This is a genomic window from Parvularcula marina, assembly GCF_003399445.1.
Lineage (GTDB): Bacteria > Pseudomonadota > Alphaproteobacteria > Caulobacterales > Parvularculaceae > Parvularcula > Parvularcula marina.
The window spans coordinates 1,372,479-1,481,110 of the sequence record NZ_QUQO01000001.1; the positions used below are offsets into that span (position 1 = coordinate 1,372,479).

Here is a 108,632-nt window from a genome sequence, read left to right on the forward strand (position 1 = left end):
GTGTGGTCGCCGCGGCTCAATCAGGCGGGCAATTCGCTGGCCGGGACGCAGGCCCTGCAATGGTTTTCTGAGCGCAGTCAGGTGACGCTTTTCTGAGACGGATGCGGGACGCGAAGCCTGCTATAGGGGCGCCATGAGCTTTGATAGTGATGTCCTGATCGTCGGCGCCGGAGCCGTAGGCCTTGCTTGCGGCTATGCGCTGGCTCGCGCGGGCCGCGAAGTGCTGGTCATCGAGAAAGGCCCGCTGATCGGCGAAGGGATCAGCTCGCGTAATTCCGAAGTCATTCATGGCGGGCTTTATTATCCCACCGGCTCGCTGAAGGCGCGGCTGTGTGTGGAAGGCCGCCGGATGCTCTATGATTTCCTCCGTACCCATCATGTACCATTCGACAAATGCGGCAAGCTGGTCGTGGCGACCGAGGCGGATGAAGAGGAGCGGCTGGCCGGTATCATGGCGCAGGCCGAAGCGAATGGCGTTGAGGGCATGGTTGCCCTTGGCGGGCGGCAGGCACGGAGCCTTGAGCCGCAATTGCGGGCAAGCGCCGCACTCCTCTCCCCTGAAAGCGGGGTGATGGACAGCCACACCTACATGCAGGCGCTGGAGGGGCGGATAGCCGATACCGGCGGGCAGGTCGTTCTGAACACAGAATTCCTTGGCGCAAGCCCCCTGCCCCATGGCGGGTTAGAGGTGCGGACCGGCCCCGACGAGATGACCCTGACCGCCCGTGCGCTGGTGATCGCCGCAGGGCTTGGCGCGCAAAAAGCGGCAGCAGGGATAGAGGACTATCCGCAGGCGGATATCCCAAAGCTGCATTATGGCAAGGGCATCTACTTTGCCCTCTCCGGCAAGGCGCCGTTCCGGCATCTCGTCTATCCCCTGCCGATCCAGGGCGCGCTGGGCACGCATTACCGACGTGATCTTGGCGGGGTCGCGCGCTTCGGCCCGGACCTCCGCTTTGTCGAAGCGCCGGAATATGCCGTGGAAAAGACCCGCGTCGGGAGTTTCTATGAGACGATCCGCCGGTTCTGGCCGGACATTCCCGATGGCGCACTGATGCCCGATTATGCGGGGGTCCGCCCCAAGCTGCATGGCCCCGGCGAGAACCAGCCCGACTTCCGCATTGACGGACCGGACGCCCACGGGATCGAGGGCCTCGTCACCCTCTTCGGGATTGAAAGCCCCGGCCTGACCTCGTCGCTGGCGATTGGGGAAGAAGTGGCGTGCATCATCGCCGAATCCGCCTGACATCGTGCGAATAACGTATTCATGCTAGGCTCTCTCGATGAAAGGTCGCCTCATATATGTTGAGCTGAAATCGGGCTATGCCGGGAACGGTCCGGCATGGATCGATATTGCTGGCGCGTCGAAGAGTGGCAACACCGTTTACTCCAACGGAAAAGCATTCCGTAGCCTGAAAGGCTCTGGCGTAAACGGGAACTACTATGACATCGATACGCTTGAAGAGTACTGGATATCAGGCATCAAGAAGAACAATCAGGACCGCCACTGGACAGGTGGCGGAAAAATCCTAATCAGCCATGATGCGATCGATGCCTATCTCGCCGAAACAGGCGCTCGCCAGTTGCCGCAGAATATCTTTCCAACGACGCTAGCACCTGCTGAGCAATCAGCCCGGCATCAGGAAATCGAACACGTGAAACTATATGAGGATGCAGAGACCGGCGAGCTACCTCGGTCTCGAGCAGAGATGATAAAGGCGAAGACCCGGCCTGATGGCTAGCCTTCCTTCAGCACCCGGACTTCACGCTGCGGGAACGGGATCTCGATATTGTGCTGTTTCAGCGCCATCCAGATCATCAAATTGAGGTCCGCCGCCACCCGATTCTCCCCATCATCGACACCGTCCATCCAGAATTCGACGAGAATATCGATCCCCGAATCCCCGAAGCCCTCAATCTCCGCATCGGGCTGTTCGGCCTTGGTCGCCGCCTCTCCTGAGAGCACCTGCGGATGGCTTTTGACCACCTCGCGAACGATATCGAGCATGGCCGGAATGTCCGTCGAATAAGCAACCTGAAAGCGGATGTCATAACGCTGCTGTGGATTGTTATGCGTCCAGTTGACGAAGCTGGAGGTGATGAAGGTCTCGTTCGGGACCATGATGTCCTTGCCATCAAAGGTCTCAAGCGTAGCCGAGCGCATCGTCATTTCGCGTAAGATGCCGCCGCGGCCATCCTCCAGCTCAATGTAATCGCCAATGGTGATCGACTTATCGAGAAGAATAATGATGCCGGAGATAAAGTTCGAGGCGATCTGCTGGAGCCCGAAGCCAAGCCCCACACCAACCGCGCCGCCAAAGACGGCCAGCGTCGTCAGGTTGATGCCCATGACCTGCAGGAGCAGTAGGAAGATGATGATGAAGAGCGCAATCTCGAAGAGCTTGGTGACGATCTCTCGCGTGCGGACATCCAGATCGGGACGTCCCCGGATGACCCGTTTGCCGGTCGAGTTCGACACACGCCCCAGCCAGAACAGGATCGAGCCGAAAATGAGCGTACGGACGAGTGTATAGGCGCTGATCTCGATATTGCCCATGTCGAGGGACACAGCCTCAAGCCGGGCGATGACATCATCAAGGAAGCCAAAGACGTAGAGCAGCGCAATCGGCAGGCCGACCCATTTGACGAAATTGCGAACGGCCCGGGACGAGATGTACCGCGAGACGATACCGTAGATAAGGATGATGACGAAGAGGCCGAGCGCAATCTGGACGACCGCGACTTGTCCGGTCACTTCGCGGCTGACCTCAACCCCGACTGCAAGGAGCAGCACGGCAACAAGAGGAAATAGCAGTTTGCGGAGCTTTGCGACCTGTTCATCCAGATCGCCAACGAAGTCGGGCGCTTTGAATTTCGGGAGCGACGTCAATTGTGTGCCGATCAGCCCAGCCGCGAGATAGGCGAGGATGACGCTGACAGCGATGATGCCGAGCTGGCCGTAAAAGGCGGCACTCGTGAGCCAGCCAACAGCGGCATCCGTCAGTTCCTTGATCCGCTCCTGAACGTTTTCCATCTGGGCAAGTCTCCGAAAGCCGCGATACGCAAGATGATCTTCCGGCGCTTGGTCGGTCAGATCAAGCATGGGCGATCCTGTGCCCCCTGCTTCACGGGCGAGGTGAGGACCGCTAGGCAAGAGGGATGAAACGTCTCCTGCTGGTCCTGACCGCCGCCATCGCCCTTGTCGCCCTGACCCTGACGGGTTGTTCGGGGCCAAGGCTGCTCAACAGTGTTACCCTGAACCCCGACCGCGCAACCAGCATCACACGCAACCTTGCCTATGGTGAATTAGAGCGCCAGCGGCTCGATCTCTACCGGCCGGATAGCGCTGGGCCCCACCCCGTGCTGGTCTATTTTCACGGCGGCGGCTGGGAATGGGGCAGCAAGGAGGAATATGCCTTCGTCGGCAAGCGCTTCGCGGCAGAGGGCTACCTTGTCGCCATGGTCAATTACCGGCTGACCCCGGAAGGCGCGTGGCCGGTCTTCATGGAAGATGTCGCCGCTTCTATTGCATGGGTCCATGACCATGCCGCCGACTATGGCGGGGATCCGGACCGTCTTTACACGGCCGGTCATTCGGCCGGCGGCTACAATGCCGTGATGGTCGCAGTCGCGCCGGAATTCCTTGGCGCTTACGGCAAGAGCACTGACATCATTCGTGGGGTCGCCGGGATCTCCGGGCCATACGACTTCCTGCCGCTCGATGTCGCCTCTTCAAAGGCCACCTTCGGCAAGGCCTCGGACCTTGAGGCAACTCAGCCGGTCAACCGGGTGACAGCAGACGCGCCGCCCATGATCCTGCTCTACGGGCAGAAAGACGATGTCGTGCTGCAACGGAATATCGACTCAATGGAACGGGCGCTGAACGACGCAGGCGTCCGCGTTGAGCGGGTGATTTATCCGGAGGCCGATCATGCCGACACGGTGATCGCCATTGCGTGGCCCCGCCGCCTGCCGGTGGTGGAAGACATCACGCGCTTCTTTGAGAGCCTCGACTAGCGCGACAAAAGCCAGCGTCCCTTGAGGCGGGAGCCGCCCTGACGCTTTGCCATCATAAGTGTGACCACGACCGAGAGGCCAATGGTCGTGAAGCGGAAGATATTCCCGACCCCACCACCGAGCGCCGTCTCACTGATCTCAAAGAGCTGCCACCACTCATTCATCAGCACATGGAAGGTGATCGGCACGAAGAGATTATTACCCCATTCGATATAGAGCCAGGAGAACCAGACCGCGCCCACCGCCGTGATGGCAACTATGCCTGCGGTCTCAGCGGGGCTCGACCCCTGCCACATATGGGCGACCCCAAAGGAGATAGCGCAAAGCAGGCTGGCCGGTATGAAGCCCCATCCCGCAAAGCGGAACAGCAAGCCAAAAAGGAAGCCGCGATAGATGATCTCCTCCCCCACGCCTGGGAACAGGGCATATTTCAGGAAGAGGTCGACCGGCGCTTCGCCTGGGCTAAACGTGCCGAAAAGCGCATATCCGAGCAGCATAGGCAGGGTGCAGACAAATCCGACCGCAAGCCAGTCAGGATATTCGCCTGAAGCCCAAGGGCGCGAAACGCACCGCTGCCGAAGAAAATCAGCGCGACGATCAGTGGCGGAATCATCTGCCAGCTATGAACGAGAAAGAGGCGATCCTTGATCGTCGTCCAGTCGACCTCGATCCCGAGCGCCTGATAAAGCCCGAAGGCCCGCTCATCCGCCACCACAAAGACGACAATGATCGTCAGGGTCAGGATGAGGTGGCGCGTCAGACCTTCGTTCGGTTCCGCAAGGCGATACGTCATGCCGCTACCTCGTGTTCACGCCGGAACTTCTGGAGCTTGCCATAGACAAGGCTGCGCCAGACCCATTCGAGTGGACCGAAGCGGAAATAATGAAGCCACAGCGGCGACCAGATCAGCATGGCGACATAGGTCGCGCCCACCACATAGACGAGCTGCGTCAGGGTGACCGCGCCAAAGAGCCCAAGGCCATGACCGCCCGCCATGGTCGTTCCGATCAGCGTGCAGGTGATGTAATTGGTGAAGGCCATGCGCCCGACCGCCGCAACACGTGTGAATTTGAGCCCCATACTGATCAGAAGAGAGATAAGCGCGGCATACCCAAAAGCCCCGAGCCAGCCATCAACGATTGAAAATGGCGTCATGCGGACATTGGCCTCGAACGCGTATCCAGAATTGGCAATCACCTGCACCTGATAGGCATCAAGCGCCCAGGCGAGCCCAAGCCCCACGGCAGCGAGCCACAAGGTACGGCTGGCCGGCCATGCGCCCTGATAAAAGCCGACGCGATAGAGCCCCATTCCCATGACCATCAGGCCAAGTGTCATCGGCAACAGGCCGAAGAAGAGAAGGCCCATTATGCCGACCATCGCCGCCTCCGGCACTCGGGCCGTCAACTGATCGATGATGCTGCCCGAATACGCGGCGATCGCCTCGGCATTTGCCTCAGCTGTCGGATCCCACATCATGGCCGACATCTCGGCGGCGGCATCGGCATCTAGAGAAGAAAGCGCCATGATCCCGGACATCCAGACGGCGCCGAGCAGGAGGAGCCCCGCCCCCCAGATGAAGAGCTTTTTCGGCGCCATCTTCACGAATAAGACCGCGAGCAGGCCCGTCACACCATAGGTGAAGAGGATGTCGCCGATCCACATCAGGAAGAGATGGATTGCGCCAAACAGGATCAGCCACAGATTCCGCTTCCATAAGACAACGCGGCTTTCGATGCCGCGGGCGCGCATCCGCTCCCAGATCATCACCAGCCCAGCGCCGTAAAGCGCCGAGAAATTGGTCCGCCATTTGTCATCGACAATGAATTTCTGGATCGTAGCGATCGTCTGATCGAGCTCCGAACCCCAGGCGGTGGGGTTCATATACCACGGGAAAGGCATCAGCATCGCTTTGATATTCACGGCAAAAATCGCCATGACCGCAAAGCCGCGCAGGATGTCGAGATAGGCGATGCGCTCCGCCCCCGTAACCGGGCCAGCGGCCGGCATATCTAGCGTTGAGGCCTCTTGCGTCGATGACATGGGTCTTCCCTCTCCCCGGCCCTGTTGGCCTCGAATTCCTTTAATCTGCCCCAGCCCAGCCGCCAAGCAGGTGTGGCGGCACGGCAACGCGAGCGTGTTTGCCGGTTGACCTCTCCCGTGTTAACTTTTCCACGTTGGAGAGGGAGACCGCCATGCTGGTGGAACTAGTCAGTGCCTATGCGCTTGTGATGAGCAATGCGCCGACCAATGGCCAGCTGTTGCGAGAGCTGCGGACCAGTCAGGACGCCTTTGACATGGCGGACCTGAATATGGACGGGCAGATCAGCGATCTCGAATTCGACGCCTATAAAAGAGCCCGCCGCGGAGGCGCCACACCATCTGGCAGCACGGAGCTGGTCGCCACGGTCGACTATAACCGCGATGGCGCGCTGGTCCCTTGCGAGATGTATGCAGAAGCCAAATGCCTTGATGGCTATCGGCGCCCGGCAACAAGCGCAACGCAGCGCGACTGCCGGCGGCAGGACGGCTATTACAAGGTCGATGACCGCAATGGCGCGGTCTACTGCCCCGAATACTGACCCCCTGATCTGAGATACAGATAAGCCGCCGCGGCGATTGCCCGCGCGGCCCCGCTTTGATTCCACAGGCTTATTCCGCGCCTGGTCCCGCAAAGGGACAGATTCGGGGCCTTGGGGCTGCATTTTTTTCGCCGAAACTGCCTTTTTGAGGCCCTGAAAGAGGCGTCTCGTCCCTCTGAAACCCCGATGCTTGTTGGATTCTAGCGCCTTAGCACCCCTTTGGCGCACTATATGCGCTTTTCTTCTTGCGCACGGCGTGCGCAATGTATATACATTGCGTTACTTCGAAGCCGGCGGCGGCTCCGCCCCTTCCAACAGGGCGCGCCGGTGGCACGATTTCAAAGAAAGGAAAAAACAATGCGTAATTATGTTATGACACGGACAAATTTTGTCATCATCGCCCTTATCGCCGCTTTCACCATTTGCCTCGCCCTGATGGCGAGCCAGGCACAAGCGCAGGAGAGCGACGAAGTTGAGTATGAATTCTCTTTTGCTCTGGCAGAAGATGAATCGAGCACGGAACGGCAGGATCGGCTGGCAGATGAAGTCGGCGATTACTGTGAGAACCTGACCTCCAGCACGAGCGGCCTTTACGCCAGCGAATGCGAGGAAGAAATCACGACCGCTGTGAACGATCAAATCGAAGAGTCTGCAGAAGCCCGTTTCGCTTCGCGTTAAGGCACTGCTCTCTTCGGCAAGGCAGGCCGCACCCATTTCCCGCCCTAACGGGAACGGGTTGCGGCCGCCGCCCCGATATATTTTGACCGCTTTTTATAACTCTAGGCCCGCCTCCCCCGGCGGGCCTTATTTTTTTTGGGCGCAAGCAAATGCGGGCGATCAGCCCTCCGGCCAGAGGACTTCCGGGTTTTTCATCGTCTTGATCTCAAGCACATTATTGTTCGGATCACTGATGAAAAAGGTTTCCTGCTCATATTTATCGCCTTTGAAGCGGCGATAGGGCTCATCGATATAGTCAAGGCCCGCAGCAGCGATGCGGTCTTTCAAAGCATCGAAATCATCCTGCTCCAGATGAATGCCGAAATGCGGCACCAGCACCGCGCCCATATCGACATCGTGCCGGACGGAAGGCAGCGCCTCTTCTGATTGATGCAAGGTGAGCTCATTGCCCCAGAAATTGATGTCCTGCCAGCGTCCTTCCTCGCCATTGCCGATCTTGCAGCCGAGCACGTCGGTGTAGAAGACCATGGTCTTTTTCAGATCCCCGGCGGGAATAGCGAGGTGAAGAATGTTGGACATGAAGCGGCCTCCCTGTTTGTTTGTCATCTGAGCTAGGGCATGCTCAGGACACCAACAAGACAAGGGAAGAAGACGGGCTGCGCAAAGCCGATCCGTCCAAAACTGGCCGCTTGAAGAGGATTTTCTCCAGCCCATATCGGAGAAAATGGCAGGACAGAATAGAGGGGAAAGCACATGCCAACACGTCTCGACCGAGGGCTCTTTCTCGCAGGGCTCGCGATCTACGCCGCGGGCCAATTGGTCATCACCCTCCTCGGCTGGGAGATGCAGAACCAGCGGCCCGTTGACTATGCGCATTGGCTCCTGATCATCGGCGTCGCGCTCCTCATCCCCTATGCCGCGCGGCTGCCACGGCGCGGCATTGAGCTGGTCGCATGCCCGGTGCTTATTGCCGGGATCATCGCCGTCATCGGCATGTGCATGATCGATTTTGTGTTCTGGGCGCTGCCGTCCGGCGAGGTCGAAAACGAAGTGGCGGGCATCCTGATGGCCGAACCCTCACTCTGGGCCGTGTTCATGAAAATCGGCCCGAATGAGGTTTTCATGACCGGCCTGCTGCTACCCGCCCTCGCCTTTATGAAGACGGCGCGCATCGGGACGGCCCTCGTCGTGGTGAGCGCCCTCGGCATTCTCTTCACGCCGCAGATGTTCAATGCCGGGCTCTACAGTGTCCTGACGATCGGATATTGGCTGTGCTTTGAAAGGTTGCGCGCCGCGTAGGGCCGTACGCGATGCGATCCGCTATGCGGTGTGCGCGCTTAAAGCAGCCACGGACCGCAGATGCGGTCCGTGCACGTCGATGTCAGTCATGCACGCGCAGGTCGAAAGTGCCGTCCGTAACGGTCACAGGGTCTTTTGTGGCGCCCGAGCTATCCGTATAGGTCAGCGTACCGGAGAATGTGCCCTTGAGGTGCAGCCATTCGCCGTCGACAGACATCTCTTCAAGCGCAACCGTGACATCGCTGCCTTCCCCCTCATAGCGACGGAGCAGTGAATCGGTCAGTAACGAAACACTTGGCATACTGACCGTCTGATTGTCACCGCTGACTGTGAAGCCGACCAGCATCGCATTTTTGGAACTCATCGTCGTTTTCGGCGTCGTGTGCCCGAAAAGACTGACCGATGTATATGTAGTGGAGCCGGACCAGTCGCTCTGGCTGTTGAATTCGCCGCCGAGTTCGCCGGAGGTGACATACCAGGTCCGCGCCTCGCCATCGAGGGTGGCCGTGATCGTGCCGTCCGCGGCCTCCGCATCGGCCTTGCTGACCTCGACCGGCGCAGAGGAGGCGGTGGGAGGCGTGCCACCAGCCGTCGTTGTGGATGCGCCCTCGTCTCCCCCGCCACAGGCGGTCAGAACAAATAGGGCCGGCGCGGCAGCTGCGAGTAATCTGGCTGAAAACATGATCTTTCTCTCTCCCGAAACAAGGTTTCCGCCTTACCGGCATCACCCGAGGAGGGAAAGGGTCACCACCATCGCCCGCGGAAAGTGTGAGGATGTGTGCAAGCCAGTACACGATCGCACCGCCATCCGGTGGGCGTCATCAAAGCGGCGGCGGATCGCTTCGCGTTCCGCTCAACACGCTCTCCTACCGTTCCACCTTCCGGTACTTCACGCGCTTCGGAATGTCCGCATCCGGACCGAGGCGGCGTTTTTTGTCTTCGAGATAGTCCTCGAAGTTCCCCTCGAACCATTCGACATGGCTGTCGCCCTCGAAGGCGAGAATGTGCGTTGCGATACGGTCAAGGAACCAGCGATCGTGGCTGATGACCACGGCGCAGCCGGGGAAATTGTCGATCGCGGCTTCAAGCTCCCGCAACGTATCGACATCAAGGTCGTTGGTCGGTTCGTCGAGGAGGAGCATGTTCGCCCCCTCTTTGAGCATCTTGGCGAGCTGCACACGGTTTCGTTCGCCCCCGGAGAGATCGCCGACTTTCTTTTGCTGGTCACCGCCCTTGAAGTTGAACCAGGTGCAATAGGCGCGCGAGTTCACCTCGCGCTTCTCCCCCAGCTTGATGATGTCAAGGCCGCCCGAAATCTCCTCCCACACCGTATTTGAATCGGTGAGGTTTTCGCGCGTCTGGTCGATATAGCCCATCTTGACCGTCTCACCGATCTTGATGGTGCCCTCATCGGGCTGGTCCTGCCCCGTGATCATGCGGAAGAGTGTGGTCTTACCGGCGCCGTTCGGCCCGATAATGCCGACAATGCCGCCGGGGGGCAGTTTGAAGGAAACGTCTTCATACAGAAGTTTGTCGCCAAAGGCTTTCTTCAGGCCCTCCGCCTCAATCGCGATGCCGCCAAGGCGCGGGCCCGGCGGGATCTGGATCTGAGCGGTCGAGACCTGTTCTGCTGCGGCCTTGTTCGCCAGCTCCTCATAGGACTGGATCCGCGCCTTTGATTTGGCCTGCCGGGCCTTTTGCCCCTGATTGATCCATTTAAGCTCGCGGTCGAGCGTCTTCTGGCGCTTGTCGTCCTCGCGCTGTTCCTGCTCCAGCCGTTTGGCTTTTTGTTCGAGCCAGGAGGAATAATTCCCCTCATAGGGAATGCCCTTGGCGCGATCGAGTTCGAGGATCCAGCCGGTCACATTATCGAGGAAATAACGGTCGTGGGTGATGAGCACCACGGCGCCCGGGAAATTGACGAGATAATTCTCCAGCCAGTGCACACTTTCCGCATCCAGATGGTTGGTCGGCTCGTCGAGCAGCAGAAGGTCAGGCTTCGCCAGCAACAGCCGCGCGAGTGCGACGCGGCGCTTCTCCCCGCCCGAAAGCTTGTCGACCGCCCAGTCACCCGGCGGGCAGCGCAGGGCCTCCATCGCCATTTCGACTTTCGAGTCGATGTCCCACGCATCAAGCGCGTCGATCTCTTCCTGCAGCGCCGACATCTTCTCCATCAGCTCGTCGGTGTAATCCTCCGCAAGCTGCATGGAGACGTCGTTGAATTCCTGCACCTTCGCCTTGATCTCGGCGACGCCTTCGGCGGCGTTATCAAAGACGGTTTTGGTCTCATCGAGGGCCGGCTCCTGCGGCAGGTAGCCAACCTTGGCACCATCCGCGACATAGGCCTCGCCCGTGAATTCAGTATCGACCCCTGCCATGATCCTCAGCAGTGTCGACTTACCCGCGCCGTTCACGCCGACGACGCCGATTTTGGCATCGGGGTAGAATTGCAGGTGGACATTATCGAGGATCTTCTTGGCCCCATAGGATTTGGTGAGACCGTGCATATGGTAGATAAACTGGCGTGCCATTCAGCGCTCCGGACAGGCATAGTGGAAAGACTGCGGCGATAGATCACTCGCCCCGAAAGCTCAATCAAAAGACGCATGGCGCCCGAAAGGATGACGATGACCGATCTCGATTTCACCTGCCGGTGCGGCGAGGTGCGCGGCGTTCTGGCGGGCGTAAGCCCCGACGAGGGCAATCACGTCAAATGCTATTGCCGGGACTGCCAGGCGTTCATGTATTTTTGCGGGCATGAGGCGGACGGACTCGATCCCGCCGGGGGCTCCGAGATCTATCAGGTGAAAGCAACTTCCGTCCGCTTCACCCAAGGCGCGGACAGGCTGGCTGCCGTGCGCCTGACCGGCGGGCCGCTGGTGCGGTGGTACACGACCTGCTGCAAGACGCCGGTGGCCAATACACCGATGCCGGGCTGGCTCGATTTTGCGGGGTTTCAGGTGATGGGGCTGGGCCCGGAGGCGCAGCTTAATGAGGCGATGGGCCCCCTGCTCGGGCAGGCTTTCACCAAATCCGCGCGCGGCGGGCCAAAGACGGTCGGTGGGGACAAAGGGCTGGGCGCGTTCTTTCTTCGAATTCTCGGCATGACGCTGAAGACCGCCTTCACCCGGCCAGCAAAACGCTCTGGCTTTCGTGATCCTGAAACCGGCAAATTCATCGCCAAACCCGAAATATTGGGCCCGCGAGAGCGCGTGGCGCTCTATGCGAAAGTCGATGCCGCACGTATGGCGGGAATTAGCGCAAAGCAACTCGCGCATGGCAAATAAGCGACACCGGCAGGCATTAAAAGCTCCCGTCCCTTCCGCCGCGCCATTCGGGTGATATATTAACGGGAGACAAGGAAAGACCGCCTGATGAGCTATGTCCGCGAAACACTCGCCCCGGGCGAGGACATCGTAAAGGTGGCCCATTTCAACTGGACCTATTGGGCCCCGACCTGGATCTGGCTGTTCGTGTCGATCCTGCCGCTCTGCTATGCCGCCTTCCTGTCGATCGAGGACCGGCTGCCCGGAGATCCTGTCTGGGTTTATGGCATCAGTGCCATCCCCGCCGCCCTCGGCCTTCTGGGGCTCATGAGCCACTGGATTTATATCATCACGACCGAGATTGCCGTGACGTCGAGCCGGTTCATCTTCAAAAAAGGGCTGGTCTCGCGGCATTCAAATGAGGTGAGCCTCAACAAGATCGAGGAAATCAGCCTTGACCAGACCGTCATGGGACGGATTTTCGGCTATGGCCGGTTGATCCTGCGCGGCACCGGGGTCGGGGTCATCAAACTGCCCGACATCGACAATCCAATCGAGTTCCGCCGCGCCATCGAAGGCGCCAAGTCCCGCCTGCGCGAGGCGCCGGACGACCGTGAATACCCCGCCTCCCCCAGCAAACCGGAAACGCCCTTTGATCCGTCCCCGAACGGCATGTCACCGACAGCCATCAAGGCAACTGTTGGCAGCGAGAAGAAAAAGAAGAAAACAAAACTGGCCAAGCGCAAGGGTCAGAAGACTTTCAAGGCACCCGTTCTGCCGCAGAAATTGCGTTAGGCTTGAGAGCTTACGGGGGGAATAAATGAGCTGCATCGTCACCTATAGCGACGGGACAACTGCGTCCGTTGATCCAAGCGAGCTGCGGCGTCTGATGGATGCGGGCATTGTCTCGCCGACAGATCAGGTGACCCTGCCCGACACCGGCCGTGCAATCCCCGCTCAAGAGACCGCGGCGAAACCCAAGGATGAGGCGCGCCCTGATCTAAGGACCCTCTCTGCCCGTCGAGTACGATTTAAATATGCCGCTATCGCCTTCATTGCCGCCAATCTTTTCATGGCATTTTCGAATTTGCATGGTGCGCAGGTCATCGACAAGCTGGTCGATGGGGATGAGGATTATTATCGCTACCCGGAAGAAGTCGCAAATTTCGTCGACCTGCACCAATCGACAGCGGGTATTGTCTATCTGATCACCCTGACCTTATGCGCGGTCTTTTATTCCATGTTCTTCTTCAGGGCGATGCGAAACATGCGTCAGTTGAAAGCGCAAGAAGCAGAGATGCATCCCGGTTGGGTCATCGGCTGGAACTTCATTCCGATCGCCTTTCTCTTTAAGCCATTTTCCGGTGTCCGGCAGATCTGGCAGGCTTCGCAAAGGCTGAGCGGCCATCCGCATAAAGAGCTCTCTCTATTGCGTTGGTGGTGGGCCGGCTGGATCATCGTCATCATTGTTGGCCGGATTACATCACGCATCGGGGTGTCAGGTGTTTTCGGCGAAGTCACCAATTACGAGCTTTATACTCTAGGCTTGAAGATCGATGCAGCCATGTCCATCCTTCTCGTCGCAACGACCATAATGCTGATGAAGATCATCAAGCGCGTGAATACGGCGCAGAGCCAGCTTTTTGCTCTATCCGGAAAGGACAGCTAACCACCGCGTTAGCCGCCGAAGACTGCAGCGACGAGGACTTCGAGGGCGACTTTGTCGGTTTCATCGAATGTGCCCGCATGCGGACTATCGATGTCGAGAACGGCGTAAAGCTCGCCATGCGCATTGCGCAAGGGCACGACGATCTCGCTGACCGAACGGCTGTCGCAAGCAATGTGGCCGGGGAAGTCGTGGACGTCAGCAACGACTTGCGTCTCACCCGTTCGGGCGGCGGCGCCGCAAACACCCTTGTCGAACGGGATGCGCAGGCAACCTAGCGTTCCCTGATAAGGACCGACCACGAGCTCGCGCGGATTTTCCGTATCCACCATATAAAAACCGGTCCAGATATTCTCCGGAAAGGCGTGCGCAAGCAGGCAGGCAATCGTCGACATGCGCGCGATCTGGTTCTTCTCTCCCTCAAGAACTGAGAGGATTTCTTTCTGAACCTGCTCATAAAGAGCGGATTTGCTGCTCATGCCTTCGTCTCATTTTCGGCGGCGCTGCCCTTCGTCATGACGAACCGCAAGGGCGGAAGCGCGCCAGCTGTGATTTCCACTTCATCGCCGATGGCGAGTGGGCCGACACCTTCCGGTGTCCCCGTAAATATAAGATCGCCAGGCTGTAATTGCACAAATTTCGACAGCTCGGAGATGATTTCTGCTGGCGACCAGATCATGTTTTCTAACGCGGAGCGCTGGCAGATCTCGCCATTGCGAGTGAGCGTCAGCTCGGTTGCCGGATCAAGAACCGCGCCTTCAACCAGCGGCGCGAGCACGGCTGAATGATCAAACCCCTTTGCCATGTCCCACGGTGTGCCCGCCGCCTTGGCCGCATGTTGCAGGTCGCGGCGGGTGAGATCACAGCCTAGCCCCATCCCCCAAATCAGCGCATCGGCTCCTTCGACCGGCAGGTCCGTACCGCCCTCTTTGAGCGCGAGCACAAGCTCTGCTTCGAAATGCAGATCCTCCGTCATCGGCGCAAATGGCACGCCGGGCGATGTCTCATCAGGCACGATCGCCGCATCAGCGGGTTTTGTGAAAAAGACCGGCGGGTCCGCCTTCGGATCGCCGCCCAACTCGCGCACATGCTCGGCATAATTGCGACCGATCAGGAAAATACGCCGTATGGGGAAGACCCGGCCATTAGAAGTTGGCACGGTCACAGGGGGCTGGGGCTCAAGGACAAAGAAAGAGCTGTTCATCCTTCTCCCCTCGCAGCAATTCGCACAAAGAAAAAGGGGTCCTCAGCATGAGAACCCCTCAAATTTTATCCGATGTGGCAGGCGCCTTAGAAAGTCGCAAAATCCGCCAGCAGGCGGGTTGCCCGGCGGTCGCCATTCTCACGCGCGCGCAGGAGCCAGTAACGGGCCATCAGGCTGTCATCCTCGACGCCTTCGCCTTCAAGATACATGACGCCGGTCTGGTAGGCCGCTTGCGTATGGCCGCCCTTGGCTGCGACTTCGAACCAGTGCGCCGCTTTCGCGGTGTCACGGGTCGTGCCGACACCGTTGAGATATTGCAGCCCGAGGCTGGTCTGGGCGACCGGCATCCCGGCTTCTGCAGCTGCAGAGTTATAGGCAAAGGCCGCGATCGGGTCATAGGCCTCACCCGTCGAGGTCAGGTGGAAGAGACCCAGCGCCGCTTCGGCGTCCGGATTGCCATATGAGGCCTCCCGGCGCAGCTCGCGCAGATTGACAAAGCCCTCATTGCCGACAATCGCATTGACCGTCTGAGCCGAGAACTCCCCCAGCGCGCCAGATGTCGTATGCCACGACGCCGCATAGCTGGCGGCATCTCGCGCCACCGCTTCGGCCGCAAAATGTTGTTGATTTACAGGGGGTTGAGCTGCCGCAACACCCATCAGCGCCACGAGCGCGATCCCCATCGAAAGACCGGTTTTCCGCATGGGATACCTCCCCCAGAACAAGCCGCCCGGAACGCCGGGCAAATCCTCAAGAAGAAGTTAACCCGTCGCGAGACTTCCGGCAAGCGGCGCCTTGGCCACAGGTCGGATTCATGCGCCCAGCCGGTCCCAGCCCTTGGCACGGACCTCTGGCCGAAAACGGCGGCTGACAGGCGCTTTTCGCCCCTCACCAAGGTCAAGCTCCCATTTGCCCCCCTTGCGGCTGAGCGTCAGGGGCGCGTCTTCTGCCACCCACCAGCTGCGGTGAACCTGCGTCCCCGGCTGTTGGCCGACAGCTTTCAGGGCCTCTGAAAACGTCCCCGCGATCAGCGCTTCGCCCGCATCGGTGTGAAGCCGGATATAATGATCTTCTGCGGATAGGGCCTGTAGCTGCGCCCCGCGCAGCTCCGGCGGCCATTGCGAGCGGAAACCGCGGAAAGCCTCGTCCTCCACCTCTTCGCGGCTCTCGGACGAAAATCCGTGCGTGCCGATCATGACGATGCCCCAGAGGACGGTCGTCACCACCAGCACATAGCCGCCCAGATAGGTGACATAGCGCAGCGGCACCGGCTCACGCAGCACCGCCTCAATGACGAAAATCCCGACCATCGCCCCGGCGGCGATGCAGGGGATATGGATCAGCGGGCGCCAGTTCTTCAGCCCCCTGCGAAGAAGGGTCGGATAGATCCAGCGCTCGAAGAAGAAACTGCCGGCATAGCCCGCCGGGATGCAGACGCCCCAATAGATGACCTTCTCCCAGAATGACCAGAGATCGGTGTTGAAGGGCTCAAGGATCACCATGAAGGCGACCGCCCCGACCATGGTGACGAGCTGCACCCGCAGGTCGTGATCGAGCGCGCTTTCCCAGAGCGATTTGAGCCGTTGCATGAGCTGCATCGCGAAATGACACCCCTTTTTCGCGGATCGACCACCCGGCTTCGCGGATGACAGGCCGCCTCTCTGTCGTGATTTTCCTCGCTTTCTTAGCCTCTGTGAGACGCGGAGACGACCATCCGCTGCCTTCAAAGGAGACATAAATGAGAAGAATTTTCCCCCTGCCTATCCTCGCCCTGATGCTCGGCGCCTGCGCCTCGTCCGGCGCAGCCGAGACCCTCACAATGGATGAAGGCCGCGATGACGGCCTTGCTGACCTGACCATCGAGATGAGTGTCGAAATCCTCGAAGGCGATGTCCGGGTCATCCTCTTCAAGGGGGCGGACGCCTATAATGGCGGTAAGCCGCTGGCCCAGGGGGTCAAGCCCGCCGCCGCCATGCTGACCTTCAGCGTCGAGGGGATCGAGCCCGGCGAATACGGCATCAAGGCGTTCCACGATGTGAACGGCAATGGCGAGCTCGACACCAATGTCCTTGGCATTCCGAATGAGCCTTTCGCCTTCTCGAATAATGCGCCGGCCAATTTCGGCCCGGCCAAATGGGAGGACGCCGCTTTCACCGTCTCCGCCCCCGCCACCCTGCACAAGATGGAGATCAAGTGATGAACCGCCGCTTCTTCATCAAATCCGCCATGGCCGGGGTCGTTGCCGCCTCCCCGCTGATGCAGTTCGCCAAAGCCGCGCCGGGCAAAATCATGAAGGGCTATCAGAGCGCGCCCGATGCGGGCTTTGCCCGCAAAACCATGCGGCTGGTCGCGGGCGATGTGCCCAAGGGCTTCCGGGGCACCTATTTCCTCAATGGCCCCGCCAAGCATGATCGCGGGGGTGAGCGCTATGAGCACTGGTTCGACGGCGACGGCATGGTCCACGCCTTCCGCTTCGGCGATGAGGGCGCAACCCATGAAGGGCGTTTCGTTGAAACCCCGAAATTCATCGAGGAGCGCGAGGCGGGCCGTTTCATCTATCCGACCTTCGGCACGATCCCGGAGAATCCGGGGCCTATCACCGGGCCGGATGACATCAATGCGGCGAATATCTCCGTCCTGTCGGTCGGGGACCAGATCTGGGCCCTGTGGGAAGGCGGCAGCCCGACCGCCCTGCGGCCAGATGATCTCTCTACGGAAGGGTTCGTCACGCTGGGCGAAGGTCTTAAAGGCGTGCCGGTCTCGGCCCATCCGCGCGTCGATACGGACGGGGTGATCTGGAGCTTCGGCAATGCCGCGATGAGCGGCCAGCTCCTTCTTTACAAGATCATGCCCGATGGCAGTCTTGCGAAATTCAAGGTGCTGAACGATCTGCCCCATTCCATGGTGCATGATTTCACCATGTCGGAACGCTATCTGATTGTCGGCTTTGCGCCCTTCCTCGCGGAGAACAATGACGGCGCCTATCTCGACCGCTTCAACTGGCATGGCGATCAGGCCCGGCAATATGTGGTGATAGACAAGGAAAGCTTTGAGATCGTCCGGCGCTATGAGCTGCCCGCCGGGTTCGTCTTCCACCACTCGCCCGCCTGGGAAGAGAAGGACGGCACGATCCGGTTTGGGGCGTGTACCTATAAAAATGCGGACATCATGCTGGTCGACACGCGGGCCATCATGAAGGGAGATGTCTATGCGGGGAACAATCATGCCGTCTTTGAGGCGGTCACGCTCTATCCAGATGGCCGGGCCGTTGCGACCACCGATGGCGGGGCGGCGGAATTCCCCGTCGCCGATCCACGGCTCGCCGGCAAAGCCTCAACGACATTCCATATCGGGCGGCAGAAAGCTGAGAACTATCTCAGCAATACGCTCTTTGCCCGGAATGAAGCGGGTGACGTGACGGGAAGCTGGGCCGCCAGTGCCGACACCGAAATGGGCGAGCATGTCGCAGTCCCCAAGGCAGGCGGCGGTGTCTGGCTCATCGGTACGGAATTCGATGCCGCCCGCGGGCGGACGCTGGTCTCGCTCTTTGACGGCGATGCTTTGAGCGCTGGCCCGCGCGCGGTCTGGGAAGCCCCGCAGACCCTGCCCGTCCCGCTGCATGGGACATGGGTCGGGGCGTAGGCTTCCCCTTCCGCCTTTTCGAGGGGCGCTCGTCCGCACATTTGCAGCCGAGCGCTCCTTTTGCCGCCCAAGGACAATTGAAGCCCGGCCGCGCAACCCTTAAGCGTTTGGCATCAACGGTCTGGAGCCTTCATGGAAAGCGGTATTCTTTTTATCAGCAGTCTCGTCCTCGCCGGATTTCTGCTGATACCGCTTTCCCGACGGCTTGGCGCCCCCATCCTCCTCCTGGTGTTGATCGGCGGGATGCTGGTGGGAGAGGATGGCCCCGGCGGCGTCCATTTCGATGATTTCGAAGCCGCCTATTCGCTGGGCAGTCTGGCCCTTGCGATTATCCTGTTCTCAGGCGGGCTGAGCACGCCATCGGCCTCGCTTCGCGGCGCGCTTGGGCCGTCCGTGCTGCTCGCGACGGCAGGGGTCGTTATCACCGCCCTGCTGGTCGGGCTGGCCGCCAGCATGATCATCGGCATCCCGTTCGAGCTTGCCCTGTTGCTGGGGGCGGTCGTTGCCTCGACAGATGCAGCGGCGACGTTCCTCCTCATTCAGCAAAACAGGATCGAGCTTCCCGAAAGGCTGAGAAATACGCTGGTCCTCGAATCCGGGATCAACGATCCGATGGCGATCTTCCTGACCATCGCCATGACCGCCGTCGTCAATCAGGGAGAGACCCTGAGCGCCGCGACGCTTGCCGAGTTCGCGCCCATGTTCCTGCTGCAAATCGGATTCGGCCTGCTGGCCGGCCTGAGCGCCGGGCGCGTGCTCGCATGGATCCTCGACCGCATCCATCTTCCCGAAGGGCTTTATGCGCCGATGGCACTGGCCGGGGCGATGGTAGTTTATTCCGCAACCGCATCACTGGGCGGCAGCGGTTTTCTCGCCATCTATCTTTGCGGTCTTGTCGTATCGGGCAGTCTGAAGCGCTCGCCCGACCGCATCATCCATTTCAGCGAAGGGCTTCAATGGCTCAGCCAGATAGCCCTGTTCATGATGCTGGGCATACTGGTCACACCAACCAGGCTGATCGAAGTGTTCATCCCCGCCCTGCTGATCGCCCTTGCCCTGATGTTCATTGCCCGGCCTGCCGCCGTTATCATCTGCACACTACCATTCAGGCTGAAGCTGAACGAGACGGTCTATCTGAGCTGGGTGGGGCTGCGCGGTGCCGTCCCGATCTATCTTGCCATCCTGCCTGTGATCACGCCGGGACCGGTCGACACGATCTTCTTCAACACCGTTTTCGTGATCGTCGTCGCATCGCTGCTGATGCAGGGATGGAGCGTGACCCTTTCCGCGCGCCTGCTTGGCCTCGATAAAGCCCAAAAGGCCTGACAGGGTCGGGGCGTAAATCACTCGGCGGGCAAATCACTTACCCGCCATTTTTTTACGACCTGTGACAGAAAGAAAAAGAGACGGCCATCAGAGTCTGTTCTTGCGAAATAGACATTGGGATAACCCGTTGTAGGCTGACCATTTTCATCTAATGTCTCATCAACCCAAATGAAAACCTTATTGAATGACCAAAAATATGATGGGTTCCAGTCCGCCATGAACTCTTCACTTTGGTCTTTTGGGCCAAAGAATCGTAAAGCTTCATCGAACTCCTCCACCGAAACAGGCGTCCCAAACTCCTTTGTCAGTTCAGAGACAACACGATCATAAACTTGAGCGGAGGATTCTTCGAAGTCAGAGTCTGATGGAAAAAAAGTGACCGAAATTATTTTGTCACCCTCGAAGGTGACCATTGTCGGGACATTCTCACCAAAGAACGGTGTATCTCCTCCGACAATGAGGATATCCTCATTATAATGAAGAACCTCATTCCCACGAATTACCTCCTGCTCATTGAGGAGCGCCTCGCGCGTCAAATCCCAGTCGATATTATAGGGGTTAGGTGAGGGATCTCCGTAGCCGCACCCCGCAAGGCATGCGCACAAGATTACCAGGCCCCTCACCACAGCCTTCATTATCGCCGCCTACCCCTTCAGCACTTCCTCGGTCGCCTTGACGAAGAGGCCAAGGCCTTCCTCGACGATGGCATCGGAAGCCGTCAGCGGCACATGGGTGCGGATGACATGGGCTTTCTTGCCGGCGGTGAGGAAGATGAGGCCGTGCTCACGCGCACGCGCCTGAATGGCCGCTGCGACCTGCCCATCGGGCACATCGCCATGGGTCACGCATTCGACCGCCGCCATGGCGCCGACCCGGCGGACATGACCGAAGACGCCCTTGGCGACGCCTTCCTGAAGTTCTTTCCAGCAGGCTTCGACTTTCGCGCCGATATGCTCAGCGCGTTCGATCAGGCCTTCTTCCTCGATGACATCAAGGACGGCGAGGGCTGCTGCGCAGGAGACCGGGTTGCCGCCATAGGTCGAGCCCATGCCGCCCGGGCCGATCTTGTCAAAGAGGTCCGCCTTGCCGATCACCGCCGAGAGCGGCAGGCCGCCCGCAATACTCTTTGCACAGACGAGGAAGTCGGGCTCAACGCCTGATTTCTCGATTGCAAACATCTTGCCCGTCCTAGCAAAACCGGTCTGGACCTCATCGGCGATCAGCATGATGCCGTGCTCGGTACAGAACTCACGAAGCCCGCGGAGATATTCGTCCGGTGCCGGAATGAAGCCACCCTCGCCCTGCACCGGCTCAATGATGATACCGGCCACGTCTTCGGCGCGGATCGAAGTCGTGCACAGCTCCTTCAGTCGGGCCAGCGCTTCATCAGAAGAAAGCCCGCGATATTCATTCGGATACGGCGCATGATAGATGCCCGGCGGGAACGGCCCGAAGCCGATCTTGTAGGGGTCGGACTTGCCCGTCAGCGCGGTCGCCAGGAGCGAGCGGCCATGAAAGGCCCCTTCAAAGGCGATAAGGCCCGGACGGCCGGTAATGCGGCGGGCGAATTTGCAGACCTGCTCGGTCGCTTCCGAGCCGGTATTCATGAACATCGTCTTCCATTGCGACGATTTCGGCATCAGGCCGTTCAGCCGCTCAGCCAGCGCGATATAGCTTTCATATTGCGCGACGCCGAAGGCCGTGTGGACGACCTTTTCGAGCTGGACCTTGATCGCTTCCTGCACTTTGGGGTGGCGATGGCCGACATTGAGGACGCCGATCCCGGCGATGAAGTCGATATAACGCTTGCCATCGACATCCCAGAGCTCCGCGCCTTCCGCGCGTTCAGCGTAAATTCCCGATTTTGAGGGCAGACCGGCGGGGCAGGCGTCATTGCGGCGCGCCACCAGCAGCTCATTGCTCAAAAACTCATTCTTCCCGTCAGGTGCAGACATCTTGGCCTCCATCCAGTGTTTTCCTGTTGATCCTGCTCTGCCCAAGGCCGGAGCGGAACGCAATGGCCCGCTGCGCTGCACACAAGAAAACCCGTGCCTGCCCTTGGAGTGACCCTCGGGGCGGGGTAAGCGGCAATGGGGAGATCGTTTCTTAGATCTGATGTGAATCCATGCGCTTTCGATTATCTGGCCTGGCTGTCCTCGTCCTGTTCATTGCCGTCATTATCGGCCGTACACTGTCTTATGGCCCGTCTGGTGAGAGCGCTCCCAGGCTTGAGGCGCCTGATGCGCCTGCCATGTCCGGTGAGGAGATCGGCCGGCATTTGGGCGAGGCGATCCGGTTTCAGACCGTCACCAGCAAGGCGGGCGCCCCGGAAGCTGGCGAAGAGCAGCCCTGGCTTGATTTTCATGACTGGCTGGCTGCGACCTACCCCGCCGCGCATGAGGCAATGACGCTGGAGAAAGTCGCGGGACTTACCCTTCTTTACCAGTGGGAGGGGAGCGATCCCTCGCTCAATCCCATCATCCTGATGGCGCATCAGGACGTTGTGCCTGTCAATCCGGGAACAGAAGGCGATTGGGACGCGCCGCCCTTTGCCGGGGAGATCATTGACGGCATTCTCGTCGGGCGCGGCGCGCTTGATGACAAGGCGAGCCTCATCACCCTGATGGAAGCTGCCGAAGGGCTCACGCAATCAGGCTTTGCGCCGAAACGCACGGTCTATTTCCTTTTCGGCCATGACGAAGAAGTCGCAGGGATTGGCGCGAAATCGGCTTTCGCATTGCTCGAAGAGCGCGGCGTGACGGCCGACATGGTGCTCGACGAGGGCATGGTGACGGTCGCCAATGCGCCGCTGACCGGCGGGCCGTTGACGATCATCGGGGTGGCAGAGAAAGGCTATCTCACCGTCGAGCTGAGAGTCTCCGGTGAGGGCGGGCATTCCTCGACCCCGCCGCGCGACAATGCCGTGGTGCGCCTTTCTCGCGCGCTTGTCGCGCTCGAGGAAAATCAGTTCCCGTCGCATCTCAATGAGCAGCCGCTGAAGGACTTCTTCCGCGGCATGGCGCCCGACATGTCCTTCGTCATCCGTATGGCGCTGGCCAATCGCTGGCTGCTCGGCAGTCAGGTCGAGAAGGAGCTCGCTAAACTGCCGACCGCCGATGCGCTGGTGCGCACGACCATCGCACCGACCATGCTGGAGGGGTCGACCAAGGAGAATGTCCTGCCGCAGCGCGCCTCCGCGACAGTGAATTTCCGCATCCACCCATCGGATTCCGTCGAGAAAGTCCTCGATCACATCCGCAAGGTCACACGCGACATTGACGGCGTCGAGATCATCGCGCTTGACGGTTTTGCCTCCGAGCCTTCCCCGGTCTCGAGCGCAAAGACGCAAGCTTTCGCGGCGCTGAGTGCTGCTGCCAGCAGCAGCATCTCCCCCGACGCGCCGATCGTGCCCGGCCTTGTCCTCGGGGCGACCGATGCGCGTTTTTCTTATGGTGTCAGCGAGAACGTCTATCGCTATATGCCCGCGCTCCTTCATACCGATGAGATCGGCGGCATTCACGGAACCAATGAGAAAGTGTCGCTCGAAAACCTTGCGCGCATGGCGCGCGCCTATACTCAGATCATACTCCTGATGGATGAGGCCCAATGACATCACCGGTCGCCGAACTGAAACTTTCAGATTACCTTCTTGGCACAGAAGAAAAGCGCAAAGCCTTCGCCGATGATCTTTACACGAGCCTGCGCGAGACCGGCTTTGTCGTCCTGACCGATCACGGCATCAACCTCTCGCGCCTGCATGAGGCCTATGACATCATCGCCGACTTCTTCGCCCTGCCTGAGGAAGAAAAGCGCGACTATATGATTGGCATGGACGGCCAGCGCGGCTTTACGCCTTTTGGCCGTGAACATGCCAAGGGCGTTGAGGCGGCGGATCTCAAGGAATTCTGGCATGTCGGCCGGGATGAGATCAAACCTAATGTCTGGCCGGAACGCCCGGCGGCCTTCCGGGCTGAGGTGGGCTGGCTTTATGATGCGCTTGATGAGACGGGGCTCCTCCTTCTTCAGGCGCTGACGGGTCCGCTTGATCTGCCTGAAGAGTATTTTGATGAGATGGCCGGCGGCGGCAATTCGATCCTCCGGCTCCTGCATTACCCTGCAATTCCGGAGGATGCAGATCCCGCTTCAATCCGTGCGGCGGCGCATGAGGATATCAACCTCATTACCCTCCTCGTCTCGGCGAGCGCTTCGGGCCTCGAACTCCTAGGCCGCGACGGTGAGTGGAGGGCGATCGAAGCGCCAGCGGATGCGATTATCGCCGATGCGGGCGACATGCTGGCGCGGATCACCAACAACCATATTCCAGCCACGACTCATCGCGTGGTGAACCCGGATAATAGCCGTGATGTGCGCTATTCCATGCCGTTCTTCCTGCACCCGCGTCCTGATGCGATGCTCTCCTGCCTGCCGCAATTCCGCGACGGCTCAGAAGATCCCGACATCACGGGCCAAGGGTTTCTTGAACAGCGCCTGAGAGAGATCGGGCTGAGCTAACGCGTCTTCCTCCCCCGTGGGGGAGGTGTCGGCGAAGCCGGCGGAGGGGGCACACCGCCCCAAAATGATCAGGGGATGAGTTGCCCCCATCCCCACGCGTTGCACGGGACTTCCCCCATAAGGGGGAAGAAAAGCGCGCTACTCCCCAGTGCCCGGCAGGGAATATTCCACCGTGATGCCGCCGCCGAGCGGCCAGTCCATCTGCACCCAGAAGATCGTCATGGCGAGCCCCGAGATCAAAAGGAAGATGGAGTAAGGCAGCATCATTGCCGTCAATGACCCGAGCCCGAAACTGCGGTCCCATCTCTTCGCGAAAGTCAGGATCAGCGGAAAATAGACCATCAGCGGCGTGATGATGTTGGTCGCGCCATCCCCCACCCGATAGGCGGCAGTCGCCATTTCAGGGGAGACACCGAGAATCATCAGCATCGGGACCACGACGGGGGCAAGGAACGCCCATTTGGCGCTGGCCGAGCCGACAAAGAGGTTCAGCACCGCCGCAAAGAGGATCACGACAACGAGAATGCCCCAGATCGGCAATGCCGATTCCTGAATGGCATTGGCGCCCTTCACCGCGAAGATCAGCCCCAGATTGGACCAGTTGAACATGGCGACAAAATGCGCGGCCATGAAGGCGAGGACGAGATAGTAGCCCATATCCTTCATCGCGCCGGTCATCATATCGACGATGTCGCGATGATCCTTCACCGTCCCTGCCGCCGCGCCATAAAGCCAGGCGGTCACAAAGAAGAGGACGAAGAACCCGGCGACGAGGGAGGTATAGAACGGCGTTAATCGCGCCTGGAAGGAGCAGTCTCCGGCGGCGAGTGCTTCATCCGGACACGCCGCTTCATTCATCAGCGGGGTCCCCGGCCCAAGCGTCATGAATGCCCAGAAGATCAGAACGGCGAGCAAGCCGAGCCCTGCGCGGCCAAGTCCTTTTTTTTCTCCCGGTGTAAGCTCGCGTTTGACGTCATCCATCGGAACATCTTCACCCGCCATCGAGGCTTTCCATTTGCCCAATCGGGGCTCGATGATCACGTCGGTGACGAACCAGATGACCGGCAGGAAGATAAAGGTCATCCCGGCAATGAAATACCAGTTGCCGGCAATATTTGTCGGGAAGTCCTCGACCAGAATACCCGCCGCCTCTGACGTGATGCCGAGGAGGAGCGCATCGAGCTGACCCATGACGAGGTTCGCGGAAAACCCGCCCGAAACCCCGGCAAAGGCCGCTGCGATCCCTGCGACGGGGTGTCGTCCTGCGGCGGCAAAGACGATGCCCGCCAGTGGGATGAGAACAACATAGGCCGCGTCCGCCGCAAGGTTCCCGAGCATCGCGATCAGCGCAATCATCGGGGTCAGGAGAAATTTCGGTGCATCTCCGACAGCGGCCCGCATGGCCGTGCCGAAGAGCCCTGCCCGCTCGGCCACCCCGGCGCCCAGCATCACGGTGAGGACGAGCCCCAGCGGATGGAAATGCGCGAAGGTCTCCGGCATCTGCACAAAGAGCTTTTGCAAGTTCTCCGGCGAGATCAGCATCTTGGCCGAAATCACTCCATCCTCACCAATACCGAAACGTGCCTTCTGGCTGTCGGGCATGCCGGAGAGAATCTGTGTTGAGAGCGTCTCGGACAGATTGAACAGCCCGGAAATGATCGAAACGACGACCAGAAATCCAATCAGATAGAGAAAAAGAAAGGCCGGATCAGGTAGTGCATTCCCGGTCTTTTCAACCCAGCCTAGAAAACCGCGCTGTGATCGTTCCTGTGGATGCGGATCAGGTTCAGTCACGGACATGGGCGGTCTCCTTCTGTTGGGGGCCTGATCACCAGGTTCATGACCGATCATGCCAATGAAATAGGCATTTCTGCAACCGCGAACGCCATTGATAAGCAAGAAAATGCGTCTTCCTTAACCTGACAGACACCTTGATTTTGTTTGTATAGCGCTGGGCCAGCCCGTTGGGCGACGTAGAGAGACCAGAATATGCTGTCAGTTTTAAGCTGTGTGATCACCGAGCACGATTTACGTCTCGTGGTCGTCGCAGCCTTTGTCTGTGTCGTCACCTGCGCACTCGCCGCGGTTTGTGCCTCTCGCGCCAGTTTTTCTCGAAAACAATCTCGCCGATTGATAGCTGCCGGACTTGGAGCTTTCACCAGCGGCGCCGGGATCTGGGCGACCCATTTCATTGCCATGCTGGCCTATGAGACACCGCAATTTGCTGGCCTCAGCACATTGTTGACCGTCGCCTCCTTTGTCGCGGGCATGATCGGATTTGGGTTCTCGTTCCTTGCGCTCATTTTCCTGCCCCCGCGCCTCAAATTGATCACAGGCGGACTGCTCTATGGGGCAAGCATCTGTACACTGCATTATCTTGGCATGGCAGCCTATGGCGCTTCAGCTCTGATTGTCTGGAACACACCCTACATTGTCATGTCTGTCGTGACGGGACTCGTTTTTTCAACGCTGGCCTTTTCAATGCTCCAGCGCCCGATGCCAGCCATGCGTCAGGTTTTTGTCAGCCTTTTCCTGATCCTGTCCGTTTGCGGCCTGCACTTCACGGGCATGACCGGATTTTCGATTATCCCCACCGAAGCGCAATCGGGGGTACACATCATTCAACATGAAGGCCTGGTGACGATTGTCGTCAGTGTCGCGATCATGCTGGCCCTCTCGGGCATCGGCATTCTTGGTTACGGCAACCACGTCACGCGGCAAAAGGCTATCGAAGCCGATCACCTTCGCAATCTGACGGTCGAGCTCGAACAGGCGCTGAAAGCCGCCGAAGCCTCAAACCGCGCTAAGTCGGATTTCCTTGCCAATATGAGCCATGAAATTCGCACCCCCATGAACGGTATTATCGGCATGACCGATATTCTTCTGGGGACGGATCTTGACGAACGTCAACGCGGCTTTGCGCAGGTAATCCTGTCTTCAGGCAATGGCCTTTTGTCGGTCCTCAACGACATTCTCGACTTCTCCAAGCTTGAATCTGGCAAGATGCGGCTCTCTGATGCGCGGTTTAACCTGCGCTCTCTGGTTAGTGACGTTGCCTCCCTGATGCAGGCGCAGGCACTGGCCAAGGATATAGAGGTCATCTTCCGCTATCAGCCGGACCTGCCGGCGCTTGTTCATGGCGATGAGTCCCGCATGCGGCAGGTCCTGAACAATATTGTCGGTAATGCCCTCAAATTCACTGAGAAGGGGCATGTCTACATCAATATCAGTGGCGAAGAGGCCGGCGAGAATACCCGCTTCACCATCTCCATCGAAGACACGGGCATAGGCATCGCTGAAGAGCACCTGAAAGCGATCTTTGAAAAATTTGAACAGGCCGATACATCCCGCGCCCGCAAATTTGAGGGGACGGGACTGGGCCTCGCCATCTCTCGCGAGATCGTTCACCTGATGGGGGGCGACATCGAAGTGAAGAGCGCCCCGAATGAAGGCTCCACTTTTATCATCACGCTTGAGATGCAGGCAGAACACGCGGCATCGGTACAGGAAATCGCAGCAAATCTTGAGACCCTTCGGGTACTGATCGTCGATGACAATGAAGTGAACCGGCAGATCCTGGCCGAACATATGAATGCCTGGGGTATCGAAGCGGTCTTGACCAATTCGGCGCCTGAAGCGCGTGAGATGATTGCTTCCATGTCACGGGCCGGCAAGCCGCCAACGGTCCTGATTACGGATTATCATATGCCCGGAGAATGCGGCGATGAACTCGTTGCGGGACTGCAGGGGCACGCTGAATGGGCCACCCTTCCCGTCATCCTGCTCTCTTCCGTCGATGTGCTGAACGGTCAGCATATGGGCCTTCAGGGCGAATATGACGCAAAGCTGATGAAGCCCGTCCGGCCTTCTCAATTGATGGATGCTCTTGCGGAAGTCTCACTGGGATCTGCAAACCGGAAGTCCATGCAGATACCCGTCACCCCTTCCGTCGATAGCGCACAAACAATTCTATCTATTCCGCCTACGAAGAGACTGCTTTTGGCTGAAGACAATGTCGTCAACCGGATGGTGACGACCGCTATGCTGGGAACAGATGAATACAGCATCGTCACGGCAGAGAACGGCGAAGTCGCTGTCGAACTCTATAAACAAGGCAAATTTGACGTTGTCCTGATGGATGTTTCGATGCCGGTGATGGATGGCCATGAGGCCACACGCCGTATCCGGTCCTATGAGAAGCAATCGGGACGAACCCCGACCCCTATCATCGGGGTGACGGCCCATGTGCTGGATGGTGATAAAAAGGCGTGCTTCCAAGCCGGCATGGACGGGTTTGTGCCCAAACCTTTGCGTCAGCCGGAACTGAAAGCCGCCCTCGCCAAATTTGCATCGATCTCTGCAGAAGATCTCCCGTCAACCAAGGCGATTCAGGGCTGACGACTCAGAAGTCAGCCCCCTCCCTGCCACTTCCATAACTGGCACAGCGATTGCTTACCCGGATATTAATCCCGGTAAGGAGCTGTTAACCATGTATGGAAAATCGCGGCTGCAATCTTCGCAACTGATGGCCCGTGCGCGCCAGGTCGGCGAAACCAAGGATGAGGCAAACTCTGCCGACCCGATCAAGCGGGCCCGCGCCGCCATGCGCACGAGCCTCTTTGCAAAGAATACCAAGAAACGCTGAGGCTCATTGGCCTTCAAAGGACGGCTCTTCGAACCCGGTCTCTGCGGTGACCGGCCAGTCAAAGGCCTCTTCCGCCGATTTGCGGATCTCCCGCCATGCCGCTCGGCCATTGGTGCTGTTGGTCAGGATGATGATGCCGTCCCCGCTGGCAAGGTGCCCTTCCATATGCGCGCGATAGCTGGTGTTCGCACCGCCATGGTGGAAGACGCGCGTCTCCCCTTCTCCATTAAGACGCGGCCCCAGCCCGTGCCAGCTCATCGGCACACGGGTCATCATGTCCTGCGCGAGGTCGGTTGAGAGAAAATCACCCTCTCCATTGGTGCTTTCCTCAAGCGCGATGACGAAGCGAGCCATATCCTCCGCACTCGTCCAGAGGCCGGAAGCCGCCAGCTCCGGCATCGCCTCCCAGCCACGCGGCAAAGCGGCGGGGACGCCATAGCGATCATGCGCCCGCGCGATATTGCCGTGGGTGGCAGGCAGAGGATTGACGAATGTGCTGCGCGTCATGCCAAGGGGATCGAGCACATATTTACGCGCCGCCTCGGGATAGGAGAGCCCCGTCACATCCTCTATCAGGACCTGACTGACCGTGATTCCGCCTCCGGAATATTGCATGCGCTCCCCCGGCGTGAAGATGAGCCTTACCGGCCCCTGCTTTGCAGGCGGTTCGCCATTGAGGGTCTGAAGCGCGGAAGGCAGTTCTTCACCCGGCTCAAAATCCGGGAAGCCATGAATGCTGAACCCCGCCGTATGCGACAGGATCATCCGCAAGGTGACTTTCTTCTCCGCCGTGAACGCGCTGTCCTCGACCTTCCATGAGGTGAGGTAGTCATTCACGTCCCGGTCAAGATCGAGGAGCCCCTCATCGACCATCCGCAGGATGATCCCAGCATTGATCATTTTTGAAATGGACCCCGCGGAGAAGACCGTCTCGCCGTCGATCGGCATGTCCTCCCCCGCCAGCCTGGTGCCGTAGCCTTTGGCCCAGACGATCTTGCCATCCTCGATGATAGCAACCGCCGCGCCGGGCACATGGTGGATCGCCAGTGCCTCCTCAATCGTGCGCCGCGCTGCGTCGGGATTGCCGCGCGCCTCCCGATCCATAAGGCGGGTCTCAAAAGCGATGATGCGCGGATCATCACCGCTGAGCGGTTCGGCCGAGGTCACCGCCAGAAAGAGCGGCGCACACACGCAGGCGGTCAGGCCAGTCCTCGCAAATCTTCTCATCACTTCCTCCCGGCCAGCAGCCCGCTTCTCTACTAATATATTAGTAGCACATACCTGTACTAATTCATTAGTTCAAGGGGGCGATAGGTTTGGAAGATTTGTCCGGCCGCTCTTCACAAGCGATCTGGACAGCGGCAAGACTGTCCCCATGAGCACACAGAAATTCACCGGTACCGAGAATTACGTCGCCACCGACGACCTTAAAATGGCGGTCAATGCCGCCGTCACGCTGGAGCGACCGCTCCTGATCAAGGGCGAGCCCGGCACCGGCAAGACAGTGCTAGCAAAGGAAGTCGCCACCGCGCTCGGGATGCCGCTGCTGGAATGGCATGTGAAATCGACGACAAAGGCGCAGCAGGGCTTATATGAATATGACGCCGTCGCGCGGCTGCGGGATTCACAGCTCGGCGAGGAGCGCGCGCGGGATGTCGCCAACTACATCAAGCGCGGCAAACTGTGGGAGGCGTTCACTGCCAATCAGCGCCCGGTGCTTCTTCTTGATGAGATCGACAAGGCCGACATCGAATTCCCCAACGATCTGTTGCAGGAACTCGATCGCATGGAGTTCTATGTCTACGAGACCGGCGAGACGATCACAGCCAAACAGCGCCCCGTCGTCATCATCACCTCGAACAATGAGAAGGAACTGCCCGACGCCTTCCTGCGGCGGTGCTTCTTCCATTACATCAAATTCCCTGATCCCGAGACGATGTCCGAGATCGTCGAGGTGCATTACCCCGGCCTGAAACAGCAGCTCGTCACCGATGCCTTGCGCACTTTCTACCAGCTGCGCGATGTGCCGGGACTGAAGAAAAAGCCGTCTACGTCGGAACTGCTCGACTGGCTGAAGCTGCTGATGGTCGAGGATATCGATCTCTCGACCATCCGTGAGAAAGATGTGCGCAAGGCGATCCCGCCGCTGCATGGCGCCCTCCTCAAAAATGAGCAGGACGTCCATCTGTTCGAAAAGCTCGCCTTCATGGCGCGCCGCGAGAGCTAAAGTGCCCCCCTTACTGGCGTGTATAGACGTCTCCGTCATAATTGAAGGAGGTCGGGACACCGTCTGCGCCCATCACAAACTGGATGACATCCCCGGAGAAGGGAACCATCTCGACACGGATGGAATCCTCCCGCGTGAAGGGCTCAGCAACTGAACTCAGATTGCCGATGGTGACGCGGAGGTCATCGCCTTCAATCGTGATATCCGCCGTGCCGTAATCCTCGTTCGAATAGCTCCCTGTGTAGGCACTACGCGGCTGGGTGAGCTGCCATTCCCGCGTTGAGCGGCGCTCACGGTCTGCCGTTACCGATGCGATGATCCGGTCCCGCCGCTCAATCGCCGCCGCAATCGCGGCCTTGCCGTCCGTGTCAGCCGTTTCAGGATCGAGCATCAGGTCATAGACATGATTGGCCACTGCCTCGGGAAAGCCTGCCGCTACCGGGATTTCGTTCATCAGAACGGCGACGCCGATCTTCTCTTCGGGGATATAGGAGATATGGGCGCGGAACCCGGCATAGCCGCCAAAATGGTGGACAAGGTTCTGGCCCTTATAAGTGCTGTTATACCAGCCTAACCCATAGGATTCACGGGTATACGCATCAAATTCAGAATTGGCTTCAGCCAGCGGCACGCGGGTTGAGACGACGACCGCTTCGGGGGCGATCCGCTCACCATCTACGACCCCGCCCTCGACCATGAATTCAAGCCAGCGCAGCGCATCGCTGGCGCTCAGGACCATGCCGCCTGCCGACTGCATGGTGGCGTCAATCTTCTCAAGCGGCGTGATGACCGGACCGCCTTCCATGCCGCCGAAATGAGGTTCCGCCAGCGAGCGGCCCGGCGCCTTAGCCACCGACATATAGGCGGTCGTTTCCTCCATCCCAGTGGGCTCGAACAGCTCTTCTGCCAGAAGATCCTGCCAGTTCACTCCCAGCTTCCTGTCCGTCAGTATGGTGAGGATATTATAGCCGACATTGGTGTACTGGAATGTACCCAGCGGCGCGTTTTCATTCGCCTGTGAGCGGCCGAGCAGCTCCCAAGTCTTCTCGGGCGTATGCTGGCCAGTGAAGGCAACCCGGTAGACGATCGGATTATTCCTAATTCCGGACGTATGCGTCAGAAGCGAGCGCAGGGTCACCTCATCGGGGCGCACTTCCGCCGGAAAAGGCGCATCCGGCGCAAATTCAGTAAGCGTCTGGTCAAGATCGATCTCGCCGCGATCATCCAGGATCGCCATGGCCATAGCGGTGAAAGATTTTGTCGAGGAAGCGATGTAGAATGCCGTGTCCGTCGTGACCGGCTCGCCCGTCTCGATATTCGTCACGCCGAAGCTGCGCAGATAGACACCGTCCGGCGTGTAGATCGCAACCGCCAATCCGGGCACGATGCCGACGGCGTCCATCCCCTCTTCGATATAGGTGTCCATTTCTCCTGCGATGGCGAGCGGCGGCTGGGGTGCGGGCGCGGCACTCGTTGCGCAGGCTGAAACGGACATGACGAGACCGAGCCCGGCAAGGGCACTCAATCGGGCGGACATATAACTCTCCTGATAATTCCGGGGACGGCTTATCGTGGCAGCGGCATCCCCGTATTGGACGATCTTAACTGGCGACGGCTTCGCCGAGCGCCTGCACGCGTCCTGGGGCAAGCCCCAACTGTTGGCGGAACACCCGGCACATATGGCTCTGATCATAAAAACCGGCCACTTGGGCGATCCGTCCCAGCCCGCGCCGTTTCTTACCGAATTGCGCCATGGCACGGCGGATCGACTGGTTCTGGGCATAGGCGGTGATCGATTCGCCGAAATGCCGCCGGAAGAGCCGCGAGGCATGGACGGGATGTACCCCCGCCGCCTCCGCCCGGCTCGCGACATCGACTTCCGCCAGCCCACTCTCGGTCAACTCGTCCTTCAGCCGTGAGAGCCAGCGCGGCGCTGACCGCTTTGCCCCTTGGGCCGCCCCCATCCCTTCAGCCAAAAGGCAAGCCTGCCCTTGCGCGATGCGCGCCTCATCCTCGTGCCGAATCGCCTCCGTCAGCTCGAGCGCCAGCCGCATCGACGACGCCGTCCGCAGGCACGCCCATTGCGGCGTCTCTCCCTTCTCGGACGGGATCTGCGGGAATGTCAGGCATAAGAGCGCTGCGCCTTCATGCGAGAAATGGTTGGAATGGGCGGTGTCCCGCGGCTTGATCAGCACATCCCCGACCCGCACCAGACAGGAGCCATTTGAGCTCTCTTCAAGGAAACCGCCCGCCATCACGAGGGTGACATGCGAGAGATCATCCCGATGCGACGCCATCTGCGTCAGCGGCGCATACTGCCTGTGATACCGCATTATCCCTCGTTCCTGCGTGCTATTCTCAGGAGATTGCCACGCCTACATTTGTAGTCAAGATCGCCACAAAGCTTAACCAGCCGTTAATTTACGGTGGACGATTGGCGCCCCATCGGCCATGCTGACCCCTAGATCGCACACCTATATGGGGACGAATAAGGGTATGCTGGGCAAAATTCTTGCGTTTGTGCTGGGGGTCGCCGGCCTGATTGCCGGTTCACAAGCACCGAACTTCACGACACATTTCATGCAAAATCTCGAAGGCCGCGTCGATGAGCGCCGCCTCGATGCAGAACGGATCACAGAGCGCTGGGAGTATTACGGCGTTGATCGCGACCAGGTGGCCGCCGATTGCCGGGCCAGGTCAGAAGAAAACAGTAATCCGCAGGCAAGCTGCCTTGAGGATGAAATGATCGTCCGCCGGTTCGAAAAACTGCTCGCATTGCAGGAAGAGCTGCAGGCCGCCAGCAAATGGGAACGCCCCATCCTGCTCGGCCGCGCACTGCTCGATGGCTCATGCAGCTCGGATGTGCCGGACGCGCTCAAAGAGAAAACCGAGAACCGTCTCGACACGCTCTGCACCCGCTATCTCGCTATGAATTCGCTCAAGGAATTCGAGCTGGCCGTGCCGGTCACCATGGATGGCCTTGCCTATGGCGCGGGCGGCGGTGTCGGGTTCTGGGCGATCTTCCGCCTGCTCTTCGGCCTGATCGGTATGCCCTTCCGCAGCCGCTACGCCTACTGAGCAAAGGCTACACCTGAATTGAAAAAGGGCGCCCGGTGAGGCGCCCTTTTTGTTGGCTTGTACTTTTCTCCCTCGCCGAGCGGGGGAATAGGTATCTTTACTCCGCCGCCATGCTCGGTGCGTCTTCGGTCCATTTGAGGACAGGATTACGCGCGGCCTGCGTCTCATCAAGGCGGCGCATCGGCGAGTAGATCGGCGCGGCCTTGAATTTCTCAAGCTGGTCTCCTGATTTTGCGTCACGGGCGAGCCCGAGCAGCGCATCACAGAACTGGTCGAGCCCCTGCTTGGATTCCGATTCAGTCGGCTCGATCAGCATGGCGCCCGAGACGACGAGCGGGAAATACATCGTCATCGGATGGAAGCCCTCATCGATCATGGCTTTGGCAAAATCGAGCGTGCCGACACCGGTATCTTTCAGGAACTCATCCGAGAACAGCGCCTCATGCATACAGGTGCCATCAAAGGCCGGGGTCATCTCAGCAGACAGACGCTTGAGCACGTAATTGGCGTTGAGGACCGCGTCCTCTGCTGCCTGCTTCAGCCCGTCCTTGCCGTGGCTGAGCATATAGGTCAGCGCCCGGACATACATGCCCATCTGGCCATGGAAGGCCACGAGCCGCCCGAAGGCGTCTTTCGCTTCGCCTTCGATATCCTCAACGAGGCGGAAGCCGTCCTCATCCTGAATGATGAAGGGCACCGGCGCGTAAGGCGCAAGGCTGTCCGCGAGCACGGTCGGACCGGAACCCGGACCGCCGCCGCCATGCGGTGTCGAAAAGGTCTTGTGCAGATTGATATGCATGGCATCGACGCCAAGATCGCCGGGGCGGGCCTTACCCATGATGGCGTTGAAATTCGCACCATCACAATAAAAATAGCCGCCCGCCTCATGCACGGCATCGGCAATCTCACGGATGTCACGCTCGAACAGACCGCAAGTGTTGGGGTTCGTCACCATGATCCCGGCAACATCGGGGCCCAGCTTTTCTTTAAAAGCCGCAAGATCAACGCGGCCCGTTTCATCCGCAGGGATATCATCAACAGTAAAGCCGCACTGCGCAGCCGTTGCGGGGTTCGTGCCGTGCGCGGATTCAGGGGCGAGGACACGGGTGCGGGTCTCGCCCTCCCCGCGCGCGATGAGTGCCGCCTTGATCGCCATCATCCCGCAGAGCTCACCATGCGCGCCCGCCTTGGGGCTCATCGCAACGGCGGGCATGCCGGTCAGCTCTTTCAGCCAGCCGGCGAGGATGTCGATCATCTCCAATGCGCCCTGCACGGTCGATTGCGGCTGGAGCGGATGGATATCGGCAAAGCCCTTGAGACGCGCGACTTTCTCATTGAGACGCGGATTGTGCTTCATCGTGCAGGAGCCAAGCGGGAAGAGCCCCATATCGATGGCGTAGTTCTTCTGGGAGAGACGCACATAATGGCGCATCGCCTCCGGCTCAGCGAGACCCGGCAGATGAGGGGCGTGCTGACGGTCAAAACCGGCGATGCGCGGCTTGATGCCTTCGGCTTTCGGCAGGTCAACGCCTGTGCCCTCGAAGTCGCCAACCTCGAAGATCAGCGGCTCGGCAATCTCCAGCGCCCGGTTGCCCGTATGCGTCGGGAACGGCGTGTAGCTGGCGGTGTCTTCGGGGCGGGTGGGACGGCCCTGATTGTTCATGGTCATGATCTGGTCCTTACCCTTTGATTGCCTGTTCGAGGCCCGAAGCGAGCCGGTCGATATCGTCCGAGGTCGTCCGTTCTGTCGCCGCGACGATCAGGATATTCTCCAGATCCTCATTGCCCGGCCAGAGGCGACCGCCGGGCACACCGGCCAGGATCTTCTGGCGTGCCAGTTCTTCGACCACTGCTTCTGCATTCTTCGGCAGACGGATCGTAAACTCATTGAAGAAACTGTCATTGAGAAGCTCGACGCCGGAGATGGCGCTGAGTGCATCAGCGGTCTTGCAGGCGTTCTCGTGATTGAGGATCGCGAGCTGACGCAGGCCCGTGCCGCCGAGCAGCGACATATGAACCGTGAAGGCAAGCGCACAAAGCCCCGAATTGGTGCAGATATTCGACGTCGCCTTTTCGCGTCGGATATGCTGCTCCCGCGTCGAAAGGGTCAGCACATAGCCGCGCTTTCCGTCCGCATCCACGGTTTCCCCGGCAAGGCGGCCCGGCATGTGGCGCCTGTGTTTATCGCGCGCCGCAAAGAGACCGACATAGGGACCGCCGAAATTGATGGCGTTGCCGATCGACTGGCCTTCGCCAACGACGATATCCGCGCCTTGCTCACCCGGTGATTTGAGGAGGCCAAAAGAAACGGCTTCGGTCACGACCGCCACCAGCAGCGCACCTTTTTCATGGGCGGCATCGGCGAGCGCCGAGAGGTCACGAAGATGGCCGAAGACATCCGGGGACTGAACGATGATGCAGGAAGTTTCCTCATCGATCATGTCGGTGAGGCCGCCCTGCCCCTCCGGGTTTGACGGCGCAAAGACCACCTCATCGCCGATGAGTTCGAGATTGGTGCGGATCACCGCCTCGTAATGCGGATGAAGCCCGCCCGAGCAGATCACCTTGCGCCGCTTGGTGATGCGTTTCGCCATCAGCGCGGCTTCAGCAGCCGCCGTCGAACCGTCATACATGGAGGCGTTGGCGATCTCCATGCCGGTGAGTTCGGCAACCTGCGTCTGGAACTCAAAGAGATATTGCAGCGTGCCTTGCGCGATTTCCGGCTGATAGGGCGTATAGGCGGTCAGGAATTCCGACCGCTGAATGATGTGATCAACCGTCGCCGGGACGTGGTGGCGGTAAGCGCCGCAGCCGACGAAAAAGGCCGTGTCGCCCGCCGCATTATTCTTGCGCGCCAGTGCCATCATCTCGCGTTCGACTTCGAGCTCGCTTTTGTGATCGGGCAGATCGAGCGCGGGGTTCAGCGCATCAGCGGGCACATCGCGGAAGAGGTCATCAATGGCCCCGACCCCGATGACGCCGCGCATTTCGGCGCGCTCTTTATCATTAAGCGGAAGATATCTCATATTACCTTACTCCGTCGCGAAGACCTGTGCGTCGTCGCGGAATGCCTTGAATTCTAGTGCGTTCCCAGAAGGATCGCGGAAAAACATGGTGGCCTGCTCGCCCGGCAGGCCTTCGAAACGCGTATAGGGCTCGATCACGAATTCCGTGCCCGCCGCTTTCAGCCGGTCAGCGAGTTTCCAGAAATCATCGAGTTCGAGAATGACCCCGAAATGCGGGACCGGCACGCCGTGTCCGTCCACGTCATTCTTGACGCGGTCCCCTGCCTCACTGCCGAGATGGGTGACGACCTGATGACCGAACATGTTGAAGTCGACCCATTTCTCATCCGAACGGCCTTCTTCGCACCCCAGAAGCTCGCCGTAGAACGCACGTGCCGCCGGAATATCCGCCACCGGAATAGCCAAGTGAAAACGGGGCCGCGTCACTCCGAACCTCCCTCAATTGATAGAGAACTGACCGCGTCATTGGCATCCTTCAGATCACCGGAAATGCCGCAGAGTTCTTTTGCTCGCGCCACCGTCATCGGCTGCATCGTGATGGCGAATGTCAGCGCGCCCATACCCGAGGTCGGATCACCAAGACCCGATTTCCTCATGAATGTATCCGCCGCGAGCAGCGTCTCGTCATCGGGACGTTCAATCAGCTGCGAGTATTGCGACCGAACGCAATTGCATTCCGATGCGGAAAACGACTCGCAGCTGAGCTCTGACCGGACTGATAACGGCGCCTGATTGTATGTTTCACGCAGCCTGTCGATACGGCTGGTTGTCGATGCGCATGCGCCCAGCAAGATCAGGCCCACCATCCAACTTGTCTTCTTTATCCTGAGCATTGTCATCTTCATTCCCCAAAATCGGTGGACGGGACCGGCCTCACTCGCCGCCTCCGTCACCGCCGCCATCCGAGCCTGAATCAATGCCGCCATCACCGCCACTGCCCTTGCCGGACTTGGTCGCGGCCAAAGCCGCGCCAATCGAAAGGCCCATGCCGATCCCGATGGCAAGGCCGATGCTCATATCATCCATGGCGACGCCGAGGGCCGTCCCCACGCCGACACCGATCGCGATGCCGGCACCGAGATATGCGCTTCTCGCATCAGCCATTGGCGCAGAAATCCTTATACGCCGCTTCATCCATCAGGGCGTCGATCTCGGCCATGTCGGACGGCTTGATCTTGACGAACCAGGCCGCGCCGCCGGCATCCTCATTCACTTTCTCCGGCGCATCGACGATATCGCCATTAGTCTCGGCAATTTCGCCGGAGATCGGCGCGTAGACGTCAGAGGCCGCCTTCACACTTTCAACAACCGCCATGTCGTCATGGGCGGAGAAGCTCTTGCCGACATCAGGCAGTTCGACAAACACGACATCGCCAAGCTGTTCGGCCGCGTGCGGCGTAATCCCGACCACGGCAACGTCGCCTTCCATACGGACCCATTCGTGATCCTTTGTATATTTCGTCGTCATGCGGACTTCTCCTCAGGCTTTCTTGGGGGCGCGGTAATAGCGCTGTTCGACAAAGGGCAGGGTCACGATTTCGGCCTCCATGGCCTTACCGCGAATGATGAGGTTCACTTTGGTGCCCGGCATGGCGTGATCGGGCGTGACATACCCCATCGCGATGGGGCCGTCATAGGTCGGCCCGAAGCCGCCGGAGGTCACAGTGCCGATGACGTCGCCATTTTCTGACTGGATCTCAACACCTTCGCGGGCAGGCGCCCGGCCAAGCGGTTTGATCCCGACCCGGACTTTCGTGGGGCCGTCCTCAAGTTCTTTGAGCACCCGGTGGGCACCGGCAAAATCGCCCTCCTCGCGGCGGCGCTTGCCGATGGCAAATTCGAGCGAAGCCTCAACCGGGCTTTCCGCCGGGGTCATGTCATGGCCATATAGGCAAAGCCCAGCCTCAAGCCGAAGAGAGTCGCGCGCGCCGAGCCCGATGGGCTCGACCACGGGACGCTCGACCAGACGGCGGGCCACAAATTCAGCTTCTTCCGCCGGGACTGACAGCTCATAGCCGTCCTCTCCCGTATAGCCGCAACGCGACAGCATGATCGGCAGGCCCTCAAACTCAGCATCCATCATCGACATGAAGGGCATATCGTCCGCCTCAGGAATAAAGGCGGTCATGACGGCGCGGGCCATCGGCCCCTGGATCGCGATCAGTGCGCGGTCATGAAGGACGCGCAGCTTGGCATCGACGCCCAGATGCTCGCGCAGATAGGCAAAATCCTGCTCCTTCACCGCCGCGTTGACGACGACGAAAAGCCGGCCCGCATCCTCATCGGACGGCAGCCGCGTGATCATCAGATCATCGAGAATGCCGCCACCTTCATTCAGAAGAACGGTGTAGCGGATGCGGCCCTTGCCCAGCTTTCTGATCTCGCCGGGGACGACCCGTTCGATGGCCGCCGCGACCCGCTCATGAGCATCCGCCGTACCGACGCCATCCACCTCGATATAGGCCTGGCCCATGTGGCTGACATCAAAGAGCCCCGCGCTGTCGCGCGTGTGCAGGTGCTCGCCCTTTACGCCGAGCGCGTACTGGACGGGCATTTCATACCCGGCAAACGGCACCATCTTGGCACCAAGTTCACGATGGAAATCCCCTAAGGGAAGCTGTTTCAGTTCGGCCATACCCACCTTGCAATCTTGCCGCGCCCTGATTGGCGCGTCCCCCGGCTGTCGTGGGACCTGAGAGATTGACGCGATTCCCGTCATCCGGGATCCCAGCGCTTGCTCCGTCGGTAGGGCATTACGCCCTTTTCCAGCCTTTAACTCCCATCCGCGGTCCTTTTGCCTGAGCGTTTCCGAGGGGGTTGCGCCTTCGGCCCTGACCGGGATGGCCCGATCAGCGTCTCCCGCGGAGGAGACACCTGCCGCAGCTGCAGCAGAGAGCGGCACATTAGAGCGCAACGCTTGCCAGTCAATCGGCGATGGGCCTAATGCCCTTCCAATGACTGACAATTATGAAGACCTTCTCGCGGTGGTTCTGGGCCGCGCCCGTGAGGCCGGTGCAGATGCCGCCGATGCCCTCGTTTATCGCAGCGCCAGCCAGTCGGTTTCCGTCCGGCTGGGCGAGGTCGAGGATATCGACCGCGCCGAATCGCGGGATCTGGGACTTCGTGTCCTGATCGGAAAGCGGCAGGCCTGCGTCTCGACCAATGATTTTGCGTCCTCTGCCCTGACCGACCTTGCCGAACGGGCGGTCGCCATGGCGAAGGAAGCCCCCGAAGACCCCTATTGCGGCCTTGCTGACGCAAGCGATCTCGCAAGCGGTCCCTATCCCGAGCTTGAGCTTTATGACGGCATCGAGCCGAGCGCCGAGGATCTCAAAGCCCGCGCGCTGGCCTGCGAAGATGCCGCGCGCGCCATTGAGGGCGTCACGAACTCCTCTGGCGCAGGGGCGAGCTTCGGGCATGGCCAGACCTGGTTTGCGACGTCGACCGGTTTTGCAGGCACGACCGCAGGCGGGCGGCACTCCACTTCCGTCTCTGTCCTTGCCGGGACCGGCACAGGCATGGAGCGCGATTACGACTATCATGGCGCAACGCATCTCAGTGATCTGCGCTCGCCAGAGGATATCGGCCGCACAGCCGGGCAGCGCGCAGTGCAGCGCCTGAACCCTGAGAAACTCTCAAGCCAAAAGGCCCCGGTCATTTTCGACCGCCGCCTTGCCTCAAGCCTGCTTGGTCCCCTGTCCGGCGCGATCAATGGCGCCGCGATTGCGCGCGGCACTTCGTTCCTCAAAACCAAAATGGGCGAGCAGCTTTTCCCTGCCGATGTCACGATCACGGATGATCCTTATATTCCGCGCGGCTTTGGCTCGCGGCTGTTTGATGGTGAGGGGCTGAAGCCGCATGCCATCAATGTGATTGAGGATGGGGTTCTGACGACCTGGATCCTCAACCTTGCCCAAGCTCGCCAGCTCGGCCTTCAGTCGAATGCCCGCGCGCGGCGCGGCACCGGGGGCCCTCCCGGCTCCGGCACGACCAATTTCGATCTTGGCCCGGGCGAGATGAGCCCCGAAGAGCTTTACCGCGATACCGGCAAGGGCCTCCTCGTCACCGACATGTTCGGTCCCCAGATCAATTCGAATACCGGCGATTACTCGGTCGGCTGTTCGGGCTTCTGGATCGAGAATGGCGCGGTCGGCAAGCCGGTCTCGGAGATCACTATTGCCGGGAACCTGCTCGACATGTGGGGCAATCTCACCCGCGCCAATGATTTCGAGCGCCGCGGCAGTTCCAACGCCCCCTCCTTGCGGGTCGGGGAGATGACGATTGCCGGCAACTGATGCGCCTCAGGCGCCATCCCTCAGTGATGACCATCAGCTGCTTTGCGATGCCGTGCGTGAGGCCGGCGCCCGTGTGCTCTCCCGCTATCGCGGACGGCCGGTCCGTCGTTGGACCAAGAATGACAAATCACCCGTTACCGAGGCCGATCTTGAATCTAATGCTATCCTCAAGGACCGCCTCTTAAGCGCGCGACCCGGCTATGGCTGGCTGTCTGAGGAATGCGTCGATGATGCCCGGCGGCTTCATGCCGAGCGGGTCTTCATCATCGATCCGATTGACGGCACCCGCGCCTTTATCGAGGCGAGCCCCGAATTCACTGTCTGCGCCGCGCTGGTCGAGAATGGCGTTGCCATCTCCAGCGCGATTTTCAATCCGGTGACGGAGGAGTTCTTCGAGGCAACACTCGGCGGCGGCGCGCGGTGCAGCGGCAAGCCCCTTCGGGTCAGCCCGGCAGCGGATCTCGATGGCGCCAAAATGCTGGGGCCCGGCCATATGTTCGAGCACCCAAGCTGGCCGATCCCGTGGCCGAAAATGCGGCTCGGCTATCGCTGCTCCACGCAGTACCGTTTCGCGCTGGTGGCTAAAGGACAGTATGACGGCGCCATCGCGCTGGTGAGAAAATCTGACTGGGATGTCGCCGCCGGGACGCTGATCGCGACCGAGGCCGGCGCCCATGTTTCCGACCATCTTGGCAGCGGCTATATCTTCAATCAGCCCGATCCCTGCCAGCGAGCCCTTGTCTGTACCGCGCCGGGCCTTTATCCGGCAGTGCTTGAACGACTATCCCATCTGCCGGCCGACCTGCGGGGCGTCAAAGGCGGCAGGCGCTGAGCCTTGAAAGCGAGATCATGACTGAACAGAAAAAGCAGCTTTTGCACCTTGTCTTCGGCGGCGAGCTGACCGACCCGGCAGCCGCAACCTTCCGTGACCTGAGCAAAATCGATATTGTCGGCATCTTCCCCGACTATAAAAGCGCGGAACTGGCCTGGCGCTCAAAAGCGCAACAAACCGTCGACAGTGCCCATACGCGCTATTTCATCGTGCATCTTCACAAGATGCTCGATCCGGATGGCGACGGAATTCTTGGCTAAGGAATAAACTTAGGCGGTAACGGCTTGCCAGCCGCGGCGGGTTTTCGGCGCGGCATCACCGGCAAAAAACTGCATCATGAGCCCAAGCGGCACCGCCACAGAGGCGACGATCAGCGCCACTCCAGCTAGAGCGACCCCCAGCATCAAGGCCGTCAGCGCAAGCAAAGCCTGCACACTGGCCCAGGCGGTTACGGGCGTTTTCCGGGTCACAGCCCGGGGCGAAGCAGATGTCATCGCGTTCATGAGGCGATGACATCACATTCGCCGCCTCATGAACACCCATAATTTTGGCAAAGTTGACGCCGGGTAAGTAAGCTTAAGCAGCGCTTAAAGCTTGCTGAGGACATATTCGGCGCTTGAGACCTCAAAAGCGCCCGGTTCCTCGACAAACAGGTCGGTGACCTTGTTGTCTTCAACGATCATCGCATAGCGCTGGGACCGCGTGCCCATGCCAAAGCCGCTGGCATCCATGGAGAGATCAACGGCTTGTGCGAAGGTCGCATTGCCGTCCGCCAGCATGTCGACTTCATCACCGGCCCCGGCGCTTTCGCCCCAGGCGCCCATGACAAATGCGTCATTGACCGAGATGCAGGCGATCTGATCGATGCCTTTGGCTTTCAGCTCGCCTGCTTTTTCCACAAAGCCCGGCAGGTGCCGCGCCGAACAGGTCGGTGTGAAAGCCCCCGGCACGGCGAAAAGGACAGTCTTTTTCCCTGCGAAATAATCGGCGGATTTGATCGTCTGGGGACCGTCAGCAGTGGCTTTTGTGAGGTCGGTTTCGGGGAGCTGATCGCCTGTCGTTACCATGGGAAGTCCTTCTCTCGTGCGTGTTTCCTTGTCGCCTGCCGCCTAGCGCATTTTTCAGCTTCCGCGAGCCCCTTAGGCGCAGTTCTCCCTCCTTTGTGACCACTCTGCGCTTGCGCCAGATCAGGGAGGGATTAACTTTGAAATCATGGACAGCGTTGATGACCACTATTCGAGCAAGGGCCCCGGTCTGTCGGGCCGCCTGCTCATTTCCGTGCCTAGCCTTGATGACGGGCCATTTGAGAAATCCGTCGTCCTGATCGCCCGTCACGATACGGAACATGCCTTTGGCGTGATCATCAACAAACCGATTGCCGGCCTGATGGCCGCCGATGCGGTGAAGGAAGTACGGCTGAGCCCGTCGCTTACCGCAGAGTCGGCACCGGTCTTTTTCGGCGGTCCCTGCGATCCGCAAAAGGGCATCGTTCTGCACAGTACGGAATATCAGAGCGAAGAGACGATCCCGGCCGGGAACGGCATGGCGCTGACCGCGACGCGCGATGCGCTGGAGCGGCTTTATGGTGACCAGCTTCGCCCCCAGACCTCGCGCCTGATTGCGGGGCATTCGGGATGGTCGGCTGGCCAGCTTGATGAAGAGCTGCGCCGCAATCTGTGGCTCGACATGGAAGCCACGGCGGAGTTCGTCTTCCGCACTGAGCCCTCCCTGATGTGGGAAGCAGCCTTCAAATCACTGGGGGTCGAGCCCGTCAGCCTGTCCGCTCTCAATACGAGCGATCCTTCACAGCTCAGCCCGCTGAATTAGGCAAAGCCTCTCTCGCAGAGTGCGTTTAGCGAAGGTCGTCCGGGCGGCTGCGCGGAGACAGATTACGCTCCGTATCCGCCCTTCCCCCGCCTGAGGCCGCATCCGCCGGTTCGCCGCCAATCCGCTGGGCCGCGCCGAAAAGGAAGCCCTGACCGAAATCGCAGCCGAGCTCGATCAGCATTTCGGCGGTTTCCTCATCCTCGATCCCTTCGGCCACGACCGGCGCCTTGCTCTTCTCCGCCGCATTCAGCATGGCGCGGACGACAGAGCGCTGTTTCTTCCGTGTCGTGAGGTCTTCGAGCAGGCTCTTGTCGAGCTTGACGATATCGAAGTGGAATTTGGACAGGCGGCTGAGGGTCGAATAGCCAACCCCGAAATCATCGACCGCGAGACTGGCGCCGGCATTGCGGATCGCCTTGGCGGCGGCAAGCGCCTTGTTATGGCTTGCCTGGATCTTGCCTTCGGTGAGCTCGACGACGAGCGCGCCGGGCGGCAGGTCAAAGCGCAGGACAGCAGCCTTGACGATCTCGGCCACGTCTTCTTTCGGCAGGTCGGTCGCTGAGATATTCACCGACACGAATTGCCCGAGGCCGGGTTCGGCCTTGACCCAGTTGGCAAGTTCCTCCGCCGCCTGATTGATCACGATCCGGGCAAGGTCGGGGCCGCGCCCATCGCGGATCAGGTCATCGACAAAGTCCTGTGCATCGCGGACCTCACCCCCGGGCAACTCCCAGCGGGCGAGTGCTTCGAAGCCGACGACCTTGCGGTCTTTCAGCCGGACAATGGGCTGGAACCAGGGGCCGATCTGCCCGGCATCAAGCGCGGCGCTGGCTCCTGCGACAGGTTTAGCGGTCAGCGGGCTGTCATCTTTGGCAAGCGCTGCCGGCGCGGCAACGGCGGCAAGCCCGGTCGGGCGCTGCGGCGTGGGCTCAGGCTCTGCCCGTTGCGGAGCGGCAGCAGCGAGCGCTTCGGCCTGCATTTCCAGACGTGCAAGGAGCCCGTCCTGATCGACCTGCCGGCGGCCTTCGAGGCGAATCGTGGCGCCGTCAATCGTCTGTACCCGGATATCGAAACGACCGGTCTGCGGCTCATACCCACCAAGGATCGCATCATCGAAATCAGGCAGCGAGCGTTCATCGATGAGGTCACGGATGACATCGGGGGTCGCCAACTGGCCTCCGCGGATGCGGAGCATCTCCCCAAAGCCGCGCCCCATACGCACCTCGCGCTGGGCCATCATGTCCCAGACATATTCGTCATCGCCGATCGGGATCTCGCGCACAGCATAGCCCGGCTGCACATCATGCCCCCATTGGGCGGAGTAGGGCTCGGAACGCTCACCGAAGCGGTCACGCGGCGTGGCTTGATGGTCCTGCTGGTCGCGGGCGACCGGCGCGGGAACGGGCGCGGCCATATGGCGAGGCGCCTGCTCGGGTTCCGCATCGATTTCTGGCTCTGGCGGCCGGACGCGGCGGATCGGGGCCTGCTGCTCGCGCTGGGGCTCGGGTTCGGCGTCAAATGTCGGGGAGACGCGGCGTACCGGGCGCTCCATATCGTCGGGCTCGTCCTCAAGCTCACGTAAGAGCGGGCCATCATGTGCAGCAGCGGCAGAGGCCGAGGCGACCGTCACGGCAGGAGCGAGCGGCGCAGCGCGCTTGGGCGCCTTCTCCCGCGTCTTGCGGGGCACTGGCGCCATGATTGTGTGCGCGGTCAGCTGGGCAGCCAATGCGGCAAGCAAGACCCCGCCGGTCAAAAGGAAGATCGGCGTCGAGGCGACAAGCCAGCCCGCGCCCGTCACCCGCTCTGCCGCGAAAGACATGGCAGGCAAGGACGCCACCGTCAGCAGGAGACCCGGCGCCACGGCAATGGCGCCCTTATCCCCGCGCAGAAATTCGAAAAACAGAAACAGGATCGTCAGCGCCGCTGTGCCGCCAATGGCGATCCGCGCGACCGGCCATCCATCAATGAATTGCAGCATGCTGGCCCCGCCCGCCAGCAGCATGGCGAAAATTGCCAACAGCATGACAAGCCCGATCAGCGTGTTCTCTCGCGCCAGACGCACTGTCGCGGTGTGAAATAGCAGGACCGAGCAGGCGAACAGGCAGACGATCAGCACCTGCGTGCCGCTGGAGATAAAATCGAACCGGCCAAAGAGCAGCGCGACCAGAAGGGCGGCCAACGCGACAAAGCTGAAACTGACGGCGGCAACGGCCGAACGGCGGAAAAGTGCAAGAATTAGAAGGAGAAACGCGGCTAGCCCCAGCCCGCCAATCGCGGCGGCTTCGACGAGGGCGACTTCCCGGGGCATGGCCCCGACGGCCCATCTGAGGCGTTCGCTGTATCCGTCGATACCGAATGCCGGAACGAGATCGTTCATCTAGACTGTAACCCCACCAGATACTGCCGCCCGGACTTGATTGTGGCCGACTGAGCGCGTGAGCACAAGGCGCCTTCAGGGGCTGATTGGCTATTCTGCAGTGCCAAATCCCGTGCTGATCCGCTTCTCGAGGCTTTCAAGATCCGCGCCGATGACCTCAAACCGCTCCTCGCGGCTGTAAAGGTCGCGGCAGCCCGGCGGCAGAGACGGCTCCCGGCCCGTCGCCGTCTTGACCGCATCGGGGAATTTCGCGGGATGCGCCGTTGAGAGCGTGACTAGCGGCCCCTTGAGTCCCTCCACCCTTGCCTGCGCCGCAGCCTCAAGCCCGACCGCCGTATGCGGATCAACCAGCATGGCGGTCTCTGAGAAGGTCTTGGACATCCGGGCGCTGACCGCCTCTTCGCTGACTCGGAAGGAGAGGAAATCCTCTGCCATGCGGGCACGCACCGCATCGGGCAGGGTGAAACTGCCACTCTGCTTGAGCGCCCCCATGAGGCTCGTCACAAGCTCTGCATCGCCGCCGCTGGCCGCGTGGATCAGGCGCTCGAAATTACTGGAGACCTGAATATCCATTGAGGGCGACTGGGTTTTGACAACGCCTGTCACTTCATAGCGGCCCGTCCTCAGCGTGCGGTCGAGAATGTCGTTCTCATTCGTCGCAATGATGAGCTGACCGATTGGCGCACCGAGCTGTTTGGCAACAAAGCCTGCAAAGATATCGCCGAAATTCCCAGTCGGCACACAATAGGAGACGAGCCGCCCCTCCCCGCCAAGCGTCAGCGACGAGGTCACGTAATAGACCGTCTGAGCGACGATCCGCGCCCAGTTGATTGAATTAACCGCGCCCAGCGAGACCGCCTGCCGGAATGCATCGTGGGCGAACATTTCCTTCACCAGCCGCTGGCAGTCATCGAAACTGCCCTCAACGGCGAGATTGAGGACGTTTTCCGACTCCACCGTCGTCATGAAACGGCGCTGGACATTCGAGATCGCTTCATTCGGGTGAAGGACGCAGATCGAGATATTCTCACGCCCCGCCATGGCCTCGATCGCCGCCCCGCCCGTATCACCGGAGGTCGCGCAGACAATCGTCATGCGGCGGCCGGCAGCGGCGAGCCGGGATGAGAACATCGGCCCCAGCCACTGCATCGCGACATCCTTGAAGGCGAGCGTCGGGCCGTGGAACAGCTCCAGGAGGAAATCCTCCGCCCCCGTCTGAACAAGCGGCGTGACTGCCGGATGGGCAAAGGAGCGATAGGCATCCTCAAGGTGGAAATCGCCTTCGGGCGAGAAGGGCCGGATCACGACCTCGGCCACCTCGATATAGGGGCGCCCGCGCAGGCCCTCGATCACGGATGGATCGAGCGTCGGGTAGACCTCTGGCACATAAAGGCCGCCATCAGGGGCAAGCCCGGTCAGCAGGACATCATCAAAAGAAAGCTGAGGCGCAGCCCCGCGGGTCGAGAGATAGGTCATAACCCCTCACCCCTAGCCGGTGTTAGCCGGCTTTGCACATCAGAAAACGGTCAGCGGAACGTGAGCCGATCAGGAGCTTGTTGCGTAGGGTCACCGCCGTCGTCGAGGCGGACAGCCGGTCACCCGGCCCCTGGAAGATCGTCTCTACCTCACCATCCTCATGTACACGGAGGATCTGGGAGGCGGTCGTCTCCTGTAGCCCTTCGGTATAGGCGCTGAGGCTAAGCGGCTGGGGCACGGCGCCGACAAGTACATTGCCGCGCGCGTCAATCGAGACATTGTCGGGGAACGTCCCCAGACGCACCGCATCGGACAGACGGAGCTGGTCCGTATCCGGGTTGCGGTCATAGGACAGCAAACGACGTCCCCGCATCTCTGCGAGATAGAGCTTCTCTCCGTCATCACTGAGAGTGATGCCGTTCGGGAAGGCAAGGCCGGAAGCCACGTCTGACCAGGAATTGCCGTCATAATGCAGGATTTGACCGACCTTCAGCCCGAGGAGAAAGTCGACCTTCCCGCGAATAGAGCGGCGCCCGGACGGTGTGTCATTGGTGACGTAAAAGCTGCGCGGACCGGTCGCAACGATGTCATTGGGCGAGATCAGCCGAGGATCAGTGAAGACCTCACGCAGGACGAGGTCGCCTTGCGCATCAATGTCATAAAGCAGGATCTCCGGCCCGATGAAATTGACGACGAAAAGACGGCGTAGGGTGCGGCCATCCGGCAGGGACGAGGTGAAAAGATCGATCCCCATCGGCTGGAAGACGAGCGGCTGGCCGCCCGTCCGGTCACGCCATGACGAAGAATCAAGCGGATTGTCGGTGTCAAAGCGGAGGATCGCGCCGCGTTCTGCGTCACGGCGGCGGTCAAGGGAGGAGATATAGACGGACGAAGTATCCGGGATCGGCTCAATATCGGCTGCGCCATAAACGCCGACCACGCTTTCACAGGCGAGCTCTCCCATCGGTTCGATGGTCTCGAACTGGCGGAAACTAAATCCCACCCATGCCACAGTGAACGCCACCAGAATCGCCGTGAAAGCGATCAGGACAACAATCGGAAACAGAAATCGCATCGTCTGCCCAGGTCGATTACGAGTTGGGAGACAACCCTATCCCAGTCTTGAGGACAAGTCCCTAGGAAATATATTGGCTCTCGGCACTTTCACGTCTTGCCCTTGGGAAGACTTTTGTGTATCCGCCGCCGCTCCTGAATTTTTGCCAGAACCTGGGCGACCGCCATGAAAAAAGACATTCATCCCGATTACCACTTCATCACCGTGACGATGACCGACGGCAGCACGTTCCAGACGCGCTCGACCTATGGTGAAGCTGGCGCGAACATCAACCTCGACATCGACCCGACCAGCCACCCGGCATGGACCGGCGGCCCGGCACGCATCACCGAAAAAGGCCGCGTGTCGAAGTTCAAATCGAAATTCGGCAATTTCGGTCTTTAACCGAGCGTGTCGGGGTCAAACCCCCGCAAGAATGCCAATTGCATCTGAAAAGCAGCCGCTTCGGGATTCTCGGGCGGCTTTTTTTGTCCGCTGATGAGCAGGCTCGCATAGCCATGCACAATCGACCAGACCATGTCCCGGAACTGGCGGGCATGGGGATGATCGCCGATATAGCGGTAGGTTTCTTCAAGCAGGATCTCACCTGCGCGGCCTGATGCGGCGACAAAGGCCGGATCATCGGTCCGCAGCCGGTCGCGGCGGAACATCAGCGAGAAATGCGCTGGGTGCGTGACGGCAAAGCCGACATAGGCCCCGCCAATCGCTGCGAGGCGCTCGACCGGATCGGTCCGCCCTGCAAGTGCCGCTTCCTGATGAGCGACCTGCCCCTCAAAGCCGAGGGCGGCAATTGCCGTCAGAACGCCCTTCAGATCGCCGAAATGGTGACCCGGCGCGCCATGGCTGACCCCCGCCCTTGCTGCACACTGGCGCAAAGTGACGCCTTCGACACCGCGCTCCTTGAGGAGCGACAACGCCGCCTCAATAACGGCATTGCGAAGATCCCCATGATGGTAGGGGCGGCTGGAGGTTGTTCTTGGCTGGTCGACTGATTCCATGAGACGATTGTGGCCGGTAAAGTAGACTGCGTCTAGATCATGGGTACCGGGAGGCCATTCCTATGACACCTGATCTCTTGTTCTCAATAGGTAATATGGGAGTCCTTGCAGGATGGTTGCCACTTGCGTTCCTGCCCTTCTGGCGTGGGACGCAAATCATAGCTGCCGTCCTGATCCCGCTCCTGCTTGCCGTTGCCTATGTCACCCTGCTTTTCGTGCCACTGGGCGAGCCGTCAACCGCGCCGCTCGATTTCACCTCGCTTGCGGGCGTGAAAGCGATGTTCGCCAATGATCAGGTCATGCTTGTCGGCTGGTTTCACTATCTCGCCTTCGATTTGTTCGTCGGGGCGTGGGAAGTGCGCGATTCGCGGACGCACGGCATTCCGCACCTGCTCGTTGTCCCCTGCCTAATCCTGACCTTCATGTTCGGCCCGGCTGGCTTTCTTCTCTACATGATCATCCGCACCATCAGGCTAAGATCGGTCGCACTAGGCAATTAAGACTGGCAGACGGGGAAGCTCACTCATGAAACGGCTCGGATCGGCACTCCTGCTCCTCCTTCTCGCGGCATGCGCAAGCCTCCCTTCGTCCTCACCGGCCCGGATCGAAATATTCGAGCTGACCGATACGACCTTTGAGCGGACACGAAATATCCGCGTCTGGCTGCCCGAAGGTTATGACGAAGCCGAAGGCCCCTTTCCTGTCTTCTACATGTTCGACGGCCAGAACCTCTTTGATGCGACGCTGTCGGAATACTCCAGCGCCGAATGGGAAGCGGATGAGACGGCTGCCCGCCTGATCGGTGAAGGGAAGATCGCGCCCATCATCATTGTCGGCATTGATAATGCTGGCATCCACCGTTCCGCAGAATATCTCCCCTTTGGCGAGCCCATGGTAGGGCTTGCAGATGATGAGGCGATGGGAACGGCGCTCGACCAGTTCTTCCGCCAAAATATCTTCCCACTGATCGAGGGGAAATATAAAGCGTCTACGGAGGACCGTGCACTGGGCGGCTCTTCTTTTGGCGGGATTGCGACCCTGACGGTGGCGATGGATGACCCGTCGCTTTTCTCCCGGCTGCTGGTAGAAAGCCCGTCGCTCTGGATTTCTGAGTTCCGGGTCATGGAGAAGATCAAAGAGAGCAGTCCGGAGATCTGGCCCGCGCGGATTTACACCGCGATGGGCACCCGCGAGATCACCGGCACCTGCCCCGCCGCACCACAAGAACGCGACGACCAGCTTGTCACCCTGCATCTGCAGATGACGGACTATCTGCGCGGCAAGGGACTTGGTGAGGACCGGCTACTCGCCGTCATTGACGAATGCGCCATTCATTCTGAGGTCGCCTGGGCGAAGCGTTTCCCGCAGGCGTTCGAATTCCTCTACGCAGAATAAGGCCACGGCCTCTATATCATTCCGGTTCCGGCCAGCCCCCGACCTCTTCCATGGCTTCATCCATCAGGCCGATAAGATGATCGATCGTCTTCTGGGGCAGGTCCTGTTCTTTTAGCCCGGCGATATATTCGTCTCTTGTCTGAATTTTTGGGTTCGCTGCTGCTCGCTGGGTCTCGTCATCGCCGTATTTGCCGACATTCATACCGTAGCTCATCAGAATTCGGCGCTTGTCCTCTGCGGCTTCCTGTTCGTCAAATAGCTGCAGATAAGCCTCTTCCTGATCCATCTTATTCTGCTCACGAACAAATCGCTTCAGATCTTCCCTCATCATATCGACATCAGCCTCAAGCGCGTCTCGTTCTTTTTTCCTGATGTCATAGTCCATAGAGGCAGCGGCCTGCCAATGGCACTGCATGTATTTGACCTTGCAGACAGACTGGCAGACGGCGGAATAGGTCTCGAGCGGCTCGCAGCCGCATTCGCAGCTTGGAAAGGCGCCCAGCGTTCCGCCGGAACCCGCCGGCGTTTTTTGCGTCTTCAGATCGGACACATCGCCATTTCCCACGCCCGGAAACGCCTGCGCGAGATCCTGCATCCCGGAATCCACAGATGTCGGCGCATAATCAGCAAACTGAGGGTCACCCTCCCATGGCGCCGCGATGACGAACCGGCCACTGATCGTCCGATGGATCGGCAAGGTTGGATCAACATCTTCCTCTGTAAATTCAACACGGCTCAAATCCGTTAGGTTTGCGGAGAATGACCCGTGCATGACGTAAGGGGTGAATTCGTCAATCGTCACCTTGCCAGATTGTCGGAAGGCCCGGCCCCGGCCGATTTGGGAATCCTGTGGACCTAGGGCCTGATAATTCCCGCTCCCCTTGCCGCCATTGACAACAATTGCCGCATTATCGAACGAGCCGGTGAAGCCGTATTCGATCAGCGGCATGGTGATGCCCACGGACGAACCTTCAGAATCCTTGTCTTCTTGCATGGCGGCTTTCCAGTCGCGATCCGTTCGGAAGGCGCCATTATCCGCAATCGCCGTAAACTGGCTCATCACCTGACCGAGCCCGCCGCCTGTTCCCGACGTCTGGGTCAGATCACCAATGGCACCCGGCGTCAGCTCAAGCTGGATGGAGGTCAAAGGACCGCAACCTGTCAGGGCAAAGTCTTTCTGGCAGGGCGCCCGTCTCCGCTCGAAACTCGCATGGCTCCCCAGCGCCGTCTGGTTACTGAGGGATTTGAGCCCAGCGGCGAGTTCAGCCTGCGCGGCCTCACGTGAAGGATCGCGGAAGCCTGGATTGCTGCTGCTCGGTGCTGCCGCGGCTGGGCCGGCCTTCTGCTGCGAGCTGTTGCTGGCACTTTTCTGCGGCCGGGGGCTCGTCATTGAGCTTTCCCAGCGGCTGGTCGTCACATTGACGCTGACAGGGAAATTCTTCGTAAGCGCAGGATTATCCGCCATGTTGCTGATGATGAAGACCTGCGGCGCGCCGCCCGCAATGCGGAAACGCCAATGCCCCAGAAAGCCGCCCCCGGCAGGGGATGGGACGACCTGCACACCGCCCACCCGGTCACCGCCGGCCGTGCCGACATAAAGCGCCTTGAGCGCGGCAATCGTCTCTCCCCTTACATGGATCGAGATATCCGCATTGCCCTCCCCCGCAACTTCAGCCTTGAAGCATCTTGAGGCATTCTTGCGCAGGTCGAGCCGCGCCTCACCCGAAGGTTTGCCGGGCGAGAGAGAAATCGTCGGACAGGTTCCGAAGATAAAATTCAGCCAGTTATCTTCTGCCTGCTGAGCAGATGTCGTCGGCTCAGCTGTCAGGCGTGCAGGCACGTAAGCCGCGAAGGTCGAGGTAAAGGACGCATAGTGACGGGCAAGACCAATTCCTGTTGCCTTGCGCAAGCCTTCATCGAGCCACATCATGTCGCCATTGGCCGACACTGGGCCGCCGAAGGGATTGTCGAAGACCTCCACCAGATAGCTGTAATCCGGCAACAGCACAGCGACGCCGGGCCGGGCATTATGCTTCGACGCCGCATGCTGCTCGCCCAGATACCGCCAGAAGGAGGCGGTCCGGTAGCTCTTCTGCGTGTCCGTTGCTGGTAGAGGCTCAAAATAGCGACGCCCGCCAAGCCGGTAGCCATCCTGCTTGCCCTTGTAGACATCGATCTTCCGTAGACGCCACGCCGCATCCATGCCCAATGCCTGCGCCTGCCCTTCCATGATCCAGTTGCCATGATCGAGTTCATAAGAAAGCTGGTAGCCGCGCTGGATGTTGTGAAAAAGCTCATGCGCAAGGTCTTCATACGTCCTGTCGACGGGCTTTCCCTTGACGATTGCGCGTGAGTAATCGACCTGAAGCGTGATCCGTCCGTTCTCCGAATACGACGCACGCGCAATCGGATCGTCATCATCATAGTCGAAGAAATAGACGCGATAGGCCTGGCCGCCTTTTCTTCCCTTGGTTCGCTCGAGGGGCGGCGCCTTGAAGCCCAGCTTTTCATAATAGACGGCAACTTCGGAGAGATAGGCCTCGTAATCAGCGATGACCTTTTTCTCCGCGCCGCTGAAACCGCTGAACGGGTTCAGAAAACTCGGTATCGAGGAATAGGGATCGGTCTTCTCAAAGACAAATTCGGTGGTCGGCCATTTCTCCGCATAGGCGGGCTGGATAAGGGCGAATACCCCAAGGCATCCGAGCAAAAACCGGGCAATCATCATCTATCCCCTCGCAACTGATCAGCATACCAATAAAATGGCGCTGATGTTGTCTCCCGCCCCCTATCTAGCACGATTGTGCGACGTGTCACTTTCCGCCCGCTGTTGCGGGCCGCTGGGTCGCCAAAAGCGGCGCGGAGAGCCGGGTTCAGCAGGCTCAAGACCACTGGCCAAGGCCCGCGCCGGGCGCTAGCGCGCTTGGGATGAAGTCTGCCTCCCTTAACAGCGCCTTCCGGCTTGCCTGGCCGGCCAGCCTTGCCGCGATGATCACGCCGCTGCTCGGGGTCGTTGATTCGGCCGTGCTGGCACGTGCCGGCAGCCCGGCTGATATTGCAGGGGTGGCGCTCGCCAGCGCCGTTGTCTCTCTTCTTTACTGGCCGCTTGCCTTCATCCGCATGAGCACTGCCGGGCAGGTCGCCCGCGCTCATGGCGAGGAGGATGAGGCGGGGCTTCGCGCATATCTTGTTCAGGGGCTGGTGCTCGGTGCGGTGCTGGGACTGATCGTCCTCGTCCTTCGCGCGCCCATCACACAGCTTGCCGCTGTGACCATGGCCGATGATGCGGTCAGCGCCGACGCGCTCGGCGCGATGGGTACTTTCCTTGAGATCCGCTTTCTGGCCGCGCCTTTCGCGATTGCCTCTACAGCGGCGGCGGGCTGGCTCTCCGGGCAGGGACGAACGGGCCTGATGGGCGCCGCGATTATCGGCACGGTAATCCTCAACGGGGTGCTCGATATCTGGTTCGTCATGGGTCTTGAGATGGGCGTTGCGGGAATCGCGCTCGGCACAGTGCTCGCGGAGGTCTTCAGCCTCTTCGCGATGGGGCTTGCGATCCTTTTCGTCCTTCACCAGCGCGGCGGGATCGGCCGGGACTGGCAGCGTAGCCGCCTCACCCATGACCTTGAGGGGTTCTTCTCGCTCAACGCCAATATCTTCATCCGTACCCTGTTATTGTCTCTCACCTTCGCGTGGTTCATGCGGGCCGGGTCACGGTTCGGTGACCTTACCCTCGCCGCCAATCAGATCCTGATGCAGATCGTCCTTGTCACAGGTCTCGCCCTCGATGGCCCCGCCATTGCCGCTGAATCGCTGGTCGGCACGGCGCTGGGCCGAAAGGAGCATCGCGCGGAGCGCTTTGCCGCCGCCGTCCGCGCCACCGCGATACTGACCACGATCTTTGCCGGGCTCTTATTCCTTGCCCTTCTCATTGGCCGCGCCCCTGCCCTTGCTATGGTGATCCCGCAGGATGCCGCGCCCAGCCTGCGCCAGGAGGTCGAGCTATATTACATCTGGGCCGCCCTCTCGCCGCTGATCCTTGCCCTCCCCTTTTATCTCGACGGCGTCTTTATCGGCGCCACGCGGGGACAAGAGCTGAGGAACTCCATGGCCCTCTCGCTCCTCCTTTTTGCGGTCTGTGCCTATGGGCTCCAGCCGCTCTTCGGCAATCATGGCCTGTGGCTCGCCTTCGGGATCTTCATGCTCGCCCGCGCCGGCACGCTGTGGCTCTGGTGGGGCAAGGTGACAGCCCTGACAGGACGGAACGAAACCGCCGCCTGAGCGCTATTTCCCTGAGACATTTCAAGGAGGTGCCCCATGTCGCAAGATCAGGACCCGCAACGCGAAGACGAGCTTTCCCGCCAGCGCGGCTATGGCGAGCGCCCCGACCAGAAATTTAAGCCCTATGCCGCCAGGCAGCGCGAACCCGGCTTTCGCAAGACCGAAGCCGAGGGCAAACCGGCGCCCGACAGCGGCGCATTCCGCGATGATGGCGATCTGCCGCCGAAGAAAACGGTTGAAGACACGCTAGACAGAGACCGCGGCCTTGTCACCGATCCTGAAGATGAGCGGACGGCCAACAAGCCCGACACCTTCGAGGCCGACAAGGGCGAGATGACGACAGAACGGTCGGGCGATGATCCCGACCCCAAAGGCGCCAATGAAGGCCATAAACGGCTTGAGGACGCCTATTCGGCGACCGACCCTGGCGTGACACCCAAGGACTAGGCGAGCCCGATCCTCGCCTGGTGGCCATGTCCCTGCTATCACATCTGCCGAACAGATGGGGAGATAGAGGGCATGGCCAGTTTTTCAGGACACGGATATATGGCGGCGCTGGCCGCAAGCCTTCTTGCGCTGGCAGGCTGCAGCGGCCCGGCGGAGGAGGTGAGCACTCCGGCGAATGACCCGCCAGCCGCCGAACAGGCTGAACCGGATGTCGGCCGGATGGCCGCGGACGAGCTGATCTCCCGGCAGGAGTTTGCCCGCTATGATGTCGATGAGGTCCACGCGCTTCATTATGCCGAAGCCGCCGCCGCGCTCGGCGCCTTGCGCTATGCCGAAGCGACCGGCGATGACGCCCTCAAAGCCGCACTGGCCGACAGATGGCAGCGCATTCTCGATGAGGACATTCCGAATACGGCCAATCATGTCGATGCCAACCTGATCGGTCTCTACCCGCTGGCGCTCGACCGGATGGGCGTCGGCAAACCCGAATGGAGCAAATGGGGCCTGGCCCTTGCCGATGGTCAATGGGAAGAGGTCACCGAAGACGGGATGACCGCGCAGGCTCGCTACTGGATCGACGATGTCTGGATGATCGGCGCCTTACAGGCTGAAGCCTATCGTCTGACCGGCGAGCCTCGATTCGCCGACCGCGCAGGGCGAATGGCCGCTGCCTATGTCGCCGCCCTGCAGGAGCCGAACGGGCTCTTCCATCATGGGCCGGACGCCCCTTTCTTCTGGGGGCGTGGAAATGGCTGGGTCGCCGCAGGCCTTGCGGAAGTCCTGACCGTCCTGCCGCACGACCATCCCGACTACGCGGAGGTCATGGCGGGCTATCAAAAGATGATGGCCGCCCTCCTTCAATATCAGGCCGAAGACGGCATGTGGCGCCAGCTCATCGATGTCGAGGAGGCGTGGAAGGAGACCTCCGGCACGGCAATGTTTGCCTATGCGATGACGGTCGGCGCGAAGGAAGGCTGGCTCGATGACCCCGCCTACGAAGCCGCATCGAACAAAGCATGGGAGGCGCTCCAGACATATCTCACCCCCGAGGGGCGGCTAGAGAATGTCTGTGTCGGCACCGGACAGTCGAAAGACATTGCCTATTATCTTGAGCGCCCGACCGTCATCGGCGACCTGCACGGGCAGGCGCCACTCCTTTGGCTCGCCGCCGCGCGGCTGGGGGCGCGGTAATTTGACAAGCCTCAACCCTTTAGGGTGACGGGCCAGCCGCCCGGCGCTAGAAGACCCGATATGGTCGGCAAAACCCTTTCCAAACTCGCCAACCCCGCTTTGTTCATGCGGGTGTCAGGCCCCATCGTGCCGATTGCCGGGCTGCTCGCCCTCCTCCTAATCGGCGCGGGCACTGTCATAGCGTTCTTCTTCTCGCCGCCCGATGCGCGGCAGGGGGAAGCGGTCCGCATCATGTATGTGCATGTCCCCGCCGCGTGGCTCGCGCTCCAGACCTATGCTGTGATCGCGGTTGCCAGCCTTGTCGGCTTTGTCTGGCGGCACCGCCTGGCCGATGTCATCGCGAAAGTCTCAGCCCCTTTCGGGCTCGCCTTTACCGTGCTGGCGCTGATGACCGGCATGCTGTGGGGCAAGGTCACTTGGGGCGTTTACTGGGACTGGGATCCGCGTCTCACCTCCATGCTGGTCCTCCTTTTTCTGTATGCGGGATATATCGCCCTCTGGGCCGCCATCGAGAATGAAGCGACCGCCGCGCGGATCTGCGCGCTGCTCGCCATGCTGGGGGCGGTAAACCTGCCGATCATCAAATTCTCCGTCGATTGGTGGGACAGCCTGCACCAGAAGGCGACCGTCATCCGCGCGGACGGCCCAGCCATGCCGGCCTCCATGCTCTGGCCGCTGTTCCTGATGGCGTTTGGCTATATGGCGCTGAGCGTCTTTTACACGCTGATCCGGACAAGGAGCGATCTGCGCGCCCGCAAGGCCAAACCGGGCGAGAGCAAAGCCCCCTCCGCCGCCGTGATGGAGCCTGCCGAATGAATGATGTCCCCGGCGTTGCCGTTGCCGATCCGACCCTGTTCATCGCCATCTGCTGGATTGCCTCCGCGCTGGTGCTTGGCGGGCTGACGGTCCATGCGCTGATCGAAGCGAGGAAAGCGAAATGAGCGACGCGCCGAAGAAAAAGATGTCGCCCTTTCGCCGCCGCCAAAGGCGCCTGTTGCTGCTCGGCATCGTCCTGCCCGCCTTTGTCGGCGCAACTGCGCTGGCCCTGACGGCGATTTCGCGCACCCAAGTCTATTTCTATGGCCCCTCTGCCCTGCCCTCTCCGATGGAATTGCAGGGCCGTGAGATCCGCGTCGGCGGGCTGATCGAGGATGGCTCCTTGATCGCCAAAGAAGGCGTCGGCTGGACCTTCACCGTGTCGGATGGCGCAAGCTCCGTTCCCGTCATTTTCGATGACGAACTTCCCGCCCTGATCCAGAAGACCGGCGAAGTCGTTGCCCAAGGCACGCTGCGCGAGGACGGCGTTTTCATCGCCAATACGGTGCTCGCCAAGCATGACGAGAACTATATGGCGCCGGAAGTCGCCGATGCCCTCAAAGAAAGCGGCGAGTACGAACGGTATATGAATGACCGGGGACAATAAGGGCGAAGACGCGCCCCTCACCTATGAAGCAACGCTAGAGCTTGGCCGGGCGGAGGCCGAAGCGCGCCTTGCCGCCGCTGGCCCTCAGGACCTGCCGCTCCTACTCGTCAGCCTGCCGGATATGGACGAGGCGGACTGGGTTGAGGCGACCTGTCATGCCTATCTTGGCCATGATGATCCGTGGGTTGCGAATGCTGCCGCCACAGCACTGGGGCACCTCGCCCGCATTCACGGCCGTCTTGACACGGAGAAAGCTGCCGCCGCTATCGAGGCTGCCAAAACCCGCCACCCCGAGATGGCAGGCCGGATGGATGATGCGCTGGGCGATATAGCGTTTTTCATGAAGACGTGAGGAGCAGGCGCTTCTTCTTTTCCCTCCGCTCATCCCCGCCTGCGCGGGGATCCGCCTCAGAGACACCGCTCTCTCATTTTCAGAGAGTGCCGGGATAAATCCAGACATCCCACGAAAGACCAGATCCCCGCCTACGCGGGGATGAGCGGATTGAGGTATCGTGTAAACTGGCGACAATTAACGTCACCTCTCCCTTAGCCAAGGGAGAGGTGGGACACGCTCTTGTCGTGCCGCCACCTGACCAGCTCAATCCAGATCGAACCGGTCCGCATTCATGACCTTGGTCCAAGCCGCAACAAAGTCGTGCACGAACTTCTCGTGATTGTCGTCCTGGGCATAAACCTCCGCATAAGCGCGCAGGATCGAGTTTGACCCGAAGACAAGATCGACCCGGCTCGCCGTCCATTTCACCTTGCCGGTTTTGCGGTCGCGGATCTCATAAAGGCCATTCTTCACCGGCTTCCAGACATTCCCCATATCGGTGAGGTTGACGAAGAAGTCCGTGGTCAACGCACCGGCACGGTCCGTGAACACACCATGCCGATTGCCGCCATGGTTCGTGCCGAGAACTCGCATTCCCCCGACAAGCACAGTCATTTCCGGTGCGGTGAGGCCCATCAGCTGGGTCCGGTCGAGGAGCAACTCCTCGGCGCTGACGCTATAATCCGCCTTCAGCCAGTTGCGGTAGCCGTCATGGATCGGCTCCAGCGGTTCAAATGAGTCCGTATCCGTCATCTCATCGGTGGCATCGCCCCGGCCCGGCGCGAAGGGTACCTTGACGGGCACACCCGCATCCCTTGCCGCCTGTTCGACCCCGACATTCCCGGCAAGCACGATCGTGTCGGCGATACTGGCCCCCGCCTCGGCCGCGAGCGGCTCTAGCACTTTGAGCACTTTCCGCAGACGCGCAGGCTCATTTCCGACCCAGTCTTTCTGCGGGGCCAGCCGAATGCGCGCACCATTGGCACCGCCGCGCATGTCAGAGCCGCGATATGTCCGTGCACTGTCCCAGGCGGTCGCCACCACCTCATCAACCGACAGGCCGCTGGCAGCGATCTTCGATTTGAGGGCTTCGACGTCATATCCTGTCGGACCGGCCGGCACCGGATCCTGCCAGATCAGCTCCTCGCCCGGCACATCCGGCCCGACATAGCGCGCCTTGGGCCCCATATCGCGGTGGGTCAGCTTGAACCATGCCCGCGCGAAGGTTTCGGAGAAATAGGCCGGATCCTTATAGAATTTCTCCGATATCTGACGATAGATCGGGTCCATCTTCATCGCCATGTCGGCATCGGTCATGATCGGGTTGTGGCGGACGGATGGATCCTCGGCATCGACCGGGCGGTCCTCCTCCCGGATGCTCACCGGCTCCCATTGCCACGCCCCGGCGGGGCTCTTTTTCAGCTCCCATTCGTGATTGAGGAGCAGCTCGAAATAGCCATTGTCCCACTGGGTCGGATGGGTCGTCCACGCGCCTTCAATGCCGCTGGTCACAGCGTTGTTGCCGATGCCGCGGCGTGTCGTGTTCATCCAGCCGAGCCCCTGTTCCTCGACTCCCGCCGCTTCGGGCGCCTCGCCAAGCAGGGCCGCATCGCCATTGCCATGGCATTTGCCTACCGTGTGCCCGCCGGCAGTCAGCGCCACGGTTTCTTCGTCATTCATCGCCATGCGGGCAAAAGTCTCGCGCACCTGCAGGGCAGTTTTCAAGGGATCGGGCTGGCCGTTCACACCCTCAGGATTCACATAGATGAGGCCCATCTGCACCGCGGCCAGCGGGTTTTCCATCGTGGACGGATCATCAAGACTGCCATAACGACTGTCGCTGGGGGCCAGCCATTCCTTTTCCGCGCCCCAATAGACATCCATTTCCGGGTGCCAGATATCCGCCCGCCCGAAGGCAAAACCAAAGGTCTTCAGGCCCATCGACTCATAGGCGATGGTCCCCGCAAGGATGATCAGATCCGCCCAGCTGACCTTGTTGCCGTATTTCTTCTTGATCGGCCAAAGAAGGCGCCGCGCCTTATCGAGGTTGGCATTGTCCGGCCACGAATTGAGCGGTGCGAAACGCTGATTGCCCGTGCCGCCGCCGCCGCGCCCATCGGCAAGGCGGTAGGACCCCGCCGCGTGCCACGCCATACGGATCATCAGGCCGCCATAATGTCCCCAATCAGCCGGCCACCAGTCCTGGCTGTCCGTCATCAGGGCGTGCACATCCTTTTTCAGCCCGGCAATGTCGAGTTTTTTCAGCTCACGGCGATAGTCAAAGCCCGCTCCCATCGGATTGGTCTTTGCGTCATGCTGGTGAAGAATGTCGAGATTAAGAGCTTTCGGCCACCAGGCCATGACTGATGTTTCCGTCGATGTCATGCCGCCATGCATGACCGGGCATTTGCCAGTGCTGCTCATCGGGGCGTCCTTTCCGCTGCAAGTGTTCCTCTGGACCCGGATAGTGACACCTTATTGGTGTTCTGTATAATCGATATTCTCAGTTAGTTGCATCGATCTAACCGATATTAAGGTGAGCGGCAGAGCGGAGCCGTTCAGCAGGGTGGATTGCCAAAGGACATCCGCCCTAAACATAAATGAGCGCTGTAGATCATTTATCGCAGCAGAATAGCTGACATGGCGCGAATGGCAGCCCTGTATCGGCGTACCTCCGTGCAGGATGAACGAAAATAGCGAGAGTTAAATCCTGCATTCACCCGTTCGAAACGCAAGACAGCAAGCCAAGTCCCCATAATTCAGCCGCTCGACTCTTCTGAGGGGCTGAAATGTTCAGCTCAGAATTTCACTATTCGTAAAACTGGCCAGCATTTCCCGAGCGATCGATGGCGAAATTGATGGCATCTATATTCGCATCGTAGACCCACATGTTCGCCGCCGGAATAGGCGTTGCGGCAAGCGCAGCAGCGACAAATCCGCCAGAAAGCACCGTTGGCTGACTGTTGGCAAGAATCCCGAAATAATCACCACCAGCGGCCATACCCGCCATCATCGCCGCCCAGCCAACTGCGCCTGGATCAGGCCCGCCATTCATATGGATCATGGAGCCCACCGTAAAATTGGCGTGCCTCGCAGGGCGCCACAACATACAGAAGGCGGAGCAATTCGTCAGATAGAGTGTATCGAACCCCTGAGCCGCTCCTGCGCCTGCCCCCATGGCTGAGTTGGCTTGCGCGCCCATAGCGACTGTGATCGAATTTGGTGCTGGATTGAGAACAGCCTTCGGCCTTGCACCCGGCGCGCCGGGCGGGCCAACCACGACGTTCCAGCCATCCTCCGCAGCAGGATTATCAACATTATAAATTGGCATGAATCACCACCCCAGCGTTTGCATTTCATTGGCCACCCTGACCTGATCGGGATCGGGGGTCTGGCTACCGTCCCGAAGGCCGAAACTGCGGAAACCGTTGGCCACAATCCCGGGGCTCATCATGTGATGATAATCAGGGCGCGGTTCTACCCAGGCATTCATCCCCGAAAATGGCTGCGCGCGCCTGACCTGTTCCACAGCAAAGCGATTGGAAATGGCGGAATGCACAGGGGACAGTTGCGCCTGGGGCAACCGGGCGATCTTGAGCGGCGTCGGCTCGATTTGCGGCTTTTGCGTCACAAAAGCTTCCGTCAGATTGGCGGCATATTTGCCCAGATCACTAATGAATTTTGTATCCGCCTTGCCGCCTGAAATATCCATGATATCCGAAAGCCCAGGAATGCTCAGGACGTCATTTGACGTAATCTGAACTTCCAGTGATGAGCTGGCACTCTTGACCTCAACAGAGGCGGCAATCGCTGTGAGATTGAGGCTGGCACTCGCATCCAGCCCCCATGCCGCCAGCGCAATCCTGAAGCCGACGCCCATCTTTTTCAGATAGAGCCCATCCTTATCGACATCCGTCACCATTGACTGGTTCGTGAACGCCATAACATCGATGGTTAGAAAGACGGCGTCCGCATGCACCTTGAATTTAGCGAATGTGGAGAAGCCGATCTCAACCAGCGCATCGACGGACATGGAGTAGGCGCTCACACGTGTATTGGCGAAATCGGCAGCGCCGCCTTCGCTTGAAATATCCGTACCTGCATTATAGGCACTTATCGGCGCGGACGGATTCAGCTCAACAAGTTGCCATTTCATATCGAATTCCTTCCTTGTTGTGCTCAGGTGCCAGCATCAAAAATAAGCTTGAGATTTTCCATCACTTCCGGCCGCGTATTCGGCACCTCGTCCGGCCCGAGCCCCAGCGTTCTGGTATAAAAATCCATGACAACCTCTGGCTTGACGGCACTCCAGGCGGGCCTCGTCGTTATATCTGCGACGGCCTGATTAGCGGTCCGGTTGCTCCCTTTTGCTCTGTTTACGGCATAAACCTGCCCTTCAAGCAACTCCCGATAGTCAGACGTCGTATTTCCAGACTGCAGCCTCGCCATGGCTTTCGAACGTAACCCGACACTCATCAGCTGGGGTGTGAGCTGGCTTCCCTGGTCCGTAAACAATCGCATGAGTTCCGATCGCACCACGGCAAGTGTCGCCATCGAGGTGACATCGAAGGGCCCACCCATACTGGCCACGAGCGGCTGAGCCGCCTTGAGCGCCTCAAGCCCGCCCCCGATGGTCAGGACTTCATAATTCGCATACCCCATTTTGAGTGTGGACGCAGCCGCGACAGCCCCGATATTCGCGGTGAAGCTTGCATCCATCTTGAAGGTGGTAATGGCAATTCGAAACCCGATGCCGAAACGCGCACTCGCGATGACGTTGTCCTCTGACTCCGGGTACGTAATATCCGTCGAGAGGGCGAGGTCGCTCAGGAAGTATTTGTAATCCACCGACGCCTTCGCCGATGCCATATCCCCGAATCCCAGACTCGCCACCATGGAGAAGTCCGTATTGATGAGCTTGAAATCTAGCAGGCTGTATTTGGTATCCTTCCCCGGTTGCGACGGCAATGTGATGTTCGCCGCGGGCGCCGTGCCCGCAAGGGACAGCACAACATTTTCAACATCATCAAATTTTCCGATGTCGGATGTGACCGGAATCTGAAGTATCTCGACGTCGTCTCCCACTTTTCTTCCCCCATATCTCGATTAGGGCGCAAAGTCGCACTCACAACCTATCAGTGCAAATGGATTTGGCAGCCGCACCAAACAAACCCACAAGTTATTGTTCTAATTTGTCTTTCTCGCGGCGGAATCTGTTTTGCTGCTTGTACCGTCTATTACTTCCCGTGCCCCTCCCCCGCGGCCCCGATCCTGCAAAGCCTGCCCTGGCCTGTGATGCCCGTCACCATTTTTGAACGTTGTTCATTGACATATGAACAGTGTTCAATTATCTCATGGGACGGGAAGAGAGGATGTGCAGCGTGACAAGAGTTTCGAAGACACAAGGTTTGACATCACAGGGCTCAAGCGAGCCAAATCAACGCCGCAAGGAGGCACGGTCCATGACCGCCACATTGAGATCCATCGCATTCAGGGCAAGCTACTGGCTGGCCTCCGCGTTTTTCGCGATCACGGCGCTGCCGCTCTTGCTGATCCCGCATCGCGGGCCGCTGATGGCGTGGATTCAGGCCTATACGAAGGTCATGGTGTGGAGCATGCGCCATATTGGCGGGATCCGGGTCCATGTCGCGGGCCGCGAAAACCTGCCCGATGGCCCCTGCATCATCGCCGCCAAACACCAGAGCTGGGGCGACGGCTTTGTCATGTTCGCCCATGTGCCGGATCTGGCCTTTGTCACGGGCGATCATCTGATGCGCTATCCCCTGCTCGGCCCGATCCTCAAGAAAATGGGCGCCATCGTTGTCGATAATTGCGGCGGCGCGGCCGCCCGCGGCCGGCTGGTCGCCAGCGAGCTGGAGAAGGCAAAATCGGCCGGCCGTTCGATCCTGATCTACCCTGAAGGACATCTTTCGCCTGTCGGCACCCAGCACCGCTACCGGAAGGGTGTCTTCCATCTTTACGAAAAATATGGTGTGCCCGTTGTGCCGGTGGCGACCGATCTGGGGCTGCGCTGGCCGCAGCAGGAGAAAAAGCTCCATCCCGGGCCATGCTCGGTCGAGTTCCTGCCGGCCATTGCTCCGGGTCTGGAGAAGGGGGAATTCATGGAGATGCTCGAGGGCAAGATTGAATCGCGCAGCCGTGCGCTGCTGCATGAGCAAGCCTTTAACGGCACCTGGCCGCATGCAAGGTCGGCTTCACTCGGTGGGGTCAATTGAGCAGTCTTTTCCTTGAGCGCCGCTTCTGGGCCCTGTGCGGGGCCCAGAATCTTGGCGCCTTTGCGGATAATGCGCTGAGACAGGCGACCATTCTCGCCATTTTCGGGGCCGCCGCTGCCGGCTACGGCACGGCGGATTTCTCGATGCCATGGGGCTGGGGCAATTATGCCGGCAGCATCGTCTCCATGGGCTTTACGATTTCTATACTGATCTTTTCTCCTCTGTCCGGACAGATCGCCGATCTGGTCGATAGAGACATCCTTGTCCGTAAACTGAAATTCATCGAACTGGCGTTGATGTCCTATGCGGCTCTTTGCTTTGCCATCGGCAATGGACCGCAACTTCTGTTCGCGCTTTTCCTGATGGGGACGCAGTCCGCCTTTTTTAGTCCCGTGCGGACCTCCCTGATGCCGCAATATTACCGCAAGGAAGAGCTGACGCTGGCGAACGGCGTATTCAATGCCGTCCTGTTTGTGGCCATCGTCTCTGGCCTTGGCATTGGCGGCGCGCTGATCCAGCTTGAAGGCGGCCGCATCATGATTTCCGGTCTGCTGGTCGTTGTTGCCGCATTAGGTGCCCTGTTTGCGACCCAATGCCCACCGGCCAAGGTTGATGGCAAGGAACGGCTTGACCTGAACCTGCCTGTCGTTGGTGTACGGCTTTTTGACCTTGCCCGCCTGCAGAGCGGCGTTCTTTATCCGATGCTCGGCATCGGTTGGTTCTGGATGATGAATGCGGCCAGCCTCGCCATCCTGCCCAACGTTGTCCGTGACAATCTGGAGGCGGGACTTGGCACGATCAATCTGTGCCTTGCCATTTCCGCGCTTGGCGCCGGGCTCGGCTCACTCGTTGCAGGGATCATTTTCGGACGCTTTCGAGACAGCCTGAATTTCGCAGGATGGGCAGCTGGAGCGAATGCCATAGCGTGGCTCATCGCTTGGGCAGTCCTCGGCGATTACCGCATCCCGGAGAGCGGGTTTGCGAGCTTTGCGAACGCGCCGCTAATCCTCATTCTGCTTGCCGCAGCCATGACCAACGGGATGTTCGTCGTCCCCCTGATGGCAGCCCTGCAATCACGTGCCCCCAATGATGTCCGTGCCAAGATCATGGGGGCGTCGAACATGACCAATGGCGGCCTTGCCACGCTGGCGGCCCTCGCGATTATCCCCTTCCTCGGGACGGGACTTTCACCTCATCATGTTTTCCTGATCTTCGCCGTCATGCAGGCCGGGCTTCTGTTCTTCATGTGGAAGCGAAAGGCCGCCATTCGAGAAGCCGCGAGGGGAGAGGACGAAGGCCTTCCCAACCCGCTGACCGAAGACATCATCACCCCGGCATTTTCGGAAAGCTCAAAGTAATTGTCCCAATCCGGGACAGGGACGGACATTACAGGGCTGTATAGTGTTGAAATTAACCTTTCATTTACATCCTATGCGGGAAACTTTTCACCCAAACACGGGTGCAACTGCGAATAACGACTCTGTTTCGAGAAATTCTATGCTAAAAGTTTAGATGCGTGTGGATATCTTCTTCTCCACATGACATCAGATGACATGGGCAGTGTCGGGTAGTTATTAACGTGACGGGTTTTCTCATCGCGAGTTTCGCAACAGCCGTCGCCGCATTGGCGGTGTTGGGCTATATGATGGTTCGCGCGCGCCGCGGGATCTGGTCGGTGACCTGTGACCTGCGCCGCTGCCTCGTCATCATCGGCCCTGAGCAGAATGACGAGACCTGCATCGCCCAGCGCCGGGCGCTTAAACCTCTTCTCATGCGCGTTCGCCATATCGGGATGAATGTGATCGAGCTTTATGGCTCGATGACGCCGCGCCGGAATGGCCGCCCGCTCGAATGGCTCGACAATGGCGCGCTGCGCCGCGCGCTCAAAGTCGGCAACGGCTTCTCTCTCATCTGCCTCGATGATGAATCCGAGATAATCCTGCGCAGCCAGAAACCGGTATCGGAAAACGCACTCTCCGAATTCATCGCCATGGAAGAGCCCATCGCCCTTCCCGCGCCTGACCCTGCGCCGGTCGTCACGATCGACGAAGACGACCATGACGAGGAAGCGCCTGCTGCCGCCTATCATTACCAGCGCAGTGTCAGCCTAGAGCCGGAAACCAGCTGGGGCCGCGTCGGCGTCCTCCGCTAAGTCGCGGAGGCAATTGGGCTTCCCCAATCGCGCGCATTGCGCCAGACCAGACTTTCAGGAAATTTCAGGAACGAACGGGCCCTCATGAAGCTTGACGACCTCGTGACCATCGCGCTTGCCGCCGGCAATGACATCATGGCGATCTACGACACCGATTTCGAAGCCGGTGAGAAGGATGACGGCTCGGCGATCACCGCCGCCGATGACGCCGCCGAGCGCACCATCCTGTCGCGTCTTGCCGAACTTTACCCGGACATCCCGGTTCTCGCCGAAGAATGCGCAAGCCGCGGGGAGATCCCCGAGCTTGGCGCACAGTTCTTCCTTGTCGATCCGCTCGACGGCACGCGCGAATTCGTGAACCGCACGGGCGAGTTCACCGTCAATATCGCGCTGATCGAGGATGGCGCGCCAGTCGCGGGCGTCGTCTTTGCCCCGGCCATGGGTCGCATCTGGGCAGGTAAAAAGGGCGTTGGCGCTTTTGTTCAGTCGGTCTCATCTGCCCCCTTCAGCCTTGAGGGCGCCCGCAGCCCGATTGAGGCGCGTCCCGTGCCCAAGCGCGGGCTGACGGCGGTCGCCAGCCGCAGCCACCGGTCAGCGGAAACAGAGACGCTCCTTAAAAATCTTGGGGCGGAGGATTTCAAGCCGGCGGGCTCGTCCCTTAAATTCTGCCTCGTTGCCGAGGGCGAAGCGGATGTCTATCCGCGCCTTGGCCGGACGATGGAATGGGACACCGGCGCAGGCCAGGCTGTGCTGGAAGCCGCTGGCGGCAGCGTGCATGAAATGGACGGCATGGATGAAGGCGCGCCTTTGCGCTATTCAAAGGCGACGCGCGGCTATGACAATCCGCATTTCATCGCCTGGGGCTGCAGAAGCGGAGACTGAGCATGATGCGGCTGCCGCAGATCCTCGTCATCGGCGCACAGAAATCCGGCACGACCTGGATGGCCCGCTATTTCGACCAGCACCCGGATGTGTTCATTCCGCCGGGGGAAGTCGATTATTTCTGCGACCCTGAAAAAGCCGCCCAGCCGATTGAGTGGTATGCGTCCCAATTCGACGGCGCAAGCGAGGGCCAGATCCTCGCGGACAAATCGCCAGGCTATCTTTATACGAACTCGCCCAAAGACTTCACTGGCGACATCCCGGCCAAGATGCATGCCCTCTTGCCAGAGGCCAAATTGCTGATCGCCTTGCGCGAGCCCGTCTCGCGGCTGATCTCCGCGCTCAATCACCATATTGAGCGGTTGCGGATTTCTCCCGATGAGGATTTCGATGCCATCCTGCTCGGCGCCCGAAAGGATGAAGGCACGCCCTATGGCTTTCTCGAGCGCGGACTTTATGCGCGCCAGATCGAATCCTTCCTTGAATTTTATCCGCGTGAGCAGATGCGGATTTTTCTTTATGAGGATGATATCGCCGCAAGGCCCGAAGAGACGATCCGGGATCTGACCGACTTTGTCGGCATCGCGCCGCAGATTGACAGCTCCGTCAACAGCCGCGCTAACCGGCGGATGAACACGAAATTTGCTCAGCGTCTGAATCACAAGCTGCCAGCACTGCGTCCGCTGATCGCTGCTGTCGACCGGATGATGCCGCGCGCCGCGCCCTTCCGTCCGTCAGAAGCCTGCATGAAAGAGCTTTATGCCTATTACGCGCCCGAGATCGACCGGCTCGAAGAGCTGATCGGGCGGGATCTTTCAACCTGGCGCAAAAAGGCGGCCCATGGATAAACCGCAGACGGACATAAGGGAGAAGATCAGGGCCGAAGCCCTCGCCCTTGGGTTCGATGTCTGCCGGTTTACTCCCGCCCATCTGCCCGAGCGGATCGGACAGCATCTTCAGACCGCGATTGCTGATGGCCATCACGGCACGATGGATTGGCTCGCGACCCGGACCGATGAACGCAGCCAGCCGCAGACCCTGTGGGAAGGCGCAAAAACCGTCATCATGCTGGGGGTGAATTACGGCCCGGAAGACGATCCGCTGGCACGCCTTGAATGGCGCGACCGGGGTAATATCTCCGTCTACGCCCAGAATGAAGATTATCACGACATCATCAAGAAGCGCCTGAAACAATTGGGGCGTTGGCTGGGTCATGAATTTGAGACGGAGCTGAAAGTCTTTGTCGACACCGCGCCCGTTGCGGAAAAACCGCTGGCCGCGCAGGCAGGGCTCGGCTGGCAGGGCAAGCACACTAACCTTGTCAGCCGGGAATTTGGGTCCTGGCTGTTTCTTGGCGCGATCTATACGGCGCTTGAGTTGCCCGGCGATGAACCGGAGACGGATCATTGCGGCTCCTGCCGGGCCTGTCTTGATATCTGCCCGACGGATGCTTTCCCTGCGCCCTATCGCCTCGATGCACGTGCCTGCATTAGCTATCTGACGATTGAGCATAAAGAACCGATCCCGGAACAATACCGCGCAAAGATGGGCAACCGGATCTATGGCTGTGATGACTGTCTTACGGTCTGTCCGTGGAACAAATTCGCCGCCGAGGCACGCGAAGCAAAGCTGATCGCGCGGGAGGAATTGCGCGCGCCGACGTTGGCGGAATTATCGACCCTTGATGATGAGGTCTTCCGCGCCCTCTTCCGCAAATCTCCCATCAAGCGCATCGGCCGCGACCGGTTCATCCGTAACGTGATGATTGCGATGGGGAATTCTGGCGACACTTCCCTCCTCTCCGCCATCGAAGCGCGGCTTTCCGATCCCTCTCCGCTGGTGCGCGGCATGGCGGTCTGGGCATGGGCGCAGCTTGGCGGCGCGGCGGAACGGCTGCATAAGCTCCGCGAGAATGAAGAAGAGCCGCATGTGCGCGCCGAACTGGAAACGGCCCTCAAATGACCTTGCTTGAACTGGCCGACGCGATTGGCGTTTTTGTCTTTGCCCTGTCGGGCGGGCTTGCCGCCTCGCGCCAGAAGATGGATCTGTTCGGGATCGGCGTTGTCTCGCTCCTGCCTGCCATCGGTGGCGGCACGCTTCGCGACCTCCTCCTCAACCGCGAAGTCTTCTGGCTGAATGAGCCGGAGACGATCCTGATTGCGCTTGCCGCCGCTGTGCCCGCTTTCCTGCTCGGGCAGCGGATCGCGCGGTTCAAAACGCTGCTGTGGTTTGATGCGGCGGGCATGGCGCTCTTCGCAGTGACCGGCGCGGCGGTCGCGATGGATGCAGGTTATGGCCCGCTGATTATCATAATGATGGGGACAATGACGGCGAGCTTCGGCGGCCTCCTCCGCGATATCGTCTGTAACGAGATTCCGCTGATCCTGCGCGAGGATATCTATGCCACTGCCGCGCTGATTGGGGCGGCAGCCTTCTGGGGCCTGACCGAGCTCGGCCTGCCCGCGCCTATCCCATTCTTTGCCGGTGCCGCTGTCGCATTCGGCATTCGCGCCTTTGTGCTGATCATGCGGGATATCCGCCCGCGCTTTTCCCGTGCAGAACTGCCCGGCCATCGTGAGGATTAGTCAGCAGACGGCCATTCCTCCCGTGCGCCGATGACATAGCGAGGCCCCGTGCCGCGCCGCCCGGCCCTGTCTTGCGGATTGTAGATCGCGCATTTCTTGAGCGAGAGGCAGCCGCAGCCGATACAGCCATCAAGATTATCCCGCAGGCGGCCAAGCACCGTGATCCGCCGGTCAAGATCGGCGCGGAAGGCGCGGCTCATCTTAGACCAGTCCTCTTTGGTCGGATTGCGCCCTTCCGGCAGGGCATCAAGCTTTTCCTTTATCTCCTCGATCGTCAGGCCGATCTGCTGGGCGATCAGCACAAAGGAGAGCCGCCTGATATCGGATCGCCGGAACCGTCTTTGCCCGCCCGAATTGCGCAAGGGAAAGAGCAGCCCCTTCGCCTCATAAAACCTGATCGCTGAGACGCTGACCCCGACCCGTTCGGCGAGCTGCCCGATCGTCAGATCATCCATGCTTTAGCTCCTCAAAAAAATCTCTTGACCTCAACTTAAGTTGAGGTCGTAGGCCGAAAGAATTGCAGGATCAACTTTGCCCCGGCGGGGCGACGCAGAAGGAGTAAGACACATGAAAATCGGCATGCTGGAGCACATCAATCTGACGGTCAGTGACCCCGACCGGACCGCGCGGCGGCTCTGCGCCCTCTTTGGGTGGCGCGTCAGGTGGCAGGGCCCATCCATCAGCAAGGGCTATACGGTGCATGTCGGCGCCGGGAACCAGTATATTGCTCTTTACACACATGAAGGAACCGGCGCACCGCGTCAGACCAGCTATGACACCAAAGGCGGGCTCAACCATATTGGCATCGTGGTCGATGACCTTGATGCGACCGAGGAGCATGTCCTTGCGACAGGTTATGAAACCTATTCGCATGGGGATTATGAACCCGGACGGCGGTTCTATTATCGCGACGAGGACGGCATCGAAATCGAAGTCGTCTCCTATGCGAGGGTTCCGGCATGAAGCTGAACCAGGTGACCGTCACGGTCGATAACATGGATGCGGCCATTGCGTTCTATGAACGGCTCGGCATGACCCTGATCGTTCATACCCATGAGCGCTATGCCCGGTTCGAGCTGCCCGGCGGGGAGACATTTTCCTTACATCTCGGAGACCGTCCGGGGACAGACGGCCCTGCACTCTATTTCGAGGTCGAGAATGTCGACACCGAATATGACCGCCTGCGCCGAGCGGGGATTGAGTTTGACACTGAACCCGTCACCCAAAGCTGGTTATGGCGGGAGGCATGGTTTTCCGACCCCGCAGGCAACCGGCTTTGTCTTTATCGCGCAGGTGAGAACCGGCGCTTTCCTCCCTGGCGAAAGAAAGGCTAGGACAAGCGCCATCCGGCAGCCAGATGAGGCAGGTACATGAATTCAGGTCTCGATGCAGCCTTTAACGAGGCGACACAATGGCGAGAAGAAGCGCTTCTCCTGCGCAAGATCCTCCTTGAAGGAGATGTCCGTGAGGAGAAGAAATGGGGCAAGCCCTGCTACACCCATGACGGCCGGAACATTGTCATCATCCAGCGTTTCAAGGATTTCCTTGCGCTGCTCTTCTTCAAGGGCGCGCTCCTGAAAGATCCTGACGGACTGCTTGAGCCCCAAGGGCCGAACTCGCGAGAGGGATACAGGATGTGTTTCCGGTGCGTCGATGAGGTCACGGCCGCAAAAGACAGTATCAGGAGCTATCTGAAAGAGGCGATCAAGATCGCCGATGCCGGGCTGAAGGTTGAGGAGCCTGGTGCGCCTGACCTGCCATCAGAACTCATCGATGCATTTGATGACGATCCAGACCTGCGGGCGGCGTTCGAGGCCCTGACGCCGGGACGGCAACGCGGCTACTGCCTTTATTTCTCCGATGCCAAACAATCCTCGACCCGCGCCTCAAGGATCGAGAAATCAAGAGACAAAATCTTCGCCGGCAAGGGCATTCACGACAGGTAGGCGGGAGCCCCGTCAGTGCCGACCGCGGCGCAGGCGTTCGGTGAAATCGATGATGACGGCGCCCGAGAGCCCGAGCAGTAACAGTCCGTTGGCAGAAGCCGCGCCCGTCAGGAGGCGCCAATCGACCGGCGCGAGAATGTCACCGAAGCCCAGCGTCGTATAGGTGACCATCGAGAAATAGAGCGCTTCTTCGAGCGTCTGGCTGATGCCTGTCTCGAGATAGAGTGCGGCCCACATCCACATTGAGCCGATATGCGCGGCAAACAGCCAGAGCGAGATCAGCACCAGACGGAACGTATCGGACGCAATCCCGCGCAGGCCCTCATGATTGGTCACCGGCCGGAGTATTTTCCGGCCAAAGACGATCATCACCGCATGAAGGAAGGTCGTCGCACCGATCAGTGCGAAGGCAAGACCGAACTGGATCCATATCTGGTGGGTCATGCCTCCCCCTCACCCGCTAAACACACTGCGCGCGTGCCGATGTGGTAGATAAACAAGCCCAATGCCCCCGGCCCGAGCAACATCAGTAACTGCGCACGCAGACCGTCGAATAATGGCGAGTACGGAAAGATCAGATAGAGGGCAATCACGCAGACATAGAGGCCTAGTGAAAGGCCCAGTGCCACATCCCACGTCGAACTCGAAAGGCGGAGAGCAATGCCACAATGCCGACACTGAAACTGTGTCCCCGGCATCATCAACCCGCTATTGCGGGATGACAGCCGGGAATATTCGATTGCGGTCTGTTCGCAGTCAGGACACTGATGCCGTGATGCGCCGGAGAGTGTCGAAGAATTGCTGATCTTCTGCTCAAAATCTGACATCCGGTGAGACCTGCTCTTCCGGATGCGTGAAGCTTCTTCCTTGAAGAAGTCCTCGACGGATGGTTCGTCCTTGTCTGACATCCCCACCCCCCAAGTGTCGGATTACCGCGGTGCGAGCACCATCATCATCTGGCGGCCTTCGAGTTTCGGCAAAGCCTCGACCTTGGTGGTCGCCTCGAAATCTTCCTGCACGCGTTTGAGAAGTTCCATGCCACGTTCCTGGTGCGCCATCTCGCGGCCCCGGAAGCGAAGCGTGACCTTCACTTTGTCGCCATCTTCGAAGAAACGACGCATGGCCTTGGTTTTCACCTCATAGTCATGCTGGTCGATATTCGGGCGCATCTTGATCTCTTTGATCTCGACGACCTTCTGCTTCTTCTTGGCTTCAGCTTTTTTCTTCTGCTGCTGATATTTGAATTTGCCGTAGTCCATCACCTTGCAGACAGGGACATCGCCGGGAGCAACTTCGACGAGGTCAAGTTTCGCTTCAGCAGCGAGATCGAGAGCTTCCTCGACCGGCATCGGGCCCCGTTTTTCGCCATCGTCTGCGATGACAAGCACCTGAGCGGCCCGGATATTCTCATTCATACGTGGCCCCGTCTGTTTCGGCGGGGTCATGCTCATAGGTCTGCGCGCGATGATGTTCTCCTTTCAAATCGGCGAAGTAGGCGCCTGCCAGACCGGAGCGTCAGCAACGGATCACGACTCGGCGCCTTCGTTAAATATAGCCGAGGCGTCGTTACAGTTCAATTGACTGGAGTCGTGCAAATGTCCGGGCGATTAGGCGTGCACGCGTTGGGCGCTGCTGGGCCGGGCCTCGGAGACAAGCCGCATATTGGCCAGCATGGAGATGACCATGTCCGGACCAAGGCTCGCCACATCTTGAGACGTCAGCTTGATGACGTCGCGACCGAACAGGGCATCCGATTCCGCTGACTCGCTCGAATGCAGCAGCACAACGCCCGGGCAGCCCAGCGACAGGCAGAGATGCAGCGTGTCGGACGAACCGGCGACGAAGAACTGGCTTTCCTTTGCCAGCATGGCGAGCTGGGCGAGGTCGGTCTTGCCGGTGAGATCGATGACGGAGTTCCGCGCGGCATTGCGGCCATGCGGGCTCGATGCATTGACGACAGCTTGCGCAAATTCGGTGAGGTGCTGACCGCCGAGGATCACCGAGAGGACGCCGCGCGCGGCAAGCGTCTGGGCAATCGAGGCATAGCATTCCGCAGGCCAGCGATTAAGCGGATCATCCGCCGGCAGGAACAGCGCAAACGGCCCTGAAATGCCGAACCATGACGGCTGCATGTTCGCCGCATCCTTGCGGCCATTCAGCGCCCAGCGAAGGTCCGGCAGGCGTTGCTCGGTCGGCACTTTCGCATCGGCCATCATCTTGCGGATCGAGGCCGCCGGAAAAGCCTGGCTGACCCGACCGCCCTTGGAGAGCACCCGTTTCGGGCCGATCCAGCGCGGACCGCGGAAACCGGTCATCGCGCCTTTAAGATCCATGGTCGCCCGCGTGCCGTCGAGGTCATAGACCTGCTCATAGCCAATGCGCTTGAGCTGGCTGACGAGTTCTTTGAGCTGATGACGCTCGGCAAAGCTGCCAGCGGCGAGGACGCGATCGAAATAAGGGGAACCTTTGGCAAGGCGGCCAAAGGCCGGGGTCGTCAGAAGATCGACCGGCACGCCGGGGTTATCCCGGCGGATCGCAGCAAAGGCAGGCTCCGCATCAACAAATTCCCGGAGACATTCTTGTTTTATGACGAGAATTCGCGCGCCAGCCATACTCACTCAGATCCTTGCCCTTGGATTAACCGTTTATAAACACAAAGAGTGGCCGCCGTCATCGCCTCGGTGGAAAATAGCGAGACGGCCCGCGCCCGCGCAGCCGCGGAAATGCTCGATTTCGCGTCTTTTCGCAGGTGCATGAAATTGTGGAGAGCTTGGGCAAGAGCATCCGCATCGCCCGGCGGGGTCAGCCAGCCCGTCTCCCCGTCCGCAATGGTTTCAAGCGCCCCGCCATGGGCGGAAGCGATAACGGGGGTGCCCATGGCTTGGGATTCGACCGCCACTCGCCCGAAGGCTTCGGGGCGGGTTGAGGCCGAGACCGTGACATCGGCCCAGTCATAGGCCGCGGGCATATCATCCCAGTGACCATGAATGTGGACCGCGTGCGTCAATCCCAGTTCCTCCGTCAGCGCTCTTAAATGCGCTTCATATTCATCGCGTCCCTGGGCCGAACCGGTCAGCACAACCCGAAAGGGAACAGCTCCCTCCCTCTTCTGCAAAGTGAATGCCGCGTTAAGCAGAACCTCCTGTCCTTTCCATTCGGTGAGCCGTCCAGGGAGGAGAATGCGAAGCGCCTCCGCGCCCCCAAAAGCGGCGAGCGCGGCGGCCTTACGATCTGCCGTCAGCGCATCCGGATCAAATCGGGAGAGATCCGCCCCGCGCGGGATGGTGATGAAGTGGTCCTCGTCGGGGAACCATTTCTTCTCGCCATAGGCGTCACGGACGGCAGCGGCGGTATAGTCAGAATTGGCGATCACCGCGTCACCGCGCGCCATCACCGAATTATACAGCCGCTTGAGCGAGGACTTCGCCCAGTAGATGCCGTGATAGGTCGTCACATATTTGATGCCGGTCTTGCGTGCTGCCTGAAAGGCCGACCAGGCAGGCGCCCGCGAGCGGGCATGGATGATCGAGACGCCCTCGTCGGTGATCAGCTTTGCGAGCGCCTGCCCATTGGCGGCGATCAGCATCGGGTTCTTCGAGCTGACCGGCATCTCGATATGGGTCGAGCCGTCGCGGGTCAGCTCTTGGGTCATCGGCCCGCCTTCGGAGACGACGAGAGAGCGCCCGCCTGCCGCGACAATCGCCTTGCCGACTTCGAGCGTCGTGCGCTCGGCCCCGCCTGTCTCAAGCTGAGGGATGATCTGAAGGATGGTGACCCCGGAGAGGTCAGGAGTGGAATTTACCATGAAGCGTGCGGTAGAGGGGGAAGTGATGAACGACAAGACACCACCTGCCCGCTTCACCCAAGGTCCCAATGGCCGGATCGCCTTTCTCTCCCGTGAAGGACGGGGGCCGGGGCTCCTCTGGCTGGGCGGCTATGCCTCCGACATGCGCGGCACCAAGGCTGAAGCCGTGGATCAATGGGCCGCCGAAAAGGGCGTTGCCTATACGCGGTTCGATTATTCCGGCCACGGCGAAAGTGACGGCGATTTCGAGGACGGCACGATCAGCGCCTGGACCGCCGATGCGGCCCATGTGCTCGCCGAGGCGGACGGCCCGCAGATCCTGATCGGCTCGTCCATGGGCGGCTGGGTCGCGGGGCTCCTTCTGCGCCAGAGCCCCGAGAAGATTGCCGGCATGGTGCTGATCAATCCGGCCCCTGATTTTGCGACCGAGCTGACGCCGAAACAATGGCCCGAGGAAATGTGGGACACCCTTCAGCGGGAGGGGCGGCTCGAAATCCCCTCAGAGTTCGATGATTTCGTGATGGTCTATACCAAGGCCATGTTCGATGACGGCGAGAAGCAACGTGTGCTCGACAAGCCCCTGAAGGCCGACTGCCCGATCCGCATGCTGTCAGGCATGGAGGATGATGTCGTCCCCTTCCCGCATGTCATTCGCTATGCGGATCATATTGAGGGCGAAGACATCACCGTCACCCTGATCAAAAGCGGCGATCACCGCCTGTCGACGGAGGCGGATATTGCGCGGCTGCTCGACACGATCGGGGAGCTGGTGGGGTGAATTTTGGTAGCACCAGATGTCTCTGGTAACCTTGATTAGATTTTAGCGAGAAGAGCTTTTCCTTAGTTAGACTAAATTTCGCTTAGATCACCCGGAGGAACTTTTGCCTGGATATAATCACTATAGCGATTGCACTTGTGGGTGGTGCGTAAAGACCCGCGGAAGAAGTACTCCAAAGTCGGTAATAAGAGCATTTTTAGCAGAAAGAGATGCCGAAAGATTACTCAACGAGAATGGTGCCAATCGCTATCCTTCATCATGCTTCGTAATTCCTAATGCAACTTGCCCTGTTTGTGGTGCAGTGGTTTATTTTTATAGCAATTCTAATGGTAGCCGAGTCTTTTTTGATGATCTCGGGCCACCTTGGCCGAAACATCCCTGCACAGACAACCCAAAGAAAAATATACACATCAGCGAGAATTCATATCCGAAAATTGTGCCTAGGCTTCGCGGAATAAAATCTGAGCTAATTGAAGCGGCAACAACCTTAGGCATTTTACAGAAAGGCATCAATCAAACGCCAGGTGAAATATGGCGTCTTCTCATAATTGAGAAAATTGACCGTATGGGTTGGAAAAATCAAATAGTTGGTCGAGTGCTCGACGACGAAAGGGAGATTCTTGTCTCCTTCAATTTTACATCTTCAAAAGAATTGGTACACGTTGGTGATTTCCTCTCAATCAGCTTCACGATGGTTTCAATTGTCGATCCAGCTGCGCTTTCCGAGAAAAAATACAAATTATTCGACCTTATTGTGGAGAAGAATTTGTAGTGACTTCAAAAATCTCTTTTCATAGATATCCGAATTTCCTGAGCGCAACCAAGAATCACTTACGCAACAATCTTCTACGATAAGACACCAAATGACCAAACCGCTCACCAATCCGACCCTGTCGCCGCCGCTGACCGATATCTGGTATTTCGCGGCGCCCTCCGCCGAGATCAGGCGCGGGACCATGGAGCGGCGCTTTTATCTCGGGCGGCCGGTCGTCCTTGGCCGGACGAAAGACGGGCGCGCATTTGCCCTGCATGATGTCTGCGCCCACCGTGCCGCGCCTTTGTCTGCCGGGCGGCAGGTGACAGAGGGGGGCCGCGAATGCGTTGAGTGCCCCTATCATGGCTGGCGGTTCGAGGTGGAGACCGGCACATGCGCAAAGATCCCCGCCCTCTCGGAACGCGAGGATTTCGCCACCAGGAAGATCCGCACGCCGAATTATCCGATCCATGAGGAAAAAGGCCTGATCTGGATCTATATCCCGGCCGACATCAAGAAATTCGAGGGCGAGCCTGTGACCCCCGCCCCGCGCCTACCGGACGGAATTCCGGGTGCCGCGCCCAAAATGGTGATCCACGCCCATGCGGAAGGGCCCTATGACGAGGCAGTCATCGGCCTTGTCGATCCGGCGCATACGCCCTTTGTCCATCAGCAATGGTTCTGGCGGCGGCCGGATGGCGCCTCCGAGAAGACCAAGGATTATGAGCCGACAGAGCTTGGCTTTCGCATGAAGCCGCACCGGCCGTCCTCGAATGGCCGGGCCTATAAGCTGATCGGGGGCGCGGCCACAACGGAAATCGAGTTCCGCCTGCCCGCCATGCGGCTTGAGATCATCCGTAACGAGAAATATACGATCCTCGGCCTGACCAACATCACCCCGACCGAAGAAGGCAAATCCCTCATCACCCAGATGTTCTTCTGGGACATGCCGCTGCTGACTATGATCAAGCCCTTTGCCTATCCGCTGGCGCGGACGTTCCTTGGGCAGGACGGCAAGATCCTCCGTCAGCAGAATGAGAATATCGAGCTTGAGAACCCCAAAATGCTCTATGCGGGCGATCCTGACCGGCTGGCGCAATGGTATGTAAAGCTCAAGCGGACCTATGGCGAGATGGGCGGCGCGGATTTCGTGAACCCGCTGGAGCCTGCGATCCTCCATTGGCGAACGTGAGGGCTCTCACCTCTCCCTCGGAGGAGGGAGAGGTCGAAGGTCAGCTTACTGACCTTCGGGTGAGGGTTTCCATCAACCGCCCTACGTCCCGACATCCCCTCACCCTGTCCCTCTCCCCGTTTTCGGGGAGAGGGGACGACAAAATGACAGATTTGTGGTTGGCCACTGACCTGTGCAGACAGTAACGTGGTTAAAACCGGAGCCATCCATGAGCCGCGCCATGATCCTCACTGCTTTTGCCCTGCTGCTTGCCGCCTGCGGCGGGTCCGAGACGGCAACGCCCGCCGCAACGCCAGAAGCGGTCGAGGCGCCGGCACCAGCCGAGAGCGAAGCCCCGGCGGAGGTACAAAAAACCGAAGTTCAGGCCCCCAAACCGGCCGGACCGCAACAGCTTGAGGTCTATACCTACCGCGTGATCAATAGCTTCCCGCATGGCACCACTGATTTCACCCAAGGGCTCTTCGTTGCAGATGGCGCGCTTTATGAGACGACGGGCCGGATCGGCCAGTCCGCCCTGATCCGTCATGACATCCTCGGCGATACTGCCCCTGCGCGCCGTGCCCTGCCCGCCGATATTTTCGGCGAAGGCGCTGTCGCGGTCGGCGACCGCATCATCTCCCTGACCTGGCGGGACGGCATCGGCCTGATCCATGATCTTGAGACCTTCGAGCCCGAGGGCACCTTCCCGCTGGAGGGCGAAGGCTGGGGCCTGACCAGTGACGGGGAACGCCTGATCGTCAGTAACGGGACGAACAGGCTGGCTTTCCTTGACCCTGAGACCTATCAGCCGACCGGCAGCCTAACAGTTTCCGCAAATGGCAAGCCGGTGCCGCGCCTCAATGAGCTGGAATATATTGATGGCGAGGTCTGGGCGAATATCTGGCAGACGGATGTGATCGTCCGCATCAATCCCGAGACCGGGATCGTCTCGGGCTTTATCGATCTTTCGGGGCTCTATGCCGATAATCGCGACCCGCGCGACAATGTGCTGAACGGGATTGCGTGGGATCCCGAGAGCGAGCGGCTCTTCGTGACCGGCAAGAACTGGCCACAGATCCACGAAATCGAGGTTATTCCAGCGGAATAATTGACGCCAAGGAATTAATGGCGATGAAAGGCCGTTATCGGCTAGTCTCATTGCCGACGGACAATCACCACGACCGGGAGACATGATCATGAAGCGCATTCTGACCGGGGCCGCTGCCCTTCTCAGCCTCACCATCGGCGCCCACGCGATTGCGCAGGAGCCCGAAGAGCTGCGCGTCTGTGTCGCCGAGCTGCAACCCTGGATCTATGTCGACGCCGAACATGACGGCATTCGCGGCTTTGAGGTTGATGCGCTCAAAGGCCTTGCCGAAGAGCTGAATGTCACGACCAGCTTTGTCGTGCGCGATTTCGAAGACCTCAAACCCTCGCTGATGAAGGGCGAATGCGACATCATCGCGTCGGGCTTCTCGATCACGTTGGAGCGGGTACAGGATGTCTCCTTCAGTGTACCCTATAACCAGACTGAATATCACCTTCTGGTACCGACGGGCTCTGCCGAGAAATATGACAGCCTCGATGCTTTCGATGCGCCCGAGATGCGGATCGGCCATCTTGCCGGTGGCGTGTCAGGTCAGGTCGCCGAAGAGTTCTTCCCGAATGCGCAGCTTGTCCCGCTGCCCGCCCGGATCGACTCCCTTGATGCGTTCCGGAATGGCGAGATCGACGCTTACGTCTCCTCCGACCCCTTTGATGAGATCATCAATCAGGTCGCGCCCGGCGAGTTCACGACCTTTGACGATGAACTCCTGCGCGTGTCGATCGAGGCCTTTGCCGTGCGCAAGAACAACACAGAGCTGCTCGACAAGCTCAACCCCTTCATCATCCGGGGCGTCAACGACAATTACTTCCGTACACTGCACCGCAAATGGTTCACGAAGGAAGAAATGCTGACGGGGTATTGAGTGCTGCCGCCCTTCGGGGCGGTCCGCCTCATTCGTCAGGGGTCGCCACAAACAGCGCGATCAGGCCGATAAACCCGGCATAGCGGAAGGCTGTCTCCAGTACCGGCCCGCGCATGATGTCTGAGCGCCACATCTCATACCAGGTCTCGGCAATCACGATCCATCCAGCAAACAGCATGAAGATGGCAAGCCCGCAGCCCGACAGCGCCATCGCCTTTGCGGCGGTGAAGCTGGGCGCATCCGCTTTGCGGGCCTTCCACATCTTCAGCACACCGAGCGCGCAGAGCCCGCCTGATGTAATCTTCAGGGACAGGATGAAAAGCGAGCCGAGCCACATGAGGACCGGGCTGGTGGTGGCCTGAAAAGCGTCCTCGCGCCCCTCGAATGTCGTCATGGAGGTCGTCATCGCGACTGCCCCCGTCGTGCCGCCCCAGTCGATGACGTTGAAGAAGGCCCCAAGCAGCAGGAAGGCCGCGACCGTCGCCGCCAGCAGGATCTTGATATGTCTGAGCATGATTTTGTCTCCCCTATCCCGCGCACAATATGCGCCTCGCCGGCCGGCCCGCCAAGCCGGGCGCTTTTCCTCGCGCGGTGGGCTTGACGACGTCGTGTGGAACAAATAAAGAACAAAACGAATCGCTCTAGGAGTGCTCGATGATTCTCGATGTACAGACACTCCTCTTCGCGGCCGCCATCTCCGGGTGGCTGGCCGCGCTTTTTCTCCTCGTTCTTCGCGTTCGCGCAGGCCGGGAGGCGCGGCAGCTTGATGACGAATTGACAGCGGCGAAAGGAGAGTTGGTCTCTCTCGGCGCAAGGCTCGAAGCCTTTGATGCCGTGCGCGATGAGCTTGAATATGAGCGCGAGAAGACCGGCCGGCTGGAGCGCGAAAGCGCAGCGCTCGCCACCCGGCTCGAGGAGCGCGAGGCCAATCTGAAGGAGCTGCGTGACAGGCTCGAGAATGAGTTCCGCTCGATGTCGCAGAAGCTCCTGCGTGAAGCGGGCGACACGCTGCTCCGCGAAGCCAAGCAGAATTTTGAGAAACAGCAGGTCATGGCGAAGGCCGATGCGGAAGGCTATTCGAAATCCGTGACCGAACTCTTGAAACCCATGCGCGAGACCCTGACCCGCTATGAGCAGGGATTGCGTGAGATGCGCGACCAGCAAAAGGCAGCCCAAGGCGAGCTGACCGGGCAGATCCGTAGCCTGACTGAATCAGCAAGCGCGGTGCAGGCCGAAGCCCGCACGCTGGCTGCCGCCCTCAAAGCCGGGCCGCGCACAAGGGGACGCTGGGGCGAGACGACCTTGCGCAATGTCGTCGAGCTGACCGGCATGTCCGCCTATTGCGATTTCACCGAACAGCGGGCCGTTGCGGGCGAAGACGGTGCCGGGCGCAAACAGCCTGACATGGTCGTCACCCTGCCCGGCGAGCGGCTGGTCGCCATCGACTCCAAGGTCTCGCTTTCCGACTGGCTCGATGCAGCGGGCACGGAGGATGAGGCCGAGCGCGCCGCCGCCCTCTCGCGCCATGGCGATGCGATCTGGAGCCATGTGCGCAGCCTTGCCGCCAAGGATTATGCCTCGGCCCTTAAAAAAGAGGGCGCGATGGATTTTGTCGTGATGTTCATTCCGGGCGAGAATTTCTTCACCGCCGCCATCGAGGCCCGGCCGAACTTGTTCGAGGACGCCTTCCAGCGCGATGTGCTGATCGCAACGCCGACGACCCTGATCGCGATCCTCAAATCCATTGCCCAGTCCTGGCGCCAGCAAAAGGCGAGTGAGAATGCCCGTGTCGTCGCGGGGCTCGCGCAGGATCTATATGACTCGCTCAGAACAACCGGCGGCTATCTGCAATCGCTCGGCAAATCGCTCGGACGCACGGTCGGCGAGTACAACAAGCTTGTCGGCAATATGGAATCCCGCGTCCTCCCGCGCGCCCGCAAATTCGCCGAATATGAAATGCCGGGCACCGAGAAGGTGCTGGAAGAAGTGCCCTCGAACGAAGAGCTGCCGCGCTTGCCCGATGAAAGCCGCGGTTTCTTGCTTGAGGCGGATCCGGCCCCGAAAGCGGCGGCGAATGGGTAATAACCCTTTCGATTTCGATAGATGACCCGAGGCCCGGCGCCCGCTACGACCGGGCCAATGCGCAAGCCGTCCCTGTCCCTGCCGCTTTTTCAGACCCGCATGGTGATGCTGTGGGAACGGCTTTATGCGGGTCTCGTCCCGATCCTGATCGTCTTTTTCGTCTTTATCGGGCTGGCGCTCTTCGGGGTCTTCGATGCCCTGCCGGGCTGGCTGCATGTCCTGGCGCTGGTCAATTTTCTCGGCCTTCTTGTCTGGGCGATCATCGTTGCCGAGCCGCATCTGATGTTCCCGAAGCGGGCCGAAACGCGGAGCCGACTCGAGCGCGAATCCGGCCTGCCGCCGGGCCAGCTCGCCGATCTTGATGACCGGCCCTTTGCCGGCAGTGCGGACAATCCTCTCTGGCAGATGCATCGCTGGCAGATGATCGACGGGCTCGGCCAGCTTCGCGCCGGCAAGCCCCGCGCGGTCATCGACCGGACCGACCCTTATGCGCTGCGCATCCCGGCGCTCCTTCTGGCCCTGCTCGGCCTTCTGGTGGCCGGTCCGGCCGCGCAGGAGCGGATCAGCAGCGCGATCAAGCCGAGCTTTGGGGACCGCACGCCAGTCACCGCCGATATCTGGATCGAGCCGCCTGAATATACCCGCCAGCCGCCGCGCTTTCTTGTCCGCGGTGAGGCGATGCCCGAAGGCGTTGCAGAAGCCCTGACCCTTCCTGCGGGGAGCATCCTCCGGGTACGGGCAAACCGGGCGGCGGAAAGCTCGCCTGATATCGACGTCACACTCCCGCATCTCCCCTCTGAGGAAGAAAAGCCGGATGGCACACGGACGCCGGGCACCTATACCGCAACGCTCCAAGAGAGCGGGATCGTGACGATCCGCATCGGCCGCGACCGGATGGAGATTCCCGTTGAGCTTGTCCCCGACACACCGCCCACCGTCCGGCTGGTCGGCGAGCCCGCCGTTGAGGGCGGAATCCGCACAAGGCTGACTATCACCGTTGAGGATGATTACGGGATCACCGATGGTGCCACCGAGCTGCGGCTTGCCGCCAATCTGCGCCGCCCGCCCGATGCGCCGCCCATTCCCGGCCCCCTCGGCCCGGCGCGGATCGACGCCCCGGCCTTACGCGGGGAACCCGGCACGCGTGATGTCTCGATCGATTTGACCGAGCACCCCTGGGCGGGCCTGCCTGTTTCCCTACGGATCATCGTCACTGATGGCGCCGGCCAGACGGCAACCTCCCAGCCAATGACCCTCGTCCTGCCCGAGCGAACTTTCTACAACCCTCTCTCCCGCGCGATCATTGAGCAGCGCCAGAACCTCGCTCTCGCCCCGCAGTCGTGGCGGCGCACGTTGAGCCTTCTTGATGCGCTGACCGTCGCGCCGGAAATGTTCGCCGCTGATGCCAAGGAATATCTCCTTCTGCGGACGGCTTTTCACGATGTCGAAAAGAGCCGCGGCGAGAATGTCGACGAGCTGGTCGAGAGCTTCTGGCCGTTGGCCATTGCATTGGAAGATGAGGGGCTGACCCTTGCCCGCCAGCGTCTTGAGGCGGCACAGGAAGCCCTGCGGCAGGCACTCGCCAATGGGGCGTCTCCGGAGGAAATCGACGAGCTGGTTGAAGAGCTGCGGCAGGCCATGGCCGACTACCTTGCGGCGCTTGCCGCTTCCGGTGATGCGCTGGCACAGGAAGAAGGCGTCTCCGAAACGGTTGAGGGACAGGACCTCAACGACATTCTCGATGAGATCGCCCGTCTGCGCCGTCAGGGCGACAGCGAAGCCGCCCGTGCGCGGCTCGCTGAGCTCGAACAGATGCTCCAGAACATGCGCATCACACAAGGCAGTGGTGAAGGCGAAAGCACCGCAGGCGGACCAAACAGCCAGTCCGGCGAGAATGGCGATGGCGAACCCGGCGAAGGTCAGGGCGGCACGCTGGGAGAAGCAGGGCAGCTGATCGATCAGCAGCGCCGCCTTGCCGATGAGACCTTCTCTGCCCGCCGGGGAGATCGTACCCAGAGCGGGCTGGCGCAGGGCCAACTCGACCTCGCCGAGGCCGCCCGCAATCTGAGTGATGAAGCCGCGGGCGAGCAAAGCGCCGGCGCCCAAGCGCTCGATCAGGCAGCCCAGATGATGGAGGGCGCCGCCCGCGCCCTTGAACGCGGGGATCTGACGAGTGCCGGACAGGCGCAAGAACGCGCGATGAGCCTGCTCCGCGACGGGGCCGCCGCCCTTGCTGAAGAAGCGATCGCCGCAGAAGATTCTCGGGACGGAGATGGCCGCGCCGCCGATTCAGGCAGTGTTGCCGGTCAGTCCGCTGACCGCGATCCGCTCGGCCGTCTCTATCAGGGCATGGGCGACAGCGGCGTTGAGATCCCCGACCTTTCTGACCCCGAACGGGTACGCGAGCTGACCCGCTCTTTACGCGAACGCCTGCGCGATCCGGCCCTGCCCGAAGCGGACCGGAAATATATAGAAAGATTGCTGCGGCGTTTCTGAGGTGCCTAGTCGTTCAGGGCACTGATGGTTGGCAGGCCGCGTAACGAGCCTGCATCATCCATCCCGTACCCGACGAGGAAGGCATTGTCCGGCATATCAAAGAGCCGGAACTCCGCCTTGACGTCCCGCCCCTTGATGCTGGTCTTGTCGACCGCCACGCAGGTCATAATCCGCGCCGCACCGCGAGCGGTGAAGAGGTCCCGCGCAAAACTGACTGATTTGCCTGAATCAAGAACGTCATCGACAAGAAGAACTGTCTGGCCTTCGACCGGCGCGGTCACGTCTTTCACGAGCTGGATCTCGCCGGAGGAGACGCGGCCCGTCCCATAGCTCGACAGCTGGATGAAATCGATTTCGGGATCGGCGCCCGCGCGTGTCAGCGCCCGGGCAAGATCGGCCGCGAAGATGAACCCGCCGGTCAGGATCGGCACCATGGTGAATTGCTTGCCGAGCCCGGCAATGATTTCCCCGGCCAGCTCGCCGAGCCGCCGGTCAATGTCTTCGGTCGTGAAAATTGTCCGCATGCCATCCGCCACATCGTGATCCTTCGTCTTAGATCATAACCGGGGCCGGCCTGTCACCTTGCGGCCGTCTCAATCGCCTCGATCGGCAAGGGCGGCAGGGTGGCGCGGCCCCAGCCGCTGCCGGTCTGCTGCAGGGTGAAGCCTTGTGCCTCCGGCGCCGGGGCTGGCACCCCTGCCGTTACGCGGATATCGGCCCGCGCCGTCCCTTCGGGCACCATGGCGCGGACAACGAATGGACGCTCGCCGCGCACCGGCACCGTCACGTCGCTGAGCGAGACGGCCTGATAATCAGCCAGCACCTCGCCATCGACACGCAACTCAAGAAGCGGCAGGGCCGGGATCGTCCCGGCATTGACGACCGTGCCGCGAATTTCGAGGACCGGGCCTTCAAAGGACTGCGCATAACGCGTCGAGACGCCTTTGAGCTCCAGCGCCGCCGGGTTTTCCGGCGCGCCGAAGACACGGGCATATGCTCTCGACGTATCCGGCCAGATGGTCTCCATCAGTTCGCGGTCGCTGAGCGCCACGCCAATTGCGGCCACCATCATGATCCAGACGCTCCAGCCGAGCCGGCGCAGAGGCGTCAGCCGGTTGCGCTCGCGCGCCCTGATCCGGTCACGGAATTTCAGCGCGGCATCCATCCCCTGATTGAGGCTGCGCTCCTGTCGGTCCTGCCGCCAGAGAGAGAGACGCTCCGAAAGCTGCGCGAGGATCTGCCGGGGCAAATCCGCCCAGTTCAAGCCTGTTTTTTCATCGGCCGAGAAATACCCGGCCATCTCTTCAGCCGCGCCCTCGTCTTCGACACGCGGTTCCGGCGCAGGCGGCGCCTGCCTTGGGGCAGAGCGGAACGGATGCGGTTCGAAAGCGGCTTTCACCCATTCCTGCTGTCGGTGCGGATGTTCTTTACCCGAAGAGGCAGAACTCCCCTTCTCTTCATCCCAGCCGGGGACAGCGTCTTTAGGCCGCCACAGTGCGACGACTGTTGATTCGCCTTCTTCTCGCGGCGCAGGTGCAGGCTTGCTGGCTCGCGGCGGCGGAGACGCATGGATATGGCGCGGCGCGGCAGCGGCCGTGAAGGCACCGGCACCGACTGTCACGACCTCGGCATCCAGACCCTTTTCATACCAGACCGTGCCGCAGGCAGAGCAGCTGACCTCGCGCCCCTCCGGCGGGATCGCCGAGGCGGGCACACGATACATTTTCGGGCAGGCCGGACATGAGATCAGCATTGCGCCCTCCGACCGAACACGGTGTAACCACAGGCATGTCGGCCACCACCAACACCTCTGAATTGCCGCAGAAAATCGTCGAATTGCGGGACGTCGCGCTGACCTATGACGGCACGCATGAAGTGCTCAAACACGCCGATATGGTCCTGCGCGAGGGCGATTTCAGATTTCTGACCGGCCCGTCGGGCGCCGGCAAGACGACCCTGCTCAAGCTGATCTACATGGCGCTCAAACCCACCTCGGGCAGCGTGCGGATTTTCGGAGAGGAAGTGCGCGACCTTGCCACCGATGACCGGCCGGCGCTGCGCCGCCGCCTCGGGGTGGTGTTCCAGGAAAACCGTCTCCTCGATCATCTGACCGCCTATGAAAATGTCGCCCTGCCCATGCGCGTGATGGGCTTCAAAGATCAGGATTATCGGGGTGATGTTATGGAACTCTTAAGCTGGGTCGGGCTCGGCGATCACATTCTGGCCAAGCCCCCGGTCCTGTCGGGAGGGCAGAAACAGCGCGTGGCGTTGGCCCGGGCGCTGGTCTCGAAACCCGACCTCATTCTCGCTGATGAGCCGACCGGCAATGTCGATCCGGAAATGGGCGGGAAAATCATGCAGTTATTGCTGGAGCTGAACCGCCTCGGCACCGCCGTGATCGTCGCGACCCATGATTTCCACATCGTCCGGCGCATCCCCATGAAGATCCTGCGACTGAAAGAAGGGCATCTGACCCTGCACCAGCCGCTGGCTGAACTTACGGAGCAGGCCCCGTGAGCGAAACGGCCGAAGACGACGAAGGCTATGTCGACGAGGAGGCGCTCGAGGCCGCCGTGCCCCGACGCCAGACGCCGCTGCTGCCCGAAGCCGGGGCATCGGGCACGCCGCTGATGATCGTCATCGCGGTGCTGGCTTTCATCGCCAGCGTCTCGCTCGCCGGATATTTCATGGTCTCGCGCGCCGCCGCTGACTGGACCGGCGATCTTTCGGGCACGATCACCGTGCAGGTCCGCGGGGCGGCCGCCGACCTCATCCTTCAGGATGCGGATATCGCCGAGGGCCTGTTGCGCGATCATCCGGGCGTCACGGAAGTGGCCCGCATGTCTCGGGCAGAAACCGAAGAGCTGCTGGAACCCTGGCTGGGGCGCGATAATCTGAGCGCGGATATTCCGATCCCGATCATCATCACCGCCGAGATCAGCCCGTCTTTGCGGCGTGATCTGTCTTCCTTACGCAATGGCCTTGCCGAAGCCGCACCATTGGCCGCGCTTGATGATCACGGCCAGTGGAATGACCGGCTGGTCGATGCGGCCAACCGCGCCAAGGGGCTCGCCTTTATCGTCTTTGCCATGATCATGGGGGCAACGGCCTGCGTCATCATCTTTGCAACCCGGGCGGGACTTGCGGCCAATCGCGAGATTGTCGAGGTCATGCACCTTGTCGGGGCGACGGATAAATTCATCGCCGATCAGGTCCAGCGACGTTATTTCTCACTTGGCCTGAGGGGCGGCGCGATTGGTGCCTTCTCCGCCGCAATGATCCTGTTTCTGACGGCGAGTTTCGGTGCCGAAGACGCAGGGCTTTTCCTGCCAAATCTTCAGGCTGCGCCTGCCATGCTGGCCGGGCTTGCCATTGTGCCGGTCGTGATTTGCGGGATCTCCTCGCTCGTGGCACGGATCACTGTCCGGACGATCCTCGCCCGCGAAATTCACTGATCACCCGCCGAACCCAGCCGCCAGGGCCGCTCGGCGGCGCTGGCGGCGGCGGAGCTGTCTCGTCTATTTTGACTTTTTCTTCGTGGCCTTTTTCTTGGCCACTTTCTTTTTCACGGCTTTTTTCTTGGCAGCTTTTTTCGCCGCAGCCTTCTTGGTTACCGCCTTCTTCTTGGCCGCTTTCTTCTTCACGGCCTTTTTCTTGGGCTTGTCCTCCACTTGCGTCAGAGCCGAAGCGGCGAGCGATTTGATCTCCTTGGCCGACAGCGATGATGGGTCTTTCATCGCCTTGCTCGCGATTTTCGCGACGGCAGCCGACGTCTTTTCTGATTTTGCCATTCGTTTTCTCCCCTCCTGGAGCAGGTAATCGAGCGAGCATAGCTTGTGGTTGTACGCCGTCCAGCGAAGGGTGCAGTAATGGAAGACACAAGTCTAGGCCGTTGAGAGTCATGGATTTTTAACCCTGCCAGCGTGACGGGGATCACTGCCAAGTCGGCCCGAAAAGCGCACTGTTGACGCTGTAGCGTCAGGAGTGCCCCGAAATGACCCGGCCGCAAGCCATCAAATCCCCCGGCCATGCCGTCCCGCCGCACGCCCGCGCCAGACTTCGCGAGGCAAACCCGGATACTGATGCGGTGATCCTGCGAATCGTCCGCCAGTGCGCCCGCTCAAAATCGCAGAGCGCGCCCTGCACCGCGAACTGGTTTTGAGGGCATTGGAGCTTTCTGAGCACCGTCATCCCGCGGTTGATGAGACCAGCTTATCAGAGGCAGATCCCCGCCTGCGCGGGGATGAGCGGGTGCTGAGAATAAAAAAGGGCGCCCCTTGCGGAGCGCCCTTTCGATACAGACCATGATGTCTTCAATCCCTCACGGGACTGATGATTACATCATGCCGCCCATTCCGCCCATGCCGCCCATGTCGGGCATTGCAGGGGCGCTATCTTTTTTTGGCGCTTCTGCGATCATCGCCTCCGTCGTGATGAGGAGACCAGCGATCGACGCTGCATCCTGAAGTGCGGTACGGACGACTTTCGCCGGATCGACGATGCCCATGCCGAGCAGGTCGCCATATTCTTCCGCCTGCGCATTGAAGCCGAACTTGGTGTCGTCCTGCTCAAGCAGTTTACCGACAACGATCGAACCTTCTTCGCCAGCGTTCTCGACGATCTGACGCAGCGGCGCCTGAAGCGCACGGCGAACGATCGCGATACCGGCTTTCTGGTCAGCATTGTCGCCGGTCAGGCCGTCGAGCACTTTCGAAGCATAAAGCAGCGCGGTGCCGCCGCCCGGGACGATGCCTTCTTCGACAGCAGCGCGGGTTGCGTTGAGCGCGTCATCGACGCGGTCTTTGCGCTCTTTGACTTCGACTTCCGTCGCGCCGCCAACTTTGATGACAGCAACGCCACCAGCAAGTTTAGCGAGACGCTCTTGCAGCTTCTCACGGTCATAATCCGAAGACGTATCTTCGATCTGACGGCGGATCTGTGCTGTGCGAGCTTCGATGTCATCTTTCGAGCCAGCACCATCGACGATGGTCGTGTTGTCTTTCGTGATGACAACGCGTTTCGCCGTGCCGAGCATGTCGAGGCCAACATTCTCAAGCTTGATGCCGAGATCTTCAGAGACAACCTGGCCACCGGTCAGGATTGCGATGTCTTCGAGCATGGCTTTGCGGCGATCGCCGAAGCCCGGTGCCTTGACAGCAGCAATCTTCAGACCACCACGCAGTTTGTTGACGACGAGGGTCGCGAGCGCTTCGCCTTCGACATCTTCTGAGATGATGAGCAGCGGGCGCGAGGACTGAACGACAGACTCGAGCAGCGGCAGCATGGACTGAAGGTTCGAGAGTTTCTTCTCGTGCAGGAGGATGAACGGATCCTCGAGCTCAGCCGACATTTTGTCCGCATTCGTGATGAAGTAAGGCGAGAGGTAGCCGCGGTCGAACTGCATGCCTTCGACAACGTCGAGTTCGGTTTCAGCAGTTTTCGATTCTTCAACCGTGATGACGCCTTCATTGCCGACTTTCGACATGGCTTCAGCGATCATCTGGCCGATTTCTTTTTCGCCATTGGCGGAAATCGTGCCGACCTGCTCGATGCCTTCCGAACCCGAAACCGGGGTCGAATGCGATTTGATGGTCTCGACGACTTTCGAGACAGCAAGATCAACACCGCGCTTGAGGTCCATCGGGTTCATGCCGGCAGCCACATATTTGTGACCTTCACGGACGATGGCTTGAGCGAGGACGGTTGCGGTCGTGGTGCCGTCACCGGCTTCGTCATTGGTCTTGGACGCAACTTCTTTAATGAGCTGGGCGCCCATATTTTCGAACTTGTCTTCAAGCTCGATTTCTTTTGCGACCGAGACGCCGTCTTTCGTCGTGCGCGGCGCACCGAAAGATTTCTCGATGACCACGTTGCGGCCTTTCGGGCCGAGGGTCACTTTGACGGCATTGGCGAGGATATCGACACCGCGGAGCATTTTCTCACGGGCATCGGCTTCGAAGCGGACTTCTTTAGCTGCCATTTTCTCTATTCCCTAAAATTCGTTGACGGATGAATGAAGCGTTCCGGTTCCTCAGTCGAGGATGCCCAGAATGTCGCTTTCTTTCATGATGAGCAGGTCTTCACCGTCGAGTTTCACTTCGGTGCCCGACCATTTGCCGAACAGGATGCGATCGCCGGATTTGACTTCGAGGGGGACGATTTCGTTATCGTCGCCACGTGCGCCGGAGCCGACGGCCACGACTTCACCCTGCTGGGGCTTTTCCTTGGCGGTGTCGGGGATGATGATGCCGCCAGCTGTTTTTTCGTCTTCTTCGACGCGGCGGACCAGGACGCGGTCATGGAGCGGTCTGAAAGCCATGGATATTTTCTCCGAATGACTGTGTTGAACGGGCGAAAAGCGAGTGTTTCCGCGGGTTTCTGTGATTTTAGCACTCACACAGGGTGGCTGCTAATGGCGGGGAATTAAGATCGGCGACGGGGTCCGTCAAGGCCGGAGAACCGCAAATAAACTTATCTTCAGCGGATGTGGCGGCGTAAGCAGGAGTGATGATCAACATGTTCCTTGCCGCCGCCCTCTTATTCACGTCCCCAAGCTCGGAGGAGGAAGCCGTACTCGCAACCGTCGATGCGACGTTCAAGGCTTTCTATGCTGGGGATTCCGCCCGGATGGAGCCCCTGCTGGCTGAAGGTGTACAGCTCTGGCCGCTGACGCTGGACGCAAGCAAGGACATGCCGGTCCGCAAATCTCCGCCGCTCAGTCGCGAAGCCTGGCTCGCGCAGATTGAGGGAGAAGAAGGCCGGTTTGCCGAGGTTTACTGGGATCCGGTCGTCCAGATCCGCGCCGAACGCTTCGCCCATGTCTGGACACCCTATGTCATCTATGCCGATGGCGAGCGGGTCCATTGCGGTATTGATGCCTTCACGCTGATGAAGCCCGAAGACAAATGGCTCATCACGGATCTGGCATTCACCATGGAGCCGCAAGCCTGCGATGAGCTTGGTTGGCCAGAAGCACGGGCGCGAGTGCGACCGGCGAGTCTGCGGCCTCACCTTCCCCCAGCGGAATGATCCACACACTCTTTCATTATTGAAGAGACAGCCTGCTGCTGCCGCGAATTATGCCGTATTCGCGTTGCGAATTTAACCAGTGTCTAGTTTTTTCGGCCTAGAGGCGCCCCATCAGCTCAATCTGTACGGAGTTCCGATGCTTGATCTCGCCGCCGCCCTCTTCACTCTCAACGCTATTGCCCAAGATGAGGCCATCTATGCCGATGTCGGCTATGCGCATGTCACCTTCCTGACCGATGATGATTTCGGGTTTGAGACCACGTCGAACAGCGTGATCAGCCATGTCGGCTGGAACGCGACAAAATATTTCGGTGCCGAAGCCGAGATCGGCATCGTCTCCTTCCCCGAAGAGAACAGCAATGACATCCTGTCCGCCGAGGTGAAGACGACCGTGACGCTCGGCGCGTATGGGGTCGCCCGTTATCCGTTGACGGAGCAGGTCACGGTCTATGGTCGCGCCGGCTATGTCTATGCCGATGCGGAATTCACTGTCGAAGCCTTCGGTATGGAAACCGTGTCAGAGGATACGTTCCAGGGCATCGGTTATGGTGGCGGGCTCCGCTGGCACCTTGGCGAGACCCGGAATGGTATCCGCACGGAATTTACCCATTACGACCTCAAGGATATCGAGGCCCGGGCTTTCACCCTCGCCTTCCAGCGTCACTTTTAAGGGCGCTTAGCCCTCATAGAACAGGAAAGTGTTGAGGGTCAGTCGGCCCTCACGCGGATTGTCCGACAGGACAGGGTTCTCAGGAATCATCCCGGAATGCAGCGAACAGCCGCGATAAGCGAGGAGCCGGTTAAAGCGCGCCTCATAGGCGGCTGTCTGCTCGAACATCGCGGATGAGCCGCGGATATAATCATGTTGCGGCATCCCCTCACGCCTTGCATCGGCTTCTAGGGAGGCCTTGTAGGATGACTGGCGGCCTTCCGTGATCGTCTCAAACCCGGTCGTCCGGTGGCGGTAGAAGGCGGTCCCGCCATGTCCAGGCGGGCAGAGATAATGCAGCACCGCGATGATGCCGGTGTCCGTGCCGTCATAATGCGGAATACACTGGATCGGCATCAGTTCCTCGGGCGACTTGGTCACGATGGAGAAATACCCTTCGTGAACGGAGAGCTTTCCCCCCTGCCAACCGAAAGCCTCAGGACCGACCGAGGCAATCGCATCACGAACGGATTCGAGATACCCCTTTGGCGCCGGTGCGCGGACTCCCGGATAATAGGCGCTTTCGAGATCGAACGTGCTGGTGGTGGCCATCTCGACCAGCTGCTCTGGATCCGGAAAGGCATTGTCGACATGGATGACCGGCTGTTCTTCAAAGCCGATGCGGTCAATCTGCAATGTGTGGCCGCTCACTCGTCCGTACCCGCCAAAACCCCGGGCGCTGCTTCACCCGTCACTGTGTTAGAGGACGAGGGCGCAAGGTCATCTGCTCCGCTTTGCTGAGGCGGGAGACCATCGCCGCGTAGCGGGATTGAGGGCCCGGACATCCAGCCCCAGAGAGCACCGCCGCCAACCGCCACGCCGGGCGTCACGGTTCGCCCAAAATCACTGGTCGAGACACCCACCCGCGCACTGCCAACACCATATCCCACGCCGACCCCAACGCGCGGTGAAGCGCAGGCCGCAAGGGAGATCATCAGGAGCAAGGATAAAGCGATTGATTTCATGGCCAAATCTTACGCCGAAACCGGCCAGCCGTCACCCGCACACTTCATCTCCGCATAACCATCATATGCAGGGCGAATAGGCACGCGCCCGCGCATCATGCTATGGGCAAGAAAAAGATAAGCTCAAACGAGCAAGGGAGGAGTTGGATACGCATGTTCCAGCCCGAAACCTTCGAGATTTTCACGCCGCGCGTTTATCCGCTGCGGGCACTGGCCGCGACTTTGCGCCTGATCAACAACAAGGAAGACACCTCGCAGGTCTACCGGGTGACCTCGTCGCTCGATGGTCCGACGATTGAGCGCGCCTATCAGATCTTCAGATCCGATCCGATGGGGGCGGAGTATCTCGCCAGTGGCCGCGAGCTGCGCGATGTCCTCTCTGACCGCGACGCTTTGCGCGCGCTGCCGGAGAATTCATTCGGTCGGGCCTATCTTGATTTCGTCGAGAGCGAAGGGCTGTCGCCCGAAGGCTTCCAGACGGAGATGGATGGCAGCGGTGAAGTCTTTGACGAGGCGGGACCCGAGCGGCAGAAATTCCTCTACCGTGTACGTCATACCCATGACCTTCTTCATGTCCTGACCGGTTATGGCCGGGACATGATCGGGGAGCTGTGCCTTCTTGCTTTCACCCGCCGGATTTCAGGCAGCCGGGCGCTCGCGCTGATTGTTGCGCTCGGCCAGTTCAAGGCGATCAGTGTCTTCAAGGGATATCCTGTGCGTGCCGCCCTCAAAGAAGGTGGCCAGCTCGGCCTTGCGACCGAGCGGTTGTTGCTCCAGCGCTGGGAGGATCTTCTGCCCCTGCCGATAGAGACCGTCCGGGAACGGCTCAATATTGGCCGTCCAGAGATCTATCTCTCGATCAAGGAAAAGGCCGCCACACGCGACCGTGATTACCGCCAGACCCTGACGGCGGCAGAGGCTGCCTGAGCGGCAGCCTCCTTATTGTTCCGCCTGATGATTAGCGGTCTTTTTCAAAGGTGAGGTCACCGATCCGGACATCGTCCTTGTCGCCCGAGACGCTGACATTCCCGGTATAGTCCTCGATTTCGACGTCACCACCGCCGTGGATCTTCACGACCGGATTATTGGCGACACCGCCAAAATAGACATCGCCATTACCCGAAATCCGGATTTCGGTCGCCGAGCTTTTGCCCTCTTCGATTTCGACATCGCCCGAGCCATTGATGGAGACCATGAGCTCACCATTCATGCTTTCAGAATGGAAATCACCTGAGCCACTGATCGCGACATTAATGCCGCCGCCGACTTCTTCGACTTCGACATCACCAGAGCCGCCGATCTTCACCGAAACGCCGCCTTTGACGTTTTCAGCGGCCACGTCTCCTGAGCCGCCGATGCGGATATCAAGCGAGCCGTCGACATCTCCGAGATCGACATCGCCGGAACCGCCGATTTTGACCGAGGCTTTGCCGCTGCGGCCGGCATAGATATCACCGGAGCCGCCAATGGCGATTTCGAGGTCATTCTTGACGTCGCCGACGGAAATCTCGCCCATGCCGCCAATCCCGACATAGGCCGAGGTTGAGGTGCCGATTGATCCGTAGACTTCGCGCATCCCCTGAAGGTGCAGTTCGCCGAAATTCACATCGGCTTCGATGATGAGGGCCGCTTCGTCGAGTTTGAACGCCGCGCCTTTCGGCAAGGTGATCGAGAGCACCGGATAGTCCTCAAGGAACTCCCCGAATTTGACGATGGCGTCATCGCCGCCGCCCCAGCCATTGCGGCGGTAAGGTGCACCGCGGCGGTAGAGCTCTTTCACTTCGCGTGCATCGCCTTCGACGAGCACGCTGCTGCCGGAGCGTGAAATCTCAAGCGGGCCACCTTCAGGGGCGCCCATCACTTCGACCGACAGCGTGCGACCTTCCCTGATTTCGACCGTCCCGACAAAGCCGCGGACTTCCAGCATGTCAGCGCCGGAGAAGGTTTCGGAAGTGGACGATACGGGGGCAGCCAGCCCTAGGGTACTGGCACCTAAAAAGAGAGCGGAAACAAGCATTCTGGGGTCTCCCCATTATCAACTACATTTGTAGTCTAAGCACCCGGCGCAGGAAAAAACAAGTGGGGATAACGACAGCTGGTTAACTGCCGTTGCTGCTCAGCGCCTGACAGGTCGCCGATTTGGGCGCGTCTTCACAGAAATCAGGCGCGCCCGCCTCCCGCCAATAAGCAATGAGGCCAAGTGTTTCAGCGATCTCGGCAAAGCCTGGATGCGCCCGCACGCCCGCTTTGCCCGGCGCAAAGAGGATCTGGGTTTCATCGACCCGCCCGGCCTTTGCGGCGGCCAGCGTGACGGCCACCGCCTCGTCATCAAGCCCCATCCGGGAATAGCCTTCGAGCGGATAGTAATAAGGCAGGCGTTCCGGCCCCAGAAGATCAAAGGCGCCCTTCATCATGCTTTGAGTGGCGGGACCGGGATTCTCCAGCGCCGCAATGAAAGGCTCATGCAGGGCTCTAAGGTCAGCGCGTCCCGGCATCTCCGCGACCAGCGCACGGGCGCGGTCATAGTCTTTTTCCTGGAGGGCGACAGAATAGAGACCCTCCCAGACATTCCGTGCCCGGAGGCCGTAATCATTCCACGCCGACGTAAAGGCCTTGTCCGCGGCTTCCGTGTTGCCGAGGAAGAACTGCCCCCAGCCCGTCCCCGCCAACATGATCGGCGAGAGTGGATCGAGCTTTGCCGCCTCGCCGAGCGCATCGACACCATCCTCTGCCCGTCCGACGCTGAGCAGGAATTCGCCATACCAGAACCATGCGGTCACATTACTGGGGTCGCTGTCGAGGGCGGCAATGAAGGATTGCTCCGCCTGCTGCCATTGATGATCACGGCGGGCCTGCACGCCCCTGACGGCCAGCGCTTCCGGATGGGCGGGCGCAAGAGCCAGCGCGCGTGATGCCGCGGCCCGCGCCTGATCCTCGATCTGTGCATAAGGGGTCGTTGAGTGGCCGGGATAGACATGCAGCGCCATCGCCAGCGCCGCCCAGCCATCGGCAAAGTCAGGGCTTCGCGCCGTGACCTGCTCAAACGCGGCAATCGCCTGCGGGATCGCCGCGCCGCGCTGGGCCAGCAAAGAGCGCCCGCGTAAGTAGAGCTCATAGGTTTCAGGATCGATTGGCCTGTCTTGCGGCAATTCTTCTGCGCCAAGGAGCTGGACCTTCATCGCGTCCGCGACATTCTCGGCGATATCCCGCTGGATCGCGAAAATATCCGTGAGCTGACGTTCATAACTATCCGCCCAGAGCCGCTGGTTCGCCGCCGTATCGACAAGGCTGACCGTGACGCGCACGCGGTCATCGCTGCGCCGGACGCTGCCTTCGAGCACATGACTGACCCCGAGGGTCCGGCGGATCGCTTTCAGATCCGGCGCCTCCTCCCGATACTGAAAGGAGGACGCCCGCGCGATGACCTTCACATCGTCGAGCCGGACAAGAAGCGCGAGGATTTCCTCGGTCACCCCATCGGAGAAGAACTCACTGTCCGCATCCCCCGCATTGGTGAAGGGCAAGACGGCGATGGAGCGGCCATCAATCACCGGCTCACTACCGCGCGGCCAGAGGAGCCCCGCGATGAGCCCGACCGAGACGATGGCGAGCGCACCAAGGGCTACGACCCAGCGTTTTTGCAGGCTGGAGCGGGTGCGCCCCAGCCGCCAGATCCGGCGCGGCGCGCCTTCCTGCGTCGCGCGATAGACCGCGACCGGCGAAGAGATGTTCTTCAGCCGCTCATAGCCTGCCGCCTCGAACAGGGCCTCCATCGTGCCGCGAAGCTGCTCATAAACGGCTTGCGAGATCACTGTCTCGCCGGGCTTGGCGATACTCTCGAGCCGCGAGGCGATATTCACGCCATGGCCGACAAGGTCGCCGCCCTCCCGCGACATGACATCGCCGAGATTGACGCCGATGCGGACTTTCAGTCTGGGCAGATCGGAATCGTCAGCTTCGAGCGCCTTGTGTATCTCGAAGGCCGCCTTCACCCCTTCGATGACGCTCGGCATCTCGACCATCACACCGTCACCGGCATGATTGAATATACGCCCGCCATGCGAGGTGATGATGTCGGAGATCAGGGTCCGCGCCCGGTCGACCGCCGCGAGGGCGCTCTCTTCGTCCTTTTCGACCAGTGCCGAATAGCGGACGACATCCACAGCCATGATGGCCGCGAGTTTCCGGGTAAATCGCGCGTCGCTCATCTGGTCAGAACCCCTGTTCCCGGCTGCCCTTGTGCGCTGCAAGGGGCGGCGCGCGCAAGCCTTGCTCGCAAGCGCTACGGTTGCTCTCTCAGCACAGGCTCGCTAGCCCATGCTTACCCAGAAGCAAAAACGACGGGGTTCCATGGATTTCCTTATCCAGAATGGCCAGTATATTTCACTCGCCCTCTATTTCCTGCTGATGCTCGCCATCGGCTTTTACGGGTACAAGACATCCACCAGCGACAGCTCTGAATATATGCTGGGTGGCCGGAAACTCGGCCCCGCGGTGACATCGCTGTCGGCCGGCGCATCGGATATGTCCGGCTGGATGCTGCTCGGCCTGCCGGGCGCCGCCTTCCTTGCCGGTCTGCCCGCCGCATGGATCGCGATCGGTCTGACGGTGGGCGCGCTCTGCAACTATCTCGTCGTTGCGCCGCGCCTGAGGGTTTACACCGAGACCGCGAAAGACGCGCTGACGATCCCCGACTATTTCGGCAAAAGGTTTGATGACCACACGCATCTCCTGCGGGTCTTCTCCTCGATTGTGATCGTTGTCTTCTTCACCGTCTATGTCTCTGCGACCCTCGTCGGCGGCGGCAAGCTCTTCGAAAGCGCCTTTGGTCAGGATTACATGACGGGCCTGTGGATCACCGCAGGCGTGGTCATGGTCTATACCTTTGTGGGCGGGTTCCTTGCCGTCTCGATGACCGACTTTGTGCAGGGCTGCATCATGTTCGTCGCCCTGATCCTGGTGCCGGTGATCGCCTTCACCCAGCTTGGCGACAATGTGAACCTCAACGAGATTTTCGCCTCGGTGAACCCGGCGGATTCGGCAAAGGTTGAAGGCTCGCTCGACAATCTGTCGATGAACCTCTTCAGCGGCGCGACCGTGATCGGCACCATCTCGCTCTTGGCTTGGGGCCTTGGCTATTTTGGCCAGCCGCACATCATCGTGCGTTTCATGGCGATCCGTTCCGTCAAAGACGTGCCCATGGCACGGAATATCGGCATGGGCTGGATGGTCATTGCGCTGATCGGCTCGGTCTCCACCGGGATCATCGGTGCGGCTTACGTCATCCAGAATGGCGTGCCGACGGAATATCTCAATGAGGACGGCCTCTTCGACAAGGAGACGATCTTCATCGCACTCAGCCAGATCCTCTTCCACCCGCTGATCGCCGGCTTCCTGCTGGCCGCGATCCTCGCCGCGATCATGTCTACGATTTCCTCGCAGTTGCTGGTGGCTTCCAGTTCGCTGACGGAGGATTTCTACAAGCTGTTCCTGCGCCGCAATGCGTCGGACAAGGAAAGCGTGATGGTCGGCCGGATCTGTGTCGTGATCGTTGCGTTGGTCGCGATCTTCCTTGCCCGGAACCCGGATTCGAGCGTGCTCGATCTCGTCGCCAATGCATGGGCCGGGTTCGGCGCGGCTTTCGGGCCGGTCATCATCCTCAGCCTGCACTGGAAGAAAATGACCATGCCGGCAGCCTTCCTCGGCATGCTGGTCGGCGCAGCCACCGTGATCATCTGGACCTATACGGGCCTGATCTCAGGCGCACTGGCCGATCTTTATTCCATCGTGCCGGGCTTCATCTTCTGCTGGCTGACGGTTTTCATCGTCAGCCTCTTCACCCAGCCCAAGCCGGGTGTTCTTGAGACACATGACGTTGTCGACGGCCAGATGAAGAGCTGATCAGGCCAACATATCCAGAAGGGGCAGGCCTCGGCCTGCCCTTTTTTGTGCGCGGAATTCAGCTCATCTGTTCTTCGAGAGAGCGGGTCCGGTCGGTGATCTCATCGCCGGTGTGTTTGGTCGAGGCGGGCTCGACGAGCAGCACCCAGCATTCTTCCTCCGCCACCGGATTATGCATGACGCCTTTTGGGATCGTCAGGATGTCTCCTTCCTTGAGGTCAACTGCATGATCCTCGAACTCCATCCGCAACTTGCCTTTGACGATGTGGAAGAGCTCATCTTCCCCATCATGGGCGTGCCAGACGAGCGCGCCCTTGAGCTTGGCGACTTTAAGGAGCTGGTCATTCACCTCGCCGATCACCTTGGGTGACCAGTAATCTGTGACGCGGTCAAAAGCATCAATCAGGTTGATGGGCGGGATCATGGCGGCGTCTCCACGGGGTGGCTGAGATGATCGGAACTTCCTATAGCATGGCCCCATGACAGAGGAACGCTGGACCCACTGGATGATCCACGCGCTGGGCCTTGCCCGGCAGGCGGCGGGGCATGGCGAAGTGCCGGTCGGCGCGGTGGTGCTCGATCCTACGGGCAAGATGATCGCGGAGGGCCGCAACGGCCCTATCGAGCGGGATGACCCGACCGCCCATGCGGAGATCATCGCGCTGAGGGCCGCAGCTGAGCATCTGGGCAATTACCGCCTGACGGGCTGTACACTGATCGTCACGCTGGAGCCTTGCGCGATGTGCGCCGGCGCGATCTCTCACGCGCGGATCGGGCATCTGGTCTATGGCGCGAGCGATTCCAAGGGTGGCGCGATCGCGCATGGGCCGAAACTCTTCGAGCAGCCGACCCTCAACCACCGGCCGGACGTGACAGCAGGCGTGATGGCAGAGGAATGCGGCGGGCTCCTGAAAGAGTTCTTCGCTGCGCGGCGGCGGTAGGACGTACCCGCCCCTTAGCTCCGCACGATGGCAGCGCCGGTTTTGGGGATGCCCTGCGGGATGAAGCTCGCCCCGCCGAACAGCGTGCCGCCGCCCGCAGAGGTGACCCGCAGGACCGGCTTGCCGTCCGGGGATTTGAACAGCATGTCGCCGCCCGAGGCCGGCTCGCCCTTGAGCTTCACGGCCTCACCGCAGGGCTTGACCCCGCGCGTGCAGATGACGCGGATCGTCCCTTCTTTGTCAAAGCGGGAGAATTCGAACCGCACCGCGGTGCCGGTCACCGAATAGACCGCCCGCCCCTGTTTGCCGACAGGGGCGGCAACAAGGTTTGACGGCGCGGTCAGCTCATCAAAGGCTGATTGCTGCGCATGCGCGGTCAGTTGCGACCACGTCATGTTGAAAGCGGTGAAAATGCTGAGCGCGATCACCAGTTTCTTGACGCGGCGGCGTTGCCGCGAGGGGAAAATCCAGGGTTTCCGAACCAGATAATGCATGGTGCCCTCCATGAAATTCGCCCTCCTCCTCATCAAAGACTGTCATACTATTCTGGCAAAACCGTGACCGGAATAGCTCTAAATCGCGTCAGGTTTGAAGCGTAGTTATCTCATTTTGAGGCCGAGACGACAGCCCCCGTGGCAGCAAGCGCGAGGGGCGCTCAGCCCCGCTTTGCCGCGTCGTGAAGGGCGTCGATCACCACCTGATTACCGGCCGAGAATTCAAGCGGACATGGATAGGATGTGCCGTTCAGTGCTGCCTCGTTGAACGCCTCGACCTGAAGCACATATTGCTGGGCGCCGAGGAAGCGGATGACTTCCTCGCGCCCGCCCGGATAGCCGATCTCGATCAGGGTCTCGCGATAGCGATTGGCGTTGAAGGGCGCGGCCAGCCGGATCCAGCCCTTATCGCCGTGGAACAACATGCTCTGCGATGGCGCCAGGCGCATCGAGCAGTAAAAATGCATGGTCACATCATTTGGGTAGAGAAGATCGGCAAAGAGCGCCGTGTCGATCCCGTCCTGCCAATCAAACCGGGCGCGGATGACTTCTGGCTCCGCGCCCATCACAAAGCGCGAAGTGACGGTCGGGTAGACACCGATATCATAGCTGGCCCCGCCGCCTGCATCGGCGCGGTTACGGATATTGCCCATATCGTCATTATAGAAACTGAAACGCCCTTCGATATGGCGAAGACGGCCGATGCGCCCCTCCGACAGGAGCGATTTGACCGTCTGCCATTGGGGATGGTGGACGACCATGAACCCCTCCGCACAGAGCTTGCCGGTCTCCTCCCGCAAGGCAATCAGCCTGTCGATCTCTTGCGCTTTGAGGGCGATGGGTTTCTCACAGAGAACATGCTTGCCCGCATGGAGCGCTTTTTCTGACCATTCGACATGGAGATGGTTCGGGAGCGGAATATAGACCGCATCAATCTCCGGATCGACGAGCAACGCATCATAGCTGTCATGGACTATGAGGCCCGGTACCATGGCGGCAAGCGGTGCTGTCTTTTCCGGTGAACGCGAGGCGATGGCGGCAAGGCGGCCCTTGGCGGCCAGATGAATCGCCGGGCACATTTCCTTCAACGCGAAATTCGACGCCCCGAGCACGCCCCAGCGAAGATGATCGGCCATGTCAGCTCTCCTCAATTCTCCTTGCCTGACTAGCGCCCCTCAGGCGCGGCGTCACCCGGGGGCACCAGCCAAAGAAAAACCCCGGAGGCGTGGCCACCAGGGTCTTAAATCTTTCATCTCTGAACGGAGAGATCAGGCCGCGATATACTGACCGCCATTCTGGCTGATCGTCGCGCCGGTGATGAAGCCAGATCGTTCATCAGCAAGGAAGGACACTGCGTGGGCGACTTCTTCGGGCGTGCCGAGACGGCCAACCGGGATCTGCGCGACGATGGAATCGAGCACTTTTTCGTCCATGGCGGCGACCATGTCGGTCGCAATATAACCCGGCGCGATGGCGTTGACGGTGATGCCCTTGCGCGCCGTTTCCATGGCGAGCGCACGGGTGAAACCGATCAGGCCCGCCTTGGCAGCGGAATAGTTGGTCTGGCCGAACTGGCCTTTCTGGCCATTGATCGATGAGATGTTGATGATCCGGCCAAAGCTGCGGTTGCGCATGCCGTCGATGACCGGACGCGTCATGTTGTAGGCGGAATCAAGGTTCGTCTTGATCACGGCTTCCCACTGATCATCTTCCATTTTGTGAAAGGCGCCGTCGCGGGTGATGCCAGCATTATTGACGAGCACGTCGACCGGGCCGACTTCGTCTTCGATCTTGGCCAGCACCTCACGGCATTGATCCGCATTCGACACATCGCACTGATAGGTCTTGATGCCGATCTCGCCTTCGCATTTCTGCGCGGCTTCCGCATTGCCGCCGTAAAGGCCGACAACCTTGTAGCCATCTTCTTTGAGGCGTTTGGAGATGGCATAGCCAATGCCCCGCGTACCGCCCGTTACCACTGCCACTTTTGTCATTTTTCTTTCTCCCTAGGAAATTCTCAGCGGGCGGCTAGCGATGATTCTAGCCGCCCGCCATATTTTTTATCAGTCAACTTCGACGCACATGGCGACGCCCATGCCACCGCCGATGCAGAGCGTGGCGAGGCCCTTGCCGCCGCCCCGGCGCTTCAGCTCGTAAAGCAGCGTCGTCAGGACACGAGCACCGGACGCACCGATCGGGTGGCCGAGCGCAATGGCGCCGCCATTGACGTTAACTTTGTCCGCATCCCAACCAAGTTCCTTACCGACCGAGAGAGCCTGGGCGGCAAAAGCCTCATTGGCTTCAATGAGATCGAGGTCGCCGATCGACCAGCCGGCTTTCTCGAGCGCGCGGCGCGAGGCCGGGGCCGGACCGATGCCCATATAGGCAGGATCAACGCCGCAATGGGCAAAGCTGGCGATCCGCGCGAGCGGGGTGGCGCCTGACTCTTTCAGTGCGGTTTCGCTCATCAGCACCATGGCAGCAGCGCCGTCATTGAGGCCTGAGGCGTTGCCAGCGGTCACCGTGCCGCCATCGCGTTTGAAGGCAGGTTTGAGCCCAGAGAGCGTCTCCGCCGTCGTGTTCCCGCGGATATATTCATCCGCCTCCATCACCGTGTCCCCCTTGCGGCCCGGAATGGTGACGGCGACGATCTCGTCCTTGAACTTGCCCGCTTCTTGCGCGGCAGCAGCCTTTTGCTGGGAGGCGGCAGCAAACGCGTCCTGTTCTTCGCGGCTGACCTGATATTTCTCGGCGAGGTTCTCCGCCGTCATGCCCATGTGGAAGTCGTTGAAGCTGTCCCACAGCCCATCAACGATCATCGTGTCGACGAGGGTAAGCGGACCCATTTTCTGACCATTGCGCATTTGCTGCGCGTGCGGTGCCTGAGACATATTCTCCTGCCCGCCCGCAACGACGATGTCGGCATCGCCCGTTGCGATGATCTGCGCGCCCAGCATGCCCGCGCGAAGACCGGAGCCACAGACCTGGTTGATGGTCATGGCCGGGCGTTCTTTCGGGATGCCAGCGGCAATTGAGGCCTGACGCGCCGGGTTCTGGCCCAAAGCCGCCGTCAGCACGTTGCCCATGATGACTTCGCCCACCTGCGCAGGATCTGCGCCCGCGCGGGACAGCGCCTCGGCAATCACAACCTTGCCCAGATCCGCTGCTGCCATCGGCGCCAGCGTGCCGCCAAAGCTGCCAATCGGCGTGCGGGCTGCGCTTGCGATGTAGATGTCCTTGGTCTGCGCCATAACTCTTTATCCTTCCGGTGCATTGGGTGCGTATTCAGTGTTAACGCCCGCTTGGGTTTTGCAGTGCAATATCGTACTGTCCATCCCGAACGGTCTTTGCCGCACCGCATGTAGGGCGTCATCCCCGTTGAGAGAAACAGGAATTGCAGGCATGCCCGATACTGATCCGATGACCGAGGCCCCCGGCCTGAACGGCGCCCAGCGCCCCGGCGGAAACACCTCCGACGAGAGCATCGTCATCAAGAAATACGCGAACCGCCGCCTCTATAACACGGCGACGAGTTCCTACGTCACGCTCGACCACCTCGCCGAGATGGTCCGGAATGGCGACGAGTTTCACGTTGTTGATGCAAAGACCGGCGAGGACCTGACCCGGGCGGTTTTGACCCAGATTATCTTTGAGCAAGAGAACAAAGGCCAGAACCTGCTGCCGGTGCCGTTCCTGCGCCAGCTGATCGGGCTTTACGGCGATAACCTTCAGAGCTTCGTGCCGTCCTATCTCGAAATGTCGATGAATGCCTTCCGCAAGAACCAGGAGGCGATGCGCCGCTCTGTGTCTGAGGCTTTCTCAGCGCCGCAATCGGGGATGCGGATTTTCGAGGATGCCGCGCGCCAGAACATGGCCTTCTTTGAGCAGGGCCTCAAAATGTTCGGCCTGTCCAAACCGGGCGGCGGCATGGAAGCGGGTGCGCCCATGGGCGACGATGTCGAAACGCTGAAAGCGGAAATCGACCGCCTGCGCGAAGAGCTGAAAAACGCCAAGGGCGAATAAGAAAAGCGCGGGGTAGGTATCAGTCGGCGGCGCGCGCTGTGTCCGCCTTCTGCCCCCACGAGCGGAAAAAGGACGCGATGCCCGAACGGGCAGCGCGTCCGGCAAACCCGAGCCACACAAGACCACAGACAAGACTGACGAAACCCGGCGGGTACTGATCAGGAAAGTGCCGCCGGAAATAGCGGGTGAGGCTTTGCGCCTTTAACCGCTCGACCCGGACGCGGCTGGTCCGGCTTGACCCTTTTTCATGCAGGATATCGACGGCTGGGCAGAAATAAACCTCGCCGCCCGCCTCGCGGAAGCGCAGGCAGAAATCGACATCCTCGACATGCAGGAAATAATGCTCGTCCATACCGCTGATGGCGAAATAATCCTCGCGTGAGAGCAGCATACAGGCACCTGAGATCGTCGGCACAGGGATCGTCTGCTCAGGCAAGGGATCGGTGTGGTGATTGAGCCGCCGGAAATAAGGGTGCTTTGGCGCGAGCCGGTCAAGTCGCAGGATCTCGACCAGCGCCGTCCACGGGGTAAGCACCGCGCGGCGTGAGCCTGCCTGCTCAAAGCCGTCAGGGCCGACGAGCCGTCCGCCGATCAGCTTCATCTCCCCTTCGGCATGACCGAGTTCTTCGCAGAGCTTTGGCAGACCGCCGGGCGGCAATTGCGCATCGGGATTGAGGATCAAAAGATGCGTGCCGGTCGCGGCCTCAGCGCCTTTGTTGCAGGCCGCCGCAAAGCCGATATTTCCGTGACCGGAGAGTATCTTCAGGCGCGGATCGATGCCTGCAATCTCCTGCAGGCGGGCCAGCACCTCCTCCGGATTGCCATTGTCGATGACGATGATTTCGCGCGCACCGGCCTGTTCAAGCACACTTGCAAGGCAGCGAAAAAGCAGCGGCCCTGTGTGATAGGAAACGATCAGCGCGGTGACGGATGGATTGCTCATTGTGCCCCACCCTGCCGCATGGATCGGCTCGCGACAAGGATGAGCCAAGCCCCGAGTAGGGGTCCGGCGACGCGCCACAGGGTCCAGAGACTGGCATCGGTGAGCGCGAAGATGACAACGCCTGCGATCAGTGCTGCGCTGGCCGCCCGGACTGCGACGGGCAATGAAGCCGACAGCAGCGCGCGGCTCGCCATGATGGAGGCAACACTCGCGAACACTGCACCGAGAAGACCGAGGTCGAACCAGATTTGCAGATAGACATTATGCGGATGGGTCGGGACGAGATCGATGGCGAATTGCTGGCCGCCAAGGCTCATCTGCCCGAGGGTCTCGCCATAGACCCGGGCACCTTCAATACCGTGCCCGAAGAGAAAATGCGCCCAGCCATCGGACATGCCGCCCCAGATCGCTTTCCAGATGATCAGCCGCATCCGCCATGTCTGGGGCCCGGCCTCTAGCTGGCTTAGCTCCTCAATCGGCGGCAGGGTGGCCACGAGAATGGGCATCAGGAGGAAGGGCAGGATCGCAGCAGCGAGAACAAGTTTCAGTCCCCATTTCGGGGTGAGGCAGACAAGCCCCGCCGCGCAGAGGGCCGCAAGGAAGGCCATGATATTGGCCGAGATATCAAAGCTCGCTGCGCAAATGCCGAGGGGAATGAGCAGGCTAAGGCTGGCATTCAACCGATGCTCTCTGAGAAAAACCTTGGTGAAAAAGAATAATATTAGGCCCGGCGCCATGCAGAGGATGACGGTGATCCCCCTCGCCGTTGCGACATCATCCTTATCCGGACGCCCCTCTGGCGGAATGATGTCCCGAATGAGGCCGCCCGACATGGACTCAATGAATAGAAGTACTAGGCAGGTAAAAACGCTGATGGATATCCATACAGAATCCCTCTCCTCCCCCGCCAACATCGCGGCGGTGCCGAACAGGCCAAGGAGGACAAGATAGGCAACCCAACTTGCCGCATTGCCGTAAGGTGACCAGAGGGTTGTGACGATGCCCCAGACGATCAGGGCAAAGACGGCCGTCATCCATGATTTTGGCCGGAAATGGCGCATCGCCGGCAACCCGCAAAGGGCGATCAGGACAAGGACGACCGGCACGTTGCGGTGTGACAGGACGACACCGACCGGCAGGAGCAGCGCCGCGAGGCCGAACAGAATCGCGGTCACGCGGCGCATGGGATCAGCCCGCCGGATTGAGATCAGGCGGCAGCGCCTCTTCAGCGAACATCTTCACCGCCTCATCAAGCGAGACGGTTGTGGACTGTTTCGAGCCAAGACGGCGGATCGACAGGGTCTTCTCCTCCGCCTCACGCTCACCGATGACGGCGATCACGGGCACCTTCTGGTCCGAATGCTCCCGGACCTTGTAGTTGATCTTCTCATTGCGAAGATCAGTGACAACCCTGAGGCCCGCCTTGCGGAAGGCCGCAGCGGCCTCTTCCGCAAAGGGATTGACGCCCGTCGTGATCGTGGCGACCGCGACTTGCGTCGGGGACAGCCACATCGGCATCCGGCCCGCATAGTTCTCGATCAGAAGGCCGATAAAGCGCTCCATCGATCCGTAGACGGCACGGTGCAGCATGACCGGGCGTTTGCGCGAGCCATCCTCATCGACATAGGACGCATCAAGCCGTTCAGGCAGG

General features: G+C 60.1%; 118 protein-coding genes and 2 riboswitches (2 of these 120 cut by a window edge). Of the genes, 59 read left to right on the forward strand and 59 right to left on the reverse strand.

Annotation, left to right across the window (positions count from 1 at the left end; all coding sequences use genetic code 11):
• The 3 genes in view from DX908_RS06425 to DX908_RS06435 are tightly spaced (at most 37 nt apart) and all read left to right on the forward strand, a layout consistent with a single transcriptional unit that may run on beyond the window.
• On the forward strand, positions 1–96 hold the 3' portion of the coding sequence (locus tag DX908_RS06425; RefSeq protein WP_116391585.1) for a glutaminase. Its footprint begins 849 nt before the window's first position; 96 of the gene's 945 nt are visible here — the last part of the coding sequence; the start codon falls outside the window, past its left edge; its stop codon occupies positions 94–96.
• A 37-nt stretch (positions 97–133) separates the two neighbouring features.
• Positions 134–1,246: an NAD(P)/FAD-dependent oxidoreductase gene (locus tag DX908_RS06430; protein WP_116391586.1), complete on the forward strand. Its 1,113-nt coding sequence runs from the start codon at positions 134–136 to the stop codon at positions 1,244–1,246.
• A 37-nt stretch (positions 1,247–1,283) separates the two neighbouring features.
• Positions 1,284–1,742: a hypothetical protein gene (locus DX908_RS06435; protein ID WP_199564615.1), complete on the forward strand. Its 459-nt coding sequence runs from the start codon at positions 1,284–1,286 to the stop codon at positions 1,740–1,742.
• On the opposite strand, the gene DX908_RS06440 is transcribed toward DX908_RS06435, so the two are convergent.
• Positions 1,739–3,103 (reverse strand): mechanosensitive ion channel family protein, encoded by a 1,365-nt coding sequence (locus DX908_RS06440; RefSeq protein WP_233508644.1) that lies wholly within the window; start codon positions 3,101–3,103, stop codon positions 1,739–1,741. The two genes, DX908_RS06435 and DX908_RS06440, sit on opposite strands and share 4 nt — an antisense overlap.
• 56 nt (positions 3,104–3,159) lie before the next feature.
• On the opposite strand from DX908_RS06440, the gene DX908_RS06445 reads away from it, so the two are divergent.
• Positions 3,160–4,017, forward strand: a complete 858-nt coding sequence (locus tag DX908_RS06445) for an alpha/beta hydrolase (protein ID WP_116391587.1) — start codon at positions 3,160–3,162, stop codon at positions 4,015–4,017.
• On the opposite strand, the gene DX908_RS06450 is transcribed toward DX908_RS06445, so the two are convergent.
• From DX908_RS06450 to DX908_RS06460, 3 genes are read right to left on the reverse strand one after another with little or no spacing between them, the layout of a single operon-like run.
• Positions 4,014–4,514: a CPBP family intramembrane glutamic endopeptidase gene (locus tag DX908_RS06450; protein ID WP_116391588.1), complete on the reverse strand. Its 501-nt coding sequence runs from the start codon at positions 4,512–4,514 to the stop codon at positions 4,014–4,016. The genes DX908_RS06445 and DX908_RS06450 overlap by 4 nt on opposite strands.
• Positions 4,448–4,810: a hypothetical protein gene (locus DX908_RS06455; RefSeq protein WP_116391589.1), complete on the reverse strand. Its 363-nt coding sequence runs from the start codon at positions 4,808–4,810 to the stop codon at positions 4,448–4,450. The genes DX908_RS06450 and DX908_RS06455 overlap by 67 nt, the downstream gene beginning before the upstream one ends.
• Positions 4,807–6,060 (reverse strand): DUF418 domain-containing protein, encoded by a 1,254-nt coding sequence (locus DX908_RS06460; protein WP_116391590.1) that lies wholly within the window; start codon positions 6,058–6,060, stop codon positions 4,807–4,809. The genes DX908_RS06455 and DX908_RS06460 overlap by 4 nt, the downstream gene beginning before the upstream one ends.
• A 152-nt stretch (positions 6,061–6,212) precedes the next feature.
• On the opposite strand from DX908_RS06460, the gene DX908_RS06465 reads away from it, so the two are divergent.
• Positions 6,213–6,599, forward strand: a complete 387-nt coding sequence (locus DX908_RS06465; RefSeq protein ID WP_116391591.1) for an EF-hand domain-containing protein — start codon at positions 6,213–6,215, stop codon at positions 6,597–6,599.
• A gap of 357 nt (positions 6,600–6,956) precedes the next feature.
• Entirely contained in the window at positions 6,957–7,277 is a 321-nt protein-coding gene (locus tag DX908_RS06470; RefSeq protein ID WP_116391592.1) for a hypothetical protein, read from the forward strand.
• A gap of 159 nt (positions 7,278–7,436) precedes the next feature.
• On the opposite strand, the gene DX908_RS06475 is transcribed toward DX908_RS06470, so the two are convergent.
• Positions 7,437–7,856 carry a VOC family protein gene (locus tag DX908_RS06475; protein WP_116391593.1) on the reverse strand — a complete coding sequence of 140 codons (420 nt, stop codon included), beginning with the start codon at positions 7,854–7,856 and terminating at the stop codon, positions 7,437–7,439.
• A gap of 174 nt (positions 7,857–8,030) precedes the next feature.
• On the opposite strand from DX908_RS06475, the gene DX908_RS06480 reads away from it, so the two are divergent.
• Positions 8,031–8,576 carry a hypothetical protein gene (locus DX908_RS06480; RefSeq protein ID WP_116391594.1) on the forward strand — a complete coding sequence of 182 codons (546 nt, stop codon included), beginning with the start codon at positions 8,031–8,033 and terminating at the stop codon, positions 8,574–8,576.
• Positions 8,577–8,658: 82 nt separating this feature from the next.
• On the opposite strand, the gene DX908_RS06485 is transcribed toward DX908_RS06480, so the two are convergent.
• Positions 8,659–9,258, reverse strand: coding sequence for a hypothetical protein (locus DX908_RS06485; RefSeq protein ID WP_116391595.1), 600 nt, complete (start codon positions 9,256–9,258; stop codon positions 8,659–8,661).
• A gap of 184 nt (positions 9,259–9,442) precedes the next feature.
• Positions 9,443–11,107, reverse strand: coding sequence for an energy-dependent translational throttle protein EttA (ettA, locus tag DX908_RS06490; protein WP_116391596.1), 1,665 nt, complete (start codon positions 11,105–11,107; stop codon positions 9,443–9,445).
• Positions 11,108–11,203: 96 nt separating this feature from the next.
• Here ettA and DX908_RS06495 point away from each other — a divergent pair, with 96 nt between their 5' ends.
• From DX908_RS06495 to DX908_RS06505, 3 genes are all read left to right on the forward strand, one after another.
• Positions 11,204–11,863, forward strand: a complete 660-nt coding sequence (locus DX908_RS06495; protein WP_147303739.1) for a DUF6151 family protein — start codon at positions 11,204–11,206, stop codon at positions 11,861–11,863.
• An 87-nt stretch (positions 11,864–11,950) separates the two neighbouring features.
• Positions 11,951–12,637, forward strand: a complete 687-nt coding sequence (locus DX908_RS06500; RefSeq protein ID WP_116391598.1) for a PH domain-containing protein — start codon at positions 11,951–11,953, stop codon at positions 12,635–12,637.
• Between the two features lie 25 nt (positions 12,638–12,662).
• The gene (locus DX908_RS06505) at positions 12,663–13,511 is read left to right on the forward strand and encodes a DUF4328 domain-containing protein (RefSeq protein ID WP_116391599.1); all 849 of its coding nucleotides are present in this window, start codon (positions 12,663–12,665) and stop codon (positions 13,509–13,511) included.
• 8 nt (positions 13,512–13,519) lie between these two features.
• Here the strand turns inward: DX908_RS06505 and DX908_RS06510 are convergent, their stop codons facing one another.
• The 4 genes from DX908_RS06510 to DX908_RS06525 form a co-directional block, all read right to left on the reverse strand.
• Positions 13,520–13,987 carry a free L-methionine (R)-S-oxide reductase MsrC gene (locus DX908_RS06510; RefSeq protein ID WP_116391600.1) on the reverse strand — a complete coding sequence of 156 codons (468 nt, stop codon included), beginning with the start codon at positions 13,985–13,987 and terminating at the stop codon, positions 13,520–13,522.
• Positions 13,984–14,712 carry a fumarylacetoacetate hydrolase family protein gene (locus DX908_RS06515; protein ID WP_116391601.1) on the reverse strand — a complete coding sequence of 243 codons (729 nt, stop codon included), beginning with the start codon at positions 14,710–14,712 and terminating at the stop codon, positions 13,984–13,986. Before DX908_RS06515 ends, DX908_RS06510 begins: the two co-directional genes overlap by 4 nt.
• 86 nt (positions 14,713–14,798) lie before the next feature.
• Complete coding sequence (locus DX908_RS06520; protein ID WP_116391602.1) at positions 14,799–15,416, reverse strand: tetratricopeptide repeat protein; 618 nt, start codon at positions 15,414–15,416, stop codon at positions 14,799–14,801.
• Between the two features lie 108 nt (positions 15,417–15,524).
• Entirely contained in the window at positions 15,525–16,310 is a 786-nt protein-coding gene (locus tag DX908_RS06525) for a LytTR family DNA-binding domain-containing protein (RefSeq protein WP_158548553.1), read from the reverse strand.
• Between the two features lie 140 nt (positions 16,311–16,450).
• Between DX908_RS06525 and DX908_RS06530 the strand changes: the two genes are divergently transcribed.
• The 3 genes from DX908_RS06530 to DX908_RS06540 all read left to right on the forward strand — a co-directional run bounded on the left by DX908_RS06530 (position 16,451) and on the right by DX908_RS06540 (position 19,680).
• Complete coding sequence (locus tag DX908_RS06530; RefSeq protein ID WP_199564616.1) at positions 16,451–16,909, forward strand: DUF2141 domain-containing protein; 459 nt, start codon at positions 16,451–16,453, stop codon at positions 16,907–16,909.
• Entirely contained in the window at positions 16,909–18,354 is a 1,446-nt protein-coding gene (locus tag DX908_RS06535; protein WP_158548555.1) for a carotenoid oxygenase family protein, read from the forward strand. Before DX908_RS06530 ends, DX908_RS06535 begins: the two co-directional genes overlap by 1 nt.
• 132 nt (positions 18,355–18,486) lie before the next feature.
• Positions 18,487–19,680 carry a potassium/proton antiporter gene (locus DX908_RS06540; RefSeq protein WP_116391605.1) on the forward strand — a complete coding sequence of 398 codons (1,194 nt, stop codon included), beginning with the start codon at positions 18,487–18,489 and terminating at the stop codon, positions 19,678–19,680.
• A 17-nt stretch (positions 19,681–19,697) separates the two neighbouring features.
• On the opposite strand, the gene DX908_RS06545 is transcribed toward DX908_RS06540, so the two are convergent.
• Both DX908_RS06545 and gabT read right to left on the reverse strand, forming a co-directional pair.
• The gene (locus tag DX908_RS06545) at positions 19,698–20,315 is read right to left on the reverse strand and encodes a hypothetical protein (protein ID WP_147303740.1); all 618 of its coding nucleotides are present in this window, start codon (positions 20,313–20,315) and stop codon (positions 19,698–19,700) included.
• A gap of 9 nt (positions 20,316–20,324) precedes the next feature.
• Entirely contained in the window at positions 20,325–21,635 is a 1,311-nt protein-coding gene (gene gabT, locus DX908_RS06550; protein ID WP_116393012.1) for a 4-aminobutyrate--2-oxoglutarate transaminase, read from the reverse strand.
• Between the two features lie 170 nt (positions 21,636–21,805).
• Here gabT and DX908_RS06555 point away from each other — a divergent pair, with 170 nt between their 5' ends.
• Together DX908_RS06555 and DX908_RS06560 are read left to right on the forward strand one after the other, a co-directional pair.
• Positions 21,806–23,290, forward strand: coding sequence for a M20 family peptidase (locus DX908_RS06555; RefSeq protein WP_116391607.1), 1,485 nt, complete (start codon positions 21,806–21,808; stop codon positions 23,288–23,290).
• Positions 23,287–24,192 (forward strand): isopenicillin N synthase family dioxygenase, encoded by a 906-nt coding sequence (locus DX908_RS06560; protein ID WP_116391608.1) that lies wholly within the window; start codon positions 23,287–23,289, stop codon positions 24,190–24,192. Before DX908_RS06555 ends, DX908_RS06560 begins: the two co-directional genes overlap by 4 nt.
• Positions 24,193–24,330: 138 nt before the next feature.
• Here the strand turns inward: DX908_RS06560 and DX908_RS06565 are convergent, their stop codons facing one another.
• The gene (locus tag DX908_RS06565; RefSeq protein ID WP_116391609.1) at positions 24,331–25,992 is read right to left on the reverse strand and encodes an AbgT family transporter; all 1,662 of its coding nucleotides are present in this window, start codon (positions 25,990–25,992) and stop codon (positions 24,331–24,333) included.
• 189 nt (positions 25,993–26,181) lie between these two features.
• Here DX908_RS06565 and DX908_RS06570 point away from each other — a divergent pair, with 189 nt between their 5' ends.
• Both DX908_RS06570 and DX908_RS16300 read left to right on the forward strand, forming a co-directional pair.
• A complete protein-coding gene (locus tag DX908_RS06570; RefSeq protein ID WP_116391610.1) occupies positions 26,182–28,590 on the forward strand; it encodes a response regulator in 2,409 nt (802 codons plus the stop codon).
• Positions 28,591–28,681: 91 nt separating this feature from the next.
• The gene (locus DX908_RS16300) at positions 28,682–28,837 is read left to right on the forward strand and encodes a hypothetical protein (RefSeq protein WP_158548557.1); all 156 of its coding nucleotides are present in this window, start codon (positions 28,682–28,684) and stop codon (positions 28,835–28,837) included.
• A gap of 3 nt (positions 28,838–28,840) precedes the next feature.
• On the opposite strand, the gene DX908_RS06575 is transcribed toward DX908_RS16300, so the two are convergent.
• The gene (locus DX908_RS06575; RefSeq protein ID WP_116391611.1) at positions 28,841–30,064 is read right to left on the reverse strand and encodes a serine hydrolase domain-containing protein; all 1,224 of its coding nucleotides are present in this window, start codon (positions 30,062–30,064) and stop codon (positions 28,841–28,843) included.
• A 148-nt stretch (positions 30,065–30,212) separates the two neighbouring features.
• Here DX908_RS06575 and DX908_RS06580 point away from each other — a divergent pair, with 148 nt between their 5' ends.
• Entirely contained in the window at positions 30,213–31,064 is an 852-nt protein-coding gene (locus DX908_RS06580; protein WP_116391612.1) for an AAA family ATPase, read from the forward strand.
• Between the two features lie 10 nt (positions 31,065–31,074).
• On the opposite strand, the gene DX908_RS06585 is transcribed toward DX908_RS06580, so the two are convergent.
• Together DX908_RS06585 and DX908_RS06590 are read right to left on the reverse strand one after the other, a co-directional pair.
• Positions 31,075–32,601 (reverse strand): serine hydrolase, encoded by a 1,527-nt coding sequence (locus DX908_RS06585; protein ID WP_158548559.1) that lies wholly within the window; start codon positions 32,599–32,601, stop codon positions 31,075–31,077.
• 64 nt (positions 32,602–32,665) lie between these two features.
• On the reverse strand, positions 32,666–33,397 hold the full coding sequence (locus DX908_RS06590; protein ID WP_116391614.1) for a helix-turn-helix domain-containing protein: 732 nt from the start codon (positions 33,395–33,397) through the stop codon (positions 32,666–32,668).
• A gap of 118 nt (positions 33,398–33,515) precedes the next feature.
• On the opposite strand from DX908_RS06590, the gene DX908_RS06595 reads away from it, so the two are divergent.
• A complete protein-coding gene (locus DX908_RS06595; RefSeq protein WP_116391615.1) occupies positions 33,516–34,142 on the forward strand; it encodes a DUF2937 family protein in 627 nt (208 codons plus the stop codon).
• A 97-nt stretch (positions 34,143–34,239) separates the two neighbouring features.
• Here DX908_RS06595 and gcvPB read toward each other — a convergent pair whose 3' ends face one another.
• From gcvPB to gcvT, 7 genes are read right to left on the reverse strand one after another with little or no spacing between them, the layout of a single operon-like run.
• On the reverse strand, positions 34,240–35,811 hold the full coding sequence (gcvPB, locus tag DX908_RS06600; RefSeq protein ID WP_116391616.1) for an aminomethyl-transferring glycine dehydrogenase subunit GcvPB: 1,572 nt from the start codon (positions 35,809–35,811) through the stop codon (positions 34,240–34,242).
• 10 nt (positions 35,812–35,821) lie between these two features.
• A complete protein-coding gene (gcvPA, locus tag DX908_RS06605) occupies positions 35,822–37,168 on the reverse strand; it encodes an aminomethyl-transferring glycine dehydrogenase subunit GcvPA (protein WP_116391617.1) in 1,347 nt (448 codons plus the stop codon).
• A 6-nt stretch (positions 37,169–37,174) separates the two neighbouring features.
• Positions 37,175–37,594 carry a VOC family protein gene (locus tag DX908_RS06610; protein WP_116391618.1) on the reverse strand — a complete coding sequence of 140 codons (420 nt, stop codon included), beginning with the start codon at positions 37,592–37,594 and terminating at the stop codon, positions 37,175–37,177.
• Positions 37,591–38,094, reverse strand: a complete 504-nt coding sequence (locus DX908_RS06615; RefSeq protein ID WP_158548560.1) for a hypothetical protein — start codon at positions 38,092–38,094, stop codon at positions 37,591–37,593. The genes DX908_RS06610 and DX908_RS06615 overlap by 4 nt, the downstream gene beginning before the upstream one ends.
• Complete coding sequence (locus DX908_RS06620; RefSeq protein WP_116391620.1) at positions 38,042–38,272, reverse strand: glycine zipper domain-containing protein; 231 nt, start codon at positions 38,270–38,272, stop codon at positions 38,042–38,044. The genes DX908_RS06615 and DX908_RS06620 overlap by 53 nt, the downstream gene beginning before the upstream one ends.
• Complete coding sequence (gene gcvH, locus DX908_RS06625; RefSeq protein WP_116391621.1) at positions 38,265–38,636, reverse strand: glycine cleavage system protein GcvH; 372 nt, start codon at positions 38,634–38,636, stop codon at positions 38,265–38,267. Before gcvH ends, DX908_RS06620 begins: the two co-directional genes overlap by 8 nt.
• Positions 38,637–38,648: 12 nt before the next feature.
• Positions 38,649–39,803 (reverse strand): glycine cleavage system aminomethyltransferase GcvT, encoded by a 1,155-nt coding sequence (gene gcvT / locus DX908_RS06630; RefSeq protein WP_116391622.1) that lies wholly within the window; start codon positions 39,801–39,803, stop codon positions 38,649–38,651.
• Positions 39,804–39,838: 35 nt separating this feature from the next.
• A riboswitch (glycine riboswitch) is annotated at positions 39,839–39,944 on the reverse strand.
• Positions 39,945–40,040, reverse strand: a riboswitch (glycine riboswitch).
• A gap of 82 nt (positions 40,041–40,122) precedes the next feature.
• Here gcvT and DX908_RS06635 point away from each other — a divergent pair.
• Genes DX908_RS06635 through DX908_RS06645 form a run of 3 tightly spaced genes read left to right on the forward strand, consistent with a single transcriptional unit; the run spans position 40,123 to position 42,555 of the window.
• Entirely contained in the window at positions 40,123–41,463 is a 1,341-nt protein-coding gene (locus DX908_RS06635; RefSeq protein ID WP_116391623.1) for a TldD/PmbA family protein, read from the forward strand.
• Complete coding sequence (locus tag DX908_RS06640) at positions 41,450–42,295, forward strand: 3'(2'),5'-bisphosphate nucleotidase CysQ (RefSeq protein WP_116391624.1); 846 nt, start codon at positions 41,450–41,452, stop codon at positions 42,293–42,295. Before DX908_RS06635 ends, DX908_RS06640 begins: the two co-directional genes overlap by 14 nt.
• Positions 42,296–42,312: 17 nt before the next feature.
• Positions 42,313–42,555, forward strand: a complete 243-nt coding sequence (locus tag DX908_RS06645; RefSeq protein WP_116391625.1) for a DUF4170 domain-containing protein — start codon at positions 42,313–42,315, stop codon at positions 42,553–42,555.
• Between the two features lie 9 nt (positions 42,556–42,564).
• Here the strand turns inward: DX908_RS06645 and DX908_RS06650 are convergent, their stop codons facing one another.
• Both DX908_RS06650 and DX908_RS06655 read right to left on the reverse strand, forming a co-directional pair.
• Positions 42,565–42,798 (reverse strand): hypothetical protein, encoded by a 234-nt coding sequence (locus DX908_RS06650; RefSeq protein ID WP_116391626.1) that lies wholly within the window; start codon positions 42,796–42,798, stop codon positions 42,565–42,567.
• 84 nt (positions 42,799–42,882) lie between these two features.
• Positions 42,883–43,362, reverse strand: a complete 480-nt coding sequence (locus DX908_RS06655; protein WP_116391627.1) for a peroxiredoxin — start codon at positions 43,360–43,362, stop codon at positions 42,883–42,885.
• A gap of 145 nt (positions 43,363–43,507) precedes the next feature.
• Between DX908_RS06655 and DX908_RS06660 the strand changes: the two genes are divergently transcribed.
• On the forward strand, positions 43,508–44,122 hold the full coding sequence (locus tag DX908_RS06660) for a YqgE/AlgH family protein (protein ID WP_116391628.1): 615 nt from the start codon (positions 43,508–43,510) through the stop codon (positions 44,120–44,122).
• A gap of 25 nt (positions 44,123–44,147) precedes the next feature.
• Here DX908_RS06660 and DX908_RS06665 read toward each other — a convergent pair whose 3' ends face one another.
• The 3 genes from DX908_RS06665 to DX908_RS06675 all read right to left on the reverse strand — a co-directional run bounded on the left by DX908_RS06665 (position 44,148) and on the right by DX908_RS06675 (position 49,050).
• Positions 44,148–46,499, reverse strand: coding sequence for an EAL domain-containing protein (locus DX908_RS06665; RefSeq protein WP_116391629.1), 2,352 nt, complete (start codon positions 46,497–46,499; stop codon positions 44,148–44,150).
• A gap of 90 nt (positions 46,500–46,589) precedes the next feature.
• Complete coding sequence (thrC, locus tag DX908_RS06670) at positions 46,590–47,975, reverse strand: threonine synthase (RefSeq protein ID WP_116391630.1); 1,386 nt, start codon at positions 47,973–47,975, stop codon at positions 46,590–46,592.
• Between the two features lie 22 nt (positions 47,976–47,997).
• Positions 47,998–49,050 carry an SMP-30/gluconolactonase/LRE family protein gene (locus DX908_RS06675; protein WP_116391631.1) on the reverse strand — a complete coding sequence of 351 codons (1,053 nt, stop codon included), beginning with the start codon at positions 49,048–49,050 and terminating at the stop codon, positions 47,998–48,000.
• A 165-nt stretch (positions 49,051–49,215) separates the two neighbouring features.
• Between DX908_RS06675 and rpmE the strand changes: the two genes are divergently transcribed.
• Positions 49,216–49,434, forward strand: a complete 219-nt coding sequence (gene rpmE / locus DX908_RS06680) for a 50S ribosomal protein L31 (RefSeq protein ID WP_116391632.1) — start codon at positions 49,216–49,218, stop codon at positions 49,432–49,434.
• On the opposite strand, the gene DX908_RS06685 is transcribed toward rpmE, so the two are convergent.
• Complete coding sequence (locus DX908_RS06685; RefSeq protein ID WP_116391633.1) at positions 49,431–50,048, reverse strand: TetR/AcrR family transcriptional regulator; 618 nt, start codon at positions 50,046–50,048, stop codon at positions 49,431–49,433. The genes rpmE and DX908_RS06685 overlap by 4 nt on opposite strands.
• Before the next feature lie 62 nt (positions 50,049–50,110).
• Between DX908_RS06685 and DX908_RS06690 the strand changes: the two genes are divergently transcribed.
• Positions 50,111–50,548, forward strand: a complete 438-nt coding sequence (locus DX908_RS06690; protein ID WP_116391634.1) for an ABA4-like family protein — start codon at positions 50,111–50,113, stop codon at positions 50,546–50,548.
• A 25-nt stretch (positions 50,549–50,573) separates the two neighbouring features.
• Entirely contained in the window at positions 50,574–51,443 is an 870-nt protein-coding gene (locus DX908_RS06695; RefSeq protein ID WP_116391635.1) for an alpha/beta hydrolase, read from the forward strand.
• A 16-nt stretch (positions 51,444–51,459) separates the two neighbouring features.
• Here DX908_RS06695 and DX908_RS06700 read toward each other — a convergent pair whose 3' ends face one another.
• The gene (locus DX908_RS06700) at positions 51,460–54,171 is read right to left on the reverse strand and encodes a hypothetical protein (RefSeq protein ID WP_116391636.1); all 2,712 of its coding nucleotides are present in this window, start codon (positions 54,169–54,171) and stop codon (positions 51,460–51,462) included.
• Positions 54,172–54,371: 200 nt separating this feature from the next.
• Here DX908_RS06700 and DX908_RS06705 point away from each other — a divergent pair, with 200 nt between their 5' ends.
• The 7 genes from DX908_RS06705 (at position 54,372) to DX908_RS06730 (ending at position 59,137) form a co-directional block, all read left to right on the forward strand.
• Positions 54,372–55,724: an MATE family efflux transporter gene (locus tag DX908_RS06705; RefSeq protein WP_116391637.1), complete on the forward strand. Its 1,353-nt coding sequence runs from the start codon at positions 54,372–54,374 to the stop codon at positions 55,722–55,724.
• Between the two features lie 36 nt (positions 55,725–55,760).
• Positions 55,761–56,171 carry a hypothetical protein gene (locus DX908_RS06710; protein WP_116391638.1) on the forward strand — a complete coding sequence of 137 codons (411 nt, stop codon included), beginning with the start codon at positions 55,761–55,763 and terminating at the stop codon, positions 56,169–56,171.
• 72 nt (positions 56,172–56,243) lie between these two features.
• The gene (locus tag DX908_RS06715) at positions 56,244–57,362 is read left to right on the forward strand and encodes a glycoside hydrolase family 88/105 protein (RefSeq protein WP_116391639.1); all 1,119 of its coding nucleotides are present in this window, start codon (positions 56,244–56,246) and stop codon (positions 57,360–57,362) included.
• 60 nt (positions 57,363–57,422) lie between these two features.
• Positions 57,423–58,178, forward strand: coding sequence for a heme ABC transporter permease (locus DX908_RS06720; RefSeq protein ID WP_116391640.1), 756 nt, complete (start codon positions 57,423–57,425; stop codon positions 58,176–58,178).
• A complete protein-coding gene (locus DX908_RS16655) occupies positions 58,175–58,303 on the forward strand; it encodes a hypothetical protein (protein ID WP_267895854.1) in 129 nt (42 codons plus the stop codon). Before DX908_RS06720 ends, DX908_RS16655 begins: the two co-directional genes overlap by 4 nt.
• Positions 58,300–58,785, forward strand: coding sequence for a cytochrome c maturation protein CcmE (locus DX908_RS06725; protein ID WP_116391641.1), 486 nt, complete (start codon positions 58,300–58,302; stop codon positions 58,783–58,785). Before DX908_RS16655 ends, DX908_RS06725 begins: the two co-directional genes overlap by 4 nt.
• Complete coding sequence (locus tag DX908_RS06730; protein WP_116391642.1) at positions 58,769–59,137, forward strand: hypothetical protein; 369 nt, start codon at positions 58,769–58,771, stop codon at positions 59,135–59,137. The genes DX908_RS06725 and DX908_RS06730 overlap by 17 nt, the downstream gene beginning before the upstream one ends.
• Positions 59,138–59,383: 246 nt before the next feature.
• Here the strand turns inward: DX908_RS06730 and katG are convergent, their stop codons facing one another.
• The 4 genes from katG to DX908_RS06750 all read right to left on the reverse strand — a co-directional run bounded on the left by katG (position 59,384) and on the right by DX908_RS06750 (position 64,204).
• Positions 59,384–61,543 (reverse strand): catalase/peroxidase HPI, encoded by a 2,160-nt coding sequence (gene katG / locus DX908_RS06735; protein WP_116391643.1) that lies wholly within the window; start codon positions 61,541–61,543, stop codon positions 59,384–59,386.
• Between the two features lie 385 nt (positions 61,544–61,928).
• The gene (locus DX908_RS06740; RefSeq protein WP_116391644.1) at positions 61,929–62,450 is read right to left on the reverse strand and encodes a hypothetical protein; all 522 of its coding nucleotides are present in this window, start codon (positions 62,448–62,450) and stop codon (positions 61,929–61,931) included.
• A gap of 3 nt (positions 62,451–62,453) precedes the next feature.
• Positions 62,454–63,275 (reverse strand): hypothetical protein, encoded by an 822-nt coding sequence (locus DX908_RS06745; RefSeq protein ID WP_116391645.1) that lies wholly within the window; start codon positions 63,273–63,275, stop codon positions 62,454–62,456.
• Positions 63,276–63,298: 23 nt separating this feature from the next.
• Positions 63,299–64,204 (reverse strand): hypothetical protein, encoded by a 906-nt coding sequence (locus DX908_RS06750; RefSeq protein WP_116391646.1) that lies wholly within the window; start codon positions 64,202–64,204, stop codon positions 63,299–63,301.
• 377 nt (positions 64,205–64,581) lie between these two features.
• Between DX908_RS06750 and DX908_RS06755 the strand changes: the two genes are divergently transcribed.
• From DX908_RS06755 to DX908_RS06785, 7 genes are all read left to right on the forward strand, one after another.
• Positions 64,582–65,355, forward strand: coding sequence for a lysophospholipid acyltransferase family protein (locus tag DX908_RS06755; protein ID WP_199564620.1), 774 nt, complete (start codon positions 64,582–64,584; stop codon positions 65,353–65,355).
• On the forward strand, positions 65,352–66,713 hold the full coding sequence (locus tag DX908_RS06760) for an MFS transporter (protein WP_116391647.1): 1,362 nt from the start codon (positions 65,352–65,354) through the stop codon (positions 66,711–66,713). The genes DX908_RS06755 and DX908_RS06760 overlap by 4 nt, the downstream gene beginning before the upstream one ends.
• Before the next feature lie 221 nt (positions 66,714–66,934).
• Complete coding sequence (locus DX908_RS06765) at positions 66,935–67,507, forward strand: hypothetical protein (RefSeq protein ID WP_116391648.1); 573 nt, start codon at positions 66,935–66,937, stop codon at positions 67,505–67,507.
• Between the two features lie 84 nt (positions 67,508–67,591).
• Positions 67,592–68,389 carry a 3'(2'),5'-bisphosphate nucleotidase CysQ gene (gene cysQ / locus DX908_RS06770; RefSeq protein WP_116391649.1) on the forward strand — a complete coding sequence of 266 codons (798 nt, stop codon included), beginning with the start codon at positions 67,592–67,594 and terminating at the stop codon, positions 68,387–68,389.
• 2 nt (positions 68,390–68,391) lie between these two features.
• A complete protein-coding gene (locus tag DX908_RS06775) occupies positions 68,392–69,237 on the forward strand; it encodes a sulfotransferase family protein (RefSeq protein ID WP_116391650.1) in 846 nt (281 codons plus the stop codon).
• Positions 69,230–70,351, forward strand: coding sequence for a tRNA epoxyqueuosine(34) reductase QueG (gene queG / locus DX908_RS06780; RefSeq protein ID WP_116391651.1), 1,122 nt, complete (start codon positions 69,230–69,232; stop codon positions 70,349–70,351). Before DX908_RS06775 ends, queG begins: the two co-directional genes overlap by 8 nt.
• Positions 70,348–70,974 carry a trimeric intracellular cation channel family protein gene (locus DX908_RS06785; protein WP_116391652.1) on the forward strand — a complete coding sequence of 209 codons (627 nt, stop codon included), beginning with the start codon at positions 70,348–70,350 and terminating at the stop codon, positions 70,972–70,974. The genes queG and DX908_RS06785 overlap by 4 nt, the downstream gene beginning before the upstream one ends.
• On the opposite strand, the gene soxR is transcribed toward DX908_RS06785, so the two are convergent.
• On the reverse strand, positions 70,971–71,429 hold the full coding sequence (soxR, locus tag DX908_RS06790; protein ID WP_116391653.1) for a redox-sensitive transcriptional activator SoxR: 459 nt from the start codon (positions 71,427–71,429) through the stop codon (positions 70,971–70,973). The genes DX908_RS06785 and soxR overlap by 4 nt on opposite strands.
• Positions 71,430–71,541: 112 nt before the next feature.
• Between soxR and DX908_RS06795 the strand changes: the two genes are divergently transcribed.
• Genes DX908_RS06795 through DX908_RS06805 form a run of 3 tightly spaced genes read left to right on the forward strand, consistent with a single transcriptional unit; the run spans position 71,542 to position 72,920 of the window.
• Entirely contained in the window at positions 71,542–71,937 is a 396-nt protein-coding gene (locus DX908_RS06795; protein WP_116391654.1) for a VOC family protein, read from the forward strand.
• Positions 71,934–72,308 carry a VOC family protein gene (locus DX908_RS06800; RefSeq protein ID WP_116391655.1) on the forward strand — a complete coding sequence of 125 codons (375 nt, stop codon included), beginning with the start codon at positions 71,934–71,936 and terminating at the stop codon, positions 72,306–72,308. Before DX908_RS06795 ends, DX908_RS06800 begins: the two co-directional genes overlap by 4 nt.
• Before the next feature lie 36 nt (positions 72,309–72,344).
• The gene (locus tag DX908_RS06805) at positions 72,345–72,920 is read left to right on the forward strand and encodes a YdeI/OmpD-associated family protein (RefSeq protein ID WP_116391656.1); all 576 of its coding nucleotides are present in this window, start codon (positions 72,345–72,347) and stop codon (positions 72,918–72,920) included.
• Positions 72,921–72,932: 12 nt separating this feature from the next.
• Here DX908_RS06805 and DX908_RS06810 read toward each other — a convergent pair whose 3' ends face one another.
• The 5 genes from DX908_RS06810 to DX908_RS06830 all read right to left on the reverse strand — a co-directional run bounded on the left by DX908_RS06810 (position 72,933) and on the right by DX908_RS06830 (position 76,725).
• Positions 72,933–73,364 carry an ion channel gene (locus DX908_RS06810; protein WP_199564622.1) on the reverse strand — a complete coding sequence of 144 codons (432 nt, stop codon included), beginning with the start codon at positions 73,362–73,364 and terminating at the stop codon, positions 72,933–72,935.
• Positions 73,361–73,828 carry a hypothetical protein gene (locus DX908_RS06815; RefSeq protein ID WP_116391657.1) on the reverse strand — a complete coding sequence of 156 codons (468 nt, stop codon included), beginning with the start codon at positions 73,826–73,828 and terminating at the stop codon, positions 73,361–73,363. The genes DX908_RS06810 and DX908_RS06815 overlap by 4 nt, the downstream gene beginning before the upstream one ends.
• Positions 73,829–73,849: 21 nt before the next feature.
• Positions 73,850–74,371: a translation initiation factor IF-3 gene (gene infC / locus DX908_RS06820; protein WP_116391658.1), complete on the reverse strand. Its 522-nt coding sequence runs from the start codon at positions 74,369–74,371 to the stop codon at positions 73,850–73,852.
• Between the two features lie 156 nt (positions 74,372–74,527).
• Positions 74,528–75,532: a glycosyltransferase family 9 protein gene (locus DX908_RS06825; protein ID WP_116391659.1), complete on the reverse strand. Its 1,005-nt coding sequence runs from the start codon at positions 75,530–75,532 to the stop codon at positions 74,528–74,530.
• 2 nt (positions 75,533–75,534) lie between these two features.
• Entirely contained in the window at positions 75,535–76,725 is a 1,191-nt protein-coding gene (locus tag DX908_RS06830) for a glycosyltransferase family 4 protein (protein ID WP_116391660.1), read from the reverse strand.
• On the opposite strand from DX908_RS06830, the gene DX908_RS06835 reads away from it, so the two are divergent.
• From DX908_RS06835 to DX908_RS06855, 5 genes are all read left to right on the forward strand, one after another.
• Positions 76,724–77,503, forward strand: coding sequence for an alpha/beta hydrolase (locus DX908_RS06835; RefSeq protein WP_158548562.1), 780 nt, complete (start codon positions 76,724–76,726; stop codon positions 77,501–77,503). The genes DX908_RS06830 and DX908_RS06835 overlap by 2 nt on opposite strands.
• A gap of 103 nt (positions 77,504–77,606) precedes the next feature.
• Positions 77,607–78,275: a hypothetical protein gene (locus DX908_RS16155; protein ID WP_147303743.1), complete on the forward strand. Its 669-nt coding sequence runs from the start codon at positions 77,607–77,609 to the stop codon at positions 78,273–78,275.
• A 91-nt stretch (positions 78,276–78,366) separates the two neighbouring features.
• Positions 78,367–79,449: a Rieske 2Fe-2S domain-containing protein gene (locus tag DX908_RS06845; RefSeq protein ID WP_116391663.1), complete on the forward strand. Its 1,083-nt coding sequence runs from the start codon at positions 78,367–78,369 to the stop codon at positions 79,447–79,449.
• A 208-nt stretch (positions 79,450–79,657) separates the two neighbouring features.
• The gene (locus DX908_RS06850) at positions 79,658–80,536 is read left to right on the forward strand and encodes a glutaminyl-peptide cyclotransferase (protein WP_233508646.1); all 879 of its coding nucleotides are present in this window, start codon (positions 79,658–79,660) and stop codon (positions 80,534–80,536) included.
• Positions 80,537–80,624: 88 nt separating this feature from the next.
• Positions 80,625–81,398, forward strand: a complete 774-nt coding sequence (locus DX908_RS06855; RefSeq protein WP_158548564.1) for a substrate-binding periplasmic protein — start codon at positions 80,625–80,627, stop codon at positions 81,396–81,398.
• 28 nt (positions 81,399–81,426) lie between these two features.
• Here DX908_RS06855 and DX908_RS06860 read toward each other — a convergent pair whose 3' ends face one another.
• On the reverse strand, positions 81,427–81,912 hold the full coding sequence (locus DX908_RS06860; protein WP_116391665.1) for a DUF2165 family protein: 486 nt from the start codon (positions 81,910–81,912) through the stop codon (positions 81,427–81,429).
• A 140-nt stretch (positions 81,913–82,052) separates the two neighbouring features.
• Between DX908_RS06860 and DX908_RS06865 the strand changes: the two genes are divergently transcribed.
• Both DX908_RS06865 and DX908_RS06870 read left to right on the forward strand, forming a co-directional pair.
• Positions 82,053–83,480: a DNA recombination protein RmuC gene (locus DX908_RS06865; RefSeq protein WP_116391666.1), complete on the forward strand. Its 1,428-nt coding sequence runs from the start codon at positions 82,053–82,055 to the stop codon at positions 83,478–83,480.
• A gap of 21 nt (positions 83,481–83,501) precedes the next feature.
• Positions 83,502–85,976, forward strand: coding sequence for a DUF4175 domain-containing protein (locus DX908_RS06870; RefSeq protein WP_116391667.1), 2,475 nt, complete (start codon positions 83,502–83,504; stop codon positions 85,974–85,976).
• 5 nt (positions 85,977–85,981) lie between these two features.
• Here the strand turns inward: DX908_RS06870 and DX908_RS06875 are convergent, their stop codons facing one another.
• Together DX908_RS06875 and DX908_RS06880 are read right to left on the reverse strand one after the other, a co-directional pair.
• A complete protein-coding gene (locus DX908_RS06875) occupies positions 85,982–86,500 on the reverse strand; it encodes a phosphoribosyltransferase (RefSeq protein ID WP_147303744.1) in 519 nt (172 codons plus the stop codon).
• Positions 86,501–86,553: 53 nt separating this feature from the next.
• A complete protein-coding gene (locus tag DX908_RS06880) occupies positions 86,554–87,729 on the reverse strand; it encodes a zinc-ribbon domain-containing protein (RefSeq protein WP_116391669.1) in 1,176 nt (391 codons plus the stop codon).
• 35 nt (positions 87,730–87,764) lie between these two features.
• On the opposite strand from DX908_RS06880, the gene DX908_RS06885 reads away from it, so the two are divergent.
• A complete protein-coding gene (locus DX908_RS06885; RefSeq protein ID WP_116391670.1) occupies positions 87,765–88,493 on the forward strand; it encodes a cell division ATP-binding protein FtsE in 729 nt (242 codons plus the stop codon).
• Complete coding sequence (locus DX908_RS06890) at positions 88,490–89,431, forward strand: cell division protein FtsX (RefSeq protein WP_116391671.1); 942 nt, start codon at positions 88,490–88,492, stop codon at positions 89,429–89,431. The genes DX908_RS06885 and DX908_RS06890 overlap by 4 nt, the downstream gene beginning before the upstream one ends.
• 63 nt (positions 89,432–89,494) lie before the next feature.
• Here DX908_RS06890 and DX908_RS06895 read toward each other — a convergent pair whose 3' ends face one another.
• On the reverse strand, positions 89,495–89,767 hold the full coding sequence (locus DX908_RS06895; RefSeq protein WP_116391672.1) for a hypothetical protein: 273 nt from the start codon (positions 89,765–89,767) through the stop codon (positions 89,495–89,497).
• Between the two features lie 203 nt (positions 89,768–89,970).
• Here DX908_RS06895 and DX908_RS16305 point away from each other — a divergent pair, with 203 nt between their 5' ends.
• Positions 89,971–90,138, forward strand: a complete 168-nt coding sequence (locus DX908_RS16305; RefSeq protein WP_158548566.1) for a hypothetical protein — start codon at positions 89,971–89,973, stop codon at positions 90,136–90,138.
• Positions 90,139–90,312: 174 nt separating this feature from the next.
• Here DX908_RS16305 and groL read toward each other — a convergent pair whose 3' ends face one another.
• On the reverse strand, positions 90,313–91,956 hold the full coding sequence (groL, locus tag DX908_RS06900) for a chaperonin GroEL (protein WP_116391673.1): 1,644 nt from the start codon (positions 91,954–91,956) through the stop codon (positions 90,313–90,315).
• 51 nt (positions 91,957–92,007) lie between these two features.
• Positions 92,008–92,295 (reverse strand): co-chaperone GroES, encoded by a 288-nt coding sequence (gene groES, locus DX908_RS06905; RefSeq protein ID WP_116391674.1) that lies wholly within the window; start codon positions 92,293–92,295, stop codon positions 92,008–92,010.
• A gap of 188 nt (positions 92,296–92,483) precedes the next feature.
• Here groES and DX908_RS06910 point away from each other — a divergent pair, with 188 nt between their 5' ends.
• Positions 92,484–93,005 carry a nuclear transport factor 2 family protein gene (locus DX908_RS06910; RefSeq protein ID WP_116391675.1) on the forward strand — a complete coding sequence of 174 codons (522 nt, stop codon included), beginning with the start codon at positions 92,484–92,486 and terminating at the stop codon, positions 93,003–93,005.
• Positions 93,006–93,141: 136 nt separating this feature from the next.
• Positions 93,142–93,675, forward strand: a complete 534-nt coding sequence (locus DX908_RS06915) for an outer membrane beta-barrel protein (RefSeq protein ID WP_116391676.1) — start codon at positions 93,142–93,144, stop codon at positions 93,673–93,675.
• Between the two features lie 6 nt (positions 93,676–93,681).
• On the opposite strand, the gene DX908_RS06920 is transcribed toward DX908_RS06915, so the two are convergent.
• Together DX908_RS06920 and DX908_RS06925 are read right to left on the reverse strand one after the other, a co-directional pair.
• The gene (locus DX908_RS06920) at positions 93,682–94,365 is read right to left on the reverse strand and encodes a DUF6445 family protein (protein ID WP_116391677.1); all 684 of its coding nucleotides are present in this window, start codon (positions 94,363–94,365) and stop codon (positions 93,682–93,684) included.
• Positions 94,362–94,679, reverse strand: coding sequence for a hypothetical protein (locus DX908_RS06925; RefSeq protein ID WP_116391678.1), 318 nt, complete (start codon positions 94,677–94,679; stop codon positions 94,362–94,364). The genes DX908_RS06920 and DX908_RS06925 overlap by 4 nt, the downstream gene beginning before the upstream one ends.
• Before the next feature lie 153 nt (positions 94,680–94,832).
• On the opposite strand from DX908_RS06925, the gene DX908_RS06930 reads away from it, so the two are divergent.
• The gene (locus tag DX908_RS06930) at positions 94,833–95,606 is read left to right on the forward strand and encodes a Coq4 family protein (RefSeq protein WP_116391679.1); all 774 of its coding nucleotides are present in this window, start codon (positions 94,833–94,835) and stop codon (positions 95,604–95,606) included.
• A gap of 31 nt (positions 95,607–95,637) precedes the next feature.
• Here the strand turns inward: DX908_RS06930 and DX908_RS06935 are convergent, their stop codons facing one another.
• Entirely contained in the window at positions 95,638–96,696 is a 1,059-nt protein-coding gene (locus DX908_RS06935) for a GIN domain-containing protein (RefSeq protein WP_147303745.1), read from the reverse strand.
• Between the two features lie 82 nt (positions 96,697–96,778).
• Positions 96,779–98,887 carry an adenylate/guanylate cyclase domain-containing protein gene (locus tag DX908_RS06940; RefSeq protein WP_116391681.1) on the reverse strand — a complete coding sequence of 703 codons (2,109 nt, stop codon included), beginning with the start codon at positions 98,885–98,887 and terminating at the stop codon, positions 96,779–96,781.
• A 142-nt stretch (positions 98,888–99,029) separates the two neighbouring features.
• Between DX908_RS06940 and putP the strand changes: the two genes are divergently transcribed.
• Complete coding sequence (gene putP, locus DX908_RS06945) at positions 99,030–100,580, forward strand: sodium/proline symporter PutP (RefSeq protein ID WP_233508647.1); 1,551 nt, start codon at positions 99,030–99,032, stop codon at positions 100,578–100,580.
• A 58-nt stretch (positions 100,581–100,638) separates the two neighbouring features.
• Here putP and DX908_RS06950 read toward each other — a convergent pair whose 3' ends face one another.
• On the reverse strand, positions 100,639–101,004 hold the full coding sequence (locus DX908_RS06950; protein WP_116391682.1) for a cupin domain-containing protein: 366 nt from the start codon (positions 101,002–101,004) through the stop codon (positions 100,639–100,641).
• A 55-nt stretch (positions 101,005–101,059) separates the two neighbouring features.
• Here DX908_RS06950 and tadA point away from each other — a divergent pair, with 55 nt between their 5' ends.
• The gene (gene tadA, locus DX908_RS06955; protein WP_233508648.1) at positions 101,060–101,521 is read left to right on the forward strand and encodes a tRNA adenosine(34) deaminase TadA; all 462 of its coding nucleotides are present in this window, start codon (positions 101,060–101,062) and stop codon (positions 101,519–101,521) included.
• 14 nt (positions 101,522–101,535) lie between these two features.
• Here the strand turns inward: tadA and DX908_RS06960 are convergent, their stop codons facing one another.
• The 4 genes from DX908_RS06960 to DX908_RS06975 form a co-directional block, all read right to left on the reverse strand.
• Complete coding sequence (locus DX908_RS06960) at positions 101,536–102,027, reverse strand: DUF4908 domain-containing protein (protein WP_116391683.1); 492 nt, start codon at positions 102,025–102,027, stop codon at positions 101,536–101,538.
• Between the two features lie 149 nt (positions 102,028–102,176).
• Positions 102,177–103,151: a Gfo/Idh/MocA family protein gene (locus tag DX908_RS06965; protein ID WP_116391684.1), complete on the reverse strand. Its 975-nt coding sequence runs from the start codon at positions 103,149–103,151 to the stop codon at positions 102,177–102,179.
• A 132-nt stretch (positions 103,152–103,283) separates the two neighbouring features.
• Positions 103,284–104,009 (reverse strand): acetoacetyl-CoA reductase, encoded by a 726-nt coding sequence (gene phbB / locus DX908_RS06970; protein ID WP_116391685.1) that lies wholly within the window; start codon positions 104,007–104,009, stop codon positions 103,284–103,286.
• A 69-nt stretch (positions 104,010–104,078) separates the two neighbouring features.
• Positions 104,079–105,266: an acetyl-CoA C-acetyltransferase gene (locus DX908_RS06975; RefSeq protein ID WP_116391686.1), complete on the reverse strand. Its 1,188-nt coding sequence runs from the start codon at positions 105,264–105,266 to the stop codon at positions 104,079–104,081.
• 151 nt (positions 105,267–105,417) lie between these two features.
• On the opposite strand from DX908_RS06975, the gene phaR reads away from it, so the two are divergent.
• The gene (gene phaR, locus DX908_RS06980) at positions 105,418–106,038 is read left to right on the forward strand and encodes a polyhydroxyalkanoate synthesis repressor PhaR (protein WP_233508649.1); all 621 of its coding nucleotides are present in this window, start codon (positions 105,418–105,420) and stop codon (positions 106,036–106,038) included.
• Between the two features lie 19 nt (positions 106,039–106,057).
• Here the strand turns inward: phaR and DX908_RS06985 are convergent, their stop codons facing one another.
• The 3 genes in view from DX908_RS06985 to thrS are tightly spaced (at most 4 nt apart) and all read right to left on the reverse strand, a layout consistent with a single transcriptional unit that may run on beyond the window.
• Positions 106,058–106,981: a glycosyltransferase family 2 protein gene (locus DX908_RS06985; RefSeq protein WP_116391687.1), complete on the reverse strand. Its 924-nt coding sequence runs from the start codon at positions 106,979–106,981 to the stop codon at positions 106,058–106,060.
• A complete protein-coding gene (locus DX908_RS06990; protein WP_116391688.1) occupies positions 106,978–108,165 on the reverse strand; it encodes an O-antigen ligase family protein in 1,188 nt (395 codons plus the stop codon). The genes DX908_RS06985 and DX908_RS06990 overlap by 4 nt, the downstream gene beginning before the upstream one ends.
• 4 nt (positions 108,166–108,169) lie before the next feature.
• A protein-coding gene (gene thrS / locus DX908_RS06995; protein ID WP_116391689.1) for a threonine--tRNA ligase crosses the window boundary here: on the reverse strand, positions 108,170–108,632 show its 3' portion. It continues 1,505 nt past the right edge of the window; 463 of the gene's 1,968 nt are visible here — the last part of the coding sequence; its start codon lies off the right edge, out of view; its stop codon occupies positions 108,170–108,172.

What these genes read in the sequence shown, in the direction of transcription:
- DX908_RS06440 (WP_233508644.1), bottom strand. Translation starts at nt 3,103, where the DNA reads ATGCTTGATCTGACCGACCAAGCGCCGGAAGATCATCTTGCGTATCGC.
- DX908_RS06785 (WP_116391652.1), top strand. Translation starts at nt 70,348, where the DNA reads ATGACCTTGCTTGAACTGGCCGACGCGATTGGCGTTTTTGTCTTTGCC.
- DX908_RS06805 (WP_116391656.1), top strand. Translation starts at nt 72,345, where the DNA reads ATGAATTCAGGTCTCGATGCAGCCTTTAACGAGGCGACACAATGGCGA.
- DX908_RS06830 (WP_116391660.1), bottom strand. Translation starts at nt 76,725, where the DNA reads ATGGTAAATTCCACTCCTGACCTCTCCGGGGTCACCATCCTTCAGATC.
- DX908_RS06535 (WP_158548555.1), top strand. Translation starts at nt 16,909, where the DNA reads ATGAACCGCCGCTTCTTCATCAAATCCGCCATGGCCGGGGTCGTTGCC.
- cysQ (WP_116391649.1), top strand. Translation starts at nt 67,592, where the DNA reads ATGAAGCTTGACGACCTCGTGACCATCGCGCTTGCCGCCGGCAATGAC.
- DX908_RS06725 (WP_116391641.1), top strand. Translation starts at nt 58,300, where the DNA reads ATGAGCGACGCGCCGAAGAAAAAGATGTCGCCCTTTCGCCGCCGCCAA.
- DX908_RS06835 (WP_158548562.1), top strand. Translation starts at nt 76,724, where the DNA reads ATGAAGCGTGCGGTAGAGGGGGAAGTGATGAACGACAAGACACCACCT.
- DX908_RS06565 (WP_116391609.1), bottom strand. Translation starts at nt 25,992, where the DNA reads ATGTCCGTGACTGAACCTGATCCGCATCCACAGGAACGATCACAGCGC.
- DX908_RS06525 (WP_158548553.1), bottom strand. Translation starts at nt 16,310, where the DNA reads ATGCAGCTCATGCAACGGCTCAAATCGCTCTGGGAAAGCGCGCTCGAT.
- DX908_RS06465 (WP_116391591.1), top strand. Translation starts at nt 6,213, where the DNA reads ATGCTGGTGGAACTAGTCAGTGCCTATGCGCTTGTGATGAGCAATGCG.
- DX908_RS06520 (WP_116391602.1), bottom strand. Translation starts at nt 15,416, where the DNA reads ATGCGGAAAACCGGTCTTTCGATGGGGATCGCGCTCGTGGCGCTGATG.
- DX908_RS06845 (WP_116391663.1), top strand. Translation starts at nt 78,367, where the DNA reads ATGACCAAACCGCTCACCAATCCGACCCTGTCGCCGCCGCTGACCGAT.
- DX908_RS06470 (WP_116391592.1), top strand. Translation starts at nt 6,957, where the DNA reads ATGCGTAATTATGTTATGACACGGACAAATTTTGTCATCATCGCCCTT.
- DX908_RS06695 (WP_116391635.1), top strand. Translation starts at nt 50,574, where the DNA reads ATGAAACGGCTCGGATCGGCACTCCTGCTCCTCCTTCTCGCGGCATGC.
- DX908_RS06850 (WP_233508646.1), top strand. Translation starts at nt 79,658, where the DNA reads ATGAGCCGCGCCATGATCCTCACTGCTTTTGCCCTGCTGCTTGCCGCC.
- gcvH (WP_116391621.1), bottom strand. Translation starts at nt 38,636, where the DNA reads ATGACGACGAAATATACAAAGGATCACGAATGGGTCCGTATGGAAGGC.
- groES (WP_116391674.1), bottom strand. Translation starts at nt 92,295, where the DNA reads ATGGCTTTCAGACCGCTCCATGACCGCGTCCTGGTCCGCCGCGTCGAA.
- phaR (WP_233508649.1), top strand. Translation starts at nt 105,418, where the DNA reads ATGCCCGATACTGATCCGATGACCGAGGCCCCCGGCCTGAACGGCGCC.
- DX908_RS06575 (WP_116391611.1), bottom strand. Translation starts at nt 30,064, where the DNA reads ATGAGAAGATTTGCGAGGACTGGCCTGACCGCCTGCGTGTGTGCGCCG.
- DX908_RS06645 (WP_116391625.1), top strand. Translation starts at nt 42,313, where the DNA reads ATGACTGAACAGAAAAAGCAGCTTTTGCACCTTGTCTTCGGCGGCGAG.
- DX908_RS06690 (WP_116391634.1), top strand. Translation starts at nt 50,111, where the DNA reads ATGACACCTGATCTCTTGTTCTCAATAGGTAATATGGGAGTCCTTGCA.
- DX908_RS06745 (WP_116391645.1), bottom strand. Translation starts at nt 63,275, where the DNA reads ATGAAATGGCAACTTGTTGAGCTGAATCCGTCCGCGCCGATAAGTGCC.
- DX908_RS06855 (WP_158548564.1), top strand. Translation starts at nt 80,625, where the DNA reads ATGAAGCGCATTCTGACCGGGGCCGCTGCCCTTCTCAGCCTCACCATC.
- DX908_RS06500 (WP_116391598.1), top strand. Translation starts at nt 11,951, where the DNA reads ATGAGCTATGTCCGCGAAACACTCGCCCCGGGCGAGGACATCGTAAAG.
- DX908_RS06620 (WP_116391620.1), bottom strand. Translation starts at nt 38,272, where the DNA reads ATGGCTGATGCGAGAAGCGCATATCTCGGTGCCGGCATCGCGATCGGT.
- infC (WP_116391658.1), bottom strand. Translation starts at nt 74,371, where the DNA reads ATGAGCATGACCCCGCCGAAACAGACGGGGCCACGTATGAATGAGAAT.
- DX908_RS06705 (WP_116391637.1), top strand. Translation starts at nt 54,372, where the DNA reads ATGAAGTCTGCCTCCCTTAACAGCGCCTTCCGGCTTGCCTGGCCGGCC.
- DX908_RS06935 (WP_147303745.1), bottom strand. Translation starts at nt 96,696, where the DNA reads ATGCTTGTTTCCGCTCTCTTTTTAGGTGCCAGTACCCTAGGGCTGGCT.
- DX908_RS06915 (WP_116391676.1), top strand. Translation starts at nt 93,142, where the DNA reads ATGCTTGATCTCGCCGCCGCCCTCTTCACTCTCAACGCTATTGCCCAA.
- DX908_RS06730 (WP_116391642.1), top strand. Translation starts at nt 58,769, where the DNA reads ATGACCGGGGACAATAAGGGCGAAGACGCGCCCCTCACCTATGAAGCA.
- DX908_RS06555 (WP_116391607.1), top strand. Translation starts at nt 21,806, where the DNA reads ATGCGCTTTCGATTATCTGGCCTGGCTGTCCTCGTCCTGTTCATTGCC.
- DX908_RS06720 (WP_116391640.1), top strand. Translation starts at nt 57,423, where the DNA reads ATGGTCGGCAAAACCCTTTCCAAACTCGCCAACCCCGCTTTGTTCATG.
- DX908_RS06960 (WP_116391683.1), bottom strand. Translation starts at nt 102,027, where the DNA reads ATGGAGGGCACCATGCATTATCTGGTTCGGAAACCCTGGATTTTCCCC.
- DX908_RS06940 (WP_116391681.1), bottom strand. Translation starts at nt 98,887, where the DNA reads ATGAGCGACGCGCGATTTACCCGGAAACTCGCGGCCATCATGGCTGTG.
- DX908_RS06825 (WP_116391659.1), bottom strand. Translation starts at nt 75,532, where the DNA reads ATGGCTGGCGCGCGAATTCTCGTCATAAAACAAGAATGTCTCCGGGAA.
- DX908_RS06545 (WP_147303740.1), bottom strand. Translation starts at nt 20,315, where the DNA reads ATGAAGGCTGTGGTGAGGGGCCTGGTAATCTTGTGCGCATGCCTTGCG.
- DX908_RS06700 (WP_116391636.1), bottom strand. Translation starts at nt 54,171, where the DNA reads ATGATGATTGCCCGGTTTTTGCTCGGATGCCTTGGGGTATTCGCCCTT.
- phbB (WP_116391685.1), bottom strand. Translation starts at nt 104,009, where the DNA reads ATGACAAAAGTGGCAGTGGTAACGGGCGGTACGCGGGGCATTGGCTAT.
- DX908_RS06570 (WP_116391610.1), top strand. Translation starts at nt 26,182, where the DNA reads ATGCTGTCAGTTTTAAGCTGTGTGATCACCGAGCACGATTTACGTCTC.
- DX908_RS06530 (WP_199564616.1), top strand. Translation starts at nt 16,451, where the DNA reads ATGAGAAGAATTTTCCCCCTGCCTATCCTCGCCCTGATGCTCGGCGCC.
- DX908_RS06450 (WP_116391588.1), bottom strand. Translation starts at nt 4,514, where the DNA reads ATGCTGCTCGGATATGCGCTTTTCGGCACGTTTAGCCCAGGCGAAGCG.
- putP (WP_233508647.1), top strand. Translation starts at nt 99,030, where the DNA reads ATGGATTTCCTTATCCAGAATGGCCAGTATATTTCACTCGCCCTCTAT.
- DX908_RS06430 (WP_116391586.1), top strand. Translation starts at nt 134, where the DNA reads ATGAGCTTTGATAGTGATGTCCTGATCGTCGGCGCCGGAGCCGTAGGC.
- queG (WP_116391651.1), top strand. Translation starts at nt 69,230, where the DNA reads ATGGATAAACCGCAGACGGACATAAGGGAGAAGATCAGGGCCGAAGCC.
- DX908_RS06800 (WP_116391655.1), top strand. Translation starts at nt 71,934, where the DNA reads ATGAAGCTGAACCAGGTGACCGTCACGGTCGATAACATGGATGCGGCC.
- DX908_RS06925 (WP_116391678.1), bottom strand. Translation starts at nt 94,679, where the DNA reads ATGAAATCAATCGCTTTATCCTTGCTCCTGATGATCTCCCTTGCGGCC.
- gabT (WP_116393012.1), bottom strand. Translation starts at nt 21,635, where the DNA reads ATGTCTGCACCTGACGGGAAGAATGAGTTTTTGAGCAATGAGCTGCTG.
- DX908_RS06795 (WP_116391654.1), top strand. Translation starts at nt 71,542, where the DNA reads ATGAAAATCGGCATGCTGGAGCACATCAATCTGACGGTCAGTGACCCC.
- DX908_RS06595 (WP_116391615.1), top strand. Translation starts at nt 33,516, where the DNA reads ATGCTGACCCCTAGATCGCACACCTATATGGGGACGAATAAGGGTATG.
- DX908_RS06775 (WP_116391650.1), top strand. Translation starts at nt 68,392, where the DNA reads ATGATGCGGCTGCCGCAGATCCTCGTCATCGGCGCACAGAAATCCGGC.
- DX908_RS06965 (WP_116391684.1), bottom strand. Translation starts at nt 103,151, where the DNA reads ATGGCCGATCATCTTCGCTGGGGCGTGCTCGGGGCGTCGAATTTCGCG.
- DX908_RS06460 (WP_116391590.1), bottom strand. Translation starts at nt 6,060, where the DNA reads ATGTCATCGACGCAAGAGGCCTCAACGCTAGATATGCCGGCCGCTGGC.
- DX908_RS06685 (WP_116391633.1), bottom strand. Translation starts at nt 50,048, where the DNA reads ATGGAATCAGTCGACCAGCCAAGAACAACCTCCAGCCGCCCCTACCAT.
- DX908_RS06615 (WP_158548560.1), bottom strand. Translation starts at nt 38,094, where the DNA reads ATGGCGGCATTGATTCAGGCTCGGATGGCGGCGGTGACGGAGGCGGCG.
- DX908_RS06435 (WP_199564615.1), top strand. Translation starts at nt 1,284, where the DNA reads ATGAAAGGTCGCCTCATATATGTTGAGCTGAAATCGGGCTATGCCGGG.
- DX908_RS06590 (WP_116391614.1), bottom strand. Translation starts at nt 33,397, where the DNA reads ATGCGGTATCACAGGCAGTATGCGCCGCTGACGCAGATGGCGTCGCAT.
- DX908_RS16305 (WP_158548566.1), top strand. Translation starts at nt 89,971, where the DNA reads ATGACCCGGCCGCAAGCCATCAAATCCCCCGGCCATGCCGTCCCGCCG.
- DX908_RS16300 (WP_158548557.1), top strand. Translation starts at nt 28,682, where the DNA reads ATGTATGGAAAATCGCGGCTGCAATCTTCGCAACTGATGGCCCGTGCG.
- DX908_RS06560 (WP_116391608.1), top strand. Translation starts at nt 23,287, where the DNA reads ATGACATCACCGGTCGCCGAACTGAAACTTTCAGATTACCTTCTTGGC.
- DX908_RS06660 (WP_116391628.1), top strand. Translation starts at nt 43,508, where the DNA reads ATGGACAGCGTTGATGACCACTATTCGAGCAAGGGCCCCGGTCTGTCG.
- rpmE (WP_116391632.1), top strand. Translation starts at nt 49,216, where the DNA reads ATGAAAAAAGACATTCATCCCGATTACCACTTCATCACCGTGACGATG.
- DX908_RS06865 (WP_116391666.1), top strand. Translation starts at nt 82,053, where the DNA reads ATGATTCTCGATGTACAGACACTCCTCTTCGCGGCCGCCATCTCCGGG.
- DX908_RS06930 (WP_116391679.1), top strand. Translation starts at nt 94,833, where the DNA reads ATGTTCCAGCCCGAAACCTTCGAGATTTTCACGCCGCGCGTTTATCCG.
- DX908_RS06675 (WP_116391631.1), bottom strand. Translation starts at nt 49,050, where the DNA reads ATGCGATTTCTGTTTCCGATTGTTGTCCTGATCGCTTTCACGGCGATT.
- thrC (WP_116391630.1), bottom strand. Translation starts at nt 47,975, where the DNA reads ATGACCTATCTCTCGACCCGCGGGGCTGCGCCTCAGCTTTCTTTTGAT.
- DX908_RS06815 (WP_116391657.1), bottom strand. Translation starts at nt 73,828, where the DNA reads ATGTCAGACAAGGACGAACCATCCGTCGAGGACTTCTTCAAGGAAGAA.
- ettA (WP_116391596.1), bottom strand. Translation starts at nt 11,107, where the DNA reads ATGGCACGCCAGTTTATCTACCATATGCACGGTCTCACCAAATCCTAT.
- DX908_RS06585 (WP_158548559.1), bottom strand. Translation starts at nt 32,601, where the DNA reads ATGTCCGCCCGATTGAGTGCCCTTGCCGGGCTCGGTCTCGTCATGTCC.
- DX908_RS06990 (WP_116391688.1), bottom strand. Translation starts at nt 108,165, where the DNA reads ATGCGCCGCGTGACCGCGATTCTGTTCGGCCTCGCGGCGCTGCTCCTG.
- DX908_RS06455 (WP_116391589.1), bottom strand. Translation starts at nt 4,810, where the DNA reads ATGACGTATCGCCTTGCGGAACCGAACGAAGGTCTGACGCGCCACCTC.
- DX908_RS06580 (WP_116391612.1), top strand. Translation starts at nt 30,213, where the DNA reads ATGAGCACACAGAAATTCACCGGTACCGAGAATTACGTCGCCACCGAC.
- DX908_RS06445 (WP_116391587.1), top strand. Translation starts at nt 3,160, where the DNA reads ATGAAACGTCTCCTGCTGGTCCTGACCGCCGCCATCGCCCTTGTCGCC.
- gcvT (WP_116391622.1), bottom strand. Translation starts at nt 39,803, where the DNA reads ATGGCCGAACTGAAACAGCTTCCCTTAGGGGATTTCCATCGTGAACTT.
- DX908_RS06755 (WP_199564620.1), top strand. Translation starts at nt 64,582, where the DNA reads ATGACCGCCACATTGAGATCCATCGCATTCAGGGCAAGCTACTGGCTG.
- DX908_RS06910 (WP_116391675.1), top strand. Translation starts at nt 92,484, where the DNA reads ATGATCAACATGTTCCTTGCCGCCGCCCTCTTATTCACGTCCCCAAGC.
- DX908_RS06480 (WP_116391594.1), top strand. Translation starts at nt 8,031, where the DNA reads ATGCCAACACGTCTCGACCGAGGGCTCTTTCTCGCAGGGCTCGCGATC.
- gcvPA (WP_116391617.1), bottom strand. Translation starts at nt 37,168, where the DNA reads ATGAGATATCTTCCGCTTAATGATAAAGAGCGCGCCGAAATGCGCGGC.
- DX908_RS06505 (WP_116391599.1), top strand. Translation starts at nt 12,663, where the DNA reads ATGAGCTGCATCGTCACCTATAGCGACGGGACAACTGCGTCCGTTGAT.
- DX908_RS06895 (WP_116391672.1), bottom strand. Translation starts at nt 89,767, where the DNA reads ATGGCAAAATCAGAAAAGACGTCGGCTGCCGTCGCGAAAATCGCGAGC.
- DX908_RS06975 (WP_116391686.1), bottom strand. Translation starts at nt 105,266, where the DNA reads ATGGCGCAGACCAAGGACATCTACATCGCAAGCGCAGCCCGCACGCCG.
- tadA (WP_233508648.1), top strand. Translation starts at nt 101,060, where the DNA reads ATGACAGAGGAACGCTGGACCCACTGGATGATCCACGCGCTGGGCCTT.
- DX908_RS06515 (WP_116391601.1), bottom strand. Translation starts at nt 14,712, where the DNA reads ATGAACAGCTCTTTCTTTGTCCTTGAGCCCCAGCCCCCTGTGACCGTG.
- soxR (WP_116391653.1), bottom strand. Translation starts at nt 71,429, where the DNA reads ATGGATGATCTGACGATCGGGCAGCTCGCCGAACGGGTCGGGGTCAGC.
- groL (WP_116391673.1), bottom strand. Translation starts at nt 91,956, where the DNA reads ATGGCAGCTAAAGAAGTCCGCTTCGAAGCCGATGCCCGTGAGAAAATG.
- DX908_RS06635 (WP_116391623.1), top strand. Translation starts at nt 40,123, where the DNA reads ATGACTGACAATTATGAAGACCTTCTCGCGGTGGTTCTGGGCCGCGCC.
- DX908_RS06510 (WP_116391600.1), bottom strand. Translation starts at nt 13,987, where the DNA reads ATGAGCAGCAAATCCGCTCTTTATGAGCAGGTTCAGAAAGAAATCCTC.
- DX908_RS16655 (WP_267895854.1), top strand. Translation starts at nt 58,175, where the DNA reads ATGAATGATGTCCCCGGCGTTGCCGTTGCCGATCCGACCCTGTTCATC.
- DX908_RS06485 (WP_116391595.1), bottom strand. Translation starts at nt 9,258, where the DNA reads ATGTTTTCAGCCAGATTACTCGCAGCTGCCGCGCCGGCCCTATTTGTT.
- DX908_RS06650 (WP_116391626.1), bottom strand. Translation starts at nt 42,798, where the DNA reads ATGAACGCGATGACATCTGCTTCGCCCCGGGCTGTGACCCGGAAAACG.
- DX908_RS06665 (WP_116391629.1), bottom strand. Translation starts at nt 46,499, where the DNA reads ATGAACGATCTCGTTCCGGCATTCGGTATCGACGGATACAGCGAACGC.
- DX908_RS06885 (WP_116391670.1), top strand. Translation starts at nt 87,765, where the DNA reads ATGTCGGCCACCACCAACACCTCTGAATTGCCGCAGAAAATCGTCGAA.
- DX908_RS06740 (WP_116391644.1), bottom strand. Translation starts at nt 62,450, where the DNA reads ATGCCAATTTATAATGTTGATAATCCTGCTGCGGAGGATGGCTGGAAC.
- gcvPB (WP_116391616.1), bottom strand. Translation starts at nt 35,811, where the DNA reads ATGACCATGAACAATCAGGGCCGTCCCACCCGCCCCGAAGACACCGCC.
- DX908_RS06540 (WP_116391605.1), top strand. Translation starts at nt 18,487, where the DNA reads ATGGAAAGCGGTATTCTTTTTATCAGCAGTCTCGTCCTCGCCGGATTT.
- DX908_RS06950 (WP_116391682.1), bottom strand. Translation starts at nt 101,004, where the DNA reads ATGATCCCGCCCATCAACCTGATTGATGCTTTTGACCGCGTCACAGAT.
- DX908_RS06880 (WP_116391669.1), bottom strand. Translation starts at nt 87,729, where the DNA reads ATGCTGATCTCATGTCCGGCCTGCCCGAAAATGTATCGTGTGCCCGCC.
- DX908_RS06655 (WP_116391627.1), bottom strand. Translation starts at nt 43,362, where the DNA reads ATGGTAACGACAGGCGATCAGCTCCCCGAAACCGACCTCACAAAAGCC.
- katG (WP_116391643.1), bottom strand. Translation starts at nt 61,543, where the DNA reads ATGAGCAGCACTGGCAAATGCCCGGTCATGCATGGCGGCATGACATCG.
- DX908_RS06495 (WP_147303739.1), top strand. Translation starts at nt 11,204, where the DNA reads ATGACCGATCTCGATTTCACCTGCCGGTGCGGCGAGGTGCGCGGCGTT.
- DX908_RS06710 (WP_116391638.1), top strand. Translation starts at nt 55,761, where the DNA reads ATGTCGCAAGATCAGGACCCGCAACGCGAAGACGAGCTTTCCCGCCAG.
- DX908_RS06475 (WP_116391593.1), bottom strand. Translation starts at nt 7,856, where the DNA reads ATGTCCAACATTCTTCACCTCGCTATTCCCGCCGGGGATCTGAAAAAG.
- DX908_RS06715 (WP_116391639.1), top strand. Translation starts at nt 56,244, where the DNA reads ATGGCCAGTTTTTCAGGACACGGATATATGGCGGCGCTGGCCGCAAGC.
- DX908_RS06860 (WP_116391665.1), bottom strand. Translation starts at nt 81,912, where the DNA reads ATGCTCAGACATATCAAGATCCTGCTGGCGGCGACGGTCGCGGCCTTC.
- DX908_RS06985 (WP_116391687.1), bottom strand. Translation starts at nt 106,981, where the DNA reads ATGAGCAATCCATCCGTCACCGCGCTGATCGTTTCCTATCACACAGGG.
- DX908_RS06810 (WP_199564622.1), bottom strand. Translation starts at nt 73,364, where the DNA reads ATGACCCACCAGATATGGATCCAGTTCGGTCTTGCCTTCGCACTGATC.
- DX908_RS06875 (WP_147303744.1), bottom strand. Translation starts at nt 86,500, where the DNA reads ATGCGGACAATTTTCACGACCGAAGACATTGACCGGCGGCTCGGCGAG.
- DX908_RS06870 (WP_116391667.1), top strand. Translation starts at nt 83,502, where the DNA reads ATGACCCGAGGCCCGGCGCCCGCTACGACCGGGCCAATGCGCAAGCCG.